The organism is Sphingomonas phoenicis (assembly GCF_047238005.1).
Taxonomy (GTDB): Bacteria; Pseudomonadota; Alphaproteobacteria; order Sphingomonadales; family Sphingomonadaceae; genus Sphingomonas.
Map to the genome: position 1 here is coordinate 1,908,673 of NZ_JBDFMC010000002.1, position 111,171 is coordinate 2,019,843.

Genomic DNA, 111,171 nt, shown 5'->3' on the forward strand with positions numbered 1-111,171 from the left:
GGCGCGCGACGCCCGCCGGGCCGATGTCACCTATGACGATATCGGCGGCATGGCGGCGACGATCGACAATCTGCGCGAGATGGTCGAACTGCCGCTTCGCTATCCCGAGCTGTTCCAGCGGCTGGGCGTCGATCCGCCCAAGGGCGTGCTGCTCCACGGGCCGCCCGGCACCGGCAAGACCCGGCTGGCCCGCGCCGTCGCCAACGAATCGGATGCCTCCTTCTTCCTCGTCAACGGGCCCGAGATCCTCGGCTCCGCTTATGGCGAGTCCGAAGGCAAGCTGCGCGAGATCTTTGAGGAGGCGTCGAAGTCCGCCCCGTCGATCGTCTTCATCGACGAGATCGATTCGATCGCGCCCAAACGCGGCCAGGTCCAGGGAGAGGCGGAGAAGCGCCTCGTCGCCCAGCTGCTGACGCTGATGGACGGGTTGGAGGCGCGCGCGAACCTCGTTGTCATCGCCGCCACCAACCGGCCCGAGGCGCTGGATGAGGCGTTGCGCCGGCCCGGCCGCTTCGATCGCGAGATCGTCGTCGGCGTGCCCGACGAACGCGGCCGTCGCGAGATCCTGGGCATCCACACCCGCGGCATGCCGCTGGGCGACAAGGTCGATCTCGCCGAACTGGCGCGGACCACCTACGGCTTCGTCGGTGCCGACCTCGCCGCGCTGGCGCGGGAGGCCGCGATCGAGGCGGTGCGCCGCATCATGCCCCGGCTGAACCTCGAGGAGCGGACGATCCCGCCCGAGGTGCTCGACAACCTGTCGGTCACGCGGGAGGATTTCCTGGGGGCGCTGAAGCGCGTCCAGCCCAGCGCCATGCGCGAGGTGATGGTGCAGGCGCCCAGTGTGCGCTGGGAGGATGTCGGCGGTCTCGACGATGCGCAGATGCGCCTGAAGGAAGGGGTCGAGCTGCCGCTGAAGAACCCCGACGCCTTTCGCCGACTCGGCATCCGGCCGGCCAAGGGCTTCCTGCTCTATGGCCCGCCTGGCACCGGCAAGACCCTGCTGGCGAAGGCCGTCGCGCGCGAGGCGGAGGCGAACTTCATCGCCACCAAATCGTCCGACCTGCTGTCGAAATGGTATGGCGAGAGCGAGCAGCAGATCGCCCGCCTTTTCCAGCGCGCCCGTCAGGTCGCACCGTGCGTCGTCTTCATCGACGAACTCGATTCGCTGGTGCCGGCCCGTGGCGGCGGCGCGGGCGAGCCGCAGGTGACCGAGCGGATCGTCAACACCATCCTCGCCGAGATGGACGGGCTGGAGGAGTTGCAGGCGGTGGTCGTCATCGGCGCCACCAACCGCCCCAACCTCGTCGATCCCGCGCTGTTGCGGCCGGGCCGCTTCGACGAGCTGGTCTATGTCGGCGTCCCCACCCAGGCCGGGCGACGCCGCATCCTCCAGATCCAGACGCAGAAGATGCCGCTCGCTGATGACGTCGACCTCGACGAGGTCGCACGCCGCACCGATCGCTACACCGGCGCCGATCTGGAAGACGTGGTGCGCCGCGCCGGCCTGATCGCGCTACGCCGCTCCCTGACCGCGAAGGAAGTGTTCCAGAGCGACTTCGAGGCCTCCCTGACCGACAGCCGCGCCAGCGTCACGCCGGAAATGGAGCGCGATTACGAACAGATGGCCGCCCGCCTGAAACAGGATGCCGCGGCGATCCAGCCGATCGGCTTCGCCTTCCCCGCCAAACCGGAGTGACACGCCACCCCTGACGCTTGCGGCAGCGCCAATTCAGCTCCCCTCCCGCTTGCGGGAGGGGTTGGGGGAGGGAAGTGCCTCAACCGCACCCTCAACGACAAATCTCCCGAAAAGCGCGAGAAACTAGACTGGATTTCGACAGATCTGGTCCCCCGTCCAGCGGGATCCCGGATCAAGTCCGGGATGACGATTGTATAAAGCTGATCGACAGCGACTCTAGAAACCCCCACCCCGCTCCCAGCCGTAACTCCGCGTCACCGTCCCCACCGCGACCTCATACGCGTCATACCACACCGCCCGCCCCCGCTCGCGGATCGCGCGATGGTCGGCATCGGCCCGCCATGCCAGCGCCGCCGCCTCGTCCGCCCACCAGCTGATCGTGATGCCCAGCCCGTCGGCACCCCGCGCGCTGTCCATTCCGCGATACCCCGGTTGTCCCGCCGCCCTTGCCTCCATCGCCGCCGCCGCGGCGGCATAGCCCTCCGGATCGGCGCCCGACCGTTGCGACACGAAGATGACGGCGATCTGTCCGGCCCTGCTCCCCTGTTCCATGTCCTACACCCCCCTGTCGGGTGTATCGTTCCGCCATGCCGATCTGTCGACCCGACCTGCGCACGCCCGCATGCTTGAGACAGCATGGCTGTCTAAACTTACGAATGTTGAGGCGGTCGGGCCCGATGCGGTGCCCCCGGCCTAGATCGCTGCATTCGTGGCGCATTTCCACGGCCGTGAATGTTGAGACGCCGGCGCCGGTCGCGCAGGACCCGCAACTTCCTCAACATTCGCGGCCTCGCCGGCGGCGATCCGCACCGGACGCCGGGCGTGCGACGGGATGAAACTCGCCGGCTTGCAACACGTTCGGCACCTGTGCGACGGAGAGGAAGACCTCGCCGCTCGTGTGGGGACCACGACCGACAGGACCGTACATGGCCACTTCGACCTCCGCTGCCCGCCGCGTGCGCCGCCCCGCCGGCATTCCTTCCCCGGCGCAGATGTTTTTTCAGGGCTTCCTCAAACACCCGGTGATGGTGGGATCGATCATCCCCTCCTCCGACAAGCTCATCCGCCGGATGCTCGGCCGGGTCGACTGGGATGCGTGCAAGCTGTTCGTCGAATATGGTCCCGGGGTCGGCACCTTCTGCCGTCCGATTCTCGAGCGGATGGCGCCCGATGCGACGCTGATCGCGATCGACACCAATGCCGACTTCATCCGCTATCTGGATGCCACGATCGTCGATTCCCGCTTCCAGGCGGTTCAGGGGTCGGCTGCGGACGTGTCGTCGATCATCGCCGAACGCGGCTTCGACGCGGCCGACTATATCCTGTCCGGCCTGCCCTTCTCCACCCTGCCGCCCGGCGTTGGCCCGGCCATCGCGGCCGCGACGCACGACACGCTGCGCCCCGGCGGTGCGTTCCTGGTCTATCAGTTCAGCCCCAAGGTGAAGGATTTCCTCGATCCGCACTGGCAGCGCATCGATCACGACATGGAATGGTGGAACGTGCCGCCTGCCCAGCTCTACTGGGCGTGGAAGGACTGATCGCACCGATTACGTAGTGTTCCGATTACCTGCGGGCCGGAAAGTCCCTATCTATCCGTGCGTTGCCGCCTTGGCTGGTGGGCGGGCAAATGGATGGAGGCAAGTGTGCCGCACTATCACTTTCACGTGCAGGATGGCGGTCTGTCCCTCGAACCGGACGGCATGCTCCTGACCGATGCGCACGAAGCGCGGACCCAGGCCGTTCGCTTCGCGGCCGATCTGCTTCGCGACGAGCCGCCGGGTCTGTGGGCCGACGGGCGATGGTCGATGACCGTCACCGACGAGCGGGAACTGCCGCTCTTCAGCCTGACGATGATCGCCACCACCGCGCCCGACGCCTATTCGTCGATCCCGAAATTCAATCCGCGCGACACGCTGGGATCGACGAACGCCAGCAAGACATAGGCGCCGAACTGCTTCACCCGCTGCAACCATCCCGTCCGCGCCTTGTACACCGGCCAGGTGATCGCCTCCGACCGCGCGACCTCTCCATCGACGTAGCGGCGGACATGGTCGGCGAACGCCGCGTCCTCGATCCGCAGCATCAACTCCAGGTTGATGAACAGGCTGCGCACGTCGAAGTTCGCCGACCCGATATGGACGGCATTGTCGACGACATATAATTTGGTGTGCAGTTTCGTCGGCTGATACTCGAAGACCTGCACGCCCCGTCGCAACAGCCCCGCATAGGTGAAGCGTGCCGCGGCGATGGTGGCGTTGTTGTCCGATTTGGACGCGGTGACGATCCTCACCTGCTTGCTCGACCGCCCCGCCCGCTCGATCCGGCGGAGGAGTAGCGGGCTGGGCGTGAAATAGCCGGCAATGATGTCGATGCATCGCCCCCGCTTCAGGTCGCTGCGGAGCGTCCGCGCCCATGGCGACAGCTTGCGCGTCGGCCCGCCGATCAGCCAGCGCAGCCGTCCCTGCCGTTCGCTGTATTTCGCCAGCGCACGATTCAGCGGGCGTACCTTCGGCCGGGGATTCTCCACCGCCGCCTTCAGTTCGTCGAAATACTCCTCCATCCGCGCCGCCGCCGGCCCTTCGATCAGGAGGCCCAGGTCGCGCCACGCCTGCTCGGCTGCCGTACCGAAATAATCGTCCTCGACGTTGAAGCCGCCGATGATGATTCTCGGCATCGGATCCTCCGCATCGGCCAGCGCCAGCTTCTGGTGATTGCGCAACAGATACCGTCGCCCGAATCGTGCCGAAAACCGGCATAGGTCCACGCCCGCCGCCTTCAGGGGGTCGAAGAAGTCGCCGGGAGTATCGTCGCTGCCGAACCCGTCGATCACCAGAGCGACCGACACGCCCCGCCGCGCCGCTGCCGCCAGCGCCTCGTTCACCCGGCGCCCCGTGCGATCGTCGGCATAGATATAATACAGGATGCGGAGCGATCGCTGCGCGCCATCGATCAGTGCGATCAACGCATCCAGACGCCGCGGACCGGTGTCGAGCAGCGTCAGCCGGTTGCCGTCGACCGTAAAGGCAGGTTGCTCGGCGCCATCGTCCGTTGCGAGTGTCGGCGGCGTGGCCGTCATGCTGGCTGGTTCGATCGTCATGCGCGAACACTACGCACCGATCGGCAGGAATGCTCCCGCCCCGTCCGGACGAGCCGCTCGATCGATCGAAACCTTGCTTTTTCCACCGTTCTGGCCTAGTGGAGGCGCTTCCCTACAAGTGCAGGTTAAGGACACGGCATGGCACGCGTCACCGTCGAAGATTGCGTCGACAAGGTTTCGAACCGCTTCGACCTCGTACTGTTCGCGGCTCAACGCGCACGCCAGATCTCCGGCGGCGCCGATCTGACCATCGATCGCGATCGTGACAAGAACCCGGTCGTCGCCCTACGCGAGATCGCCGAGGAGACGGTGCGTCCGAATCACCTTGAGGAAGCCGTCGTCTCCAGCCTGCAGCGCGTCCAGATCGACGACGAGGACGAGGTCGATGCCGTCGGCTCGCTGTCCGCGTCGGCAGAAGCGCTGCGACTCACCGCCGCCGCACCGCCGCGGAACCAGAATCTCGGCGCCGATTACGACGGCTGATCGCTGCCATCGAACTGCTCGCTGCCATGGAATGGCCGATCGGGGGCCGCGGAACGATCCGCGGCCCCTTTTTCGTTTGCAGAGGACACGCATTTAGTCATGTCAGTGCGCGTAAATGAACACAGGCTGTCCCTTTTTTGATCACTCGGCCAATGCGCCGATCTTCCAGACCTGAGTATTAGGGATCTACACAACTGGCATGACATCGATAAAGCTAGTTTTTCACAATAAGATTACGATTATTTCGTAAGTAAACTTACCTACTTATCGAATCCAACGAATTGCCGCAAAGACACTCCTGCGTTCTTGGCCGGGTGCATCCCAGCACATCGGTAAGAGGGGTAAGGAGCAACACCATGAAGAAGACTATTTTCGTACTGTCGTGTGCCGCTGCGATGACTGCCAGCCCGGCTTTCGCCGCAACCTCGATCCTGAGCTCGGATGCCGGCACTTCGGCCAACTACGGCGCACCTGCCGGCTCGACCACGGTCGTCAACTTCAACTCGAGCGACACGGCGGCGGGCTTCGTCGCCAGCACCACCGGCACGAACGTCGGCAGGTTCACGGGCACCGTGTTCAACTCAAACAACAGCGGCAACGATTACTACCGTCCCGAGCCGACTGACAACACTGCCTATTACGGCGTCGGCCGCGCCAGCACCTTCCAGCTGCTCGGCACCGTCGCCCAGGCGAGCGTCAGCGTTTTCGTCGGCTCGCTGGACGCGTACAACGTCATCACGCTGCTTGATGCGACGGGCATGACTATCGGCAATTACACCGGCACCCAGATCGCCGGTTTCGTTCCGCCGTTCCCGGGCACCACGGAGCCTTCGAGCAACCGCCGCGTGACCTTCGGCGCCGACGGCAACACCCCGATCTATGGTATCCGTTTCAGCAACAGCGACAATCGGGGTTCGTTCGAGTTCGACAACGTCGCCTTCACGGCCGCCGTGCCCGAGCCCGCCACCTGGGCGATGATGATGCTGGGCTTCGCCATGGTCGGCGCCGCAGCGCGCTACCGTCGTCGCTCGACCAACGTTCGTTTCGCCTAATAGCGAGCGAAAAGGCTCGCCTTCCCTGTCGAGCCTGTTCATGGAAAAACTGGACCGTAGGTGGCAACACCTACGGTTCTTTTTCCTTTTGCATCAGGTGAGACCTGGCGCTGCAGGTACCTGGCATGGCTGATCCACCCACGCGGATCAGTCTGTCGTCGGCTCTTCCCGCCTGCCCTTGAAGCCCTGGGCGACGACGAACCACTCGACCGATCCCTTTCGGCTCGCGGGCGGCTTCGCGTGCTTCACATTGGCGAAGTTTCGCTTCATCTCTGCCACCAACGCGGAGTCCGCACCGCCGGCGAATACCTTCGCCACGAACGTTCCACCCGGGGTTAGCACCTCGCAGGCGAAGTGCAGGGCCGTCTCGACCAGCGCCAGTGTTCGCAAGGCGTCGGTCTGCGGATGGCCGACCGTGTTGGCCGCCATGTCGGACATGACCAGATCGGGTGCCCCGCCCAACGCATCGATCAACATCGCGGGCGCTTCATCCGCCATGAAGTCGAGCTGGAAGATCGTCACGCCGTCGATCGGATCGACCGGCAACAGGTCGATCCCGACCACGGTCGCACCCGGCAGCCGCCGTCGCACCACCTGCGACCAGCCACCCGGTGCGATGCCCAGGTCGACGACGCGCTTTGCCCCCTTCAGGATCGCGAAACGCTCGTCCAGCTCCAGCAGCTTGTACGCCGCTCGACTGCGATATCCCTCCGCCTTGGCGCGGCGAACATAGGGGTCGTTCAATTGCCGTTCCAGCCAGCGCGTGGACGCTGCCGTGCGCCCGCGGGCGGTGCGGACGCGTTGCCGCCCGCCGCTGCCGCCCCTGCTCATGGCCGCCGCTCTCCCATCAAGCAGCGAAGGATCCCCTCGCGAATGCCGCGATCGGCGATGCCCAGCCGCTCGGCCGGCCAGACGTCCATGATCGTCTCCAGTATGGCGCAGCCGGCAACGACCAGATCGGCCCGTTCGGCCCCGATGCAGGCGACCTTCGCCCGCTCCGCCACCGACTGACCCGCCAGCGACTGGCTGATCGCCCGCATGGCGTCCGCGGGCGCGATCATGCCGTCCACCTGCGCCCGGTCATAATGATCCAGCCCCAGATACACGCTGCCCAACGTGGTCACCGTGCCGCTCGTCCCCAGCAGACGTGGCCTGGCCACCGGCGGCAGGCGGACGGCGAACGGCGCCATCGCTTCCCTCACAATGTCTCGCATGCGCGCATAGGCGTGGGCCCGTCCGGCCGCATCGTTGGTCTCGTTCCCGACCTGCTCGGCCAGCGACACCACGCCCCAGGGCGCCGAATGCCAGTCGAGCACCCGTGGTTCGGCACCGGCGGTATCGACCAGGACCAGTTCGGTCGAGCCGCCGCCGATGTCGAATACGAGCGCCGGATCGCCGCCCGGCTCGATCAGCGCATGGCAACCGAGCACGGCGAGCCGTGCTTCCTCCTCGGCCGTAATGATGTCCAGCCGGATGCCGGTTTCCGCATGCGCGCGCGCGATGAACTCGGCGCCGTTGGCCGCCCGCCGACACGCCTCGGTCGCGACCGCCCGCGACAGCAGAACGTTGCGGCGCTTCAGCTTGTCCGCGCAGACGCGCAACGCCGCGAGTGTCCGGTCGATCGCCGCATCGCTCAACCGGCCGCTGCTGGTCAGCCCCTCGCCCAGCCGCACGATGCGGGAAAAGGCGTCCACCACGGCGAAGCCGGTTCCCTGCGGCCGCGCGATCAGCAAGCGGCAGTTATTGGTGCCGAGGTCGAGCGCGGCATAGATCCGCGCATCGGACCAGCGACCGCGAGGCGGCCGGTTCGGCGCCGGACGGGCAGGGCGATCCTGCCGGTACGGCTGTCGGGCGGAAGCATCCCCCATGAGCCGTGTTCTTTCTTTCGTGTTCTGCCGTCACGATCCGCCGACAGGCGTTCCGCTCGGTGCTTGCCGCCAACGTAGCGAGCCCTGCCCGCCACCACAAGCCGGCCGCCTGGCGCCACCGCGAAGCGTTGACACGATCGCCGTGGCCGCTTAGAGGCGCCCTCCTGTTGCCCCGTCGTCTAAAGGTAAGACTACGGACTCTGACTCCGTCAATTGAGGTTCGAATCCTCACGGGGCATCCAGCGCTTTTCCGTCATCGCCCTCGCCGTCATGCGGGATTGTAGCGGTCCAGGAACAGCTTCATCCGTTTGAGGAATTCCAGTCGATCTTCGCTGCGGGTGAAGTGATGATCGGCGAGGGGCTGTTCCAGATACTCGTACGGCTTGCCCGCCGCCTTCAGCGCCGATGCCATCAACTGCGACTGCCTGACGGGTACGCGCTTGTCCTCCTTGCCGTGGACCAGCAGGATGGGGATCGTGAAGTCGGCCGCGCCGAAGCGGGGCGATACGGTCCTGAAGTCGGGTGCCTGCCTGGTCAGCCAGTCGCCTCGCGTCTTGCCGTTCAGGAAACGGCCGTCGTACCGCCGCATCAGTTGCAGGTCCGATACCCCGGCATAGGAGATGGCGCAGCGATACGCCCCACCGCGCTGGGCGGCGCGCATGGCGGCGTATCCGCCATAGGATGCACCGACCATGCAGACGCGCTTCGGATCGGCCACGTCCTCCTTCGCCATGTATGCCGCGGCATCGTCGAGGTCGTCCTGCATCTTCAGGCCCCATTGACCCTCGCCCAGCTTGGCGAATGCGGTGCCGTAGCCGGATGAGCCGCGATAATTGGGCTGGATAACCGCGTAACCGCTTTCCGCCAGATACTGGGTCCACCAGTCCCAGCCCTCCGCATCGCGCGCGAAGGGGCCGCCATGCGGCATCACGATCAGCGGCAATCGCCTGGCCGGGCGACCGCGCGGCAGGGTCAACACCGCCTCGATCGGCGTGCCGTCACGGGCGGTATAGTGAACCGTGCTGACCGGGGAAAGCGCGCGCCCCTTCAACGCCGGATTGTTCCAGCTGAACCGTTGCATCGTCCCGTAAGCGGTGTCGTAATAGTAGAGCGCACCGGGCTGCGACGGGCTGCCCACTTCGATCAGGAACTTGGTTCGGTCCGCGTTCCACGAGACCATGCGTGCCCGCCGGTTTCCGATCGCCTTCTCGACCTCCGTCTGGACCTGACGCAATGCCGGGTTGAGCCAGTCGATCCGCGACCAGCGGTCGGTCAGCATGAAACCGTCGATATCGTCGTCCGCCGCATTGCCGATGATGCCATCGACGTCATAGCCATTGAGGCCGAACAGCCGCTTGCCCAGTTTCAGGTCGGGTAGCGACATCTCGTACACGGCATCGCGGCCGTCGGCATCGTCGATCGCCACCGCGCTGCCGTCCTTCCTGAACAGCAGCGGCACGACGATGCCGGCGTCCTCGCCGCGCCGCTGCACGGCGATCCGGGCGAACGATCCGCTCGCTCCCGGCCGATAGAGCAGCGCACCGCGGCGGGAGTCGTCGTCATATTGCCACCCCATCCGCACCGCACCGGTGGTGTCGGCGTACCAGTTGTACACGTTGGCGGTGCCGGGGACGACGCGGCGACCGCGGCCGGTCGACAGATCGAACTCGAATACCGAGGGGTAGAACTCCGCCTCGGACTGGATGCCGGTCTGCTTGCCCAGCAGGATGCGCGGACTTCCGTCCCGCGCGGACCAGATGAGGTCGTCGGCGCGCAATCCGGCATCGACCCAGCCGATCTGCTTCGACTGCTTGCCATCGGCGGAAATGCCGAAGGTGCGGGTGATGTAATATTCCTCGCCGTACAGGAACTGCGTCGTGCCGACGCCGACCGCCAGCCAGCCGTCGCCGACCCAACGCCACCAGTTGACGTCGAGCTTGTCGCCGATGCCGAGGATGATCGGCCGGTCACCCGTCGACATGCTGCTGATGACGAAATACTGCTTGCCGTCGATCGCCATCTTGGCAGCGAAGCGGGAGCCGTTCGGCGACAGTTTCGGCTGCTCGACCGGCGGCAACGCGGCGAACACCTCCACGGGCACGGGCGTGGCCGGATCGATCGCCTTGTCGCCCGCCACGGCGCCGCCACCCGATTTTTCAAGGCCGGCAGCCTGTGGCGCGATCGCCGCCGTCGCCGCAGCCGCCGCCAGCACCAGCGCGCACCCCGCCAACCAGCGTCCGACCCGCATCGCCATCCCCCTTCTACGACGCACCCCCGTGGTCGTTCCGGGATATCAATCGCAGAGGAGAGGGGGAAAGCAAGCACCCTCCCCCTCCGTATGATCACCTATCATTGCTGCGACACGGACCTCGTCATCCGGCGGCGAGAGCGGCGAGCAGCAGCAGGGCGACGATGTTGGTGATCTTGATCATCGGGTTCACCGCCGGGCCGGCGGTATCCTTGTACGGATCGCCGACCGTGTCGCCGGTGACTGCCGCCTTGTGCGCCTCCGATCCCTTGCCGCCGTGATTGCCGTCCTCGATATATTTCTTGGCATTGTCCCATGCGCCACCGCCGGACGTCATCGAGATGGCGACGAACAGCCCCGACACGATCACGCCCAGCAGCATCGCCCCCAGCGCGGCGAAGCCCGACGACTGGCCGGCGACAGCGGTGATGACGAAGTACAGCACGATCGGGGAGGCGACCGGCAGCAGCGAGGGGATGATCATCTCCTTGATCGCGGCCCGGGTAACGAGGTCGACGGTGCGGCCGTAATCGGGGCGGCTGGTGCCGTCCATGATGCCGGGATTGTCGCGGAACTGGCCGCGCACCTCCTCCACCACCGCACCCGCCGCCCGGCCGACCGCGGTCATGCCGAACGCCCCGAAGAGGTAGGGCAGCAGCGCACCGAGCAGCAGGCCGACGATCACGTACGGATTCGACAGGCTGAAATCGACCGGCACGTCGGGGAAGTAGGTCTGCAGATCGGTAGTGTAGGCGCCGAACAGCACCAGCGCGGCGAGCGCGGCGGAGCCGATCGCATAGCCCTTCGTCACCGCCTTCGTCGTGTTGCCCACCGCATCGAGTGCGTCGGTGCGCTGGCGCACGTCGTCGGGAAGGCCGGCCATCTCGGCGATGCCGCCGGCATTGTCCGTCACCGGACCATAGGCGTCGAGCGCGACGACCATCCCCGCCAGCGCGAGCATCGCAGTCGCGGCGAACGCGATGCCGATGATGCCCGCCAGCTGATAGGTCGCGATCACCGCGACCACGATCACCAGCGTCGGCAGCGCCGTTGATTCAAGGCTGATCGCCAGGCCCTGGATGACGTTGGTGCCGTGGCCGGTTTCCGAGGCCTTGGCGATCGACTTGACCGGGCGATAGGCGGTACCGGTGTAGTATTCGGTGATCCACACGATCAGCCCGGTCACCGCCAGACCGATCGCCATGCACCAGAACAGGTCGGTGCCGGTGAAGCCCGTGGCGGCGGTGGCGGGGGCGCCGACGGTCAGGTCGTCGGTCGCCGCGTCGAGGAACCCGGCTCCGCCGATCACCGCATGCATGTCGCCCAGCGTCATGCTGGTCGCCACCCAGATCAGCGGCAGCGACAGGATCGCCGAGGTCCAGAACCCCTTGTAGAGCGCGCCCATGATGCTGCCGCGGCCCAGGCGCACCGCATAGGTGCCGGCGATCGAGGCGATGATGCAGACCCCGCCGACGACCAGCGGCAGGCTCATCAACCGGAGGAGTTCCTCGCCGGAGGCACGGATCAGGAGCGCGATCGAGATCATCGTCACGCCCAGCGTCACCACGTACGTCTCGAACAGGTCGGCGGCCATGCCGGCACAGTCGCCGACATTGTCGCCGACATTGTCGGCGATGACGGCGGGGTTGCGGGGATCGTCCTCGGGAATGCCCGCCTCTACCTTGCCGACCAGGTCGGCACCGACGTCGGCGGCCTTGGTGAAGATGCCGCCGCCCAGCCGCGCGAAGATCGAGATCAGCGAGGCGCCGAACGCCAGCGCCGTCAATGCCTCGACGATGATGCGATCATTGGGAGCGTGGCCGGCCGGGCCGGTCAGGTACCAGAAGAAGCCGGCGATCGAGAGCAGTCCCAGCCCCGCCACCAGCATGCCGGTGACCGCGCCCGAGCGGAACGCGGTGGTCAGCCCGCCCTGGAGCGAGGTGCGTGCCGCCTCTGCGGTGCGGACATTGGCACGGACCGAGATGTTCATGCCGACATAGCCGGCGACCCCCGACAACACCGCACCGATGGTGAAGCCCACGGTCGACAACAGTCCCAGCGTCACGAGCAGCACGACGGCGACGACGACGCCGACGATCGCGATGGTCGTGTATTGCCGCCCGAGATACGCCTTGGCGCCCTCCTGTATCGCGGCGGCGATGTCCTGCATGCGGGCATCGCCCGGCGATTGGCGCAACACCTGCGCGCTGGTGAAGATGCCATAGAGGACGGCGATCACGCCGCAGGCCATGGCGAGGTAGACTGGTGTCATCCGGCGCTCCTTCTCCTGATCGCGGGGCACCATGCGTGGGCACGCCCGTCGATCACCGGAAGCTACGCGATTCGCACCGTCAGACAAGCCATTCAGATCAGCCCGTGTTCGAAGCCCAGTCGCGCGGGCAGTGCGAGCGGTTCGCCAGCGTCGTGAAGCGCAAGCCCGCGCCCCTCCGCAAAGGCGCCGATCCGCGTCGCGGCGACCGGCGGCTCCCGGTCCGGCGCGGCGGCGAACAGCAGCTCGTAATCGTCGCCAGCGGTCGCCGCCGCCAGTCGCGCCGTGCGATCGGCGCCCGCGACCGCACGATAGGCCGGAGAGAGCGGCACCGTGGCCAGATCCAGCGTCACCGCCAGCCCGCTCGCGCCCGCCATCCGGTCCGCATCGATCAGCAGGCCGTCGCTGACGTCCATCATCGCGTGGACGACGGGGGCGAGCAGCCGCCCCTCCGACAGCCGCGGCACCGGCCGGCGATAGCGCGCGAGCAGGGTCGCATCGCCCTGCCCTGCCCGCGCGATCGCCAGCCCGGCGCCGGCATCGCCGATGGTGCCCGTCACCCACAGCGCGTCGCCGGCGCGCGCGCCGGTCCGCGCGGGGGCGATCGCGCCGACCCCGAACGCCGTCACGGTCAGCACCCGCGGCGCGCCGGTCGGCAGGCTGACGGTATCGCCGCCGATCAGGGGGCAGCGGAACGCCCCCAGCACCGCGGCCAGCCCATCGAGAAAGGCCGCGTCCCACGCGGCGTCGGTCAGCGGATGGTTGAGCAGCACGCCCTCGACCAGCGCGCCCTTGGCGGCCAGGTCGGACAGGTTCGTCGCCACCAGCTTCCACGCCACGTCGGCGGGCGGATCGGTGGGGAGAAAATGAACGCCCTCGACCAGCGTATCGGTGGTCACCACCATGTCGCCGACGATCGCGGCATCGTCGCGCAGCCCGTGCGCGCCGGGATGGAGGGGCAAGGTGCGCAGACGGGCGATGAAGTCGGCTTCGTTCATGCCGGCCAAGGCCCCGGACCTGACATGCTCCGGCGCCGCGAGCCCGGTACCTTCGTCGGCCATGCACGGCGAGGAAGGCACTGGGTTCCCGCCTTCGCGGGGATCAATGCGGAGGTCGCCTTGCCCCGCACAGTTCGTCAATCCTCCCGCTTGGCGCCGTCGAGCAGCGCCTGGCGGCGGGCCGTCTCGGCGGCAGCGGCTTCCTTTTCGGCCCTGGTCCGCCCGAACGCGGCGCGGTTCGCCGCCGCGGTGGCCGCGTCGTCGGACCGCCGCTTCGCCTTGCGGGCGCGGTTCAGGTTGACGATCTCGGCCATCAGCCGGCGCGCACCTCCTTGGCGATCGCATCCAGCAGGCCGTTGACGAAGCCGGACTCGCGCTTCTCGTAGAAGGCGTGCGCGACGTCGACATATTCGCTGATCGCGGCGCCGGTGGGCACGTCGGCACGGGCCATCAGTTCGTAGGTGCCGGCGCGCAGGATCGCCTTCATCGGCTTGTCGAGCCGCGTCAGCGTCCAGCCGGTCGCCAGCTTGCGCTCGATCGCCAGGTCGATCTCTCCCTGCCGCGCCGCCGCGCCGCGGACCACGTCATCGAAGAAGTCGACATCCGCTTCGGCGAACTCGGCCTCCTCGATCGTCGCGCCCAGCCGGTGCTGGTGGAATTCGTGGAGCAGCGACGGGATCGCCGTTCCCTCCATCTCATGCTGATAGAGGGCCTGAACGGCGGCGAGGCGGGCGGCGGCGCGCGCCCTGGTGCGGCTGACGGTACGGGACATGACGGGGCATGTAGGCGCGGATACCCTCCGCGTCATCCCCGCGTCACGATCCTGCGCCAACAGCTTGCGCATTCGCGGCGATCCGCTATAGGGCCGCGCTTCGCGATAGGTTCTGGATCGCCCGCGCGGCCGTGATGGCCGGGTGGCATTCGTGCCCATCTCCACCAGTCCAACACGTTATCAAGGTGCCGCAATGGCCGTCCCCAAGAGAAAGACTTCGCCCTCCAAGCGTGGCATGCGCCGCGGTCACGATTCGCTGACCGTCGCCGCCTTTCAGGAGTGCCCGAACTGTGGCGAGCTGAAGCGTCCGCACGTGCTGTGCGGCGCCTGCGGCCATTACAATGGCCGCGAGGTCGTGTCGGTCGAAGCCTGAGCTTCAGAACGGACCAGTAACAGATGACCGACCAGCCCTGTATCGCCGTCGACGCCATGGGCGGCGACGAAGGGCTGGCGGTGATGCTGGCCGGTGTCGCAAGTGCGCGGCGCCGGGCCGAGGGCCTGCGCTTCCTGCTGGTGGGTGACGAGGCGGCGATCCGGACCGGGCTGGAGTCGCACCCCAACCTGAGCCAGCATTCCGAGATCGTCCACGCGCCGGAGATCGTCGGCTCGAACGAGAAGCCGAGCCAGGCGATCCGCCGTGCCAAGGTGACGTCGATGGGCATCGCCATCGACCTGGTGAAGAAGGGCCGCGCGCACGCCGCCGTCTCGTCGGGCAACACCGGCGCGTTGATGGCGATGGCGAAGCTGTCGCTCCGGACGCTGCCGGGCATCGACCGGCCCGCACTGGCCGCGCCGCTGCCGACGCTGGGCGACAACGACGTCGTGATGCTCGACCTGGGCGCCAATACCGAGTGCGATGCCCGCAACCTGGTGCAGTTCGCGGTGATGGGCGCGGCCTATGCCCGGATCATCTTCGAGCTGGATCGCCCGCGCGTCGCCCTGTTGAACATCGGGTCCGAGGACCAGAAGGGCACCGACGAGATCCGCGACGCCGCCGCGGTGCTGAAGGGGCAGACGCACCTGCCCCTCGCCTTCACCGGCTTCGTCGAGGGCAACCAGCTGGCGCGCGGCAACCATGACGTGATCGTCTGCGACGGCTTTGCCGGCAACATCGCGCTGAAGACCGCGGAAGGGACCGCCCGCTTCGTCGCCGACCTGCTGAAGCGCGCCTTCACCAGCTCGATCCGGTCGAAGGTCGGCTTCCTGATCTCGAAGCCCGCCACCCAGCTGCTGCGCGATCACCTGGATCCCAACAACCACAACGGCGCGATCTTCCTGGGGCTGAACGGCGTGGTGGTGAAGAGCCATGGCAGCGCCAACGAGACCGGCGTCGCCACCGCGATCGGCAATGCCGCCAAGCTGGTCCGGGCCGACCTGACGCGCCGCATCGCCGAGGACCTGAGCGAGTTCGAGGCGGCGGCATGAGCACGGGCATGAAGCGGTCGGTGGTGATCGGCACCGGGTCGGCCCTGCCCGTCCGCCGGGTGTCCAACGCCGAGCTGGCGCAGGAGGTGGATACCACCGACGAGTGGATCGTCGAGCGGACCGGCATCCGGTTCCGCCATATCGCCGGCCCCGACGAGACGACGGCGACGCTGGCGCGCGACGCCGCCAGTGCGGCGATCGCCGCCGCCGGCGTGACCGCGCAGGACATCGACCTGATCGTGCTGGCGACGGCGACGCCCGACCAGACATTCCCGGCGACCGCGACCAAGGTGCAGGCGATGCTGGGCATCGACGACTGCGTCGCGTTCGACGTGGCCGCCGTGTGCTCCGGCTTCCTCTACGCGGTGCAGGTCGCCGATTCGATGCTGCGCACCGGGATCCACCGGCGCGCGCTGGTGATCGGCGCGGAGACGTTCAGCCGCATCCTGGACTGGGAGGACCGTACCACGTGCGTCCTGTTCGGCGACGGCGCCGGCGCGATCGTGCTGGAGGGGCGCGAGGCCGCCGGCGCGGGCGATCGCGGCATCCTGGCGACGCGGCTGCACGCCGACGGGCGCCACAACGACCTGCTGTACGTCGATGGCGGCCCGTCGACCACGGGCACGGTCGGCAAGCTCAGGATGAAGGGGCGCGAGGTGTTCCGCCACGCCGTGGTCAACCTGGCGGCGGTGATGACCGAATCGCTGGCGATCGCCGGGCTGGCGGCGGACGAGGTCGACTGGGTGGTGCCGCACCAGGCCAATGCCCGCATCCTGGACGCCACCGCGCGCAAGCTGGGCCTGCCGGCGGACAAGGTGGTGGTGACGGTCGACCGGCACGCCAACACCTCTGCCGCGTCGGTGCCGCTGGCGCTCGACGTGGCGGTCCGCGACGGGCGGGTGAAGGAGGGCGACATCGTCGTGCTGGAGGCGATGGGCGGCGGCTTCACCTGGGGTGCCGCCGTCATCCGCTTCTGACTTCCGAAAGATGCGCATCAACCGGGTTTCAGTGTCATATTGGGGGCTTTTCACCCCCACATTCGATTGTATACCGGCATCGAGGGTGTAGGGGACGGTAATGACGGAAGCGGGTACTTTGACGCGGGCCGATCTGGCAGAGGCACTGCACCGCGAGGTGGGGCTGAGCCGTGCCGATTCGTCGAAGATCGTCGAGCAGATCCTGACCGAGATGTGCGAGTCGCTGTCGCGCGGGGACAATGTGAAGATCTCCGGCTTCGGCACGTTCGTGCTGCGCGACAAGGGCGAGCGGATCGGCCGCAATCCCAAGACCGGGGTCGAGGTGCCGATCGCGCCGCGCCGCGTCCTGACCTTCCGTGCCAGCCAGATGATGCGCGACCGCATCGTCGCGGCCCCCGCCGGCTGACCGGCGTGGCGCCCCCCACGCCGAAGGCGAGCGGGGCGCTGCGGACGATCGGCGAGCTATCGGCGGAAACCGGGCTGCCGCACCATGTGCTGCGATACTGGGAGACCCGGTTTCCCTCGCTGAAGCCGCTGCAGCGGGCGGGCAACCGCCGCTATTATCGCCCCGAGGATGCGGCGCTGGTGCGGCGCATCGACGCGCTGCTGAACCGCGAGGGCTATACGATCCGCGGCGTCCAGCAGTTGCTGACGTCGGAGGCGAAAGCCTTGCCGAAGAACGGCTTGACCACCGACCTGCGCCGAATCCGCGACCTGCTGGTGGACGCGCTCGCGGCCGACGGACCACGATGAGGCCGCGGAAGGTAAGGCTAAGGTAAGGCATAAATCATGTTCTCCGCGCGAGGCGGAGGACGGGTGGTGGCCAGCGATGCGAAAGAGCCTCGCCACGACTGTACGCGGTGGCGGGCGTGTAGGACAGGGTGGTGGGTGCGGCCTTGTGCGAGGGACACGGCTATCGGTTGCATCCAGATGCGGACCGCGTCTTACGCCCGCAAGCAGACATTGCCCGCCAAGCGGGCGATGGTTAGATCTTCCATGCCAGCGTGACGGAATTGGTAGACGTATCGCTAAAGCGATCCCGGCGACGGGTGCGGGTTCAATCCCCTGCCGCTGGCAAACCCCGCCCCAATCTCGACCGTCCCTATAACCGAATTTCCTGTACGGAAGTCCCGCGTTCAAACTCCCAAGTTTGCGCCATATTCAGCACATCATCGAACGGCTCATTCGGGTGCGAAGTAGTACAGAGGAAGCGTCCCGGGCTGTCGCCGTCCCCTACAACAAGCCAGTCGATTGTTTCCTCTAGCTCCGTGCAGCCCGGACCGACGATGGCCAGCAACGATACGCCATCAACAAGACACTGCTCTACAAATGCTGCTAGTCGGCCCTCGTCCTTCACGGGACTATGCAGGATGATCTTGCTCGCGAGTGGCATCGCTTAAAGGTTAGGCAACGGGCCCAACGTCTGCAATACACCAAATTCAGCCACTCGGGCGACCGTATTCGCGCAGTTCCGCAACCGACAAATTGCAGATGTTCGAAAAGCCGTGACGAAAGTCTATGCATGTCACCCTCTCCATCCGGTGCTCGGGGGGCCTGCACGGATCGTATTCGAAAGCGTCAGCGCTGCCCCGAACTGGCGCGGTTTCCTGCGCTTCAAGGTGGCTGGTCTCTCCGACATGTATCTGGCCTATCTCGCTGACGGACAGGGTAATGTTGCGAGCGTTCGTAACTGGACCTGGATAGGGTGGACACTGCCAGCGCCCCTCGCCGCCGCCGCCCACCCGCAACATCGTGATCCTGACCGGCGCGGGGTTTCCACAGAGCCGGGGATTGCGAACCTTCGCGGACCGGGCGGGTTGTGGGAGTGTCGCCGGTCGAGAAAAAAGCACGCCAATAATCGATTATCGAGCCCGGTTGGCGACCACGGCGAAGCAGGGGTATGTCGGCTCGATGAACCCGACCGAAGCATTTGACTCGTTCGCCACCACGCTGGTCGGCTTACCCATAAGCCATGTTTGGCGCGGTTACGGGTCTGCCATGTTCGTCGAGATCGGCGATTTGACTCCTCGATCCCAGCGGGGCGGTTCACCCGGCCACCCCGAAGGCGTTCTGTCTCTCGGCGTCGAATGGAGCTGGCGCATCGAGAATCAGATCGCCATTCGCTGCGGAAGCTGGAGCGAGGAAGACCTGTGGGAACCCGCGCTCAACGCGCTGCGAGGCGCGCGAATCGCTCGGTGCGAACTGTTCGGCGCTTTGCCCGAGGTCGCCGTCACAACCGAAACGGGGGTTAGATTCCTTTCATTCTCAACCACTGAGGGACAGCCGCAATGGCATATGGTTGATCGCCGGGAGGAACTGGCACGCTGGTTCACCATGCGTGAGGGGCAGCTTCATCTCGGAGACGGCACGGAGCCTGCGTCCGCGTGACCGACATCCGCAACATCGTGATCCTGACCGGCGCAGGCATCTCCGCCGAGTCCGGCATCGCGACGTTTCGCGGGCCGGGCGGGTTGTGGGAGGGGCAGCGGGTCGAGGATGTCTGCACGCCCGAGGCGCTGGCGCGGGATGCGGGGTTGGTGCACCGGTTCTACGACCTGCGGCGGGCGGCGTTGGCGGGGGTGGTGCCGAACGCGGCGCACGTTGCGCTGGCGGCGCTGGATGCGGGGTGGCGGGGCGAGATGCTGCTGGTGACGCAGAATGTCGACGACCTGCACGAGCGGGCGGGGTCGCGGCGGATGGTGCACATGCATGGCGAACTGCGGTCGGCATTGTGCGCGGCGTGCGGGGACCGGGGGCCGCATTTCAACGACTTGCCGCCGGGCAGTCGGTGCGCGGTGTGCGGGGCGGCGGCGCTGCGGCCCGACATCGTGTTCTTCGGCGAGATGCCGTACGCGATGGAGGCGATCGAGACGGCGGTGGCGGGATGCGACCTGTTCGTGTCGATCGGGACATCCGGCGCGGTGTATCCGGCGGCGGGGTTCGTCCAGCTGGCGCGGCATTACGGGGCCGCGACGCTGGAGCTGAACCTGGAGCGATCGGCCGGCAGCGGCCTGTTCGACGCTACGCAATTGGGAACGGCGGGAAATCTGGTGCCGGCATGGGTCGAGGAGGTACTGGCCGGTCAGCCATGAACCCTAACGCCCCCGCGTTCGTTCGATCGGGCAGGAAAAGGAGCCTGACATGAAGAACGCCCTGATCGCCGCGCTGATGGTCGCGACCACCGCCGTCCCCATGGCCCTGCCCGTCGCCGCCGAGGCGCAGCGGCGCGACCGGCCCGATTATCGCTGGCATGGCGATGAGGACAACTGGGATGCCCGCCGCGACTATCGCCGGGGTAACTATCGGGAACGGCGCCTGAATCGCGACGACCGCATCTATCGCGGCAGCGATGGCCGCTCCTATTGCCAGCGCAAGGACGGGACGACCGGATTGGTGATCGGCGGCGTCGGCGGCGCGGTGCTGGGCAATGTGGTCGGCGGCGGCTTGCTGGGCACGCTGGCGGGCGGTGCCGGTGGTGCGTTGCTGGGGCGCGAGATCGATCGGGGCAAGGTTCGCTGCCGGTAAGCGGGTGTCGCGCACGGGGTGACGCCCCACCCCAACCCCTCCCCTGAAGGGGAGGGGCTTTACTGGTTGACGGTCAACCATTCGTTGACCGTCAATCCACCCAGTCGAGGCCGAGATCGCGATAGACCTCGCGGTCTTCGTCCCAGCCGGGCTTCACCTTGACGTGCAGGTAGAGGTGGACCGGCCGGTCCATGATCGCGGCGAGTTCGGTGCGGGCGCGGGCGCCGATCTCGCGGATGCGGGCGCCGCCCTTGCCCAGCACGATCGCGCGCTGGGTGGGACGCTCGACCAGGATCTGCTGGTGGATCTCGACCGAGCCGTCCTCCCGCTCCGAGAATTTCTCGGTCTCGACCGCGCTGGCATAGGGCAGCTCGGCGTGGAGCTGGAGATAGAGCTGCTCGCGCGTGACCTCTGCGGCCAGGGCGCGCTCGGTCGCGTCGGACACCTGATCCTCGGGATAGTGCCACGGGCCCGGCGGCATCGCGCGGGCGAGCGCAGCCTTCAGCTCGGGCAGGCCGTCGCCGGTCTGGGCAGAGACGAACCACGTCTCGGCGAAGGGCAGGAGGGCGTTCAGCTTCTCGGCATGGATCAGCAGCTTCGCCTTGTCGGCGAGGTCGACCTTGTTGAGGATCAGGTGGCGCGGCTCCGGCCGGTCCCTCAGCGCTTCGGCGATGTCAGTGACCTTGCTGCCCAGCCCGCCCTTGGCGTCGACCACCAGCGCGAGGACATCGGCCCCCTCGGTCCCGCCCCATGCCGCCGACACCATCGCCCGGTCGAAGCGGCGCTTCGGCTCGAAGATGCCGGGGGTGTCGACGAGGAGAAGCTGGGTATCGCCCTCGATCGCGACGCCGAGCAGCCTGGTGCGGGTCGTCTGCGCCTTGGGGCTGACGATCGCGACCTTCTGACCGACGAGCGCATTGACGAGGGTCGACTTGCCCGCATTGGGGGCGCCGACCACGGCGACGAGGCCGCAGCGCGTGTCGTTCACCCCCTTATGTTCGTTCACTCCATCCCGTTCGTTCACGACGTCACCTTTTCCAGCAGCGCCCGCGCGGCGGCGGTCTCCGCTTCCTGTTTGTTGCCGGCGACCGCGGTGGCGCTGGCGAAGCTGCCGATCGCGACCGAGACGGTGAAGCGCGGCGCATGGCCCGGCCCCGACCGGTCGAGCAGCGTATATTCGGGCGCGCGCCGCCCGGCGGCGGCGGCCCATTCCTGCAGCGCGGACTTGGGATGCTGCGGAGCCTTGTCATGACGGTGGACGCGGGCGCCCCAGGCGCGACGGACGAAGGCGCGGGCGGCGTCGAGCCCCGCCTGGCGGTAGAGCGCGCCGATCAGCGCCTCCATCACGTCGCCCAGCACGTTGTCGCTGTCGCCGGCACCGTCGGACAGCGCCTGCTTGCCGAGGCGGAGATGCGCGCGGACGCCGAGATCGCGGGCGACATCGGCACAGACCGCGCCGGTAACGAGCGCGTTCAGCCGCTTCGACAACTGCCCCTCCGGCTCGGCCGGGAAGGATTCCCACAGCCATTCGGCCATGACGAGGCCGAGCACGCGGTCACCCAGGAATTCGAGTCGCTGGTAATCGTCGGTCGCGTGGCTGCCATGGGTCAGCGCGCGGGCGAAGGGCACCGGATCGGCCGGCGCGTGCCCGAGCATGGCGGCGAGCCACTCCTCCATCGTCGCGGCGGCCGTCAGAAGCCCTCTCCGATCCGGTCCCAGCGCGCGGCCGAGACCCAGGTCCACGGCTTGATCCATTCGGCCGACCCGTCGGTCGAGAAGAAGGAGACCATCGCCCTGCCCTCGATCCGGTCCATCGGGATCAGGCCCATCCCCTGCGGAAAGGGAAAGCGGCTGTCGGCGCTGTCGTCGCGATTGTCGCCCATCAGGAAGACGGTGTTCGCGGGGACGGTGTAGACGCCGGTATCGTCCGCATCGGGGATGTCGCGCTGGTCGAGCACGGCGTAGCTGCGGCCGCCGGGCAGCGTCTCGCGATAACGGCGATAGCGGCAGACGGTGCTGCCATCGGGGCCGCTGTCGCGGAACGCCGCGTCGCAGTGGCGCTCGTCGAAATTGGGGGTGAGCGGCAGGACGAAATCGGCGATCCGCTGTTTGGGGATGGCGGTGCCGTTCAGGATCAGCTGGCCGCCGCGCATCTGCACGGTGTCGCCGGGCAGGCCGATCACCCGCTTGATGACGTCGTGGTCGGCATGCGCGGGATCGTTGTCGCCGGGCGCGGGATCGGGGCTGCGGAAGACGACGACGTCGCCACGCGTCGGCTGGCTCCAGCGGATCGCGGGGAACGGCACGACGCCACCCGGCAGCGACCAGCGCGAATAGCCGTAGTTCCACTTCGACACGAACAGATAGTCGCCGATCAGCAACCGCGGCAGCATCGATTCGGACGGGATCGAGAAGGGCGCGACGATGAAGCTGCGCAGGATCAGCACGAACAGCGCGAGCTTCAGGAGGAAGCGGATCGTCTCGCTCGTCTCCGAACGGGGCGCGGCGGCGCCGGCGGTCTTGGTCTTTGCCATGGCCGTGCGGCGTGGCGCGGCGAGGTGTTCCCGTCAAGCGCGCGGGGGTATTGGTGGAGCTCGGGAGACGTTTGGCGAGGCGTTTCGACGGGCCGATCGAGATCGGGTCGCTTCGGGCGATCTCGCGTCATCCCCGCGCAGGCGAGGATCCAGAGCCACTAGCGTTGTGGCTCTGCAAACAGTAGGATTCGACGGATTCACGAAAGAAGTGCACCACCGATAGGGTGGCGGCGCGATGGGACAGGGATACAGGCAGCTCAGCCTCGATGAGCGGATAGAGATCGCCCGGCTTTGGGCGTCAGGATGGTCGTGGCGTCGTATCGGGGCGGCGATCGGACGCAGCCATACGACGGTGAGCCGAGAGGTGAGGCGCAACAGTCGCATGACCAGGATGTGGTCCGGCGGCTATGCGCCTGTGCGGGCGCAGGAACTGGCACAGCGACGGCGGCGATGGGATTGCCGCTTCAAGCTGGTGCGCCAGCCGGACCTGCGGGACCGCGTCAGGCAAAGCCTTGCGATGGGGATGATGCGGTCGGATCGCCTGCCGATCCGCAAACATGCCGGGGGCATGTTTGACGCATCGTCCGCCCGAGCAGATCGCCGGCCGACTGGCGCGCGAGGCTGGTCGCACCGTCATCAGTCATGAGTCAATCTACCGCTTCGTCTATCACCGCTCGGCGCAGAAGGATTACTGGCACCGCCTGCTGCCCCGCGCCAAGTCGCGCCGCGGACGACACCGCCTGCAAGGCGGCAGTCCCGCCAGCTTCATCAAGCACCGCCGCTCCATCCACGAACGCCCGCCCGCGGCACAGGACCGACGTCAGCCGGGCCATTGGGAAGCCGATTACATGCTGTTCTCGCGCTACGGCGACAACATCCTCGTCCTCCACGAGCGCACCACCCGCTTCACCATGCTCGACCAACCGCCTCATCGCAGGGCATCGATGACCGCTCGGCGCATCGCCCGGCAGCTCCGCGACATGCCCCAGCCGTTGCGACGGACCATCAGCTTCGACAATGGGACCGAGTTCGCAGAACACCATCGCCTGCGGCACCTTGGACTGCAGACCTTCTTTTGCGATGTGCGAAGCCCCTGGCAGAAGGGCGGGGTCGAGAACACCATCGGTCGCCTGCGGCGCCTGCTGCCCCGCAAAACCAACCTCGACACCCTCTCACCCGCCCAACTGCGCGCCTACGCCACCCGACTCAACGACACACCTCGAAAATGCCTCGACTTCCAAACACCCGCCGAGGCATTCCTCAACCTCTCAACCGGTGCACTTCAAACGTGAATCCACATTCCCGCCTGCGCGGGAATGACGGGCGGGATGTCGATCGTCGTCGGGCCGGCTTCAGCGCCCCAGCGCGACGGAGCCGGCGTAGTCGATCGCGGTGACCAGCGCGCGGGGGGCGGCGGCGAGGCCGCGGGCGCCCAGTACGACGCCGGCGATCGCGGCGTTCAGCGCCATCCAGGGCAGCATCGCCGCACCGGCGACCAGCAGCACCGGCACGCCGACGGCGCGGCGCGCCAGCGTCGATGCGGGAGCGCGGGTGGCGACCGCGAGGTCGACGGGAGCGGCGGCGGTGATCGGGCCCATGTACATCGTTGCGAACCTTTATCGGCTGGTCGATTCGATCCTGCCGCGGATGCGGTTAACGATGCGTTACGCCAAGCCGGGGAGCCGACCGGCACATCGCAACGCTTGAAATTTAATTACAACCGCGCGACAGGGGTACTGACCCAAGCGCGGACGCGAATCCGTGCCAACGAGGTGGAGAGAGAGTGGCCGACCTGGACGGCGCCGAGATGCGCCCGCGCACCAACCTGCCGCAGCTGTCGCTGCACGTGCCGGAGCCGAAGTTCCGGCCGGGCGACCCGGTCGATTTCGCCGAGGTCGACGTGCCCGCCGCCGGTGCGGCGCGACGCCCCGACACCGCCGCTGCGCCCGGCGACTTCACCGACCTGGCCTATACGCTGGTGCGGGTGCTGGACGACGCGGGCAACGCCGTGGGCCCGTGGGACCCGCGGCTGTCGCCCGACACGCTGCGCCGGATGCTGCGCCACATGGCCCTGCTGCGCGCGTTCGACGAGCGGATGTTCCGCGCGCAGCGGCAGGGCAAGACCAGCTTCTACATGAAGGCGACGGGCGAGGAGGCGGTGTCGGTCGCCGCCGCGCACGCGCTGGATTACGAGGACATGTGCTTCCCCTCGTACCGGCAGCAGGGGCTGCTGATCGCGCGCGACTGGTCGCTGGTCGACATGATGAACCAGATCTATTCGAACAAGGGCGACCGGCTGCAGGGCAAGCAGCTGCCGATCATGTATTCGGCGCGCGAGGCGGGGTTCTTCTCGATCTCCGGCAACCTGACGACCCAGTATCCGCAGGCGGTGGGCTGGGCGATGGCATCGGCGGCGAAGGGCGACACCCGGATCGCGGCGGTGTGGTGCGGCGAGGGATCGACCGCGGAGGGCGATTTCCATTCCGCCTGCACCTTCGCCGCGGTGTACCGGGCGCCGGTGATCATGAACATCGTCAACAACCAGTGGGCGATCTCGAGCTTCTCGGGCTTTGCCGGCGCCGAATCGACGACCTTCGCGGCGCGCGGCGTGGGTTATGGCATCGCGTCGCTCCGCGTCGACGGCAACGACGCGCTGGCGGTCTATTCGGCGACGCAGTGGGCGGCGGAGCGGGCGCGGACCAATGCCGGGCCGACCCTGATCGAGCACTTCACCTATCGCGCCGAGGGGCATTCGACCTCCGACGATCCGGGCCAGTACCGATCGGCCGGGGAGCCGACCGCGTGGCCGCTGGGCGATCCGGTCGCCCGGCTGAAGCAGCACCTGATCGCGATCGGCGAGTGGGACGAGGAGCGGCACGCCGCGCAGGACCGCGAACTGGCCGACCAGGTAAAGGCCGCGCAGAAGGAGGCCGAGAAGAACGGCATCCTGGGCCACGGCCTGCACCAGCCGCTCGACACGCTGTTCGACGGGGTGTTCGAGGAGATGCCCTGGCACCTGCGCGAGCAGCAGGCGCAGATGATGGCCGAGGAAGAGGCGAGCGGCCGGCCATGGGACCGGAAGTGATGGTGGCTGCATCGCCCCCTTCCGTCATTCCCGCGCAGGCGGGAATCCAGACGCGCAGGGTTCGGCAGGGGTCGCCACGTCAGAGGCTATGGATTCCCGCCTGCGCGGGAATGACGGAGTGGGTTGGGTGAGCGACACGGTAGAAACGTCGGTGGAAGAAGCCACCGCCACCCGCATGAACATGATCCAGGCGATCAATTCCGCGCTGGACATCATGATGGAGCGCGACCCCGACGTGGTCGTGATGGGCGAGGATGTCGGCTATTTCGGCGGCGTGTTCCGCGCCACCGCGGGCCTGCAGGCGAAGCACGGCAAGACGCGCGTGTTCGACACGCCGATCACCGAATGCGGGATCATCGGCGTCGCGGTGGGGATGGGCGCGTACGGGCTGCGGCCGGTGCCGGAGATCCAGTTCGCCGACTACATCTATCCCGCGCTCGACCAGCTGGTCAGCGAGGCGGCACGGCTACGCTATCGATCGGCGGGGGAGTTCATCTCGCCGATGACGGTGCGCTCGCCGTTCGGCGGCGGCATCTTCGGCGGGCAGACCCATTCGCAGTCGCCCGAGGGCATCTTCACCCATGTGTCGGGCGTGAAGACGGTGATCCCGTCGACCCCCTACGACGCCAAGGGGCTGCTGATCGCGGCGATCGAGGACAACGACCCCACCATCTTCTTCGAGCCCAAGCGCATCTACAACGGCCCCTTCAACGGTTACTGGGACCGCCCGGCCGAGAACTGGTCGAAGCATCCCGGCGGCGCGGTGCCCGAGGGTTACTACAAAATCGAGCTGGGCAAGGCGAAGGTGGTGCGTGAAGGCGAGGCACTGACGATCCTCGCCTATGGCACGATGGTGCATGTCTGCACCGCCGTCGTCGCGGAGGCGGGGATCGACGCCGAGATCATCGACCTGCGCACGCTGGTGCCGCTGGACATCGAGACGATCGAGGCATCGGTGAAGAAGACCGGGCGCTGCATGATCGTGCACGAGGCGACGCGCACCAGCGGGTTCGGCGCGGAACTGTCGGCACTGGTGCAGGAGCGCTGCTTCTATCACCTGGAGGCGCCGATCGAGCGCGTTACCGGGTACGACACGCCGTACCCGCACAGCCTGGAATGGGCGTATTTCCCGGGACCGGTGCGGATCGGCCAGGCCCTCAAGAAGATCATGAAGGACGCGTAAGACATGGCTCGCTTCACCTTCCGCCTGCCCGACATCGGCGAGGGCATCGCCGAGGCAGAGATCGTCGCCTGGCACGTCGCCGTGGGCGATCGGGTCGAGGAAGACCAGAACATCGCCGACATGATGACCGACAAGGCGACCGTCGAGATGGAGTCGCCGGTGTCGGGCACCGTGGTCGAGCTGGCGGGCGAGGTCGGCGACCAGGTGGCGATCGGCGCCGCGCTGGTGGTGATCGAGACCGAGGATGCCGCCGGGGGCGAGGTGACCGCCGCGCCGGCGTCTGCCGAGCAGGCGGAAGTGGCGGAACAGTACGAGGCGGAGAATCCGGGCGTGGAGGAGGTGGTCGCGTCCGCTCCCCTCCCGCCTGCGGGAGGGGCTGGGGGAGGGCAGGCCGCGAGCGCCGCCCCCGTGGCAAGCCCCCCCCCAGCCCCCCCCGCAAGCGGAGGGGGAGAAGCAGCGCCGGTCGCCGACGGAAAGCCGGCCGCTACCGCCCTCGCCTCTCCCGCGGTCCGCGCGCGCGCGCGTGATCTGGGGATCGACCTGGCGCAGGTGAAGACGGATGGCGACCGGGTGCGCCACGCCGATCTGGACGCGTTCCTGCGCTATGGCGGTGCACAGGGCTATGCCGCGCCGGGGGCCAGCCGCGCGCGTGCCGACGAGCAGGTGCGCGTGATCGGCATGCGCCGCCGCATCGCCGAGAACATGGCCGCGGCGAAACGCCACATCCCGCACTTCACCTATGTCGACGAGGTCGACGTGACGCAGCTGGAGGCGATGCGCGCCGACCTGAACGACCATCGCGGCGGGCGGCCCAAGCTGACGCTGCTGCCGCTGATGATCGTCGCGATCTGTCGCACATTGCCGCAGTTCCCGATGCTGAACGCGCGCTACGACGACGAGGCCGGCGTGGTGACCCGCCACGGCCGGGTGCACATGGGCATGGCGGCGCAGACCGATGCCGGGCTGACCGTGCCGGTGATCCGCGACGCGCAGGACCTGAACGTCTGGCAGCTGGCGACCGAGATCGGCCGGCTGGCCGAGGCGGCGCGCGCCAGCAAGCTGAAGCCGGAGGAACTGGGCGGCGGCACGATCACCGTCACCTCGCTGGGGCCGCTGGGCGGGATCGCGACGACGCCGGTCATCAACCGGCCCGAGGTGGCGATCATCGGGCCGAACCGGATCGTCGAGCGCCCGGTTTTCGACGGCGACGACATCCGCCGTGCCAAGCTGATGAACGTGTCGATCAGCTGCGACCACCGCGTCGTCGACGGCTGGGACGCGGCCAGCTATGTCCAGGCGCTGAAGAAGATGCTGGAGACGCCGGTCCTGCTGTTCGCGGACTGAGGCCGCCCCGGCAGGGGGTCGTTGCTCGCGCACCCCGGCGAACGTCGGGGCCAAGCTGGAACGTCTGTGGCGATCGATCGCGACCGTCACCGAACTGGGCTTCGGCCTTCGCCGGGGTGGTCCCTGCGGCGAGACGCAGGGGTGCCAAGACTGCTCCGACGGGATCGGACAGCGTGGCAGCAGCCGCGTCGTGCCGCATCCTGAGCCCCGCCGCTTGCATCGCGGGCGACAATGATCGACCGGGTGCGGCATGACCGCTCCCGCGCCCGCCCGTACCGGCCTGATCCTCGCCGTATCGGCCTATGTGCTGTGGGGGATCCTGCCGGCGTATCTGAAGCTGTTGCACGACGTGCCGGCGGTGCAGGTGCTGGCGCACCGGGTGATCTGGTCGCTGCTGCTGCTGGCGCTCGTTGTGGTGATGCTGCGGCGGGTGGCGGCGATCCGGGCGGCGGCGCGGGGGCGGACGCTGCTGCTGCTGGCGGGCAGTGCGACGCTGATCGCGATCAACTGGCTGGTGTATATCTGGTCGGTCGGCCACGCGCATGTGCTGGAGGCGAGCCTAGGCTATTTCATCAACCCGCTGGTCAATGTCGCGCTGGGCGTCGCCATCCTGAAGGAGCGGGTCGACCGGGTGCAGCTGGTCGCCGTGGCGATCGCGGCGCTGGGCGTGGTGGTGATGGCGGCGGGCGGCGGCGGCGCGGTGTGGATCTCGCTGACGCTGGCGGTGAGTTTCGGCTGCTACGGCCTGATCCGCAAGGTGGTGGCGATCGACGCGCTGGGCGGGCTGACGGTGGAGACGCTGCTGCTGGCGGGGCCGGCGCTGGCGGTGATCGGCTGGGCGCAGGCGAGCGGCAGCGGGGCGTTCGGCCACGACACGCGGCTGGACCTGCTGCTGGTCGCGGCGGGCGCGGTGACGGCGGCGCCGCTGCTGCTGTTCGCGGCGGCGGCGCGGCGCATGCGCTATGCGACGCTCGGCCTGCTCCAGTATATCGCGCCGACGTTGCAGCTGGTGCAGGCGGTGTGGCTGTTCGGCGAGCCGCTGCGCGATTATCACATCGCCGCGTTCGCGCTGATCTGGGCCGGGTGCGCGCTGTACGCGGCGGCGAGCCTGCGCGAGGCACGGCGTTCGCGGATGGAGAGGGTGGCGCTTGGCACCGTCGCGGCGGGCGGTACAAGGGCGGATGACCGTTGAAACCCGCCGCGACGGCCATGTCGCGATCGTCAGCTTCGCCCGCCCGCCGCACAATTTCGCCGATCTGGCGCTGATCGAGGACATCGGCGTGGCGTTCGACGCCGCCGGCGCCGATCCGGCGGTGCGCGCGATCGTGCTGCGGTCGGAGGGGCGGGTGTTCTGCGCCGGCGCCGACCTGGTCAACGCCAACCCGGTGGCCGATGGCGTGCCGGCCGACGGTCGCAACCCGTTCTACGTCGCCGCCGCGCGGCTGTTCGCGGTGGCCAAGCCGGTGGTGGCGGCGGTGCAGGGCAGCGCGGTTGGCGCGGGGCTGGGCCTGTCGCTGGTCGCCGATTTCCGGATCGCGGCGCCCGAGGCGCGGTTCGCGGCCAATTTCGTCCAGATCGGCTTCCATCCCGGCTTCGGCATCTCGGCCGTACTGGAACGGGTGATCGGCCGGCAGCGCGCGCTGCTGATGACGCTGACCGGCCGGCGCATCCGCGGCGAGGAGGCGGCGGCGTGGGGGCTGGTCGACCGGCTGGTGCCGCTGGAGGAACTGGATGCGGCGGCGCTGGCGCTGGCGCACGAGATCGCCGCGGGCGCGCCGCTGGCGGTACAGGCGACGCGAGCGACGATGCGCGGCGACCTGGCCGCGCTGGTGGCGGCGCAGACCGACCACGAACTGGCGCAGCAGGCGTGGCTGCAACGGACAGAGGACTTCGCCGAGGGGGTGCGCGCGGTGGCGGAGCGGCGGCCGGGACGGTTCGTGGGGCGATAGGGGGGCGTTGCTTCCCGGCCCTTCAGGGGAGCCGGGGGTGGGCTCCCCGCGGGCGTGGCGCTGGTGGAGAGGCCCCACCCCAACCCCTCCCCTGAAGGGGAGGGGCTTCGTGATGTCGTTGGGCGGCGGCGAAGCCGCCGCTTCGTCGGACGGGGTCGGCTTCGCCGGCCCGCCGGCCGTGCCGGGCCATGCGCTTCGCGCATCGTCGCGGGCGTGGCCGCGCCTTGGCCCGTCAGCGCATCAGCACCAGCTCCTCCGCCATTGACGGATGCAGCGCCACGGTGGCGTCGAAATGCGCCTTGGTCAGCCCGGCCTTCACCGCGACCGCGCAGGCCTGGATGATCTCGGGCACGTCGGGGCCGATCATGTGGATGCCGAGCACCCGGTCGGTCTGGCCGTCGCACACCATCTTGTAGAGCGCGCGCTCGTTGCGGCCGGCGAGGACGTTCTTCATCGGGCGGAAGTCGGAGGAATAGACCTTGACCGAGCCGTAGCGGTTCTTCGCCTCCGCCTCGGTCAGGCCGACGCCGGCGATCGGCGGGTGGCTGAACACGGCGGCGGCGACGCAGTCGTAGTCGACGGTCGTCGGCTTGCCGCCATAGACGGTGTCGGCGAACGCCTGCCCCTCGCGGATCGCCACGGGCGTCAGCTGGATGCGGTTGGTGACGTCGCCGATCGCGTAGATCGACGGGCAGGTCGAGCGGTTGTCGCCGTCGACCCTGACCGCGCCCACCTCGTCCAGCTCCACCCCGGCAGCCTCCAGCCCCAGCCCGGCGGTGTTGGGGCGGCGGCCGGTGGCGAACAGCACGCAATCCACCACGACCGGTTCGTGGTTGGCGAGGTGGACGGTCAGGCAGCCGTCCTCACCCTTATCGATCCCCTCGAAGGCGGCATCGAAGCGGAACTCGATCCCCTTCATCGTCGAGATCTGGAGCAGCCGGTCCCTGATCTGCGCGTCATAGCCGCGCAGCAGTTCCTGACTGCGGTTGGCGAGGATCACGTGGCTGCCGAACTGGTGGAAGACGCCGGCGAATTCGTTGGCGATATAGCCGCCGCCCGCGATCAGGATGCGCCGCGGCAGATCGGGGAGGTGGAATACCTCGTTCGAGGTGATGCCGTGCTCGTGCCCCGGGCATTCGGGAATCGCGGGATGCGCGCCGACCGCGACCAGGATGCGCTCTGCCGTCTTCTCGGTCCCGTCGGCCAGCCGGACGCTGTTGGGACCGGTGACGACGGCGCGCTGCGCGATGATCTCGACCCGGTTGTTCTCCAGCGTCTGCGTGTAGGCGCCGTTGATCCGGTCGACCTCCGCCATGACGTTGTCGCGCAGGCGGGCCCAGGAAAAGCTGCACGGGCTGGGCACGTCCCACCCGAAATGCTTGGCATCGCGCAGGTCCTCGGCGAAATGCGCGCCGTAGACGAGCAGCTTCTTGGGCACGCAGCCGCGGATCACGCAGGTGCCGCCGACGCGGTATTCCTCCGCCACCGCCACCCGCGCGCCGTGCGCCGCCGCCACGCGGCTGGCGCGGGTGCCGCCGGAGCCGGCGCCCAGGACGAAGAGGTCGTAGTCGTATTGGGGCATCAAAGGGCTCCGGGCATGGTCAGCGCAGAGCGCAGGCCGAGATGGTCAACAAAGGGATCGAAGTCGCGGTCCGCATAGAGCAGCGCGATATCGTCGAGGATGCACCGCGTCGCGATCAGCGTGTCGATCGTCTTGCGGATGGTGATGCCCAAAGCGCGCAGGTGTTGATAGTTGCGCGCGGCCTGCAGCGCGATGCGGGGATCGACGATGGCCATCGGGTCGAAGCCGCTGAGCAGCGCCTGCTTCCGGTCGAAATCATGCCGGTCGCGAGTGCCCTGCAATACTTCGACCAGAACGAGATCGCCGACGAGGATGCGTTCGCCCCTGCCGATCAGGTCGCGTCCCGCCCTTGTCTGCACGGTGTGGCGGTCGGCGAACAGATCGATCCACACACTGGTATCGACCAGGACGGTCATCCGGAGGCCAGATACTTGCTGGTCCTCATGTCGTCGAGGTCGCCTTCCCACCCCGTTCCGCGCAGCCCGTCCCACGCCTGAAGCTGTCGCTTGATGCGCAGGCCGTCCCGCAGCGCCATGTCGACGGCCTCGCGCTTGGTCCTCGCTCCCGATGCAGCCATGAAATCGGCGATGAGCGCGTCATCGATGTCGATATTGGTCCGCATGTGTATGACTCCAGAGAGCCATACACATAGCGATCCCGCCCCGCTCAATCCAGTCCGGCGCGGCGGATCAGGTCGGTCGTCGAGGGATCGAAGCTCTGTCCGCCGGCGTCCGCCGCCTTCGCCATCTCCTTGCCCAGCTCGACGCCGAACTGGTCGAAGCTGTTGATCCCGAGCAGCACGCCGTTCACGAACACCCGGTGCTCGTAGAAGGCGATCAGCGCGCCCAGCGTGCGCGCGTCGAGCGTGTCGAGGAGCAGCGTCGACGAGGGCCGGTCGCCCGCATAGCTGCGCGCGGGATCGTCGGCGTGCTTGCCCTTCATCAGCGCCGCGCCCTGCGCGAAGGCGTTCAGCAGCAGCTGGCGGTGGTGATCCTCCGCCAGGGTATCGCCCGCCTCGATCACCGCGATGAATTCGACGGGCACGAGGTGCGTGCCCTGGTGGAGCAGCTGGAACACCGCATGCTGCGCGTCGGTGCCGACCCCGCCCCAGGTGATCGGCGCGGTGGGGCGGCCGACGGGCTGGCCGTCCGCGGTAACCGACTTGCCGTTCGATTCCATCTCGAGTTGCTGGAGATAGCTGGGCAGCAGGCGCAGCCGCTCGTCATAGGCGAAGGGCGCGCGCGTCTCGGCCCCCCGCACCTGCGTGTAGTAGAGATCGGCGAAGGCGGCGAGCGCCGGGGCGTTCTCGTGCAGCGCGGTGAGGCGGAAGTGGCGATCCATCTCGGCCGCGCCCTCCAGCAGCTCCTCGAACGCCGACCAGCCGAGGCCGATCGCCGCGGGGAAGCCGATCGACGACCAGAGCGAGTAGCGGCCACCGACACCCTCGCTGAACGGCAGCACGCGCGTCTCGTCGACGCCCCATTCGATCGCCTTGTCCGGGCTGGCGGTGAGCGCGATGACCCGGCCATAGGGATCCTCGACGCCGTTCTCCTGCATCCACGCCAGCGCCGAGCCGGCGTTCAGCATCGTCTCGGTCGTGGTGAAGGTCTTGGACGCGACGACCAGCAGCGTCGCCTGCGGATCGAAGCGCGCGAAGACATCCTCCAGCGCGACGCCGTCGACGTTCGACACGATCGCGACGTCGTAACGGCGGTCGTCGCGACCCAGCGCGTCGACCAGCAGGTGCGGGCCGAGGGCGGAGCCGCCGATGCCGATGTGCAGGACGTGGCGGATCTCGCCCAGCGCGCCCGCCTCTATCGCGTCGACCAGCGCGCGCGTGCGGGCATGGAACTGGCGTGCGCGCGCGACGCTGTCCGGATTGCCCTCGCCCCGCTCGGCGGTGTGCTCGACCGGGCGATCCTCGGTCACGTTGACATGCTCGCCGCCGAACATCGCCTCGCGCTTGCCGGCCAGGTCCTGCGCCTTCGCCAGCGCCTCGAACGCGGCGACGGCATCGGGGGTCAGGTGGGTCTTCGACCAGTCGAAATGGATGCCCGCCACATCGAGGCTGAGCCGCGACAGGCGATCGGGATCGCCGTCGAACAGCTCGGTCAGGCGGGGCGAGGGAAGCGCTTCGATCGCGGACCAGTCGGCCATCAGTTCGTCTCCGGTACAAACGCCCAGGCGGGCGGTTTCGGGTGGCACAACACCCCACCGCCCCTGCCGGTATCGGCATCCGCCCCGCGCGGTCAAATTTTGTCGTGCGGGCCACTGCCCGGCGAGGGTGCGCGGCCGGCCGATCTTGACTTTTTACAGCGCTACCGCTAACTGCGCCCCATCGAGGCGTCATGCAGCGTGATCGGGCCGTCAGGCCCGAAGCTCCGCCTCGGTCTTGCTCGTCAGGCTTCCCTATTCACGCGGGGCGTCATCTTCCCCCGCCGTCCGTGTGCCTGCGTGGCCGCGGCTTTCGGCCTGTTATTTCAGGAATTCCCATGACTTTCGTTTCGCTTGGCCTGTCCGAGCCGCTCGTCCGCGCGCTCGAGGCCAAAGGCTATACCACGCCCACGCCGATCCAGGCGCAGGCCATCCCCACCGTGCTGGAAGGCGGCGACCTGCTCGGCATCGCGCAGACCGGCACCGGCAAGACCGCGGCGTTCGTGCTGCCGTCGATCCAGCGCATGGTCGCCAGCCCCAAGCGCGTGCTGCCGACGCATTGCCGCATGCTCGTCCTTGCCCCGACGCGCGAGCTGGCCAGCCAGATCGCCGATTCGGCGCGCGAGTACGGCAAGTTCTCGAAGATGTCGGTGACCACCGTGTTCGGCGGCACCAGCATCAACAAGAACCGCCAGGACATGAGCCGGGGCGTCGACATCCTGGTCGCCACCCCGGGCCGGCTGATCGACCTGGTCGAGCAGGGCTTCGTCAACCTGTCGATGATCGAGATCCTGGTCCTCGACGAGGCGGACCAGATGCTGGACCTGGGCTTCATCCACGCGCTGAAGAAGATCGTGCGGATGGTGCCGAGGAAGCGCCAGACGCTGTTCTTCTCGGCCACCATGCCCGCGTCGATCCGCGAGCTGGCCAGCCAGTTCCTGCACGAGCCGGCGACCGTGTCGGTCAAGCCCGCCGCGACCACGGCGGAGCGGGTCGACCAGTACGTCACCTTCGTCAACCAGACCGAGAAGCAGGGGCTGCTGACGCTGATCCTGCAGGACGAGACGATCGACCGCGCGCTGGTGTTCACCCGCACCAAGCACGGCGCCGACCGCGTCGTGAAGCTGCTCGCGGGCAACGGCATCAAGTCGAACGCGATCCACGGCAACAAGAGCCAGGGCCAGCGCGAGCGGGCGCTGGGCGAGTTCAAGTCGGGCAGCGTCCGCATCCTGGTGGCGACCGACATCGCCGCGCGCGGGATCGACGTGTCGGGCGTCAGCCATGTCGTGAACTTCGAGCTGCCCAACGTGCCCGAGCAATATGTCCACCGCATCGGGCGGACGGCGCGCGCGGGGGCGAGCGGGATCGCGGTGTCGTTCTGCGCCGATGACGAGCGGCCGTACCTGAAGGATATCGAGCGCACGACGCGCCAGAAGATCCCGGTCCAGCCGCTGCCCGAGGATTTCGCCAACAAGTCCAACCAGATCAAGTCGCAGCGGGTGAAGGCGATCGGCAACGATCCCGCCCCGCGCGAGGATCGCCCGCGCGGCGCCCGTCCGCCGGCACGCCCGCGGGCCACGCATGCGCCGACGCCGACGGGTGCGGCCGGCGGCCGCAACTACGCCAATGCCAGCCGCGGCGGGCGTGGTGGCGGCCAGGGCGGTGGCGGCGGCCAGGGTCGCAGCGGCGGCGGCCGTGGCGGCGCCGGGCGTAGCGGCGGTGGCGGTGGCGGCGGCCGCGGCACGGGCCCGTCGGCAGCGCGTTAAAGGGATACCGGGCTCTCCTTCGCGGGTTACCCCCGGCGAAGGAGAGCAGCCATGGACGTTTCCGTCACCCCCATCGCCGAGCGCATCGCCCGCGTCCTCGCGGCCGAGCGGATCAGCGCCAATGGCGAGGGCGAGCAGGAATCGGCCTCCGCGGCGGTCGACGGCGCATGGAAGGATCATCTGCCCGAGGCGCTGGCGGTCCTCCGGACGCTGCGCGAACCCGATCAGGCGATGGCCGCGGCAGGTGACGTCGCCGTCTGGGAGCGGATGGTCCGGGCCGCGATCGAGGCATCGCTGCCGCCAAAGGTGGTGATGTAGGCGCCAATTCCCGGCCGATCGCGCCGAACATAGGCGGCATCGCCCGGCACGAGATCACCGGCGCAGGTGTATTACTCATATGGCACAGTTCTGGCAGGGCATGGCGCGCGACCGATCGGGTCGCTGCCTGCTCATCGGAGAATCGTCCCATGCCGCTATCGCTCCTTCTCGCCGCCGCCGCACCCGCCATCGTCGTTCCGGCGGCGCCGGACAGGCCGCCGGCATATCGCGTGAGCTATCATCCCCGCCACGGCATCTACTGCTTGCGCAACAATCCCGATGCCACCCGGTCAGACGAGCCGACGATCAGCGGGCGCGAGTGCCGGCGGGAGAAGCAGTGGGCGCGGGCAGGCCTGACGTTCAGCCGGCGCGATGCCGCGGTGCCGGTGGTGTTGCGGCCATGATCCAGCGACGATAGTCCGCCTGGCTCGATGCACGCTTGTCAGCGGGCGAATGTGCGCGTGGTCCGGCGAACGCCGGGACAGGAAGCCCGGCAGGGCCACCGCCGGTGCGACTTGTCGCCCCGGACGCTGGCGTCCGCAGGAGCGCGGGATCGGATTCCCGGCCGGCTCGCCCTGAAACCACGGCGCCATGCCGCACGGAGTAATGCCTTGGAAGTCATCTCGATCGTCCTGTTCCTGTTACTGGCGGTGGTGGTCAGCGGCGCGGTGTCGCGCGTGCTGCCGCTGCCGGTGCCGACGCCGCTGGTGCAGATCGCGCTGGGCGGGCTGATCGGGCTGTCGACGTCGTACCGGGTCGAGCTGGACCCCGAGCTGTTCCTGCTGCTGTTCCTGCCGCCGCTGCTGTTCCTGGACGGGTGGCGGATCCCCAAGGATGAGCTGCTGAAGGACCTGCCCGTCGTGCTGGAACTGGCGCTGGGGCTGGTGCTGCTGACGGTGCTGGGGATGGGGTTCCTGATCCACTGGATGATCCCGGCGATGCCGGTGGCGGTGGCGTTCGCGCTGGCGGCGGTGGTGTCGCCGACCGATCCGATCGCGGTGTCGGCGATCGCGGCGAGGGTGCCGATCCCGCGGCGGATGATGCACATCCTGGAGGGCGAGTCGCTGCTGAACGACGCGTCGGGGCTGGTCTGCCTGCGCTTCGCGGTGGCGGCGGCGCTGACCGGCAGCTTCTCCGCCCCGGTCGCGGCGGCGAATTTCGTCTGGGTCGCCGGTGCCGGGATCGCGATCGGCGTGCTGGTGACGATCGCCGCGACCCGCGCCAAGGCATGGGTGTCGCGCCATTACGGCGAGGAGACCGGGTCGCAGATCCTGGTCAGCCTGTTGATTCCGTTCGGATCGTACCTGCTGGCCGAGCACCTGCATGCATCGGGTATCCTGGCGGCGGTGGCGGCGGGCGTCACCATGACCTTCGCCGAGATATCGCGACAGGCGATGGCGGCGACGCGGATGCGGCGCAATTCGGTGTGGGACACGATCCAGTTCGCGCTGAACGGCATCATCTTCGTGCTGCTGGGCGAGCAGATGCCGGCGGTGCTGGCCGGCGCGGCGCGGACGGTGCGGATCACCGGGCACGGCAACCCGCTGTGGCTGGGCATCTATGTCGTCGCGATCGTGGTGGGGCTGGTCGCGTTGCGGTTCGGCTGGGTGTGGATCTCGCTGCGCCTGACGCTGCTGCGCCAGCGTACCGGAGATGCGGAGCGGCTGCCGCGGAGCGCCGAGTGGCGGCTGATCGCGGCGATGTCGGTCGCCGGGGTGCGCGGCGCGATCACGCTGGCGGGCGTGCTGACCCTGCCGCTGGTGCTGGACGACGGGACGCCGTTTCCGGCGCGCGACCTGGCGATCTTTCTGGCGGCGGGGGTGATCGTCGCGTCGCTGATCCTTGCCAGCCTGATGCTGCCGATGCTGCTGAAGGGGCTGACGCTGCCCGCCGAACCGTCACGCCAGGCGGAGGAGGATGCCGCGCGGGTTATCGGGTACGAGGCGGCGATCCGCGAGATCGAGCATGCCCAGCACGAACTGGCCGAGACGCTGGGCAACGCCGATTTCTATGCCGCCGCTGGCAGCCGGATCATGGACCTGTACCGCGACCGGATCGAGAGCCGCAGCCAGGGCGCGCGCGTGTCGGCCGAGGCGCGGTTGCAGGACCGGGTGGAGCGCGACCTGCGGCTGCGCGGGCTGAAGGCGGAGCGGCGCGCCATCCTGGCGATCGCGCGCGAGCGGCGGATCGGCGGCGCGACCGTGCAGAAGCTGACGCGCGAACTGGACCTGCAGGAGGTGCGGACGCGGGGGTGAGCCGGTCGGTCGGCCGGGGGTCAGGCCCCTCCCCTTCAAAGGGAGGGGTTGGGGGCGGACGCCTCTTCCAACCACGGCGCCCGCGGATACGCCCCACCCCCGGCCCCGCCCCTGAAGGGGTGGGGTGAATGGCTTGTTCCGTGCTTGAACCTTTGTGGGCGCGCGATAGCATCGGGGCATTGGCGTGCCGTTGCGGTGCGCGGACATCTCGAAAGCGCGCGACATCATGCTGACCACAAGACGCGAACTCCTGACCGGTGCCGGCGCGATCGGCATCGCCGCCGCCCTGCCCGCCCCCGCCATGGCCGCCGGCGGCGAGGCGGGGGTGAAGGCCGAGCTGGACGCAATCGCCGACCGGCTGCTGGCCGACCATCCCGAGAATGCGTTGCAGCTGGGGATCGACAAGGGTGCGCGCGCCGCGTTGCAGGGGCGCTTCACCGATCGTAGCGCAGCGGCGGAGACGGCGCGGGCGCAACGGGCCCGCACCCGACTGGCGGCGCTGAAGGCGACCGACCGCAAGGGGCTGACCCCGGCGACCGCGCTGGACCTGGACGTGGCGCAGGCGGCGCACGAGCTGGCGGTGGCGGGATGGGACGCGATGCCGGTCGGCGACGTGTCGGTATTCAACACCGGGTTCCGCAACACCCCCTATCTGGTGTCGCAGCTGGGCGGTGCCTATTCCGACCTGCCCGACCTGCTGGAGAACCGGCATGCGGTGGCCGATGCGGGCGATGCCGATGCGTACCTGTCGCGGATCGAGGCGTTCGCGACCGGGCTGGACCAGGAGACGGCGCGGATCGCCGCCGACGGGGCGAAGGGCGCGGTGCTGCCGGGGTTCCTGATCGACATCACCCGCGGCCAGATCGACGGCATCCGCACCGCGCCGGTCGACGAATGGGGGATGATCGCCAGCTTTCGGCAGAAATCCGCAGGCGCGGGGCTGCCGGCGAGCTATGCGACACGGGCGGCGGCGCTGGCGGGCGAGAAGGTGGTGCCCGCGCTGGGCCGGCAGGCGGCGGCGTTCGCCGCGCTGCGCCCCAAGGCCAGCGACGTGCCCGGCATCTGGGCGCGGCCGGGCGGCGAGGGCTGGTATCGCTGGCTGACGCAGGTGGCGACGACCACCACCCGCTCCCCCGACGAACTGCACGCGATCGGCGTCGAGCAGAACCGCGCGCTCTCCGCGCAGATCGACACGCTGCTGCGCGGACAGGGCCTGACGCAGGGGACGGTCGGCGCGCGGCTGGCGGCGCTGGGGAAGCGACCCGACCTGCTGTTCGCCAACGACGATGCCGGGCGGGCCAAGCTGCTCGCCTATGTCGAGGGAAGGATCGCGGACATCCGCACCCGCCTGCCCCGCGCGTTCAACACTCTGGTGGCGGGCAAGCTGATCGTGAAGCGGGTGCCGCCGGCGATCCAGAACGGCGCGCCCAACGGCTATGCCGGCCCGGGATCGATGGATGGGTCGCAGCCCGGCATCTATTACATCAACCTGAAGGATACCGGCATCTGGCCGCGTTACTCGCTGCCGACGCTGACCTATCATGAAGGGATACCGGGCCATGTCTGGCAGGGCGAGTATAGTTTCCGCCTGCCGCTGATCCGGTCGCTGCTGTCGTTCAACGCCTATTCGGAAGGATGGGCGCTCTATGCCGAGCAGCTTGGGCAGGAGCTGGGCGTGTACGAGGGCGATCCGCTGGGGCAGATCGGTTTCCTGCAATCGATGAACTTCCGCGCGTGCCGGCTGGTGGTGGATACCGGCATCCATGCGCGCCGCTGGACCTTCGACCAGGCGCTGCGCTGGTTCCAGGAGGGGACGGGGATGACCGCGGCGCAGCTGACGTCCGAGCTGCAACGCTATTGCGCGATGCCGGGGCAGGCGTGCGGGTACAAGATGGGGCACAACGAGATCAACCGGCTGCGCACCAAGGCGCAAGGGGCGCTGGGCGGGCGTTACGACCTGAAGGCGTTCGACGATGTGGTGGTGAAGACCGGAAACGTGCCGCTGACCCTGCTGGAGAGCGTGGTCGACCGGTACATCGCATCGGCGGGCTGAGGAGGGTCGGGCTGGTCCACGGTGCGGGGCGAGCCCGATTACGAGGCATCCGCAGGTTGCCCCGGTTCCGAGCAGGGTTCCGCTTCTCCGGCAGCCGGTACGGCGAAGGGAATAGCGGGATCCCGGATCGAGTCCTGGATGATGGAAGAGGGAAGCGACGAGCATCGGCGGTAATTCGTCGATGGCAAGGCGCGTTGCCGGGCCGTTTGCTCAGCCGCGTCGCAGGACGACGCGCTCCAGCCCCAGCCATGCCGCCAGCCGGTCGATCGCCGCCGTGGCGCGGTCGGCCGCGTCGGTGCCCGCCGTCGGTTCGAGGTGGAGCCGGGCGAGGAGGGTGCCGCCGGCGCGATCGGCCTTGGCATCGACCCGGCCGACCAATTGCCCGTCGAGCAGATAGGGCAGCACGTAATAGCCATAGGTGCGCCGGGCGGCGGGCGTGTAGATCTCTATCCGGTAGCGGAAGCCGAACAGCCGCTCGGTCCGGTCGCGTTCCCAGACCAAGGGGTCGAACGGGGCGAGCAGCGCGTCGCCCCAATCGCGCCGGGCCAGCACCGCGTCGCGGTGGAGCCAGGCGGGATGGCGCCATCCCTCGACGGCCGCGGGCAGCAGCGTGCCGTCGTCGACCAGATCGGCGATCGCGGCGGTCGCCTCGGCCGGCCGCAGGCGGAAATAGTCGCGCAGCTCGACCGTGGTGGCGATGCCGAGGGCACGCGCGGCGCGATCGACCAGCGCGCGCTGCGCCTCCGCCGGCGACGGGGTCGGCAGCGCGAGGATGGCGGCGGGGATGACCCGTTCGGTCAGGTCGTAGACGCGTTCGAACGTACGGCGCCGGGTGGCGGTGGTGATGTGGCCGGCGTAGAACAGCCACTCCAGCGCGCGCTTGGTCGGGCCCCATTCCCACCAGCCGGCCTGCCCCTTGCCGTCGGGGAAGTCGGAGGCGGCGAGCGGCCCCTCCGCCGCGATCCGCGCGAGCACCGCCTCCGCCTCGGCCCGGCGGGTGGTGGCGAAGGCGCGCAGGCCCGCATAGCCCGCCTCTCCCCGGTCGCCCCGCGCCATCCGCCAGCGGAACAGCGGGTGGAGGTCGAGCGGGAGGAGCGATGCCTCGTGCGCCCAATATTCGAACAGCCGCCGCTGCCGGCGCGGGCCCCAGGCGATCGCATCGAGCAGCGCGGTGTCGTAGCCGCCCAGGCGCGAGAAGGCGGGCAGGTAGTGGGCGCGCGTGACGACGTTGACGCTGTCGATCTGGTGCAGCCCCAGCCGGCGGACCAGCCGCAGCAGCTGTCCGGTGCCGACCGTATCGGCGGGGGCGGGGGCGGTGCCGAAGCCCTGCGCGGCGACGGCGATGCGCTGCGCCTGACGGGCCGAGACGGATATCGCCATCGCTCAGCCGGGCAGTGCGGTGTCGTCGACCAGCAGGTGCACCGTGTCCGCCGCCGGGCGCGCCACCGCACGGACGCCGAGCGCGGCCAGCGCGGGTTCGTCGACGCCCGCCGCGTCGCCCAGCACGACGCGCAGTCGCCCGTGATGACGGCTGGCGGTGCGGATGTTGCCGGCGCCGCCCAGCGCCCGCACGAAGTCGGGCGGCAGGGTGAAGGAGGCGGACGACGCCGCGACCGATGGCGCAGGTGGCGCCGCGTCGGCAGCGGCGCGCATCTCCATCGCCAGTCCATCGGCGATACCGCCGACCACCACCTGCACTGCGGTGGCCGACGGGCGCAGCACGCCGCGGGCGCCGAGCGCGCGCAGCCGCGCCTCGTCGATGCGCGTGCCGTCGACCACCGCCAGCCGCAGGCGGGTGGTGCAGGCATCGATCGTCGTCAGGTTCGAAGCACCGCCCAGCGCCGCGAGATAGGCCGCCGCCCGGTCCCCGACCGCGACGGGGGGCGACGGGGCCGCCCCCGCCTCTGCCGGCTCGCGCCCCGGCGTCGGCAGGTCGAAGCGCAGGATCGCCCAGCGGAACAGCGTGTAATAGAGGAGCGCGTAGCCCGCGCCGATCGGGAGCAGCAGCAGCGGCCGGGTCGCCTTGCCGAAGTTCAGCACGTAATCGAACAACCCGGCCGAAAAGGTGTAGCCCAGCCGCACGCCCGCCGCGTGCATGATCGCCTCCGCCAGCCCGGTCAGGAGCGCGTGGATCGCGTAGAGCGCGGGCGCGAGGAACATGAAGCTGAACTCGATCGGCTCGGTCACGCCGGTCAGGAACGAGGTCAGCGCCAGGCTGAACAACATGCCGCCGATCGCCTTGCGCCGGTCGGGCAGCGCGGTGTGGTACATGGCGAGGCAGGCGGCGGGCAGGCCGAACATCATGACCGGGAAGAACCCCGACATGAAGCCGCCGGCGGTCGGATCGCCGGCGAAGAAGCGGCTGAGATCGCCGGTCTTGCCGGCATAGTCGCCGACGACGAAATAGGCGACGTTGTTCAGGATGTGGTGGAGGCCGGTGACCAGCAGCAGCCGGTTGAGCACGCCGAACGCGAAATAGCCGAAGCCACCGGCCGCGACGACCGCGTTGCCGAGCGCATCGACCGCGCCGTTGACGGTCGGATAGGTCAGCCCGAGGAGGAGCGCGATGCCAAGCCCGGCGAACCCGGCGATGATCGGCACGAAGCGCCGCCCGCCGAAAAAGGCGAGATAGTCCGGCAATCTGAAGGTCGCGAACCGGTTGTAGAACAGGCCGCCGACCAGCCCCGCGGCGATGCCGATCGGCACCTGCAACCGGGCGATCGCCGCCGTCTTCCACGCCGCCGACAGGGTGGCGGCGGCGGTGGCGGGGACGCCGGCGACGATGTCGGGCGGGACCGTCAGGAACACCTGCGCGCCGTTGTCGGCGACGAGGTAGCAGGTGAGCCCGGCCATCGCCGCCGCGCCGTTGCCGTCGCGCGCGAAGCCGGTGGCGACGCCAACCGCGAACAGCAGCCCGAGATGCGCGAAGATCGCGTCGCCCGCCGCGCTGAGGAACGCGATGTCGAGCAGGTCGGGCTGGCCCAGCCGCAGCATCAGCCCGGCGACCGGCAGCACCGCGATCGGCAGCATCAGCGATCGGCCGAGCGGCTGGAGGAACGCCATCGGCGACTTCATGCGGCATCCCCCGATGCGGTTTCCGCCGCGAAGCGACGGGCGTGGTCACGGACGCGATCGGCCGAGCACAGCTGCATCGCCGCCTGCGCATGGTCGCGCGCCGCCGCCAGCGACAGCCCGGCGACCAGCGCGCGCGTTGCCGCCACCCGGCCCGCGGGCACCGACAGCGAGGTGACGCCCAACCCGACCAGGATCGGCACCGCAAGCGGATCGGCGGCAAGCCCGCCGCATACGCCCACCGGCACGCCGTGGCGCACGGCACCCTGGCACGTCGCCGCGATCAGCCGCAACACGGCGGGGTGCAGCCCGTCGATGGTCGCGGCGACGGCCGGATTGCCGCGATCCATCGCCAGCGCATACTGGGTCAGGTCGTTGCTGCCGATCGACAGGAAGTCGCAGTGCGCGGCGATCAGGTCGGCGGCGATGGCGGCGGCGGGCGTCTCCACCATCGCGCCCAGCGCCATGGCGCGTTCGCCGCGCAACGCGTCGAGCCGGGTGCGGACCGCCACCATCTCGTCGACGCCGGCGACCATCGGCACCATGATGCGGCACGGACCGGCGTCGGCCGCGTCGAGGATCGCGGCGAGCTGGTCGGCGAGCAGCGCCGGGCGGGCGAGCAGGACGCGCACGCCCCGCAGGCCGAGCGCCGGATTCTCCTCTGGCGGGATGGCCAGATAGGGCGCGGGCTTGTCGCCGCCGATGTCGAGCAGCCTGACGGTCAGCGGACGCCCGGCCAGCGCCGCGGCAATGGCGCGGTACTCGTCCGCCTGTCCGGCGCGCGAGGGAGGATCGGCGCGGTCGAGGAACAGCAGCTCGGTGCGCAGCAGCCCGCACCCTTCCGCGCCGGCGGCGACGGCGGCGACGGCCTCTTCCACGGTCCCCAGATTGACATGGACGGCAATGGGGTGGCCGTCGCGCGTGGCGGCGGGCCGGCCGGCGGTGGCGCGGGCTGCCGCCTCGGCCGTGCGCGCCTGTTCCAGCCGCCGCTGCGCCGCGGCCAGCCGCGCGGTATCGGGCGCCGGATCGAGCAGCGCGCCGTCGCCGTCGAGCACGACGGTGCGGCCTTCGGGCACCGCCGCCAGCGCGGCCCCGATCGCGACGACCATCGGGATGCCCGAACCCGCCGCCATGATCGCGACGTGCGCGGTAGGGCCGCCGCCGACCAGCGCGATGCCGGCGAGCACCGCCGGATCGATCGCCGCCAGCTGCGAGGGCAGCAGGTCGTCGGCGAGCAGGATCGTGCCCGGTGCGAGGTCGATCGCGTCGGCGCTGGTGCCCATCACCGCGTGCGCCAGTCGCTGGCCGATGTCGATCAGGTCGGCACCGCGCTCGGCGATGCGCGGATCGGTGGACCGGGCGAGCGCCGCCGCCTGCGCGCCGGTGACGGCCAGTGCCGCCGCCGCCGCCGGATGTCCCGTCGCCACCGCTGCGACGAGCGCGGCGAGCAGGGCCGGATCGTCCAGCATCGCGCGGTGCGCCGCCATCACGCCGGTGCCGTGGTCCAGATCGCGGCGCAGCGTCGCCAGGCCGTGGTCGAGCGCCGCCTGCTCGACTGCCGGTCCCCGGGTCAGCTCCGGCACGACGGGTGCGGTCGGGCGCAGCCAGCGGACGGTGCCGATCGCCAGCCCTGCCGCCGCCGCGATGCCGCCCAGCAGCCCCGGCGCCACCGCGGCTCGGCCCACCGTCGGTGGCGGCGGGGCCGGTGCGCCGTCTGGATCGACGGTCGCGGTCAGGATCGCGGCGATGGCGGCGGCGGCGGCCTCCGCCTCGCTGCCCTGCGCGTGGATCGTGACGGTGGCGCCGTGGACCGCGCCCAGGCCGAGCAGGCCGGTGATGCTGAGCGCCGAACAATCGTGCGGACCACAGCCGAGCGTCACCACCGCATCGCGCCCGCGCACCGCGGCGGCGATGCGCGCGGCCGGGCGGGCATGGAGGCCGTGCGGCAACGCGACGACGAGCGATCGCGCGACCGTACCGGTGCCGATGCCGGCGGGCGCGACAGTGCCGGCGGCGGGAACGAGACGGAGCAGCGGCGCCCCGAGCGCGATCGGCCCTGCCCCCACCAGCGGCTCGACCGCGAAACCGTCGGCGACCGACAGGATCGGGGTGACGGCGGCACGGGCGCGGCGGACGATCAGGTCGAGATCGAAGCGGATCAGCGGCTGCCCGGCGACGACCGTATCGCCCGCGGCGACCAGCGGCGTGAACCCCTCGCCCGCCATGGCGACGCTGTCGATGCCGATATGCATCAGCAGCTCCGCCCCGCCGGCGTGACGCAGGGTGACGGCATGGCGGGCGGCGTGGAGGCCAATGACGACGGCATCGCACGGGGCATGAAGCGTATCGCCGGTGGGATCGATCGCGATCCCGCCGCCCATCATGCCTTCCGCAAAGACCGGATCGGGCACGGCGCCCAGCGGCATCGCCCAGCCCGCCAGCGGCGCGGCGAGGACCAGCGCGCCGCCCCCGCTCACGCGATCCGCTCCCCGCCGATCCACGTGGCGACCGGGCGGAAGGCGGCGTCGAGCTGGACCCAGTCGGCGCGCAGCCCGGGCGAGAGCGAACCGCGTTCGTGCGCCAGCCCCAGGAAGGCGGCCGGGTTGGCGGCCGCCATCCGCGCCGCGACGGCGGGGGCGACGCGCAGGTCGGCGACGGTGTTCGCCACCGCCGTCGCCATGTCGAGGTCCGAGCCGGCCAGCGTCCCGTCGGCGAAGCGGCAGATGCCGTCGGCGACGGCGATCGGCCGCCCCTGCAGCACGAAATCCTTGTCGACGGCGCCGACCGACGACATGGCGTCGGTGACCAGCATCATCCGCTCCGTCCCCCGCGACGCCAGGGCGATGCGCAGCACCGACGGTTCGACGTGCACCCGGTCGACGATCAGCCCGCACCAGGGCCGTGGATCGTCGAGCGCGGCGCCGACGAGGCCGGGATCGCGCTGGCGCATCGGCGGCATCGCGTTGAACAGATGGGTGATGCCCGACAGGCCGGCATCGAACGCCGCCAATGCCACGGGGTAGCTCGCCTCGCTGTGCCCGGCGCTGACGATGACGCCGGCGGCGACCAGCGCGGCGATGGCGGCGGGATCGGTTCGCTCGGGCGCCAGCGTCACCATCACCCTGCCGCGGCGCGGCCGGGTCAGCAGCGCCAGCAGCTCCGGATCGAGCGACTGGAAGCGCGCGGCATCGTGGATGCCCTTGCGCGCGGGATTGAGCACCGGCCCCTCGATATGCGCACCGACCACGCCGGGCACGCCCGCGGCGATGGCATCGTCGACGGCGTCGAGCGCGGCGGCGATCCGGTCCGGCCCCTCGCTGATCAGGGTCGGCAGGAAGGCGGTGGTGCCATAGGCGGCATGCGCGGCGCCGATCGCGGCGATCGCATCGACGGTGATCGCGTTGTTGAACAGCACGCCGCCGCCGCCGTTTACCTGCGTGTCGACGAACCCCGGCATCAGCCAGCCGCCCGCCAGATCGATCGCGCCGGCACCACCGGCCGCGGCTTCCAGCGCGGCGATCCGGTCACCCGCCAGCGTGATGGCGACGCCGCCCAGCACCGCATCGGCGGCGACGACATGGCCGCCGGTGAACCGCAGGACCGTCATCGCGTGCTCGTCACCTTGGAGAGGAAGGGCGGCGCGTCGGGATCGAGGCCGCGGGCGCGGGCCAGCCGCTCGACCAGGCCATAGAAGCTGGCGAGCATCAGGATCGGCTCGATCGCGGGATGCGCCGCCTCCGCCGGCAGCGGCCCGGCCGTGCCGGCATGCGCCAGCAGCACGGCGGCGCCGCGCCCGGCGAACGCATCCGCCACCGCGACGACGTCGGCCCCGGCTGCGTCCGAGGTCGCGAGCGCGAGGACGGGAAAACCGTCGCGAACGATCGCCATCGGCCCGTGGCGCACCTCCGCCGCACTGAACGGTTCGGCCTGGATCGCGCAGGTCTCCTTCAGCTTCAACGCGCATTCCTGAGCGATGCCGAAGCCGTAGCCGCGCCCGATGACGAACATCTGCGACACATCGGCGAGCGGCGCCAGCCCCGCCCCCCAGTCCGCCGCCACCGCCCGCTCCAGCGCGTCGGGCAGCGCCGCCACGGCGCGGATCAGCGCATCGTCCCGCGACCAGGCGGCGACCAGCGCGGCCAGCCCGGCCATCGCGGCGATGCACGACTTCGTCGCCGCCACGGAGCGCTCCGGCCCCGCGGCGAGCGCCAGCAGCGTGTCGGCGCGAGCGGCGAGCGGCGATTCCTCGTCATTGACCAGCGCCATCACCTCCGCCCCGGCCTCCGCATGGGCGGCGACGGTGGCGAGGAGGTCGGGGCTGCGGCCCGATTGCGAGATGGCGATGGCGAGCGCCCGGCGGGTCGCCACCGGTGCGGCGAACAGCGAGGCGACCGACGGCGCCGCCGACGCCACCGGCACGCCGACCAGCGTCTCGATCAGATACTTGCCGTAGGTGGCGGCGTGATCGGACGAGCCGCGCGCACAGGTGACCACCACCGGCGGCGGCGCGGCGCGCAGCCGCTCGCCCGCGCGCGCCACCACGTCGGCGTTGCGCGCCAGCATCGCCGCGACGCGCGCCGGCGCCTCCAGCGTCTCGGCACGCATCAGCGTCATGCCATCGTTTCCAGGCACCGTGGCCCCCGGCATCTCGCCAGCCATCATCTCGCCCCGCCACCTTTCGAACGTGCCGCATCGCGCACGCCACCCGGGGCCGCACGCAACATACCAATATAAGCCCTTTCTGGTGCACGATCGCCGGCGTGTCCAGCCCGGTCGGCCGGTTTGCCCGCAGGCGCGATGCTCGTGGGAGGTATGCGGGCATGATCGCGGTGATCGTCGGCAGGTGGCTGAAGTCACATGAGGTTCTAGCAGTAATGTACTGCCCAATTTGCATTGGACGTCCGAAAATCTTCAAGATCACGGTTTGAGATCATAATCGTGCGATCTTGCTTCTTCTATTCTGGTCTATATTGGTCATGTCGGCGCCAATCGTAACCGCAAGCCGTTGCTACGAAGGTGAATACGATCGCCGTTGCCGATGGTTGAGGGATTGTACCGACCGCTGCAGGCGCGGGTCAGCGATGGTCGGCGATCTCCCCGATCCTGTCCGGTCGGCCGGCCGCCGTCGCAGGATCATACCCGTGCGTGTCGCCGGATCGATTCATCGGCACCCTGTTCGATCAGCATCCGAAACCCGCCGACGTCGATCCACAGAAGCGCGCTGCGTCTTCCCGGCGAACGCGACGTTTCGGATGCGGGGACTTCATCGAAAGCGCCGCACCCGCGCGGTCGGCGTCGCTTGCACCGGCGGCTAAGTTGTCCTACAAAATCGGCATGATCGGGAGAGTGACAGCGTGCCCGCAGGGGTCGGCGGCGGGGCAAGTACGCGCGTGAGCGGCGGCGATTATATCGGTGTCGACTGGGGCACGACCAACCGGCGGGCGTATCTGATACAGGCCGATGGCACGATGCGCGACACCGTGCGCGACGATCGCGGCGTCCTGTCGGTGGCGCGCGACGGCTATCCGGCCGAACTGGCGGCGCTGCGGGCGCGATACGGCGACCTGCCGGTGATCGCGGCCGGCATGGTGGGCTCGACCCGCGGCTGGCGGGAGGCGCCCTATGTCGCTGCGCCCGCCGATGCGGCGACCCTGGCCGGCGCGGCGCTGACCATCGCGGACGAGCGCTGCACCATCGTCCCGGGCGTGTCGCTGACCACGGGCACGCGCGCCGACGTGATGCGCGGCGAGGAGGTACAGGTGTTCGGCGCGGTCGCCGCCGGGCTGGCGCCGGCCGATGCGCTGTTCTGCCAGCCGGGCACGCACAACAAGTGGATCCGGACCGAGGGCGGGCGGATCACGACCTTCGCCACCGCGATGACCGGCGAGCTGTTCGCCCTGCTGCGCGGCCACGGCATCCTGGCGGGGATGCTGGACGGCCCGGTGACGGACGGCGAGGCGTTCCGCGACGGACTGGCCCGCGGTGCCGGTGCCACCGATCTGACCGTCGCCCTGTTCGAGGTGCGCGCCGGCGTCCTGCTCGGCCGCCGCGCGCCGGAGCAGGCGGCGGCGTTTGCCAGCGGCATCCTGATCGGCGCCGATGTCGGCGCGCAGCTGACCGCCGGATCGGGAGCGGACGGCACCGTCCATCTGCTGGCCGATGGCGGGCTGGCCGACCTCTACACCGCGGCGATCACCGCACAGGGCGGCCGTTCCGTCCGCGTCGACAGCCATGCCGCCTTCCTGGCGGGCATCCATCACATCCGGGAGCTGATCGTTGACTGATACCCCATCCGGCGGCCTGACGGCCCGGTTCGCCGCCGCTTTCGACGCGTGCCCGCTGGTCGCGATCCTGCGCGGGATCACGCCGGCGGAGGCGGAGCCGGTCGCCGCCGCGCTGGTCGAGGCGGGCTTCACCCTGATCGAGGTGCCGCTGAACTCGCCCGACCCCTATGACAGCATCGCGCGGATGGCCGCGCGGTTCGGCGACCGGGCGATGATCGGGGCGGGCACCGTGCTGACCACCGACCAGATCGACCGGGTCAAGGCGGCGGGCGGCACGCTGATCGTGTCACCCAACACCGACACGACGGTGATCGCCGCCAGCGTCGCGGCGGGGATGATCTCGCTGCCCGGCTATTTCACGCCCAGCGAGGGGTTCGCCGCGCTGAAGGCAGGAGCGCACGCGCTGAAGCTGTTCCCGGCGGACGGTACCACGCCGGCGATGCTGAAGGCGCAGCGTGCCGTATTGCCGCGCTACGTGAAGGTGCTGGCGGTCGGCGGCGTGTCGCCGGAGACGATCCCGACATGGCGCGCGGCCGGCGCGGACGGGTACGGGCTGGGGTCGAACCTCTACAAACCCGGCAAGCCCGCGGCGGATGTCGGCCGCGGCGCCGCCGCCTTCGTCGCGGCGGTGCGCTCGTGAGCGCGCCGATCCGCCTGGCGGTGATCGGCATGGGCAAGATCGCCAAGGACCAGCACCTGCCCGCGATCGCCGCCAATGCCGATTTCGACCTGGTCGCGACGGTCAGCCGCCATGGCGGACCGGTCGGCGACCTGCCCTTCTTTCCCACGATCGACGCGCTGATTGCCGACGGGCCGGTGATCGATGCGGTGGCATTGTGCACGCCGCCGCAGGTGCGCCGCGCCATCGCCGCGACCGCGCTGGCGCAAGGGTGGCACGTCTTCCTGGAAAAGCCGCCCGGCGCGACGCTGGCCGAAGTCGTGACGCTGGAGGATGCGGCGCGCGCGACCGGCGCCAGCCTGTTCGCCAGCTGGCACTCGCGCTACGCCGTCGGGGTGGAGCCGGCGCGGGCCTGGCTCGCCACCCGCACGATCCACAGCGTGACGGTGACGTGGCGCGAGGACGTGCGCGTCTGGCATCCCGGCCAGGAATGGATCTGGGAGGCGGGCGGCTTCGGCGTCTTCGATCCGGGCATCAACGCACTGTCGATCGTGACCCGCATCCTGCCGCGGCCGTTCTTCCTGGAGGACGCGGTGCTGGACGTACCGGCCAACCGCCAGGCGCCGATCGCCGCGCGCCTGAACTTCCGCGACGGCGCCGGCGTGCCGATCGCCGCCGATTTCGACTGGCGGCAGGAAGGCCCGCAGCACTGGGACATCCTGGTCGAGACCGAGCAGGGCACGCTGCATCTGGCCGATGGCGGCGCCACGCTGACCCTGCCCGGCGGCGAGACGCCGACCCAGGCGGACGGGCTGCACGGCGAGTATCCGGGCCTGTACGCACGCTTCGCCGAGGTGATCCGGCAGGGGGGCAGCGATGTCGATGTGGCGCCGCTGCGCCACGTCGCCGATGCGTTCATGCGCGGGCAGCGGGAAGCGGTGGAGCCGTTCGTCGAGTAAGGGGCGGGCGCGGCGGCGGGCGCGGCGCCCGTCGTGCAGCTGGACCCCGGCCTTAGTGGTCAGCCGGGATGAACCGGACGCTAGCGGGCGCGGCGATAGGCGTGGTTGATATCGGTCATCCAGCCCGCCTGCGCCCTGCCGGCCCCGCGCGGGGCACGGGCCGCGTCGAGATCGATCTGGTCGTCGAAGCGGATGCCGGCGAGCTTGTCGGTCGCCCACATCACCTCTGCCGTCATGTCCTGCAGCCGGCCCATTGACACCTGCACCCGCTGGCCGACGACGAGTTCGCCGCCATGGTCGAGACAGGCGCCGGTGACGGACAGGTTGCGAACGCGACGCTCCACGCGCCGGTCGGCCGCCAGGACATCGGCACGGATGATGACACCGCTGCGCTTCGGCCGGTCATTGCTGGTGACGTCGGACATACGACTCTAGTCGCCCAAATTCGTAAGCGATGGGTTAACCCAGACCGGCGCGGCGACCGGCTTCGCCGTTTGGATGATATCCGCCCCCATCAGATGGTCGCGCCCTGCAGCAGCCGGGGCAGCTGGCCGCTCTCTCCCCGCGCCTCGGCCATGAAGCGGTCCTTCAGCGGGCCGAGCGCGTCGACGGCGGAGATCCCCAGCCGGCGGACCGCGCTGGCCGCGCGCCCCGGCACGCCGAACAGGCGGGTCAGCGTATCGGTGGCGGCGGCGACCATCATCGTGTCGAGACCGCGCCACCGTTCGTAGCGGGCCAGCAGCTGCGCGTCGCCGAGGTCGAGGCCCAGCCGGGCCCCCTCGACCAGCACCTCGGCCAGGGTCGCGACATCGCGGAAGCCCAGGTTCAGCCCCTGCCCCGCGATCGGGTGGATGCCGTGCGCGGCGTCGCCGACCAGCGCCAGCCGCGGCGCGGTGATCCGCGCGGCATGGTGGAAGCCGAGCGGATAGGAGGCGCGCGGGCTGGGCGCGGACAGCGTGCCCAGGAAGCCGCCCATCCTGCTCGACGCCTCCGCCAGGAAACCGCGATCGGACAGCTTGGCCAGCCCCGGGCCATGTTCCGCCTTCACCGACCAGACGATCGCCGAGCGGTGGCCGATCTCGTCGCCGGGCAGCGGCAGCAGCGCGAACGGGCCGGCCGGGTAGAAGATCTCGTACGCCACGTCGCCATGCGGGCGGGCATGATGGAACGCGCCGACGATCGCGGCATGATCGTAGGACCAGCGTGCGACCTTGATCCCCGCCGACTCACGCGTGGGTGAGTTGCGTCCCTCCGCCGCGATCAGCAGCGGCGCGCGGACCGTGTCGCCGTCGTCGAGCATCGCGGTGACGCCGGCGGCACCGCGGTCCACCGCAACCGCACGGGTCCGCATCCGCAGATCGATACCGGCCGCGGCACCGGCGGCGTCGAACAGGGTGCGGCGAAGCAGCTTGTTTTCGTACATCGTGCCCAGGCTGCCGTCCTCGGCATCGGGCGTGAAATCGAGCGCGCCGGGTTTCAGCCCGTCGCTGACCCGGATGCGTGCGATCGGGCATCCCTGCCCGGCCAGCCGGGCGCCGATGCCGATCGCATCGAGCATCCGCCCGCTGGCGCTGGCGATCGCGGAGGCGCGCCCGTCGAAGCCGGGGGCCAGCGTCACCGCCGGATCGGCCGGGTCGACGACCACCGAGGTCAGGCCATGTGCGTCGAGCGCCAGCGCCAGCGTGGTGCCGACCAGCCCGCCACCCAGGATGACGACGTCGGCGGTCTTGGTTGCTGCAGTCATGGCGCTCTCCTACCGCCGCCGCCCGTCGCGGCCAAGCTTGACGTACTAAACGAGAACGTCGATGAATCCGCCCCGGCTTTTCCCCGCGGATATTCGAGGACAGATCATGGCGAGCCAGGCGCAGCCTGCCTTGTGGCGCGAGACGGTGAAGGCGGGCGCGGTACGTAGCGGCGCCGTGATCGCGGCGACGGCGATCTTCGCCCTGACGCTGGCCATCGCGCTGTCGCTGGCCAGCTATCATCCCAGCGATCCGGCGATCAACACCGCATCGGGACAGGGACCGGCCAACCTGCTCGGCTTTCCCGGCGCGTGGATGGCCGACGTGCTGCTGACGCTGTTCGGGCCGACCGTGGCGCTGCTGCTGCCGGTGGGGCCGATCGTCGGCGCGCGATTGTGGCGGGACCAGCCGCCGGGGCGCTGGGCACGGATGCTGGCCGGCGCGGCTCTGGGCGTCGCGCTGATGGCGAGTGCGCTGGCGTTCATCTCGACCTCCGCGGTCCTCGCCCTCCCCGCCGGATGGGGCGGGCTGGTCGGCATGGCGGTGGCCGGCGGCGTGCGCGGCGTGCTGGCGCTGGCCGGTAATCCGGATGTCGAGATGTGGGGCGCGCGCGCGGTCGGCCTGATCGCGGCGGTCGCCGGCGTGATCGTGTGGGGCAAGACGCTGAACATCGACCTGGGCGAGCGCCGCTGGCGCCTGCGCCGGGTGCGGTCGACCGGAACCGCCGAGGCGTTCGACGACGACGATGGCTACGCCGATGACGGCGACCACGACGAGGACGGGCCGGAGGAGCCGTTGCAGCTCGCCCGCCGCGCCGTGCCGCCGCGCGCGATTGCTGAGCCCGATCCGCGACCGGCGCCGGTCATCGCCGACCGCCAGCTCGCCCCCTCGGTCGCGCCGCCCAAGCGCCAGCAGCAGCTGGACCTGCGCGACAATTACCAGCTTCCCGGGCTCGACCTGCTCGTGCCCTCGCCACCGTCCAACTCGGGGCCGATCGACAAGGCGGCGCTGGAGCGCAACGCCCGCCTGCTCGAGACCGTGCTCGACGATTTCAAGGTCCACGGCGCGATCACCGAGGTGCGGCCGGGGCCGGTCGTAACGATGTACGAGCTGGAGCCGGCGCCCGGCATCAAGGCGAGTCGCGTGATCGCGCTGGCCGACGACATCGCGCGCAACATGTCGGCGATCTCCGCGCGCGTGGCGGTGATCCCGGGGCGCAACGTGATCGGCATCGAACTGCCCAATGCCAAGCGCGAATCGGTGTCGCTCCACGAACTGGTCGCCAGCCAGAGCTTCGAGGACCAGGCCGCGCAGCTGCCGATCATCCTGGGCAAGAACATCGCCGGCGATCCCGTGATCACCGATCTGGCCCCCATGCCACACCTGCTGGTCGCGGGTACCACGGGATCGGGCAAGTCGGTCGGCCTGAACTGCATGATCCTGTCGCTGCTGTACCGGCTGACGCCCAGCCAGTGCCGGATGATCATGATCGATCCGAAGATGCTGGAACTCAGCATGTACGACGACATCCCGCACCTGTTGTCGCCGGTCGTCACCGATCCGGCCAAGGCGGTCCGCGCGCTGAAATGGGCGGTCGAGACGATGGAGGACCGGTACCGGCAGATGTCCTCGGTCGGCGTCCGAAGCCTCGCCGGGTTCAACGACAAGGTGCGCGCCGCCAAGGCGAAGGGCCAGCCGCTGGGCCGCAAGGTGCAGACCGGATACCATCCCGACACCGGCCAGCCGGTGTACGAGGAGGAGGTGCTGGAATACGACCCCCTGCCCCAGATCGTCGTCATCGTCGACGAGCTGGCCGACCTGATGATGACCGCCGGCAAGGAGGTCGAGTTCCTGATCCAGCGGCTGGCGCAGAAGGCGCGTGCGGCGGGCATCCACCTGATCATGGCGACGCAGCGCCCCTCGGTCGACGTCATCACCGGCGTGATCAAGGCGAACCTGCCGACCCGCATCAGCTTCCACGTCACCAGCAAGATCGATTCGCGCACCATCCTGGGCGAGCAGGGCGCCGAGCAGCTGCTGGGCCGGGGCGACATGCTGTACATGCCGGGCGGCAAGGGCATCGTGCGCGTCCACGGCCCCTTCACCAGCGACGACGAGGTCCGCGCGGTCGCCGATCACTGGCGGGCGCAGGGCCAGCCCGACTACATCAGCTCCGTCACCGAGGAGCCGGCCGAGAGCTTCGCGCTGGAAGGCGCACCGACCGGCGAGGACAGTCCGGAGGACCAGCAGTATCGTGCCGCGATCCAGCTGGTGTGCGAGAGCCAGAAGGCGTCGACCAGCTGGCTGCAGCGGCAGCTGCGCATCGGCTACAACTCGGCCGCCCGGCTGATCGAGCAGATGGAGAAGGACGGCATCGTCAGCCGGCCCGACCATGTCGGCCGCCGCGAGGTGCTGCGCGATGCGGAGGGGCACGCGATCTGACGCACCGCCGCGGCATGGCGCGGACTGCCGTACGTCGGCGTTCGTAAGTCACTGACAAGGTGCGGTGTCCAGGTAGCCCGATGTAAGGGCGGACGTGCGGCAGTGTTGCAGAAATGCTCGCACCGGAAATTCTTGGCTCCCATCCGCCCACGGCGACTTGTGCGAACGTTTGCGGCCATTTAGGTCCGCATCGGCCTTCGTGGCACTCCGCCTGCACCATCGCCTTTCGTTACGCAGGCGTTCCCCCCGAATGGAGGGGGCGATTTCACCCGTTCCGGTGCGCTCATTTCGCCCAGATGCAGGGGGCGGCAAAACTTTATGAACGGCTAGTTAACCGTTGTTCCAATGGAACGGGCAGTGCTCCCAGGGAGGAGACATTGTCCTTTGTTCAGTATCGAGAGGACAACGGGGATGAAAACCAGTCTCATCATCAGCACGTCGGTTGCCGCCCTGCTCGCCGCCACGGCCGGTGTGGCCAGCGCGCAGGACGGATCGCAGGGCGCAGGCCAGAACGCCGCCGCCGACAGCAGCCTCGCCACCGGCGACATCACGGTCAGCGACTCGGGCAACACCACCAACACGCCGACGACGAACACGACCAACACGACCGACGGCAGCTACAATGGCGGCAACACGTCGAACACCGCGTCGACCGACGGCAGCTACAACGGTGGCAACAGCGCGAGCACCGACAACAGCAACAATTCGACCAATTCGTCGGTCGCCGACAGCGGCAACACGATGAATACCGACAATAGCAACAACTCGACCAACACGTCGGTCGCCGACAGCGGCAACACCGCCAACACGACCAACACCTCGGTCGCGGATAGCGGCAATACCGCCACGTCGACGAACACCAACGCGTCGGTGAACGACAGCAACAACGGCGGCAATTCCTCGGTAGCCGATAGCGGCAACACGATGAACACCGACAACAGCAACAACTCGACCAACACGTCGATCGCCGACAGCGGCAACACCGCCACGACGACGAACACCAACGCGTCGGTGAACGACAGCAACAACGGTGGCAACACCTCGGTTGCCGACAGTGGCAACACGATGAACACCGACAACAGCAACAACTCGACCAACACGTCGACCACGACGAACACGTCGGTTGCTGACAGCGGTAATACGACCGACAACAGCAACAACTCGACGAACACGTCGACGAACACGTCGATCGCCGACAGCGGCAACACGACCACCAACACCGATGCCTCGACGACGAGCAACACGTCCAACACGACGAACACCTCGGTCGCCGACAGCGGCAACACGCAGACGATCAACACCGACAACAGCAACAACTCGACCAACACGTCGGTGGCCGACAGCGGCAACACGTCGGTGGCCGATAGCGGCAACACCTCGGTCGCAGACAGCGGCAACAGCGACGACTCGACCGACGGCAGCTATAACGGCGGCAACACGTCGAACAGCAACAACACGTCGACCAGCGTCGCCTCGACGACCAACTACAACAACCAGTCCGACAACAGCGACAATTCGGACAACAGCGACAACTCGGTCGTCAACAACAACAACCAGGCCTATAACACCGACAACTCGCAGCTGACCTACAACGCGAACGAGACGACCACCGGCGGTGCGTCGACGGTGTCGCCGACCAGCAGCTTCGGCGACGACGCCGTGGTCGCAACGGCCGCGCTGTCGAACTATGTGTCGGGTGTGAAGGTGACGTTCGCGGGTACCGCGGGCGAGTCCAGCACCACCGACAACAGCCTGACGACGGGCGACGGCGCCTTCGGCAACTTCGCCGGCATGAACGCGCTGAACGTCAACACCGGCGCAGGCGCTTCGCAGAACGCGAACGTCAGCGTGTCGGTGCGGACCGGCGACATCACGCGCTGATCCTGACGGGGGCGGGCCGTCATCACGGCCCGCCCCATTTTTTCCGCGTTCATCAGGTTACAGGGGAAGAGGATATGCGTGCGTCCACCGTCACGCTCGGCTGCATCGGGATGGCGCTTGCCGCCGTCGCCCTGCCCGCCGCCGCCCAGGAGGCACCGGCGCCGTCCGCGGCCTTCGACACCGACACCGCTCTCGCCGAATCCGACCTTCGCGCGATCGCGGGCCGGGAGGACAGCGGTACGCAGATCGCCGCCGCCGACCAGCGCAACACCGTGCAGAACAACAGCGTCACCGGCAATTCGGTGACCGGATCGGTCACCCTCGACGGTCAGGCTTTCCAGAACATGTCCGGCCTGGCGGTCATCAACGCCAACAGCGGCAACAACGTCGCGATCAATTCGGCGATGAACGTCGTCATCAACCTGGCACCGCAATAGGCCGGAACGTGGCACGCGCGATACGCCCGACCCGGTTCCTGCTGCTGCCGCTGGCGATCCTCGCCAGCGGTTGTGCGGCGAAGATCAACGGCGGCGATCCGCGCATCGCGACGGCGAGCGCCGGGACCAGCGAATACAGCGTGCCCGTCGCATCGATGCTGGCGCGCAAGTTCAACACGGTCGTCCGCCAGCAATATGATTTCAGCTGCGGATCGGCCGCGCTGGCGACGCTGCTCCACTATCATTACGGGCTGCCGCGGTCGGAGACCGAGGTGTTCACCGGCATGTGGCGCGAGGGGGACAAGGCGCAGATCCGCCGGGTCGGCTTCTCGTTGCTCGACATGAAGCGGTACCTCGAGGAAAACCGGCTGCGCGCCGACGGTTACAAGGTGACGCTGGACGCGATCGAGAAGCGCAAGCTGCCGGGCATCGCGCTGATCACGACCAAGGGGTATCGGCACTTCGTCGTCGTGAAGGGCATCGCCGGCGACACCGTGCTGCTCGGCGATCCGTCGCTGGGCCTGCAGACGATGCCGCGGGCAAAGTTCCAGGGGATGTGGAACGGCATCTATTTCGTGCTGAACTCCGCGACCGACGTCGGATCGCAGAATTTCAACGCGCCGCGCCAGTGGCAGGCGCTGGCCCGGGCGCCGATCGGCAGCCCGTTCCTCGACCCGCTGAGCCAGCAGGCGCTGACGCTCAGCGCGCCCTTCTACCGGGACTTCTGATCATGCTGGCTCGCCTCTTCTCGTTCGCGGCGCTGGCCTGGGCGATGCCGACTGCCGCGCAGGAGGCCCCGGCGCTGGCCGCCCCCGTCCTGAGCGATCCCGAGCTGGCGACGATGACGGGCAAGTTCATCATGCCGAACGGCGGGTCGCTGGCGCTGTCGGTGACGAGCGACACGCTGCTGAACGGCACGCTGGTGCTGCGGACGGTGCTGACCGTCGATCAGGGCAGCAACCTGACGGTCTACGGCAGGACCGCGGACGCCGCCTCCGCCGACGCGCAGAAGGCGGGGATGCAGGCCGGGGCCGGCACGCCTGCGCTGAACAACGGCGTGTCGGTGCTGTTCGACCGGCGGACCGGCACGCAGATCGTGATGCCCACCGTGAACGCGATCCGCGGCACGACCGGCAGCGAGCAGGCGACGCCCGCGGAGCTGGGCATCGCGCCGATCGTGCTGACCGCCGGCGGTCCGGCCGTGGCGACGCCCGACGGCACGGTGACGCTGACCAGACTGCCCAACGGGTCGCAGGTGACGCTGGCCGGCGACCAGATCGGGATCGCCCATCTGGTCGGCCAGTCGGTGGCGACGGCGATCACCAATGCGGGTAACGATCGCACGATCGATACGGTAACGACGATCGGCATCGACCTGCACGATTCGTCGGCGCTGGCGATGGGGGCGGCAGCGATGAAGGTCGATGCATTGGTGAGCGACGTGGCACGGGGGATGATCCGCTGATGAAGGTGGGCAGGAGCGGCGGAACGACGGCGCTGGCCGGACTTAGCCTGGCATTGGCTGGCGCACCGGCGGCAGCGCAGACCCGCCCGACCGCCACGATCCAAGCGGAACTGGAACAGGCCAGGGCGGAGATCGCGGCGCAGCGCCGCCAGCTGGAGGCGCAGGAGGCGCGCCTGCGTGCGCTGGAGGCACGGATCGGCGGATCGGCACAGGTCGCCGGTAGCCCGGTCGGCCCGGCAGCCGGCCCGACCCAGCCCGCCCGCTCGGTCGCGCAGGCGAGTGCCGCGAGCACGCCGGGCGACCCCGCCAGCGTCGTCGCCGCCGCGCCATCCGGCCCGATTGAGAGCGTCGGCGCCCGCCCGGTGAACAGCGACCGGCCGCCGGAGGTCGCGGTGCTGGGCAGCGAGGGCAGCGTGGTGACCCGCAAGGGCCAGCTGACCGGCGAGTTCCAGGTCGACTATGCGCGCGCCGACCGCAACCGTGCATTGTTCCGCGGTATCGAGATCGTCGAATCGGTGCTGGTCGGCGAGTTCAACATCAACGAGAGCCGGCAGGACATCGTCACCGCATCGCTCGCCGCGCGGTACGGCCTGACCGACCGGCTGGAACTGGGCGTCCGCCTGCCCTTCGTGCAGCGCTGGGACACGTCGGTGCTGGTCCCGGTGCAGGGCAGCACCAGCAACGACGCAGCGCGGGAGATCGACAGTTCGGCGCAAGGCCGCGGGCTGGGCGATATCGAAATGTCGGCGCGCTACCAGCTGCTGACCGGGCGTGCCGGCCTGCCCTATCTGGTCGGCAATCTTCAGGTCGTGGCGCCGACCGGCAGCAATCCGTTCGACGTTCCCCGCCTGCCGACCGGCGAGGCGACCAAGGCCGCGACCGGCGCCGGTTTCTGGGGCGCGTCGCCCAGCATCACCGCGATCCTGCCCAGCGACCCGGCGGTGCTGTTCGGCACGATCGGCTACACCCACAATTTCGGTCGTAGCGTCGACACGGTGATCAGCCCGGTGCGGATCACCTATGTAAAGCCGGGCGACGCGATCTCGTTCAGCGCCGGCATCGGCATCTCCCTTAACGAGCGGACGTCGATGAACCTGGGCTATGCGCAGACCTGGGCGTTCGGCACCCGCACGCGTACCGAGCTACTGGATCCGGGCCCGATGGATCCGCCGTTCCTGGAGGATACGTCGCGCGACCTGCAGCTGGGACGGTTCCTGTTCGGCGTCACCTATCGCGCGACCGACCGGGCCAGCATCAACTGGTCGGTAGAGGTCGGGGCGACCGACGATGCCGCCGACGTCCGTTCGGTGCTGCGCGTCCCGCTGATCCTGATCGCACCCTGATCGATCCCGACGGCGGGAACCAAGCACCGCCCTCGTCCGTCCTATCCACCGAGCGGGTGGCATGACGGAGAAGGCCGATGTCCACGCTGCTGATCGCCGCATTCCTGTCCGTCGCCCCGGCGACATCCGATCGTCCCGCTGCTGCGTTTGCAGGGCCGGCACTGGCGGACCATGAACTCGCCAGGCAACGCGGCGGCTTCATCGGGCCGGGCATGGCCGCCAGGCGTGTCCTGACCGACGCCAATGCGATGTCCACGCTGCAACTTCAGGCAGAGGTCAACCGCATGACCTTCGACAACTGGTTCGCCACCGAAGGCGCCGTGTTGATCGTCAACAACCAGCTGGCCGCGCTCGACCGCTGACTTGCGATCGGCACGAAATGGTCGCGGCACGACTGTCCACCTCTTGAAAACCGCTTGCTAACCCTTTCTACTTAGGACGGGCAGCGGGGAATGGGGTGGAGGACGTTTATGGCGAGTGCCGTACGGGCGAGCAGTTCGGATGGATTGTTTCATCGGATCGGCGCGTTCCTGGCGGAACAGGGGTTAAGCCCCGAGCCGCAGCATTATGCCTTTGCCTATACCGTGCTGAGCGAGCCGAACGGCGTGCTGGCGCGCGAGGTGGCCGACATCACCAGCGGCGGATTTCGGCTGCGGCGCGACGATCTGGAGCGATTGGGCTGCGAGGTCGCCAGTGCCAGCACCCCTCCCCGCCCGATCGAGCCCACGCCCGCGTTCCAGCGGCAGGCCGAGGAACTGGTGGCGCAGACGCAGGCACAGGTCGACGGGTTCGCCGACATCGTGCGCGAGATGAAGGACGACACGCACGGCTTCGGTCGCGACCTGGCGGTCAGCGCGGCGCAGATCGTCGACAGCGGCCCGGTGGCGATCGACAAACTGTCGCGGCTGGCTGGCGCGATGCTGGCGCGCGTCCATGATTCCGAACAGCGTCTGGCACGGGCCACCGACGAGACCGACGCGCTGCGGGTCAAGCTGGTGGAGGCGCGGGAGGCGGCGCGGCGCGATCCGCTGACCGGACTGCCCAACCGGCTGGCTCTGGCGGAGGGCTTCAGCGAGCGGCTGGGGCCCGGGCCGCATTGCCTGGCGCTGTGCGACATCGACCGGTTCAAGCGGATCAACGACCAGCATGGCCACGGGGTGGGCGACCGGGTGCTCGGCATGATTGGCAAGACCCTGTCCGAGGCTTTCGAGGGCCATCTGGTCTGCCGGTACGGCGGCGAGGAGTTCGCGGTGCTGCTGAACGGCGTGACGCTGGCCGAGGCGACCCGGATGCTGGACGGTGCGCGGCAGACGACCAGCGCACGCCGCCTGCGCAACCGCGATACCGACGCGCCGATCGGCGAGATCACCTTCTCCGCCGGCGTCGTCGCCCTTCGCGACGACGAGCAGGCGGAGGAGGCGATGGATCGCGCCGACCGCCTTCTCTACACGGCCAAGGCGCAGGGTCGCGACCGGGTGTGTGCGGCATGACGATGGCACGCCGCAGTTTGGCGTAAGCTGCCACGGAGAATGGCGGTTTACGCCATTCGCACCGCATCGCCTTCTTCAATCCACGCAATATCAGCTACTTACAGGTTTGGCACGGCAACTGCAAAGGTGTCGGCATCGGGATCGAACGGTTCGATCCCGCCGACAAAGGGAAGCAGACCATGACCAACACCATCGAAACCGCCCAGCGCATCGTCCTCAGCTCGGCCGCCGCGCTGTTCTTCGCCGCCATCGCGATCTGCACCGCGACGCCGGTCCTGCCGATCGCTTGATCGCGACCACGATACGGATAAACGCCATGAAACAGAGCCTGATCCTGGCACTGATCGCCTTCGTGTCGACGGCGACGATGATCGCCGGCAGCGCGGCTACCGTCGCGATCTGAATGCCTCCATGCCGCGGCCGGGTGCGTGGCGGGCGTTCAGCCCGCCACCGCCGCGCCGACCGGTCCGACCGGTGCCGCCTCCTCGCGCGAGTAGGTGCCGACCAGCAGCCCCGCCGCCAGAACATGCCCCGCCATCGCCGCGATCAGCGCCGAGCGGCCCGGATCCGCGCCCGGATCGCCCGCGCCGGCGTCCAGCGCGAACAGCTGGAACGCGTAGCGGTGCTCGCCATGGCCCGTCGGCGGATCGGGCGGCAACCAGCCTTCGCGGCGGTAGGAATTGCGACCGACGTCGTGCCCGTCCTCGCCATGGCCATCGGCGCGGATCGCACCCTCGTCCAGCTGCCCCGCCGATGCCGCCAGCCCCCATACCACGGCATGGACCAGCGGTTGCGGCGTGGGCGAGTCGGCATCCTCGACCAGCAGCGCCAGCCGTGCGGTGCCGGTCGGCGGATCGCGCCACAACAGGGGCGGCGACACGCCCGCGCCATCGGCCGTGAAGCGCGGCGGCAGGCGCCCGCCATCGGTAAAGGCGATGCTGGTCAGGTCCAGCTGCCCGAACCCGCCACCCGCGGGGCTGACCAGATCGGGATCGGCAATCGCGAGCTTGTCGGTGCCGGCGCGCACGTTGCGCAGCGCCTGGCCCAGCCAATGGGGTACATGTTCCAGCATCTCGATCGTGTCCTTTATGCCTGTGGGCAGCCGCCGGGGCGGTCGACCGTTTCCCGCCGGGTCGACCAGCGGCTCCGGTCCTGCATCGTCGCGGCATCGTGGACGCAGACCTGCGCCCGCTCGACATCGCCGTTCTCCGCGATCAGCACGGTCCAGTTCCGCGCGGCACAATCATGCGGCGCGCAGCCGTGCGAGGCGATCATCGGGCCCTGCCGAAAGATCGGCACCTGCGTGGTGTCGCGGCCGACGATCTCGCTGCGCAGCTTCTGTTCGGGAAGGGCATCGATCATCGCATTGGCGACCTCGGTCCGGTCGAAGAACGACACGCCGCCGACCGCATCGCGGGGATAATGACCGACATAGGCGGTGAGCGGCGTTCCGTTCCGCTGGCCCGCCACCGGCTCGGGTGCCTGGGTGACCGGCGGGACGAAACCGCTGGCCGCGACGGCATTGGTTTCCGCCGCGCGGTCCGGCGAACGATTGCAGGCCGCGACGCTCAACACCGTAACGCACAGGATCGCCGCTCGCATCATGCCATCTTCCTCCGATCGACGGGGAACGCCCGATCCACCGCGTAAGTTGCGGGGAAGGCAGGAGGATGAAATGGCGGATGATCTTAGCCGGTTCGTGCGGGCACAGGCGGGCAGCTACGACGGCGCGCTGGCCGAGCTGCGCCGAGGGGCGAAGCGGCAGCATTGGATGTGGTGGATATTCCCGCAGATCGCCGGATTGGGGCGGAGCGACACCGCACGGCATTACGCGATCGCATCGGGCGACGAGGCGCGCGCCTATCTGGCGCATCCGGTGCTCGGCCCGCGACTGATCGAGGTCACGGAAGCGGTCGCCGCCGCTCCGGGGACCGCCGTCGACATCATGAGTGCCATCGACGCGATGAAGCTGCGGTCGTCGATGACGCTGTTCGAAGCGGTGGCGGTCGACAAGCGGTCGTTCGCTGCCGTGCTCGACCGCCTCTTCGCCGGCGAGCGGGACGGGGAGACGCTGGCGCGGCTGTAATCGTCGCCCCGATCATCGACCGGGGCGACAGGATGGCTCAGGCCTCGGCCAGTTCGGCCTTGCCGTTGACCTTGGAGGTCGCGAGCTTCGTCAACTTCTCGTCGGTCGCCTTTTCCTCGGCAAGCGTCTCGCGCAGAATGCTCGCGCTCTCGGCGCGGCCGAGCTGTTCGGCCCATGCGATCAACGTTCCGTAGCGGGCGATCTCGTAATGCTCGACCGCCTGGGCGGAGGCCGTCAGCGCCGCATCGAGCACGGCCTTGTCGGCAACATCGCCGGCGACCTCGTTGGCTTCCTTGATGATGCCGTCGATCGCGGGACAGGTCACGCCCTTGGGCGCCAGACCCTCGATCTCGAAGACGCGCTCCAGCCGGCGGATCTGGCCCTCAGTCTCGTGCAGATGGGTTTCGAAGCCCTGACGCAATTCGGGGTCGGTGGCCTTCTCGATCATCTTGGGCAGCGCCTTGGTGATCTGCTGCTCGGCATAATAGACATCCTGCAACTGGTGGACGTACAGGTCGTGGAGCGTCGCGATGTCCTTGGTAAACAGGCCCATGACGGTTTCCTTGTGCCGATGATGAAGATGGTCACCACGCGCGTTCGACCGTCGCGTGGTGTGCAGGATGAACGACCTCTGCCGTCGCTGGTTTCATGACAACCGGCTGAAATGCGATCGATATCGATCAACCGGGTTCGACGGGCGGCAGGATGCGGCACCGCCGCCGCCGTCCCGGAGGGTCAGCGGCGGACGTCGAGCCCGCCGGCGAGATACGCATCGATGTCCGCCTGCCGGAACAGGCCGGCATCGCCCGGCAGCGAATGCTTGAGGACGGCAAGCGCCAGCCCCGTGGCCGCGGCCGCGCCGGCATCACCGCCGGTACGCAGCGCATGGAGGACCCCGGCCGCGAAGGCATCGCCGCCGCCGATGCGGTCGACGATGCCGGACAGCACGACCTCCTCGGTCTGTGCATGCCCGGCGCGCGTATCGACCCGCGCCGACAGGCGATGCAGGTCGACATGCTCGACATGGCGCGCGGTGGAGGCGATCGTCCGCAGCCGGGGGAACGCGCCGAATGCCGCCTCCGCCGCCTCGCGCCGGCGTTCCTCGGCATCGTGGGAGAAGGTGCGGCCCAGCAGCAGCGCGATGTCGCGATGGTTGCCGAACATCAGGTCGGCATGCTCGACCAGCCGGGTCAGGATGGCGCGCGGATCGGCGTCCCACCGCTCCCACAGCTTGCCACGCCAGTTGCCGTCGAACGACACCGCGATGCCGCGCGTCGTCGCCGCCTCCGCAGCGGCGATGGCGCTCTCCGCGGAGACCGGGCCGAGGGCCGGGGTGATGCCGGACAGATGCAACCGGTCGACACCGTTCAGCAGCGCATCCCAGTCCCACGAGGCGGCCGGCGCCTGCGCGAAGGACGATCCTGCCCGATCGTAGATCACCTCCGTCGCGCGCATCCCGGCGCCCGAGGTGACGAAGTACAGCCCCATCCGTTCGCCGCCGATCGCGATGGTGCGCGTATCGACGCCGTGCCCGCGCAACGTGGTGATCGCGGCGCGGCCGAGGTCGTTGTCGGGCACCATGGTGGCGAGACCGGAGTCGTGGTCCAGCCTGGCAAGCTGGGTGACGACGTTCGCCTCGGCACCGGCCACCCACACGTCGAGCCGCGGCGTCTGGAGGAGGAGCTCGCGCCCCGGCGGCGACAATCGCAGCATGACCTCGCCGAACGCCAGGAACTTGCCCATCTGTTTTCCTTCCCAAACCGACACGTCGTTCGCCCGACGACTCGCGCGCCGAGGTTCACCGATCGCTCGTCACCGCGCCAGCCGGCCCACGTCAACCGCCAGCACATAACCGGCGGCCCGGCTTTCAGGAATACCGCCGTAACGCCCGGACCGGGCGGCCCGTGGGCATGCGGCTTGTCATCGCGGCGGATCCGCATAGAGGCTCCGGGTGCGACCCCAGACACGTTCGAAAGGGACAGGCGTGCAGCCAACACCGGATCACCTGCGCATCGCCGAGCGCTTCGTCGCGGCGCGTCGCGCCGGCGAGGCGATCGTCGACTTTCCGGGCGAACGGCCGACGACGCTGGCCGAGGCCTATTCGATCCAGGAGGCGGCATTGCGACTGCAAGGCGGCGCCATCGCCGGGTGGAAGGTCGGCCGCGTCAATCCGCCGCGTGACGGCATCGACCGCCTTGCCGGCCCGATCTTCGCCGATCGGGTGACGGGCAGCGCCGCCGTGCCGGCCACCGACATCGTCGCGATGCCCGTATACCGCGGCGGGTTCGCCGCGGCGGAGGCGGAGTTCCTGCTGCGCGTCGGCCACGATGCCGATTCCGGCAAGACCCGCTACACGGCAGACGAGGCGCGGGCGCTGATCGATGCGGTACATGTCGGGATCGAGGTCGCGGGTTCCCCCTATCCGCGCATCAACGCCGACGGGCCGATCGTGACGGCCGCTGATTTCGGCAACAATTGCGGTCTGGTCGTCGGACCGGCCATCGCCGACTGGCGCGACGTCGACCTGAACCGCTGGCCGGTCGAGCTGCTGATCAATGACCGGTCGGTCGGGACGGGCATAGCCGCCGACATGCTCGACGGGCCGTTCGGCGCCGTCCGCTTCCTGGCCGGCCATCTGGCCGCGCGCGGCCGTCCGCTGGTTGCGGGACAGTGGATATCGACCGGCGCCGTCACCGGCGTGCACCCGGTGGCGATCGGCGACCGCGCGGTCGCCCGTTTCGGCGACGGTCATGTCGTCGGCTGCATGTTCGCGGCGCAGACCGGAGCGCCGGACGCCTGAACGGCGCCTGTCGGGCAAGTACTATCAGGCGTGCGCGGCACCCCGCCGCGGCAGCGGGGCGGGCGTGAGCCGGCGGGTGCTCTCCGCACCGGCGAGCAGCTGAGGTACCTGGGTCCGCTCGACCGCGATATGGGTGCGCAGGCGCTGGGCCATCGCCAGCAACGCCGGCCGGTAACTGCTCCACACCGCCACCATGTCGCACGATGCCCACAGATTGACATAGGCGCGGTAGGCGTCGCCTGCCGCGGTGCAGTCGCTCTTCATCCGGGTCGCGGTGGCGATCTGGGCGACGTTGCCGCGGCGGATCACGGGATCGAAGATCTCGTTGTGCTTGAACAGCTGATAGGCCCGCAACAGGCGGAACATCTCGAGCCGTGACTTGGCGAGGGCGCCGCGCACCTCCTCCGGCTCGCAACGCGCCAGTTCGAGCGTACGTGCCAGATGATCCAGCACGCCCTGCTGATGCTCGTACAGGCGTTCCAGCGCGTGTTCCGTCTTCATGTCGACCGGGCTAGGGAGGCAGGCGTTAACGAGCGTTGATGGTTGCGCAGGCGTTTCGACGATTGTCTAAAGGATCAGCGACGGTCCAGCCGATCGTCCATTGTCCACCGCCCTGCCGGTGGACGGACGATGGCGCATCGATGCATATGGATCCGCCACTGCATCGGCCGGATTGCCATCCGCGCACGGATGCCGCACGGCACGCCGACCGACGACGGAGGATGGCGGACGATGCAGGCAGCAGTTCCGAACGATGGCCCCGATGCGATCGAGACCGTATCCCGCGTCCGGGCGTTCGACGGCGTGCAGGGCATTTACCGCCACGCCAGCGCCGCGACGGGCACGGACATGACCTTTTCCGTCTACGTTCCCCCGCATGCCGAGGGAGCCCGGTTGCCGGTGGTGTGGTTCCTGTCGGGGCTGACCTGCACGCATGCCAACGTGACCGAGAAGGGCGAGTATCGCCGTGCCTGTGCCGAGCACGGGCTGATCATGGTCGCGCCCGATACCAGCCCGCGCGGCGAGGGCATGGCAGACGATCCGGACGGCGCCTACGACTTCGGGCTGGGTGCCGGCTTCTACGTCGATGCGACCGAGCCGCCATATGCCGATCATTATCGCATGTGGTCCTATGTCACCGGGGAGCTGCCGACGCTGATCGCGCGCCACTTCCCGGCCGACATGGAGCGACAGTCGATCATGGGCCATTCGATGGGCGGGCACGGCGCGCTCACCATCGGGCTGCGCCACCCGGACCGGTACCGCGCGGTCTCGGCCTTCTCGCCGATCGTCGCGCCGTCGGACGTGCCGTGGGGACGCAAGGCGCTGGCCGGGTATCTCGGGAACGACCGGGCCAGGTGGCGGGCGCACGACGCGGTGGCGCTGATCGAGGACGGGGCGCGGCTGCCCGGACTGCTGGTCGATATCGGCGACGCCGACCCGTTCCTGGCGGAGCAGCTGACCCCGGACCGGTTGCGCGCCGCGTGCGACGCGGCGGGGATCGACCTGACGATGACGATCCGGCCGGGCTACGACCACAGCTACTACTTCATCGCGACGTTCATGGCCGATCACCTGGCCTGGCACGCGGCGCGGCTGGGCGACGAAGGAGAGCGGTGATGGCGGAGCGGTACGACATCCTGATCGTCGGCGGCGGGCACGGCGGCGCCCAGGCCGCGGTGGCGCTGCGCCAGCAGAAGTTCGGCGGCACGATCGCCATCCTCGGCGACGAGGCGGAGCTGCCCTATGAACGGCCGCCCTTGTCGAAGGAGTATCTGGCCGGCGACCGGCCGTGGGAGAAGCTGGTGTTCCGCACCGCCGCGGCGTGGGCGGAGCGCGACGTGTCGCTGCTGCTCGGCCGGCGGGTGATCGCGGTCGATCCGGCGGCACACGAGGTGACGACCGCGGATGGCACCCGGATCGGGTACGGCCAGCTGATCTGGGCGACCGGCGGGGCGCCGCGGCGACTGGCCTGCGCGGGACACGACGTGGCGGGCGTCCACAGCGTGCGCAGCCGCGCCGACGTCGACCGCATGATCGGCGAACTGCCCTCCACCACCCGCGTCGTGGTGATCGGCGGCGGCTATATCGGGCTGGAGGCGGCGGCGGTGCTGTCCAAGTTCGGCAAGCAGGTGACGGTGCTGGAGGCGCTGGACCGGGTGCTGGCACGTGTCGCGGGGCCACCGCTGTCGCGCTTCTACGAGCGGGAGCACCGGGCGCACGGGGTCGAGCTGCGGCTGGGCGTCGCGGTCGATTGCATCGAGGAGAAGGATGGCCGGGCCACCGGCGTGCGGCTGGCGGACGGCGGCGTGCTGCCGGCAGAGATGGTGATCGTCGGCATCGGCATCGTGCCCGCCGTGGCGCCGCTGCTCGCCGCCGGGGCGGACGGGGGCAACGGCGTTCGCGTCGATGCGCAGTGCCGCACCACCCTGCCCGACATCTTCGCGATCGGCGACTGTGCGGAGCATCGCAACGTCCATGCGGGCGGCGACTGGGTAAGGCTGGAATCGGTGCAGAACGCCAACGACCAGGCCGTGATCGTCGCCAGGGCGATCGTCGGGCGGCCGGAGGACTATGTCGCAGTGCCGTGGTTCTGGTCGAACCAGTACGACCTGAAGTTGCAGACGGTGGGCCTATCGCGCGGCTATGACGAGCTGGTGCTGCGCGGTGACCCGGCGACGCGCGCCTTCTCGGTCGTGTATCTGCAGGATGGTGCGGTGATCGCGCTCGATTGCGTCAACATGGTCCGCGACTATGCCCAGGGACGTGCGCTGGTGGCGGCACGGGCGCGGCCCGATCGCGTCGCGCTGGCCGATCCCGCCATACCGCTGAAGCTGCTGCACGAGCAGGCCGGCGCGGCCTGACGCCGGCTGGAGGGAGAGTGGTGCGGCCGAGAAGACTCGAACTTCCACGGGCTTTCGCCCACAACGACCTCAACGTTGCGCGTCTACCAATTCCGCCACGGCCGCACGTGTCATACCGCCGGAGGACCCGGCGGCCGGTAGGCGAGCGCCCCTAGCAGGGTCGCGCAGGGGCTGCAACGGCTTGTTTCGCCGCTGCCCTCTCTGTGTGGTTCAGCCGCCCTCGCCCGCGAAGCTGAGCTCCAGCCGCTTCGAGTTGGACGGCACGTCGAGCTTGGCCGAATTGAAGTCGATCGCGGCGCCCGGCGCCAGCGTCCGCCGTTCCGGCGTGATCGTCCAGCTGTAGACCAGCCGCCCCTGACCGTCGCGCAGCTCGGCACGGATGTCGGGCACCCGCTGCCGGGTCGAGGAGGGATTGGTCACCTGGCCGCTGACGGCGAACAGCTCTGAACCGTTCTCCAGCTCGCGACGCTCGATGGGATTGTCGCGCAGGCGCAGCGGGCTCTCCGCCACGCCCAGCGCCAGACCGAAGCGCGAGGCGAGACCGGGCGCGCCGGACCACAGGATCGCCGCGACGCCGATCATCATCAGCAGGCCCGCGCCAAAGGCCAGTGCCGTCCAGCGCCGGGCGGGGTTGCGCCGCGCCTTGAACGGGGGCCGGTGGGCGAAGGCGTCGAAATCGGTCCCGTACGGGTCCATGCCGGCGAAGGCGGGTGCGGCGCGGGCGGGAGCGGACATGGCGATCGGCGCGGCGGCGATCGGCGCGGCCTGCATCGCCACCGGCTCCGTCCGGTCGACGGGCGCCGGCGGCGCGGCGGCCTCTTCATCCTCGTCTTCCTCGATGTAGCGGGCCGTAACGGCGGGCGCGGATGGAGACGGTGCGGATGGAGGTGGCGCGGGTGGAGGTGGCGCCGGCGCGGGCGGGGCGGCGGCGGTGACCGCGGCGGGCACCGGCGCGGGGCGCGCGAGATCGAGGATCGCCGGTTCCTGGAACCAGCTGTGGCGGCAATTGGCGCAACGCACGGTACGCCCCTCTGCCCCGATCGCGCTGTCGGGCACCAGGTAGCGGGTGCGGCATTCGGGACATTCGAGGATCATGGGTCGGGATGCACGCTTCGCCGGTGGCCGGAGCTGGCCATGACATCGATGTGCCACGCACCGGCCGGATGTGGCAAGCTTTGAAGCGCCCGACTTGAAGCGGCAGGCACGGCGTGCGAAGGCGTCGCTACCGATGACCACGATCGTGCAGTTCGAACATGTCGGCCTGCGCTATGGCTCGGGACCGGAAACGCTGAGCGACGTCAGCTTCTCGCTGCAGAGCGGCACCTTCTATTTCCTCACCGGATCCAGCGGCGCGGGCAAGACGTCGCTGCTCAGGCTGATCTATCTGGCGCAGCGACCCAGCCGCGGGATCATCCGGCTGTTCGGCGAGGATGCGGTGGTGCTGCCGCGCCAGCGCCTGCCGGGATTCCGCCGGCGGATCGGCGTGGTGTTCCAGGATTTCCGGCTGGTGCCGCATCTGAGCGCCGCGCAGAACGTCGCGCTGCCGCTGCGCATCGCCGGCCTGCCGCCGGACGAGATCGAGACGGCGGTGCGCGAGATGCTGGCCTGGGTGGGGCTGGCCGAGCGGGCCGACGCGCGGCCGGCGACGCTGTCGGGCGGGGAACAGCAGCGGGTGGCGATCGCCCGCGCGGTCATCAACCGGCCCGAGATCCTGGTCGCCGACGAGCCGACCGGCAATGTCGATCCGGACATGGCCGACCGGCTGATGCACCTGTTCGGATCGCTGGGGAACCTGGGCACCACGGTGGTCGTGGCGACGCACGACCTGCACCTGCTGACCCGCGTGCCGCAGGCGCGGATGATGCAGCTGGACGATGGCCGGCTGCTCGATCCCACCGGCATCCTGCGCTACCCGCCCGAGAGCCGGGCGTGAGGCGGCGAGCCGCCCCGCTGCTGGAGGGATCGCGCGGGCGCCGGGCGATGATGGCGGTGCTGGCCATCCTGGTGTTCCTGACGGTGCTGGCGACGGCGATGGGGCTGGGGACGCTGGCGGCCGAACGACAGCTGGGGCGGCAATTGTCGGGCCGGCTGACGGTGCAGGTGGTGGAGGGCGAGCCGGGCCGCCGCGACGCGCTGGCGGCGCGGGTGCTGGCGACGCTGCGCGCGACCCCCGGCGTCGCCCGGGCGGAGCCGGTCGACCCCGAAGAGATCGTCCGCCTGCTGCAACCGTGGCTGGGTGACGAGGCGGGCGATCCCGCGCTGCCGGTGCCGGCGCTGATCGACGTCGACCTGACCTCTCCGGAGGATGCGGTGGCGGTCCGCGTCTCCGCCGCCGCCCGTGCGGTCGGCCCGGCGGTACGGGTCGACCGGCAGCAGGGATGGATGTCGCCGGTCAGCGGCCTGCTGAGGACGCTGGCGCTGGTCGCGCTGGCGATGGTGGCGCTGCTGACCGCGGCGACCGCGGCGGTGGTGATGCTGGCCGCGCGCGCCGGGCTGGACGCCCACCGCGCGACGATCGAGGTGATGCACATGCTGGGGTCGACCGACCGGCAGCTGGCCAAGCTGTTCCAGCGCCGCATCGCGCTGGATGCGATGCTGGGCGGGGTTGCGGGCGGGGCGGCGGCGGCGGCGGTCGCGGCGGTGGTCGGCAGCCGGGTGGCGGCGCTCAGGTCCGAACTGGCGAGCGGCGTGCTGCTGGGGCCGGTGGAGTGGGCGATGCTGGCGGCGGTGCCACTGGTCTTCATCCTGCTGGCGATGGTCGCGGCGCGGCTGGCGGTGACGCGGGCGCTGAGGCGGGTGCTGTGATCGTGCGCCTGGTATCGACGCTGGTGATCGGCTGGTGCCTGGGCTTCGCGGCGTTCATGCTGCTGCTGCCGGTGCCGCTGGACGGGACGACGACCGACGCCATCGTGGTACCGACCGGCGGGCCGGGGCGGATCGATCGCGGGATCGCGCTGCTGCGCGACCGGCAGGCGAAGCGGATGCTGGTGACCGGGGTCGCGCCGGGGGTGCGCCCGCAGGACCTGGCCCATGCGTATCGCGCGCCGCGGGCCCTGTTCACGTGCTGCATCGACCTGGGCACCGATGCCGTCGACACGCGGTCGAACGCGGAGGAGACGGCGCGGTGGGTCCGGCGGCACGATTACCGCACGGTGCGGCTGGTCACCTCCGACTGGCACCTGCCCCGCGCGCGGATGGAGCTGAGCGCGGCGCTGGGGCCGCATGTCGTGGTGCTGGGCGACGGCGTGCCGGGCAATGCCCGCTTCGCGACGCTGGTGAACGAGTATAACAAGCTGCTGCTGCGCCGCGTCGCGCTGTGGGTGGGGTATGGCGGCTGATGGTCCTGTTGCGCAACATCGTCTTCTCGGTCGTCTTCTATGGCCTGTCGCTGCCGATCGTGGCGTCAGTGCCGGTCAGCGCGCTGTTCGGGCGGGCCGCGGTGATCCGCCACGCCACCTTCTGGACCCGCTTTCATCGCTGGACCGTACGCCACCTGCTGGGCATCCGTGTGAGGGTGGAGGGGACGCGGCCGACCGCCCCCGCCTTCTACGCCTGCAAGCACCAGTCGATGTGGGAGACGCTGGAGCTGCAAGCGATGCTGGACGGACCCGCGATGGTGCTGAAGCGCGAGCTGGCCGACATGCCGATCTGGGGCTGGGCGGCACGGCGGTACGGGGCGATCGTGGTCGACCGCGACGCAGCCGGCGCGGCGATGCGGGCGATGCTGCGCGATGCGGAGGCGGCGCGGATGGACGGGCGATCGATCCTGATCTTTCCCGAGGGCACGCGGGTCGCGCCGGGGGAGCAGCCGCCGCTGAAGCCGGGGTTCGCGGGCCTGTACCGGATGCTGGCGATGCCGACCGTGCCGGTGGCGACCGACGTGGGCCTGATCTGGCCGCGCAAGGGGCTGAAGCGCCCGGGCACGATCACCCTGCGGTTCGGCGAGATCGTGCCGCCCGGCCTGCCCCGCCGCGTCGCCGAGGCGCGCATCCATGCCGCGATGAACGCGCTGGAGCCGGTGCCGCCTGCCGGTGCCGCCTGACGTCGCGCGGCGGTGGCGTCCTAGCCGGCCTTGGGCGGCAGGCGTGATGCCGGCGACGCCTTGGTGACGATCGCGGTGCCGGTCGGGTCGATCGAGATGACCCAGTAGTTGGTCCGGTCGCACGTCACCGCCCAGGCATCGTTGCCCTGGACGGCCGCGATCTCGTAGTCGTTCGTCACCTGCTGGCAGTCCTCCTTGCTGTCGCGGATCGCGCGGAGGAACACGCCGTCGCGCTGGCGGGCCGGCAGGGCGCGGATGCGGGCGGCATAGCCACCCTCCGGCGCGGCGGCAGCGGCCTGGTTGGCGGGCGCAGCGGTATTGGCGGGAGTGGACGGCTGGCGGTCGCAACCGGCGACGAGCGGCAGCAGCAGGGTGGACGCGGCGACATATCGGATCATCGGCTCTACTCCTTCGCCCCGACAACGACCCGCCGGGCACCGGGTTGCCGTGGCCCGCGAGCGTTCCGATGACAAGCCGCGGCCGCCCGGCTATGACAGGCGGGATCGAGAGGTTCTGGTATGCGTAGCGGGTTCGTGGCGGCGGTCGGCGTGGCGGTGCTGCTGGCCGGATGCGGCGGAGGCGATGGCGGCGGCAGTGGCGGTGCCGGCACGGTCGCCAGCAGTCCCGCGGCGACCCCGACCGCGGCGGCCGGCTGCACCCTGGCGGCGCGGCAGGAATGGGCCGCGGCGCAGCTGCGTGAATGGTACCTGTTCCCCGACACCCTGCCCGCCACGTCGAGCCCGGCGGGCTATGACAGCGTCAACGCCTATATCGACGCGCTGACCGCGACCGCGCGCAGCCAGCGCAAGGACCGGTACTTCACCTACGTCACCTCGATCGCCGAGGAGAACGCCTTCTACAATTCGGGCGCCAGCGCCGGGTTCGGCATCCGCCTGTCGTACGATACGGCGAACGCCCGCGTCTTCGTCGCCGAGGCGTTCGAGGGGGCGCCGGCGCTGGCGGCGGGGATCGACCGCGGCACCGAGATACTGGCGATCGGCACCGCCGGCGGCGCGACGCGGACCGTCGCCGACCTGCTCGCCGCGGGCGGATCGGCGGCGGTGACCGAGGCGCTGGGGCCGTCGACGGCGGGCACCGCCCGCGTCCTGAAGATCGCCGACGCCGCGGGCACCCGCGAGGTGACGGTCGCCAAGGCGGATTATGCGCTGGCCCCGGTGTCGGACCGGTACGGCGTGCAGGTGCTGACCGATGGCGGCCGGCAGATCGGCTATCTGAACCTGCGCACCTTCATCTCCACCGCCGACCCGGCGCTGAGGGCCGCGTTCGCGCGGTTCCGGGCGGCGGGGATCACCGAGATGATCGTCGACCTGCGCTACAATGGCGGCGGGCTGGTCAACACCGCCGAGCTGATCGGCGACCTGATGGGCGCCAACCGCAGCAGCGGCGAGGTGTTCAGCTATACCAGCTTCCGCGCCAGCAAGGCGTCGAGCAACACCACCCGCTTCTTCGCAGCCCAGCCCCAATCGATCGCGCCGACGCGGGTCGCCTTCATCGGGACCGGCGGTACCGCGTCGGCGAGCGAGCTGCTGGTCAACGCGTTCATCCCCTATCTCCACACCGCCGACGGGCTGATCGGCACCAACACCTATGGCAAGCCGGTCGGCCAGATCGCGCGCGACAACGCCGCCTGCGACGACCGGCTGAGGGTGATCGCGTTCGCCACCCAGAACGCGGCGCGGCAGGGCGATTACTATGACGGGCTGGCGACCCGGATCGAGGCGAGCTGCCGGGCGGCGGACGACACCGCCTATCCCCTGGGCGACCCGCGCGAGGCGTCGACGAAGGCGGCGCTCGACTTCCTGGCGGGGAGGACCTGCACGCCGATCAGCACCGATGCCACCGCCCGGTCGGTCGGCGGCGCCGGCGGGCGGCGCGAGCTGCTGAGCCCCGCCGCGCCGACCGTGGCGCAGCGCGAGGTGCCGGGGCTGTTCTGAGCGCGCTTGCGGGGGCCGTTGCCGCGGCATAGGGCGGGCGCGTGAGCGACGACGATTATGTCTATGACGAGGCGTCCGGCGAGTGGATCAGCGGTGCCGCCGCTGCGGAAGCCATGCCGGTGGTGGAGGTGCGCGACGCGGTCGGCAACCTGCTGGCGGACGGTGACCAGGTGACGCTGGTGAAGGACCTGGCCGTGAAGGGCGCGGGCCAGACGCTGAAGCGCGGCACGCTGATCAGGTCGATCCGCCTGACCGGCGACGCGCAGGAGATCGACTGCAAGTACGAGGGCATCCGCGGACTGGTGCTGCGCGCCGAGTTCGTGCGGAAGCGGTGACGCCGCCGGCCCTGCCCCCGCTGCCGCCGGCGTGGCAGGCGCCGCTGGGCGCCGTGCTGGCGGGCACGGACATGGTGCGGCTGGGCGCCTTCCTGCACGCCGAGGAGGTGGCGGGAAAGCAGGTGTATCCGGCCGCCGCCGACCGGTTCCGCGCGCTGGAGCTGACCCCGCCCGAGGCGGTTCGCGTCGTCATCCTGGGGCAGGATCCGTATCACGGGCCGGGGCAGGCGCACGGCCTGAGCTTCTCCGTCCGGCCGGGGGTGAAGGTGCCACCGAGCCTGGCCAACATCTACAAGGAACTGCACGCCGACCTGGACATCGCGCCCGCGCGCCACGGCCTGCTCGACCATTGGGCGCGGCAGGGCGTGCTGCTGCTGAACACGGTGATGACGGTGGAGAGCGGGCGCGCCGGATCGCACCGCGACCGCGGGTGGGAGCGGTTCACCGATGCGATCGTCCACGCCGTCGCGGCGGGGGAAGAGCCGGTCGCCTTCCTGCTATGGGGCGCGCACGCGCAGCGGAAGGCGGCGTTCATCCGCCCCGCCGGCGAGGGCGGCCGCCATCTGGTGCTGCACGCCCCCCACCCCTCGCCGCTGTCGGCGTACAAGGGCTGGTTCGGCAGCCGGCCGTTCAGCCGGGCCAACACCTTCCTCGCCCAACACGGGCGCGGGACGATCGACTGGGCGCTGCCGGCGGCGGCGGCGTGACGCGGAAGGTAAGGCTAAGGTAAGGCCTAAATCGCTTTCCGACCCCGAACACGTCCGCGTCATCGGCCGAATGCCTCGCGCCGGGCGCGGCGGCGGGCGGCGCGGTCCAGCACCCGTGGATGGTCGGCCGGGGAGCGCGGCCACTCGTACCGCTCGGTGTCCTCGACGGGATTGGCCGCCAGCGCGGCGGCATCGCGGCGCGCATCGAGGACCCAGGACTGGAGCACCGCCGGCGGCATCAGCCGGTGCGGTTCGGCCGGCGTCACCGGCGCCAACGCGGCGACGGCATGAGCGACCGGCGGCTCCGCCGGCCGCGGCGCGGCGGCATCGCGGCGACCGCCGTCACGCTCCGCCCCGCCGAACCGCTCCGGGTGATAGGCGCGCAGCAGGAACATGGTCAGGCGGGTGTTGCAGCGCCATTTCATGCCGGTGCGGATGCCGTCCTGATCGTAGACCGGTATCTCCTCCCCCTCGATCGCGCGGGTGAAGGCGACATCGAGCAGGCGGTCGGCGGCACTGCGGCAGGCGGCCGACCAGGCGCGCGCGAACGCCTCGCCGCCGGGCGCGTTGCGAAGCGCATAGGCGCTCTTCACCGAGCGATCGACCTCGCGCGCGGCCTGTTCGACCAGGCCACTGCGGCCGAGCGCCTCGATAAAGGCGCGCTGGACGTCGGGCGTCCAGCCGTCGACGCGCGGCCGGCGCGGCACCGGGCGCCACTCGAACTCGGCCGGATCGAAGCCATGGGCGTCGAGCGCGGCGGGATCGGATGTGGCGGGATCGTCTGCGGCCCCGGCGGCGGGGCGGGAGACGGGCGGATGCTGGTGTGCGTTGCTCATCCGCGAGGGTGAACCGGATTCCGGCCGCGTAGGACAGCCATGTTGGATGCTTTCCCCCCGCGGTGTGGCGCGCGGGCATCCATCAGCCGCGCGCGATCGCTCCGCCGGCATGCGGCCGCCGCGCGGCACGGACGATCGGCGGTACCGACAACAGGATCATGGCGACCAGCCCGCCGATCGCGAGCAGGCCGGCGGGGGTGACCGCGACCCGCGCCCGGAGGCGGACCGGCCCCGCGCGGACGGCGAGGCGGGCGGACTGGACGGTATCGAGCGTGCTGGCCATGCCGGGGCGAACGCACGACCGCTCAGCCGGCTGCACGCCCCGGCGGATAGCGCATCGCGACGTCGCAGCGGGCATAGGCGTGGCCGAAGCGCGCCATGATGCCGGCGTCGTGGACGAAGCCGGCCCGCTCGTACAGCCGGATCGCGCCCGCGCACTTGCGGCTGGTGAGCAGGTAAAGCGTGTCGATGCCGGGCAGGCCATGCGCCCGATCGATCAGCGCGGCAAGCAGCGCGGCGCCGGCGCCGGTGCCGCGCGCCCCGGCGAGGACGCCCATCTTGGTCAGCTCGTACGCGCCGGGCGCGATGGGCATCAGCGCGCCGGTGCCGATGATCCGGTCGTCTTCGGTGGCGGCGAAGAGGATGACGCCACCCCGGTCGACGATCGCTTCGCGCGGGTGGGCGAGGACGTGGCGGTCGTGATCCTCAAGGACGAACATCTCCTCGATCCACGCGGTGTTGATGCTCGCGAAGTGTGGGGCGAGGGCGTCGGTGTAGGGGAGGATGCGCACGGGGGTGATTGCGATCATGGCGTCACATCCGGCTGAACAGATCGGGGCCATCGATCGGGTGCAGTTCGCCGAAGATCGCATCGCCGACGGCATGTTCCATCGCGACGATCTCCGCATCGGTCAATTCGGTGAACTGTTCTCGCTTTGCACCCGACAACCTGCCCGCATTTTGCAGGCACAGGCGAATGAACAGCGATGCGCGGCGATCGGGCATGTCGACGATCTCGCGGATCGCCTCGAACGCACGATCGAAGATCGCAACGTAGTTCAGTTCCTTGCGGAGGTCGGTGTGGACGGTTTCCGCGACCCGATCGTGAAGATATTCCGCAAACAGCGTTGCATCGAAGTAGCGGTACAGGTCGGCTGTATCATTATCGACCAAGATTTCGCGCTCGGTCGCGGACGCGCCGGCGATCCAGTGCCAGTCTATATGCTTGAACAGCCGGGACGAAAAGCTTCCGAGAACATCATCATAGGCCTTCTGATCGCGGGCAATCGCAGCCGACACGGGGAAGATGACGCCCGGCGGGCTGAAGCCGGTTCGGGCCAGGATGTGGTGCATGACATAACGATGGATACGGCCGTTGCCGTCCTCGAACGGATGGACGAAGACAAATGCGAACGCCGCCACGGCCGCCGCTACGATCGGATCGGTCGCCGGCGCCATCCGCTCGACCAGTTTGCTCCAGCCCGCCATCATGTCGGGTACGTCCCGCGGCCGCGGACAGATGAAGTGCACCTGCTCGCGAAAATCGACATTCTCACCCACAAAATTCTGGAAATCGCGCCAGCCTTTCGCGGCATAGCGTGGATCGACGATCTGGTTCTGCAACGATACTATCGCCGCCTGGCTACCTGGATCGAAGCGATCGGCCGAACGCAAGGCGGCGACGAACCGGCTGGTACGCGTCGGGCTGGGGTTCTCGCCCTCGATCGCGAAGGACGATTTGGTTTCCCTGGTATATAGATAGCTGATGGCTCGAGCCAGGGTCGCAGGATCGTAGCTGGCGATCAGCGCTTTCGCCTCGACATCGACATGGAGGCCGAGCTGTTCGACGAGCCGCGGCGTCTTGCGCACAGTGGGACAGAAGGCCGCCCCGCCCAGCATATTGTCCGCCACGCGATGCCTCGGGGAGTTTACGCGCGCCGCAGTGACATGGCGGCGCTTGTCGAGCATGTCGACATAGTTTCCCGATTTGACGTCGCCCACGTCAATCATGCCGACGAACGTCTCGTACAGGAACCAGGCACGCCGGCTGAACGTGCCGGTCGGTTCGTCGAGTACCCAGCGGTGGATCGGTTCCGGTCCCATGGCTTTCAACGCGCCGACGAACACGCGCAGATCCAAGGGCTCATGCCGTAGGGCGAAGCGCAGGTGGGTACGCAGTTGATCCGGATCGGGCAGGTAGGACCGCCCGTAATATTCTATGGTTTCCGGCCCATGGATTTCGGTACGCCGGCTTCCCGGCGCGACGTAGCTGCACACATATGGGCGCGGCGCCCGTACACCGAAGTGCTCGCGCAGCCAAAGGTGCCCGATCGGCGTACGATCTTCGTTAGCAGGCGCACTCACCATGCAAGAACGCTTATCGGCTGACTGAAACTCTTACCAGAGGCCCGCCGGCCGAAAAAACGCTTACTCCGCTGCCGGCAGGTAGACCTCGCTCCCCTTTTCCCGGAACTTCTCGCTCATCGCGGCCATGCCGGCCTCGGCGTCCGCGACCGAGGCCCTGCCGCTGGCGAACAGGGCGCGGTCGGCGTCGGCTGGATCGGCGGCCAGGAAGGTGTCGGCGGGCTGGTTCTGCTTCGCCGCGAACTCGCGCACCTCGGCGGTGATCTTCATGCTGCAGAACTTCGGCCCGCACATCGAGCAGAAGTGGGCGGTCTTGGCGCCCTCGGCGGGCAGGGTCTGGTCGTGATAGTCCTCGGCCGTCTCGGGATCGAGCGACAGGTTGAACTGGTCGCGCCAGCGGAAGTCGAAGCGGGCGCGGCTGAGCGCGTCGTCGCGCATCTGGGCGGCGGGGTGGCCCTTGGCGAGGTCGGCGGCGTGGGCGGCGAGCTTGTAGGTGACGACGCCGACCTTGACGTCGTCGCGGTCGGGGAGGCCGAGATGCTCCTTGGGCGTGACGTAGCAGAGCATCGCGGTGCCGTACCAGCCGATCATCGCGGCACCGATGCCGCTGGTGATGTGGTCGTAGCCGGGCGCGATGTCGGTAGTGAGCGGCCCGAGCGTGTAGAAGGGCGCCTCGCCGCAGACCTCGAGCTGCTTTTCCATGTTCTGCTTGATCTTGTGCATCGGCACGTGGCCGGGCCCCTCGATCATGACCTGCACGTCCTGTGCCCAGGCGCGGTGGGTGAGTTCGCCGAGCGTGTAGAGCTCGCTGAACTGCGCCTCGTCATTGGCGTCGGCGATCGATCCGGGGCGCAGGCCGTCGCCCAGGCTGTAGGCGATGTCGTACGCCTTCATGATCTCGGTGATCTCGTCGAAGCGTTCGTAGAGGAACGATTCCCGGTGATGCGCGAGGCACCATTTCGCCATGATGCTGCCGCCGCGCGACACGATGCCGGTGACGCGCTTCGCCGTCATCGGGATGTAGGGCAGGCGGACGCCGGCGTGGATGGTGAAATAGTCGACGCCCTGTTCGGCCTGTTCGATCAGCGTGTCGCGGAAGATCTCCCACGTCAGCTCCTCGGCGATGCCGCCGACCTTTTCGAGCGCCTGGTAGATGGGGACCGTGCCGATCGGGACGGGCGAGTTGCGGATGATCCATTCGCGGGTGTCGTGGATGTTGCGGCCCGTCGACAGGTCCATGACCGTGTCGGCGCCCCAGCGGATCGACCAGACGAGCTTGTCGACCTCTGCCGCGACGTTGCTGGCGACCGCGCTGTTGCCGATGTTGGCGTTGATCTTGACCAGGAAGTTGCGGCCGATCGCCATCGGTTCGGATTCGGGGTGGTTGACGTTGTTGGGGATGATCGCGCGGCCGCGGGCGACCTCGTCGCGGACGAATTCGGGGGTGACGTAGTCGGGGATCGACGCGCCGAAGCTCTCGCCGTCGCGCTTGTAGTCGCGCAGCATCTCGCGCCCGAGATTCTCGCGGGTCGCGACATATTCCATCTCGGGCGTGACGATGCCGCGTCGGGCATAATGCATCTGGCTGAGGTTCATGCCGGGCCTGGCGCGCAACGGGCGCTTCACCAAGCGGGGGAATTGCGGGACGCCGCCGGACCGGTCGGGCCCGAGCTGGCCGTTGTCCTCCGGCCGGATCTCGCGCGCGTCATAGGCCTCGACATCGCCGCGCGCCTCGATCCACTGGCGGCGCAGCTGGGGCAGGCCGGCCATGATGTCGATGCGGGACTGCGGATCGGTATAGGGGCCGGACGTGTCGTAGACGCGCAGGGGCGGCTCGCCGGAGGAGGGATCGAGGTGGATCTCGCGCATGGCGACGTTCAGCGGGCCGACATGCACCTTCTTCGACCCGCGGATCGGGCCGGTGGTGACGCCGATGGCGCTGCCGGTATCGGGAAGCTCGGTACGGGCGGGGATGTCGGCCATGCGTCGTCTCTCCATTGTCGGAGAGCGGGCGGATCACGGGTGGCGACCGCTCCCTCCCTCCGCCGGTGTCAACCGGATCAGGTTCAGCGGGTCGAAGGCTGCGGCCTTCCTCTCAAGCGCGGCGACAGCGCTCCCCCGGGGATGACCCAGCATAGGCGCGTGTCGCGGGCGCCACAAACGAAAAGGGCCCGCCTGTCGCCAGGCGGGCCCGATCCGTCGCTTCGTTCCGGAGGGGTCAGGAACTGCGCACGGCGCCGTTGACGCCGGCCGGATAGAAGCCGCCGCCATTGGTGGAGGTGCCGTTCAGGTACACGATGTTCAGCACCTGCTGCGGCGAACGCACATAGGCGATCGAGTTCGTATCGGTCGGCACGATGTTCGCCGAGGTCGCCGTCGTCCCGACGATGATGTTCTGGTCGCGATCGCCGCCCTGGTTGAGCAGGCCGGTGTTCGACGTCCCGTCCAGCGTATCGCGCGCGTCGGAGATCTGGCCGGTGGCGGTGAACAGCGACGGCGTGCTGAGCCCCTTGCGGTAGAGCACCGTGCGGACGAGGCCGGCATGGTATGCCTCTGCCGCATGGATGCCCGCCGCCGCCTCGATGAAGGCCGGCGTGTTGAGGAGGGCGACGCCGCCCATATAGGCGGTGACGCCGACATCCTCGAACAGATAGGCGCCCAGCAGGAAGCTGTTGTCGTCGGCATAGGGATCGAAGGTCGCGCTGGATCCCACCACCCCTGCGGCACGGGCCGCGAGCGTGAAGGCACCCGTGGCATCGCCCGAGATGTTCAGCGCGGGCTGTGCCGCGACCGACGTGTTGCCGATCGCCTGGCGGAGGAAGGTAACGTGCGCGATCTCGTCATAGGCGATCTCGCGGGCATACTGCGCGACGAGCGGATCCTGGAACGCCACCTGGCGCGGACGCCCGGCGGTGGTCGAGGGCAGCTGCACCGAACCGCGGGTGCCCGAGCCGGATTGCAGCGAGTCGGCGATCGGCGTGCCGAACGCGGCGTAGCTGTAGAAATTCGCTTCCAGATATTCGAGCTGGAGCGCGAAGTTCAGCACGTCGACCTCGGTGACCGCGGCCGGCGTCGGCGTCGGGGTGACGACGGGCGGCTGATCCTGGTCGCCGTCGCTGCCGCAGGCGGACAGCATCGTCAGGCCGCCGGCGGCAACCGCCGCACCGCCCGCAAACTTCATGAAGCGGCGTCGGTCGCTCTGACGCTTGGCAGTGGCTTCCTCGATAACGTCGAGAATGAATCGTTCTTCGCTCATGACAGGTCCTCCCTGGAGGAAAATCGTTGATCCGGTAGGCGATCGGGCAGTCGGCCTGAGGGCCGGACGCCGATCACGCGACGCCGATGCTGGCGTTGATGTTGCCGTTGACGCCGCGCGGGAAGAACCCGCCCATCGTCGTCGCCGCCCTGGTGGTGTTCAGGTAAACGATGTTGAGCACCTGCCCGGCCGTGCGGCTGTAGGCGAGGCCGTTGGCATCGAGCGGTACGATGTTCGACACCGTCGCGCCGTTGACCGTGCTCGCCGTGATCCCCTGGTCGAGATCGCCGCCGCTGTTGCGGCCGGCAGAGCGGTCGACCACGCCGAGCGCCGCCGAGCCGGTACCGTCGAGGAAGTCGCGGGCGTCCGAGATGCGCTGCGCCGCGGTGATGAGGCCGGGCTGTGCGGTGACGACCGGGGTGACGCCGGCCGGCGTGCCGATGCCCTTGGCGTACAGCGTCGTGCGGACGATCGCGGCGTGATACGCCTCGACCGCGAGGATGCCGGCCGCCGCCTGCAGGAAGGTCTTGTTGGTCAGGAGCGGCGAGGCGCCCTTGTACGCGGTGACGCCGACATCCTCGAAGATGTACGCGCCGAGCAGGAAGTTCTCGTCGTTCAGATACGGATCGAACGTGTTGTCGGTCAGCGTGACGCCGGCCGCTGCTGCGGCGGCGGCGAAGGGACCGTCGGCCGCACCCGAGATATTGATCGTCGGCTGCGGCACGGCCGCGCTGCCGAGCGCACCGGCGCTGCGCAGGAAGGTGACATGCGCGATCTCGTCGGCCGCGATCTCCTGCGCATAGGCACGGACGGCGGGATCGGTGAAGGCGACCTGACGCGCCTGATGCGTGCCACTGCCGATCACGACATCACCGCGACGGCTGACGGTGGACTCGGTGCCCGACAGCAGATTGCTGTTCAGGCCGACGCCGAGCGCGGCATAGGAGTAGAACTGTGCCTCGAGATATTCGAGATTGAGGGCGAAGTTCAGGACATCCACGTCGACATTGGTCGACTGGGCATTCGCCTTGGTCGCGAAGCTCATCGCGGCGGCGCCGCCGACGGCCATGGCGCCCATGCCGAAGGCGGCCTTGAAGAATTCCCGGCGTTCCTCGCGTCGCTGGACGCGGCTGTCCAGCACCTCGATCAATTGCACGCTATCGGCCATTACGCATCCCCTCGTGAACCGAGGGCCGGAATGGGCCGACGGTCAGGTCGTCGACATGCCGCTACCCGTGCGGCGCGGCTGTCGGAGGGAAGTACGAAGGCGCCGCGCAAACGGATGCGCGGCGCCCAGAAATTAATTGCGATTAGATTATCCTGTGATGCCGGAAATCGGGGAACGATCGATGACCGGTCCCGACACGGGCGATCGGCGGATCAGAACGTATAGGTCAGGCCGGCGGCGAACGACCACTGGTCTGCATCGCCGACATCCTGGACGATCGGGCTGCGCTTGTAGCGGCCGAGCATCTTGCCATACAGCACGCCCGCACCGATGCCGAAGCCGCGGCGCAGGTCGCCCGACAGGCTCTGGAGCGCGAAGGCGGACAAGTTGAACCGCTTCCACCCCGCATCCGCCGCGTCATAGGCGCGCAGCCCGCTGGCGAGCGACTGCGGGCCGGTGACGCTGAAATAGGTGCGGCCATAACCCTTGCCGACATAGTCCGCCGACGCGCCGACCGAGACGAGCGTGCTGTAGGACAGTGGTGTCGTATAGTTGATCTGCGGCGTGATGACGTAGCTGCGATGCGTCTTCGACACGTCCTGCACCACCGCGACGCGCGCGGTCAGCGTGTCGAAGTCGCTGGTGATGACCCCGGTCTGGTTGACGCCGACGAAGCCGCCGACCTCGTACGCGGTATCCAGCTCGCCCAGCGCGGCGACCTGCCGGTTGTCGATATCGTTGGTGCGATCGAGGCGAACGGCGCCGATCACGCCCAGTTCGTACTTCAGCCCCGGCCCGGGCGCGTCCTTCAGCAGGTCGACATACAGCTGGGTGCCGCGGGTGAAGAAGTCGTAGCCGCCGACGGTGCCGATCGCGACCGCACCGGGCGACCAGCTGTTGTCGGACGCTCCCTCGTAATCGGGCAGGCTGGCGACGCCGACACCGATCGTGATGCGGTCGCCGCCGGTATCGGGCGCATTGTCGCCCGGCGGGCTGGCCGGCGGGGTGGATCCCTGCGCGCCAGCCGGCGCGGCGAGGATGGCGGTCGCCGCCAGGGCAACCGCGAGAGAGGATAAGATGGGGCGCAAGGTCCGAAGCTCCTGGAAAGTCACGGCCGCGCAACGCGTCCATGACGATTTCGGGTCCCGCGCCGCCGGATCAGAAGATGTAACGCATATTCACCTGTTGCGTTTCGGCATCACCGGCGAGCTGAAAGCGCGCCGCCGAGAAGCGCGGCGGGCCGAAGCGCACGACCGGGTTGCGCGAGAAGCCGAACCCCTCGCGCGGGATGCCGGCGAAGGTATCGAGCCGGGCATTGCCGTTCTCGTCATGGATCACCGCCACCGCATAACCGCCGTAAGGCAGGCCGGCGAAGCGGACCGTGCGGGTGCCGGCGGGCACCGAGCGGGTCACAGCATCGGCATCGTCGACGCAGGCAGGGAAGTTGGCGGGATCGTTGGTCAGGCAGACGCGGATCAGCCCCTTCGACGACCGGAGCTTGTCGACCGCGACGTCAAGCCGGCCGACCGGCGCCGCGCCGATCGACAGCGCCATCGCTGCCGCTCCCAACCCGGCCTTCGCCCATCCCGCCGCTGCGACGCCGTTCCGCCTGGGCATGCGAACGGGCGAAATCGCCGATGCCGCGATCGGTGCCGCACATCCTGTCCCAGTGGCGGAAGTATAGCCCATAATTGCACCCATATTGTTCATGATGCCGCTGGTGATGGCTGGCCGTGATCAGCCACGCCCCCATTGGCCCCCGCCACATGAACCTGGGGAAAACCTCCCACCCCATGTGATTGGTCACTCCCATAACCGTCATGATCGTCAAGACGAAGCCCAGCGCGGCGACATGGATCGGAATCGCCAGAACCAGTAGCGGAATTACCACAGCGCCGGTCAGCGCCTCCCACGGATGAAACGCCATCGCCGCCCATGCGGTGGGGGGCCGGCTGGCATGGTGGACGGCATGCGCGATCCGGAACGGCCGGGGCCGGTGCATCCAGCGGTGCGTCCAGTAGAACCAGGTGTCGTGGGCAAGCATGTAGAGGAGGACCGAGACCGGCAGCCACCACAGCGGAAAGGCATGCACATCGGTGTAGACCCGCGTCCAGCCGTGGTTTTCCCACCCCCACGCCAGCACGCCGGCGGGGATGCCGTAGATGGCGGCGGACGCCAGACTCCACGCCACCTCGCGCCGGATCTGCGGATCGAGCCCGCCATAGAGGCCGGGATGCCGCCACCGCGTCGCCGCGGCGAAGGCGCCGGACACGATCAGATAGCGGACGCCGACGATCACCGTCATCGCGAGGGCGGAGAGGAGGATGGCGAGGAGCACGGGCGTGGTCATAGCGGATTGTGCGACCGGCGGGAACGGCAGTCACGGAAGCCGACAGCTTTTACGATAGACGGCCTGTTATCTTACCTCTTGTCCCCCGAAACGACGACGGATCACCGACCTTCAGCATTCGCGCGCTGGACCGCCACGATGTCGGCACTACTTGCAAGACTGAATAGGTAGTCGCGACGCTCTATCGATCCGACCCTGAGCTTTTTCAATCGACGTAGCTGGTCATGAGGCAATGAAAAGCGAGTATAGCCACGCGCGGCCAGACATTCCTCCACTTCATCTTGCAATTTTGCCTGAAGGGCATCGACCTTTCGGTCAGGCCTGTACATCCGTCGCAGCAACACGTTCCGGGTAGCCTGCGTCTCGTCATCGTCGGGTCGTGCCATCGGAGGCATATTGTTTTCCCGCTCCAAAGCTTCGAAGCCCTGCACATAGGCGTGTGTTTCGCTGTCCGCCGATACATCGCGCGAAGCCGCCGTGAGACTACAGGCGACAGCATCGGTATCGTAGTCTGCCCGCGAGACTCCGGGCTTACCCCAACTGTAGACGGGACGCGCCGCCGCCACATCCTGCGACAGAAAGGTCACGAGAAGCGGCAATGCCCAGCATCTTATTTTCAGCATCCGCATCGCCATTCTCCATCCTTCTTCCAAGCCTTATCCGGGACAGCCCAGATTTCTCTTGCAGCTCAAAAAATTCCGTTCCGCCTTTTGATAACAGTCTGCCGGATAGTTATTGGCAGGAGGAATCGAGCATGTTGATCGTTCGCGAAAATAGTTGGCTTCGCAAGCGCCACAACTGGATTGGGCATATGCCGGCGCCCCCGTGATCAAAGCGGTCAGTTGAGCAACGATGATCAAATTTCCGTAATGTTTCATCACATATCTCCCAGACGCCTCGATGGGGAATGCCATTCGAAGTGCGAGAGTGTGCTATGTCAATACGGATGGTTACCGCATTGCATCCGGATGTTATCGAAAAGGCAGCAATTTCAATGAACACCAAGATTGCTGGCGCAAAGACTGCTTAACAACAAGCCGCTAACGACGGAAATCCGTCTCTACGCCAGACTGACCAGCAGCTTGTCGATGCGGCGGCCGTCGAGGTCGACGATCTCGAACTTCCAGCCCTGCTCGACGAAGCTCTCGCCCTCGTCCGGCAGGCGGCGGAGGACGGCCAGTGCGAGGCCGGCGACGGTGGCGTAGTCGCGATCCTCGGGCAGTTCGATGCCGAGCCGCTCGGCCAGGCCGTCGGCGGGCATCGTGCCGGCGACCAGCAGCGAGCCGTCGTCGCGGGTGACCACGTCGGGCGCCTCGTGCGGGTCGTTGTCGGAGGCGAAGGCGCCGCCGATCGCGGCCAGCAGATCGGCCGGGGTCACGATCCCCTCGAAATGGCCGTACTCGTCGTGGATCAGCGCCATCGGCACCTCCGCGCCGCGCAGCGCCAGCAGCGCGTCGGGCGCATCGATCCGGTCGATCACCACCGGCGCCTTGCGCATCAGCGAGGGGAGATCGAGCGGCTCGCCACGCAGCAGCGCGGCGGCGATGTCGCGCGCCTGGACCACCCCTGCCACGCTGTCGATCGATCCGTCGCCGACCGGCAGGCGGGTGTGCTGGGTCGCGGCCAACTTCGCCCGGATCTCCGCGTCGGTGGCGCGGCAGTCGAGCCAGTCGACCTCCGTCCGCGGCGTCATGATCTCGCGCACCGGGCGGTCGGCGAGACGGACGACACCCGAGATGATCGAGCGCTCATGCTCCTCGATCACGCCGGACTTCGACGCCTCGGCGACGATCAGCTGCAATTCCTCGACGGTCACCTGCTCCTCGTTCTCGCGGTCGAGGCGAAGGAGGTGGAAGATCAGCGCGCTGGACGAATCGAGCACCCAGACGATCGGCGCGGTCAGGATCGCCAGCCAGCGCATCGGGCCGGCGACGATCGACGCCACCGTTTCCGGAGCCCGCAGCGCGAACTGCTTGGGCACCAGCTCGCCGATGATCAGCGAGGCATAGGTGGTGATCGAGATGACCAGCACGAACCCCAGCGTCTCCGCCGTCGCGGCCGGCACGCCCAGCGCCGCCAGCCGCGCGCCGGTGGGCCCGCCCAGGCTGGCACCCGAATAGGCGCCGGTCAGGATGCCGATCAGGGTGATGCCGATCTGCACCGTCGACAGGAACTTGCCGGGATCGGCACCCAAGACCAGCGCGGCGCGGGCGCCGCGCCGGCCGCTGCGCGCCATCGCCTCAAGCCGGGCCTTGCGCGACGAGACGACCGCGAGTTCGCTCATCGCGAACACGCCGTTCATCGCGGTCAGCGCCAGGATGATCGCGACGTCGATCCAGGGAAAGGGAGGAAGCGGTGCCATTGGCGTGCGCCGTCCTTAATGGCGGCAAACGCGACGCGCCACAACATCCGTCTGTGCGAGCGAGCTTCGTTGATCGATACGCTGCCGGAACAGGAATGTGGCTGCGTGGTTGTTGGGGCAGATCGAAAGGGACTGCCATGAAGTCGAACCGCCTCCTCCTCGCCGCACTCGCCGCGACCACGCTCGCCGCATCGGGCTGCACCACCGACCCGGAAACCGGCGAGCGCCGCATCTCGAAGACGGCGATCGGCGGGATCGGCGGCGCGCTGGGCGGGTATCTGCTGGGTGACGTGGTTGGCGGGCGGCGCGACCGGACCGAGAAGATCCTGGGCGCGGGCATCGGCGGCCTGGCCGGGGCCGGCATCGGCGCGTACATGGACAAGCAGGAGCGCGACCTGCGCGCACGCACCGCGGGTACCGACGTGCAGGTGATCCGCCGCGGCGACGACCTGGTGCTGAACATCCCGTCGGGCATCACCTTCGCCTATGACAGCGCCGCGGTGCAGCCGCAGTTCCAGCGGACGCTGGATCAGGTGGCGTCGACGCTGGCCGAGTATAACCAGACCTATATCGACGTGTACGGTCACACCGACTCGACCGGCAGCGACGCGTACAACCAGACGCTGTCGGAGCGGCGGGCGACGTCGGTGGCGGACTATCTGTCGAGCCACGGCGTGCAGGCGGCGCGGATCGGCACGCGTGGTTATGGCGAGACGCAGCCGATCGCCTCGAACGATACCGACGAGGGCCGGGCGGCGAACCGCCGGGTCGAGGTGAAGATCGTGCCGATCACGCAGAACGACGTGCGCTGATCCCGTCGCGACGGCCGATCAGCGGATCGTCCACTCCCACAGCGCCGCCGGCCCGTCGAAGCTGAGCCGCAGGTAGCGGGTGGCGGCGGGATGGCGGAGGCGGATCGGCGAGCCCTGGACGCTGGCGATCGGCAGCAGCGGGCGCCAGTTGCGGCCGTCGGCGGACGCGTCCACCGCCACGCGGTAGGCGCGGTTGGCGTATTCGGGGCGGAGCAGGCTTTCCGTCACCCGGCGCGTCGTTCCCAGATCGGCGACGATCGCGGGACGGGCGGCGGTGGAGCGCCACAGCGTCGCATAATTGTCGTCGGCGGCGCGCGCGGGGCCGTGGAGTGCGTCGTCGCCCTCGCCGCTCGTGGTCCAGCGCAGCCCGGCGCGGCGGCGGGGGGCGAAGCCGATCACGTCGCCGCCGTGGCCGGGCACCACCCGCTGGATCACGCCGTCTGCCCCGATGGTCAGCGGGTCGACCGCGATCTGGCGCAGCACGTCGTCGCCGACACGCGGAAAGGGCAGCGCCTGGCGGTGATAGAGGATGTACGGCTGCCCGCCCGATCGGAACACCGCGTGGTGGCCCGGGCTGATGACGCCGCGCGCCGCGTCGGTGGACAGGACCGGGTTGTTCGGCGGTGCCCGGAACGGCCCCATCGGCGTATCGCCGATCGCGTAGTTGACGCGGTACGTGTCCTCGGTCGTCTTGCCGTCGCTGAAGGTCAGGAGATAGTGCGGGCCCGATTTCACCATGAACGGCCCCTCGAAATAGCCGGGGGGCGTCACGTCGCGCGGGGTGCCGTCGAAGGTGACCATGTCGGGTTTCAGCCGCACGACGAAGCAGTGGCCGTTGGTCCAGTTCCAGCCCGATCCCCAGTAGAGATAGGCGCGGCCGTCGTCGTCGACGAACGCCTCCGCGTCGATCATGTGATAGTCGGGGGCGAACGCCTTGGCGATCAGGGGCTTGCCGCCATTGGCGTCGCGCCATGGCCCGGCCGGCGACGGCGCGGTGCCGACCCACACCTCGCTGCCGACCGACACGTACATGTACCAGCGGCCGTTCGCCGCCTTCACCACCGAGGGGGCCCAAACCTTCGACTTGCCCGATGACGGGCTGGTCGCCGCCGCCTTGGTCGGCCAGGCGGGGGTCGAGAAGGTCCAGTCGCGCCCGTCGGTCGAGGTCCAGAGCCCCAGCCGGTCGTCGCCCCAGGGATCGATCGTCGCGAAGACGTACCAGCGGCCGCCGTCGCGCACGATCGACGGATCGGCGAAATAGCCGGGGATCAGGGGGTTGCGATCGCCGGCCGTGTCCCACCGCGCCGCATCGGCGAGCGGGGGAGCGTCGGCGGCGACCAGCACGGTCGCCGCCCCGGCCAGCATCAGGGCGGCGACCGTGCCCCGCATCACTTGATGTCGAGCATGACGACCGACTTGGCCGGCAGCGTCACCGTCAGCGTGCCCGCCGACAGGGTCGCCCCGGTGAACGCCGCCGGCTTCACCGCATCGGGCGCGTCGAAGGTGTTGTGCGCGTCCATCGCCGCCGCCGTCAGGATGCGCCCGGTGACGCCCGCGCCGGTGACGCCGTCAAGCTTGACGGTAACGGTGGTCGGCCGATTGGGATCGACGTTGGTCAGGCCCATATGGACCGTGCCGTCGGTGCCGCGCACCGCACTGGCGCTGACCGCCTTCATCACCCATTCGTTCTTGTTGTACCAGCGCGACTTCACCTCGACCGGCAGGACGATGCCGTCCTGATAGTCCTTGTACAGGTCGAACACCCAGTAGGTCGGGGTCTTCACCATCCGCGCGCCGTCGGTGAGCATCATCGCCTGGAGCACGTTGATCATCTGCGCGATGTTGGCGCCGCGCAGGCGATCAGTGTGCTTTGCGAAGATGTCGAAGTTCAGGCTGGTCACCAGTGCGTCACGCAGCGAGTTCTGCTGGTACAGGAAGCCGGGATGGCTGCCCGGTTCCTGATCGTACCAGGTTCCCCATTCGTCGACGAACATCGCCACCCGCTTCTGCGGATCGTGCTTGTCCATCCGCTTGGCATGTTCGGTGATGTATTCGTCCATCTTCAGCGTCTTGGCGAGGGTGCGCGCCCACTGATCCTCGTCGAAGCCGGTCGCGGCCCCCTTGTGCGCCCAGTCATAGGGGATGGTGTAGTAGTGGACGCCGATGCCGTCGAAATGCGTGCCCGCATCGCGCATCATCACATCGGTCCAGTTGTAATCGTCGGCGTTGGCGCCGCTGGCGATCTTCATCACCCGCTCACCGGCGGGCATCTTGACGAAGGTGCCATACCGGCGGGTGACGTCGGCGGCATATTCCGGCTTCATATTGCCGCCGCAGCCCCACAGTTCGTTGCCGATGCCGAACAGCGGCAGCTTCCACGGTTGCTTGCGGCCGTTCGCCGTCCGCTCCCTGGCGAGGCTCGATCCGCTGGGCGAGGTCATATACTCGACCCACTCCGCCATTTCCGCGGGCGAGCCGTTGCCGACATTGCCCGAGACATAGGCTTCGGATCCGACCATCTCGGCATAGTTCATGAATTCGTGGGTGCCGACCGCATTGTCCTCGGTCACGCCGCCCCAATGTGTGTTGATCTTGATCTTGCGCTTCTTGGGATCGCCGATCCCCTCACGCCAGTGATATTCGTCGGCGAAGCAGCCGCCGGGCCAGCGGATGACGGGGACGCGGATCGCCTTCAGCGCATCGAGCACGTCGCGGCGGTAGCCGTTCACATTGGGGATGCGGCTGCCCTTGCCGACCCAGATGCCGCCATAGATGCCGGTGCCGAGATGCTCGGCGAACTGGCCGAAGATGCGACGGTCGAACTTGGGTGCGGGACGGTCGCCGTGGACGGTGACGGTGTCGGCGCCAGCATCGGAGGCGGGTGCATCCTGCGCCGCGACGGGTGCCGCCGTCAGCAGCAGGGCGGCGGTGAGAAACGTCCTGATCATCAATGGTTCTCCGTCGCGCGGGAGCGCCGCGCCAAGCAGGGGGAAGCGACGGCGGACGGTGCCCGCCATCGATCATGGGGGTGGGGCGATGGCGGGCAGCAGGAGCGTGCGACCGGGAGCGGCATGGCAGGCGATGGCATGGAACCCCCTCTCGACCGCACGATTGTCCGTGCTTGTTGTCCGACAATATCGACGATTCGAGGCAATGCAACCCCATCCCGGCGCCATCGCGGTCGACCGGCGACGGTTGCGCGTCGGGCGGCGTCGGCATGCTCGATAGCGGTTGCCACCGCCGGCGAGAGCCATTATGTCGGAGTTAATTGCTGAGAGGATTTACATGATCGACGGTTCGATTCTGGTCGGTGCGGAAACGCGGCAGGCCGGTACCCGCTTCACCTCGGTGAACCCGGCGACGGGCGAGACCCTGATCCCGGATTTCTCGTCCGCGGACGCCGCCGCCGCCGCCGATGCCTGCGCGCTCGCCGCCGCCGCCTTCCCCGCCTATTCCGCCGCCGAGCCGGAAGCGCGCGCCGCGCTGCTGGAGAACATCGCAGAGGCGATCCTGGCGATCGGCGACGAGCTGATCGTGCGGGCCATGGAAGAGAGCGGCCTGCCCCGCATGCGGCTGGAGGGAGAGCGCGGCCGCACCGTCGGCCAGCTGCGCCTGTTCGCATCGGTCGTCCGCCAGGGCGACTGGCTGGACGCGACGATCGATCCGGCGCTGCCCGATCGCGCCCCCCTGCCCCGCCCCGACCTGCGCCGCGTGAACCTGGCGGTCGGGCCGGTCGCGGTGTTCGGCGCGTCGAACTTCCCGCTGGCCTTCTCGGTGGCGGGGGGCGACACCGCCTCCGCGCTGGCCGCCGGATGCCCGGTGGTGGTGAAGGGCCACCCCGCCCATCCCGGCACGGGCGAGCTGGTCGCCCGTGCGATCCGCGACGCCGTCGCGCAGTCGGGCTTCCCGGCCGGCGTCTTCTCGTACCTGCCCGGCGAGACCAACGCGCTGGGCGAGGCGATCGTCGCCGATCCGCGCATCAAGGCGGTGGGCTTCACCGGTTCGCGCGGCGGTGGCTTGGCGCTGGTCCGCATCGCCGCCGGGCGCGAGGAGCCGATCCCGGTCTATGCAGAGATGTCGAGCATCAACCCCGTCATCCTGTTTCCCGCCGCGCTGGAGGCGCGGGGCGAGGCGATGGCGACGGCCTTCGTCCAGTCGCTGACGATGGGGGCGGGCCAGTTCTGCACCAATCCCGGGCTGGTGCTGGCGATCGGATCCCCCGCGCTGGACGCGTTCGTCACCGCAGCGGGTGCCGCCCTCTCCGACAGCCAGCCGGCGACGATGTTGTCGCCGGGCATCCACGCCAGTTTCGAGCAGGGCGTCGACGCGCTGGCCGGGCACAATGCGGTGACCACGGTCGCGCGCGGCAAGGTCGGCGAGGGCGTGAACCAGGCGGTCGGCGCGCTGTTCCAGGCGGATGCCGAGGCGTTCCTGGCCGATCGCGCGCTGGGCCATGAGGTGTTCGGATCGTCGGCGGTCGTCGTCCGCTGCCGCGACATGGCCGAGGTGGGCCGGGTGGTCGCCAGCCTGGAGGGGCAGCTGACCGCGACCTTCCAGATGGACGAGGCGGACCACGATGCCGCGCGCGAATTGGTACCGGTGGTCGCCGAACGGGTCGGGCGCATCCTGGCCAATGGCTGGCCGACGGGCGTCGAGGTGAGCCACGCGATGGTGCATGGCGGCCCCTTCCCCGCGACCAGCGACGGGCGCAGCACCTCGGTCGGCAGTGCGGCGATCCATCGCTTCCTGCGCCCGGTCTGCTTCCAGAACCTGCCCGACGCCCTGCTGCCCCCGGCGATCGCGGCGGCGAACCCGTGGAACGTCGCCCGCCGCGTCGACGGCGTGCGCGAGGCTTCGCCGCGATGACCGGCGCCGCCATCCTCAGCCTGGTCCAGTTCGACGAGAACGGCACCCGCGGCGTCGCCGCGATCGGGGCGGACGGTGCGCGGCGGGTGACCGGCGCGACGACGACGCTGGCGCTCGCCAGGGCGGCGCTGGCCGCGGGCGAGACGCTGGCCGGCCATGCCGGCCGCCAGCTGGGCGACGCGATCGACCTGGGCGGCGTGCGGCTGCTGTCGCCGATCGACCATGAGGACGCCGCCCACCTGCTGGTCAGCGGCACGGGGCTGACCCATCTCGGCTCCGCCGAGGGGCGCGACAAGATGCACCGCGCCGCGTCGGAGAACCCGCAGCCGACCGATTCGATGAAGATGTTCCTGATGGGGGTCGAGGGCGGCAAGCCGGCCGACGGCACCGTCGGTGCCCAGCCCGAATGGTTCTACAAGGGCGACGGCGCGATCCTGGTGGCGCCGGGCGAGGCGCTGGCGATGCCGGACTTCGCGCTGGACGGTGGCGAGGAGCCGGAGATCGCCGGCATCTATGTGATCGCCGACGACGGCACGCCGGTCCGCATCGGCTTCGCGTTGGGCAACGAGTTCAGCGACCATGTGACCGAGCGCGGCAATTACCTGTGGCTGGCGCATTCGAAGCTGCGCCCGGCGGCGCTGGGCCCCGAACTGCTGCTGGGCGAGCTGCCGCACGACATTCGCGGCACCAGCCGCATCCGTCGCGGCGATGCGGTGCTGTGGGAGAAGCCGTTCGTGTCGGGCGAGGCGAACATGTCGCACGCGCTGTCGAACCTGGAGCATCACCACTTCAAATATGCCGGCTTCCGCCGGCCGGGCGACGTGCACGTCCATTTCTATGGCACGGCGACGCTGTCGTTCAGCGACGGCATCCAGACGCAGCCCGGCGACGTGTTCGAGGTGGAGGCCGCGCCCTTCACCCTGCCGGTGCGCAATCCGCTGGCGGTGGCGCCGGCGGGCGACGCGACGGTCCGCACGATCTGACCACGGCGTGCGGGACCCTTACGCCCGGCGGCGGGGTCCTGTAGCGTCGCGGCCGCAACGATGAGGAAGGGGGAGGAGCGGTGAAGGGCGAGCGCATCGTGTCCCCCCGGATCCACGGCACCATCGCCCACGACATCGGCGTGGAGATCGTCGGCGGCGTGCGCAGGCCCGGCACGGTGTTCGGCGGCGAGATCGAGGCGAGCGAGGCGCTGGGCGTCTCCCGCTCCGCCTATCGCGAGGCGATCCGCATCCTTGCCGCCAAGGGGCTGGTCGAGAGCCGGCCCAAGGCGGGCACCCGCGTCACCCCGCGCGAGCGGTGGAACCTGCTCGATCCCGATGTCCTGGCCTGGACGTTCGAGGGGGAGCCGGATCCCGACTTCATCCAGGACCTGTTCGAGCTGCGCGCGGTGATCGAGCCTGCCGCCTGCGCCTTCGCCGCGCGCCGCCGGTCTGCGGCGGACCTGGTGGCGATGAAGGCGGCGCTGGACGTCATGGAGGCATCCGGGCTGGCATGCCCCGAGGGGCGCGCCGCCGACCAGAGGTTCCACCGCGCGATCCTGGCCGCGGCGGGCAACGAGCCGCTGACCTCACTGGCCAGCACGGTCGGCGCCGCGGTCCGCTGGACCACCGAATTCAAGCAGCGCCGCCGCCTGATGCCGCGCAATCCGCTGCCCGACCATGTCCGCGTGTACGAGGCGATCGCGGCGGGCGATGCGGCCGTCGCGGCATCGGTGATGGGCGAGCTGCTGCGGCTGGCGATCGAGGACATGGGGCTGAAGCCGCGGAGCTAGAGTGCGATTCACCTGGCATGAAGCACCACCCCGGCGAAGGCCGGGGGTCCAGGCTTGACGATGCGCAACGCCTCTCTCCGCCGCCCCTCCGCTGGACTCCGGCCTTCGCGGGACCTTTGCAAAAGTGTCGTGAGATGATTCACTGATATCCTGCGAGGGTTGTCGGGGACGGGCGATGCATCGTGAGGCGGGGTCGGCGGGGTTTGCGGAAGCGCTGGTGGTGGGCGGCGGGAGTCGGCGGCTGGAGCGGATCGATGGGCTGCTGGATTGGTCGCGGGTGGAGGCGGTGCTGGAGCGGTTGCATGCGAGCGGCACGGGGCGTCCGTCCTATCGGCCGCTGACGTTGCTCAAGGTGCTGCTGCTGGAGAGCTGGTACGGGCTGTCGGATCCGGCGATGGAGGAAGCGCTGGCAGACCGGCTGTCGTTTCGTCGTTTCTGCGGGCTGGCGCTGGACGAGTCGGTTCCCGACCACAGTACGATCAGCCGCTTTCGCAGCCTGCTGGCGGGCGACGGGACGGCCGAGGCGGTCTTTGCCGAAGTGGTGCGCCAACTCGACGGGCATGGACTGGTGGTGAAGGCGGGGACGCTGGTGGATGCGACGCTCATCGCCTCGGCGGCCAGCGAGCCGCCGCGCCAGAAGGGTGGCGGTCGCTCGCCGGTGGACCCGGATGCGACATGGCAGAAGCACGTCAGCGGCAAGGCGTGGTTCGGCTACAAGCTGCATCTCGGGGTCGACCGCCACAGCCTGATCGTGCGCAAGGCGATCCTGACCCCTGCCAATGTTCCCGAGGTCGAGCATGGCCATGACCTCGTCTCGGGCGACGAGGCGGCGGTGTGGGCCGACAAGGGCTATGTCGGTCCGCGCCTGCGCGACCGCCTCGCCCGGCACGGCATTCGCGACCGCACCCAGCAGCGCGCGCAGCGCGGTCATCCGCTCAACCCCCGGCAGAAACAGCGCAACGCCCTGATCGGCCGGGTACGCGGACGCATCGAAGGTGTCTTCGGGACCCTCAAGCGATCCTATGGCCTGCACCGCATGCGCTTCATGGGGCTTGCCCGAAACCGCTGCGCGACCTTGCTCGTCCTGACCGCCTGGAATCTGGGCCGGGCCGTCGCCCGCACCTGAGCCGTCGCCGTCTGCCGACCCGACCGTCGGCCCCCGGCTCGCTCAGACGATACCCGATCGCCCGAAACAAGGCCCGCCCGCATGCCGAGCCGTCGTCGACCTGCCATCAAACGTGCCACGACCGCGCTTTTGCAAACGTCCCGCCTTCGCCGGGGTGGTTGCTGTGAGTGGTTCAGCCTGGATGGATCACACTCTGGAGCGGACGGCTCGGCGGTACCGGCGGGCGGCGAACAACCCCGGAGCGCCGGAGCGTGCCTACAGCGTGCGGATGATCGCGGAGAAATCGAGCGCGCCGTTGCCGGCCTCGGCAAAGGCCTCGTAACGGGCGGCGGCGGTCGATCCCATGGGGACGTCGGCGCCGGCATCCTGCGCCGCCGCCATCGCCAGCCGCAGGTCCTTCAGCATCAGCGCGGTGGCGAAGCCGCCCTGATAGTCGTTGTCGGCCGGCGTCTTCGGCCCGACGCCGGGCACCGGGCAGTAGCTGGTCATCGACCAGCTCTGCCCCGAGGAGACGCTGGCGATGTCGTAAAAGGCCTGTGCGTCGAGCCCCAGCCGGTCCGCCAGCGCGAACGCCTCGCACGTGGCGATCATCGTCGCGCCCAGGATCATGTTGTTGCACATCTTGGCTGCCTGTCCGGCGCCGGGCCCGCCGGCGCGGATCACCGCCTTGCCCATCTGCGCCAGGATCGGCTGCGCGCGGGCGAAGCCCCGGTCGTCGCCGCCGACCATGAAGGTCAGCGTACCCGCCGCCGCCGCGGCGATCCCGCCCGACACCGGCGCATCGACCGCGAGGAGGCCGCGCGTCGCCGCCGCCGTCGCCACCTGGCGCGCGGTGGCGACGTCGATCGTCGAACAGTCGATCAGCAGCGCACCCGGCGCGAGTACCGGGAACAGCGCCTCGTACACCTCGGCGACGTGGCGCCCGGCGGGGAGCATGGTGACGACCGCCTCCGCGCCGTCCGCCGCCGCGACGGCGGAGGCGACCGGGCGGCAGCCCGCCGCCTCGGCCCGGGCCAGCGCCTCTGCCGACAGGTCAAACGCGCGAACGTCGTGCCCCGCCTTCGCCAGATTGGCAGCCATGCCGCCGCCCATATTGCCCAGCCCGATGAACGCGATGCAGGTCATGATCCAGTCCTCTCCACATGCTTGCGCCGCAGCCAGCCGAGAAAGCCGCCGAGGGCGGCCGCCGCTGCGGGTAACAGGCCGACGATCGGCCCGACGGCAAAGGCATTCGCTCCGACGATTCCCGCCAGCACCATCGTCGACAGTGCCGCACCGACGATTCCGATTATCAGGCCAACGAGGAGCGGATGCAGCCGCGTTGTCCGGCACAGCGCCGCACCCGCCAGCGCGGGAATGCCGATCAGGAGGATCAGGAACAGCACGCGATGCCCGTCTATTTGCCCGTCCACGCCCCCGCGCGCTTCTCGACGAAGGCGGCCATGCCCTCCTTCTGGTCGGCGGTGCCGAACAGGCCGTGGAACAGCCGGCGCTCGAACTGGACGCCGGCGACGAGGCCGGTCTCGAACGCCATGTTCACCATCTCCTTGTTGGCGAGGACGGCGAGCGGCGCCATGGCGGCAATCGACTGGGCGGTCTTCACCGCCTCGTCGACCAGATCGGCAGCGGCGACGACGCGGCTGACCAGCCCGGCGCGCTCCGCCTCGGCGGCGTCCATCATCCGGCCGGTCAGGCACAGCTCCATCGCCTTGGCCTTGCCGACCGCGCGGGCCAGTCGCTGCGATCCGCCCATGCCGGGGGACACCGCCAGCTTGATCTCGGGCTGGCCGAACTTCGCGGTGTCGGCGGCGAGGATGAAATCGCACATCATCGCCAGCTCGCACCCGCCGCCCAGCGCATAGCCCGCGACCGCGGCGACGATCGGCTTGCGCGTGCGGGTGAACCGGTCCCAGCCGGCGAAGAAGTCGTGGCCGTACATGTCGGCGAACCCCTGGGCCTGCATCTCCTTGATGTCGGCGCCGGCGGCGAACGCCTTTTCGCTGCCGGTAATCACCGCGCAGCCCTGCGACGGATCGGCATCGAACGCGGCCATCGCGGCGAGCAGGTCGTCCAGCACCTGGCCGTTCAGCGCGTTGAGCGCCTTGGGCCGGTTCAGCGTCACCAGCGTCGCGCCGCCGCGCTGCTCGACGAGGATGGTGTCGTAGGTCGCCATGGTCTTCCTCTCGTCGCCCCGGCGTTGGCCGGGACCTTCCTGTTACTGCACGCCCGTCCAGCCAGACGCTCCCGTCCCCGCCGGAGCGATGACAAGCGTCACGGCCGCCACGCCTCGCCCTCGGGCAAGGGCGCGAAGATCTGGTCGATGACGTGGTCCGACACGCCGTCAGGCGTCGTGGGGTCCCAGCGGGGCGCATTGTCCTTGTCGACGATGACCGCGCGGACGCCCTCCAGAAAGTCGTGGCGCTGCACGACGCGGCTGGCGACGGCATATTCCTGCGCCATTTCGTCCGCGAAACTGGCCATGCCGGCGCCGTCCTTCAGCAGGCGGAGCGACACCTTCATCGTCTGCGGCGATTTGGTGCGAAGCGTCGCCAGTTGCTGCGTCGCCCATTCGCCGCCATCGGCCGCCAGCGCGTCGAAGACCGCCCCCAGATCGTCCGAAGCGAACAGCCGGTCGATCGCCTCGCGGTGCGCCAGCAGGCGCGCCTCGGGCGGCGGTGCCGACAGCGCGTCGAGCGCTGCGTCGATCGCGGCCGGATCGGCGATGATCCGCGCCTTCGCCTCGTCGAGCCGATCGGCGGGCAGGTAATGCGTGGCGAGGCCCAGCGCGTGCGCCTCCGCCCCGTCCAGCCGATGCCCGGTCAGCGCCAGATACTGGCCGACGCGGCCGGGCAGGCGCGACAGGTACCAGCCGCCGCCGACGTCGGGGAACAGGCCGATCCCCGTCTCCGGCATCGCCAGCCGGGTATTCTCCGTCGCGATACGGTAGCGCGCCGGCTGGGAGATGCCGACGCCGCCGCCCATCGTGATCCCGTCCATGAACGCGACGATCGGCTTGGCATAGGTGAACAGCCGGTGGTTCATCCGGTATTCGGTCGCGAAGAAGTGCCGTGCCGCGCTGCCATCGCCCGCGCCGCTGTCCGCCAGCAGGCGGATGTCGCCGCCGGCGCAGAAGCCCCTGCCCTCCGCATGATCGAGAACGATCGCGCGGACGGCATCGTCGCCGCGCCAATCCTCCAGCGCCGCCAGCACCCCTTCGCACATCGCGACGGTCAGCGCGTGGATCGCCTTTGGCCGGTTCAGGCGTAGACGGCCGATGGGGCCATCGGTGGTGACGACGAGGTCGGGGGTCATGAATCTTCCCCGGCACAAGGAGGGTGACCATGCGCAGCAGGGTGGAGGGGGTTTACCGTGTTCGTTCCGCTGGTGGAGGCCCCCCTCCACCATTCGCTTCGCGAACGGTCCCCCTCCCCGTGCCGGGGAGGATTTGCGCGCACCGTCACTGCCGGGTCAGCTCGCGGCCGACGATCATCCGCATGACCTGGTTGGTGCCCTCCAGGATCGAGTGGACGCGCAGGTCGCGCCAGAAGCGCTCGATCGGGTAATCCATCAGATAGCCGTAGCCTCCGTGGAGCTGGAGCGCGCGGTCGACCACGCTGGATCCGGTGTCGGTCGCCAGCCGCTTCGCCATCGCGGCGAACCGCGTCTTGTCGGGAGCGTTGTCCGTCACCTTCGCCGCTGCCATGTACAGGAGCGCGCGGGCCGCCTCCAGCTCGGTCGCCATGTCGGCCAGCGTGAACTGCGTATTCTGGAAATCGGCGATGGCGGTGCCGAACTGCTTGCGGTCCCTGGTATAGCCGATCGCCTCGTCCAGGCAGCGCTGCGCGCCGCCCAGCGAGCAGGCGCCGATGTTCAGCCGTCCGCCGTCCAGCCCCATCATCGCGATGCGGAAACCCTCTCCCTCCGCGCCGACGAGGTTCCCGGCGGGCACGCGGACATTGTCGAACGTCACCTGTCGCGTCGGTTGCGAGTGCCAGCCGAGCTTGCGCTCGTTGGCGCCGAACGAGACGCCGGGCATGTCGCGCTCGATCACCAGCGCGGAGATGCCCTTCGGCCCCTCCTCGCCGGTGCGGACCATCGTCACGTACACCTCGTTCTCGCCCGCGCCCGAGATGAACTGCTTCGATCCGGACACGACATAATGGTCGCCGTCTCTCACCGCCTTCGTCTTCAGCGCCGCCGCGTCCGATCCGGAGCCCGGCTCGGTCAGGCAATAACTGGCCAGCCGGTCCATCGTGACCAGCGACGGCAGGTACTTGTCCTTCACCGTCTGCGACCCGAACCGGTCGATCATCCACGACGCCATGTTGTGGATCGAGATGAATGCGCTGGTCGAGGGACAGCCATAGGCCATCGCCTCCATGATCAACGCCGCCTCGAGCCGGCCGAGCGCGATGCCACCGGATTCTTCCGACACGTAGATCGCGGCGAAACCCAGTTCGGCCGCCGCCCTGATCGTGTCGCGCGGGAAGATGTGCTTCTCGTCCCACTCACCGGCGTGCGGGGTGATGCGGTCGGCGGTGAAGCGGCGCGCGAGTTCCTGGATCTCGCGCTGGTCGTCGGTCAGGGCGAACTGGTTCACGAGGGCGTTCCTTCCGTCGCCGGGCAGCGCGAGTAGCGGAACGGGCCGCCCTCCATCCCCTCGCCGGTGCCGCCGCGCACCAGCGTCTTGCCGTCGTCCTGCAGCACCAGCCGCGCCTGCTGCTGCCACGTCTGCCCCTCGCCCGAGAAGGAGAGGGTAGCGGTGAGCGTGGTGCCCGCCAGTGCCGCATCGCTGATGGTGGCCCGCGATTCGTAGAAGGCCAGCCGATCGGCGGTGACCGTCATCAGCCCCTTGGCCGCATAGTCCATCTTCGGATCGCAGTCGTTGGGCACCATGCCCCAGCGGCCGCGGAACTCGGCCGGCACGCTTGCCACCTTCGTCGCCGCGGGGAGCGCGGTGGCGGTGTTGCCGATCGGCACGACGCTGTTGTTCGGATCGTCCTGAAGGTTGGACGGTGCCGCCTCCACCACCGCGCTCTCGTCGGCCTGCGTGCCGTTATTGCCTGCTTCTCCGCCCCCGCTGCACGCCGCGAGCGCCAGCGGAAGGAGGGCCATGACCTGCTTCATCATCTTGTCCTTACCCCATCGTCGGGATGACGAACGCATCCTGCACGCGGGCGGGTCCGCCGTCTTCGGCACCGCGCGGCAGATCCGCTGTGCCGTCCGGCCAGCGTTGCGTGACCGTCTTCACCCGGGTCCAGAACTTCACGCCCTCCAGCCCGTGCTGGTTGGTGTCGCCGAAGGCCGAGCGCTTCCACCCGCCAAAGGTGTGGTAGGCGACCGGCACCGGAATCGGCACGTTGATCCCGACCATGCCGACATTCACCCGCGCGGCAAACTCGCGCGCGGCGTGGCCGTTGCGGGTGAAGATCGCAACGCCGTTGCCGTACTGGTGGTCGCTCGGCAGGCGCACCGCGGTTTCGAAATCGGCCGCACGGACGATCTGGAGGACGGGGCCGAAGATCTCCTCCTTGTAGCTCTGCATCGCCGGCGTGACCCGGTCGAACAGGCTGGGGCCGATGAAGAAGCCCTGCTCGTGTCCCTGCAACTGGAAGCCGCGGCCGTCGACGACCAGTTCCGCCCCTTCGTCGATACCGGTCTGGATCCACTGCTCGACCCGTGCCTTGTGCGCGGCATTCACCACCGGGCCGTAATGCGCCTCCGCATCGGTCGACACGCCGACGCGGAGGGCCGCGATGGCGGGGATCAGCTTTTCGCGCAGGGCATCGGCGGTCTTGTCGCCGACCGGCACCACGACCGGCAGCGCCATGCACCGCTCACCCGCCGAACCGAACGCCGCGCCCGACAAATCGGCGACGACCTGGTCGAGATCGGCATCGGGCATGACGATGCCGTGGTTCTTGGCGCCGCCCATCGCCTGGACGCGCTTGCCCGCCTCGACGCCGCGACGGTACACGTAATGCGCGATGTCGGACGAGCCGACGAAGCTGACCGCCGCGATCGCGGGATGGTCGAGAATCGCGTCGACCATTTCCTTGTCGCCATGCACGACCTGGAGGATGCCCTCCGGCGCGCCCGCCTCGATCATCAGCTCGGCCAGGCGCACCGGCACCGACGGATCGCGCTCCGACGGCTTCAGGATGAAGGCGTTGCCGGTCGCGATGGCGACGCCGAACATCCACATCGGGATCATGCCGGGAAAGTTGAACGGCGTGATGCCGGCACCGATGCCCAGCGGCTGGCGCATCGAATAGACGTCGATGCCGGGGCCCGCACCTTGGGTATACTCGCCCTTCAGGACGTGCGGGATGCCGCAGCAGAACTCGATCACCTCCAGCCCGCGCTGGATGTCGCCCTTCGAATCGGCGATCACCTTGCCGTGTTCGGACGACAGCAGCGTGGCGAGCGCGTCAATCTCGCGTTCGACCAGTTCCTTGAAGCGGAACATCACGCGCGCGCGGCGTTGCGGGTTGACCGCCGCCCAGCCCGGCTGCGCAGCCTGCGCCGCCGCGACCGCACGGTCGAGATCGGCCTGGGTACCGAGCGCCACCGTCGCCTGCACCTGACCGGTGTTCGGGTCGTAGACGTCACCCCGCCGCGAGCCGCCGCCGCCGCCCAGGCCGGCGATCACATGATCGATCGTCCGCATCGCATCTCTCCTGCCGCCCGGCGTCGGCCGGGTCCGTCGGCAGGGGCTAAGCATGGTGCGGCGACGGGATCAATGCGGCGCGAAAACTTGCAAGTTTCGGTCGTTTGCAGCGGATATGGGGACCTAGGCGCATCCTCAACGCAGCCGTTGGAGCAACACCAGAACCTAACCGCAAAACTCGTCACCCCGGACTTGATCCGGGGTCCCGCTTCTTCTTCCAAGTGCGGGGCAAGGCAGCGGGACCCCGGCTCAAGGCCGGGGTGCGGACGCGGGAGAGGTCAGCCGATCAGATGCTTTACGATCGTCTCCGCCGCGTCGTCGGCGCTCATCACGATGGTGTCGATGCGGATCTCGGGATCCACGGGCGCCTCGTAGGGGCTGTCGATGCCGGTGAAGTTCTTCAGCTGGCCGCTGCGCGCCTTGGCATAGAGGCCCTTCACGTCGCGTGCCTCCGCCTCGGCAAGGGGGGTGTCGATATGGATCTCGACGAACTCGCCCGGCGCCATCATCGCGCGGACCATCTCGCGCTCGGCGCGAAAGGGCGAGATGAAGGCGGTGACGACGATCAGCCCGGCATCGGTCATCAGCCTGGCGACCTCGCCCACGCGGCGGATATTCTCGATCCGGTCGGCATCGGTGAAGCCCAGGTCGCGGTTCAGGCCATGGCGGACATTGTCGCCGTCGAGCAGGAAGGTGTGGCGGTTCATCCGCGCCAGCTTCTTCTCGACGAGGTTGGCGATCGTCGACTTGCCCGCGCCCGACAGCCCGGTCAGCCACAGCACCGCCGGCCGCTGGTTCTTGAGCGCGGCGTGGTGCGATCGGTCGATATCGGTCGGCTGCCAATGGACGTTCTGCGCGCGGCGCAGGCTGAAATGCAGCATGCCGCCCGCGACGGTCGCGTTGGTCATCTTGTCGATCAGGATGAACCCGCCCAGCTCGCGATCCTCGGCATAGGGGCGGAAGACGATCGGCCGGTCGGTCGCGAGCGACGCGACACCGATCGCGTTCAGGTCGAGCGTCTTGGCGGCAAGATGCTCCATCGTGTTGACGTTGACGACGTATTTGGGCGGCTGCACCGTCGCCGACACGGTCTGCGTGCCCAGTTTCAGCCAATAGGCCCGGCCCGGCAGCATCGGCTCGTCCGCCATCCAGACGATCGTCGCTTCGAACTGGTCGGCGACCGACGGCGGATCGCCGGCGGCGGCGATCACGTCGCCGCGCGAGCAGTCGACCTCGTCGGCCAGCGTCAGCGTCACCGACTGGCCCGCCACCGCGCGCGGCAGATCGCCGTCGAAGGTGACGATCCGCGCGACCGTGCTGGTCCGCCCGGACGGCAGGATGCGCACCGGATCGCCGGGCGCCACGCTGCCCGTCGCGATCAGCCCGGCGAACCCGCGAAAGTCCAGGTCGGGGCGATTGACCCACTGCACCGGCATCTCGAACGGGCGCGCCTGCGCCGCCGTCTGATCGACCTCGACCGTCTCCAGATGATCGATCAGGGTCGGGCCGTCATACCAGGGCATCGCCGCCGAGGCGGATGCGACATTGTCGCCCCGGAAACCCGAGATCGGAATGGCGACGAAGGCATCGATCCCGATCGACGTGGCGAAGTTTCGGTAATCCGTGACGATCGCATCGAAGGTCGCCCGGTCGTAGCCGACCAGATCCATCTTGTTCACCGCCAGCACGATGTGACGGATGCCGACCAGCTGCGCGAGGTAGCTGTGCCGTCGCGTCTGGGTCAGCACGCCCTTGCGCGCGTCGATCAAGATCACGGCCAGATCGGCGGTCGACGCACCAGTGACCATGTTGCGCGTGTACTGCTCGTGCCCCGGCGTGTCGGCGACGATGAACTTGCGCCGCTCAGTCGCGAAGAAGCGATAGGCGACGTCGATCGTAATGCCCTGCTCGCGCTCGGCGGCGAGGCCGTCGACCAGCAGCGCGAAGTCGATCTCCTGCCCTTGCGTGCCGACCCGCTTCGAATCGGCGTGGAGTGCGGCCAGCTGATCCTCGAAGATCATCTTCGAATCGTACAGCAGCCGCCCGATCAGCGTCGACTTGCCGTCGTCCACCGACCCGCAGGTAATGAAGCGCAGCAGCGTCTTGCGGCGGTGCCCGTCGAGATAGGAATCGATGTCGGCCGCGATGAGGGCGTCGGGGGTGTAGGAGGTCATGCCGCTCGCCCGTCCATGCCGCCATCCCCGCGCGGGCGGGAAGCCAGTTGCGCCGACGATGCAGCCGAACTCGCCACGGTAGCGGTTATGGATTCCCGCCTGCGCGGGAATGACGGAGAGGTCACATGCGCGCGCATCAGAAATACCCCTCCTGCTTCTTCTTCTCCATGCCCGCGCCGCCCTCGTCCTTGTCGATCGCGCGGCCCTGGCGTTCGGAGGTGGTGGTCAGCAGCATCTCCTGGATCACGGTGCCCAGATCGGCCGCCTCGCTTTCGACCGCGCCGGTCAGCGGGTAGCAGCCGAGGGTACGAAAGCGGATCGACCGCTCGACCGGCACCTCGCCGGGGCGCAGCGGAAACCGGTCGTCGTCTACCATCAGGATCAGCCCGTCGCGTTCCACCGTCGGGCGCGGGGCGGCGAAGTAGAGCGGCACGATCGGGATCTTCTCGATCTGGATGTACTGCCAGATGTCCAGTTCGGTCCAGTTGCTGATCGGGAAGACGCGGATGCTCTCTCCCTTCGCCTTGCGGGCATTGTAGAGGTGCCACAGTTCGGGGCGCTGGTTCTTCGGGTCCCAGCGATGGCTTGCCGAGCGGAACGAGAACACGCGCTCCTTGGCGCGCGCCTTCTCCTCGTCGCGCCGCGCGCCGCCGAACGCGACGTCGAAGCCGTATTTGTCCAGCGCCTGCTTCAGCCCCTCGGTCTTCCACAGGTCGGTGTGGAGTGCGCCGTGGTCGAAAGGGTTGATGCCCCGCGCCTCGGCATCGGGGTTGCGGTGGACCAGCAGTTCCATCCCCGATTCGGCCGCCATCCGGTCGCGCAGGTCGTACATCGCCCTGAACTTCCACGTCGTGTCGACGTGCAGCAGCGGGAAGGGCGGCGGCGCGGGGTAGAAGGCCTTGCGCGCCAGGTGCAGCATCACTGCCGAATCCTTGCCGACCGAATACAGCATCACCGGCCGCTCCGCCTCCGCCGCCACTTCGCGCAGGATATGGATCGATTCGGCTTCCAGCCGCTGCAGATGGGTTAGGTCGGTCACGGTGCCTTGTCCACGAACGGCCTGAGCGGCAGCGGGTCGTGCCCGCCGCTGGCGACGAAGCCGGGATTGAAATAGCGGTCCTTGCGATAAGTCAGCGGCCGGCCGTCGAGGCACAGCGTGCGCCCGCCCGCGGCCCGCAGGATCGCGTCGCCCGCGGCGGTGTCCCACTCCATCGTCGGGCCGGGGCGAGGATAGACGTCGGCCTCGCCGGCCGCGATCAGCGCGAATTTCAGGCTGGAGCCGACCGACACGCGCTGGCCGCAGCCGGTGGCCGCCAGCCACGCCTCGGTCGCGGGCGTGCAGTGCGAACGGGAGGCGACCGCCACCGGCGCACCGTGGCAGTCGCGCACCTTCAACGGCGACCGCGCGCCGACGCGGCCGTCGGCGACGTCCGCCTGCCACGCGCCGCGTCCCACCTCCCCGCACCAAAGGCGGCCGCGCGCGGGGGCATAGACGATGCCCGCGACCGGAGCGTCGCCATCGATCAGCGCGACGTTGACGGTGAAATCGGTGCCGCCGCCGACATATTCCTTCGTGCCGTCCAGCGGATCGACCAGGAAGAACCAGCGCCCGACCGCATCGGGCAGGCGCCCGGCGGACGCCTCCTCCTCGGCCACCACCGGGATCGCCGGACAGCGTTCCGCCAGCGCGGCGAGCAGGATCGCCTCCGCCTCGCGGTCGGCGATCGTCACCGGCGAGGCATCGGCCTTGTGATCCGCGACGACGCCGGCGGCGCGGTGCAGCATCGTCCGCTCACCGGCGGCGAGCACGGGATCGATCATGCGTTCGATGTCGAAGCCGGTGGCCTCGGCCATGTCGGATGTCCTGCGGCAAAGGGAAACTACGACGCGGCAGATAGCGACGCCGGCGGCCGATTACGCGCTCGACTTCGTTGCGGGCGCCCAAGCAGGGCTTGCGTCCGGGCGGGAGATCAGCGGCGGGACGCGAAGAAGCCGCGCAGCAGGGCCGATGCCTCACCCTCGCCGATCGCCGGATACACCTCCGGACGGTGATGGCAGGTCGGCTGCGCGAAGACCCGGGCGCCGTGCTCCACCGCCCCGCCCTTGGGATCGCTGGCGCCGTAGAACAGCCGCCGGATGCGCGCATGCGCGATCGCCCCCGCACACATCGCGCAGGGTTCGAGGGTGACGTAGAGGTCGCAGTCGTCGAGCCGCTCGACCCCGAGCGCCGCGGCGGCGGCTCGAATCGCGAGCATCTCCGCATGCGCGGTCGGATCGCACAGCCTGCGGGGGGCATTGGCCCTGACCGCGACCACCCGGCCGTCCCGCACGACCGCGGCACCCACCGGCACCTCGCCATCGCGTCCGGCGATGGCAGCGGCGTCGAGCGCCTGGCGCATGGGCAAGGGGAGCGGGATCACCGCGCCGCCCTGCCCCCCGCCCGGCGTCAGGTAAAGCTCAGTTCGGCGCCTGGGTGTTGGCCGGGCGCTCGACCTGCAGCGTCGGCACCGCGACCGTCTTGTTCTCCGTCCCGACCGAGACGCGGGCAACGTCCGCCTCGAACTTGGGGGCCTGGACGACGCCGGGGCGGGTCTGGTCGATCGACAGGAAACCGAAATGCATCGCCGCCGCGGCGACGAGGACGACCAAGGCCAGGATGACCAGAAGCGCGCGCATGTCCGTTCCTCTTTATTGTTGCCGAAGCGATTCGATGCCGTAACAACGCCGATCCCTGCCAGCCGTTGCATGCGCTTTCGGTTGACGCCTCCGCCCCCATTGTTTAAGCGCGCGGCCTTTCCGGGCATCCGCCTGAAACCAGGATAGTCGAACATGTCGCGTATTTGCGAGCTGACCGGCAAGGGCCGGCAGGTGGGTAACAACGTTTCCCACGCCAACAACAAGACCAAGCGCACGTTTCTGCCCAACCTGCAGAACGTGACCCTGCTGTCCGACGCGCTGGAGACCGGCGTGCGCCTGCGCGTGTCGACCCACGGGCTGCGTTCGGTCGAGCACAATGGCGGGCTGGACAACTGGCTGGCCAAGACCAGCGACGACAAGCTGTCGCTGCGCTGCCGCCGCCTGAAGCGCGACATCATGAAGAAGCGCACCGCCGCCGCCCCCGCGGCGTAAGCAGCGCGACGAACCGGGTTTTCCGAACCCCCGCCGGTCAGCGATCGGCGGGGGTTTCGTCGTATCCGGTCATCCGTCCAGCCGGAACTTCAGCAGCAGCGTGCGCTGGATCGGCAGCCAGTTGTCGTCGGACACCAGCCACAGGATGGTCGCATCGCCTTCCCGCACGGCGGCCACCCCCTCGACATTGTCGTGGACCAGCGGGGCGGCCAGGGTCGCGATCTCTCTGCCGCGCACGCTCGCGCCGGGGCGCAGCGCCGCCCGCTCGACGATCATCAGCCTCGCCGACCAGGCGAACGGCAGCGCCAGTCGCCGCTCCACCACCAGCAGCCGACCGTCGGGCAATTCGGTGAGGTCTGCGGGATCGTAGCCGGGCGTCGGGTAATAGGTGAAGCGGAACGCCGGCGCCGACAGCATGGTCGGATCGCCGGGCCAGACCAGTCCGACGCGCGCGTGCTCACCGTAAGGGGGTGATTCGCCGATCGCCACGAACCGGCCATCGGCAAGCCGCGCAAGCGATTCGGCACCGCCGTTCGACCGCCAGCCCGCCATCGCCGCGGGAGCGACCATGCGGGTGCCGGCGGCCCCGTAGCGCCAGATCTGGTTGACGCTCTCGAACCCGACCCAGACGGTTCCCGTTCGCGGATCGCGCGCGAGCGACTCGGCATCGCGGTCGCGCTTCTCCCAGCCGGTGCGCGGGCCCGTGGGAAGTTCGCCGAACCGGATTTCGCTCGCGCGCCAGTCCGCCCCGAGGCGAAAGCGCACGATTTGCCCGCCGTCGCTGAGCAGCAGGAACAGGTCGCCCTCGACCGCGAGCGCGGAGAAGCTGCCGAAGGCGCGGTCACGGCTGGTGAGCTCGGCCCCGCCCAGAAAGGTCAGCGCGCCCACCCGGTCGCGGGCGGGATCCGCGGGATCGAGCGCGACCGGCGTCACAGTCATGTCCGGCGCACCGAGCAGCGGCCGCCGCTGCTCGCCCGACCAGCCGGTGCCGATCAGCAGGGGAAGCAGCACTGCGGAAAGAAGGGCGAACCGGCGCGTCACGCGCCCCTCATAGAGGGGGTCGCGGCGGCGAGAAGGCTGAACCGGCGATAACAGCCACATTCAGGCTCGGCTCAACGCGAATCG

The 111,171-nt window shown here is 69.2% G+C and carries 110 protein-coding genes, 2 tRNA genes, 2 pseudogenes and 1 riboswitch (1 of these 115 only partly in view); of the genes and pseudogenes, 54 read left to right on the forward strand and 60 right to left on the reverse strand.

Annotated elements, in window-relative coordinates:
• A protein-coding gene (locus ABC319_RS10265; protein WP_413070128.1) for a CDC48 family AAA ATPase crosses the window boundary here: on the forward strand, positions 1-1,699 show its 3' portion. Its footprint begins 587 nt before the window's first position; the window shows 1,699 of its 2,286 coding nt (coding positions 588-2,286); the start codon falls outside the window, past its left edge; its stop codon occupies positions 1,697-1,699.
• A 216-nt stretch (positions 1,700-1,915) separates the two neighbouring features.
• On the opposite strand, the gene ABC319_RS10270 is transcribed toward ABC319_RS10265, so the two are convergent.
• The gene (locus ABC319_RS10270; RefSeq protein ID WP_413070129.1) at positions 1,916-2,251 is read right to left on the reverse strand and encodes an antibiotic biosynthesis monooxygenase family protein; all 336 of its coding nucleotides are present in this window, start codon (positions 2,249-2,251) and stop codon (positions 1,916-1,918) included.
• Positions 2,252-2,625: 374 nt separating this feature from the next.
• Between ABC319_RS10270 and ABC319_RS10275 the strand changes: the two genes are divergently transcribed.
• A complete protein-coding gene (locus ABC319_RS10275) occupies positions 2,626-3,237 on the forward strand; it encodes a class I SAM-dependent methyltransferase (RefSeq protein WP_413070130.1) in 612 nt (203 codons plus the stop codon).
• A gap of 105 nt (positions 3,238-3,342) precedes the next feature.
• On the forward strand, positions 3,343-3,642 hold the full coding sequence (locus ABC319_RS10280; RefSeq protein WP_413070131.1) for a DUF6894 family protein: 300 nt from the start codon (positions 3,343-3,345) through the stop codon (positions 3,640-3,642).
• Here ABC319_RS10280 and ABC319_RS10285 read toward each other — a convergent pair.
• Positions 3,576-4,796: a phospholipase D-like domain-containing protein gene (locus ABC319_RS10285; RefSeq protein WP_413070132.1), complete on the reverse strand. Its 1,221-nt coding sequence runs from the start codon at positions 4,794-4,796 to the stop codon at positions 3,576-3,578. The two genes, ABC319_RS10280 and ABC319_RS10285, sit on opposite strands and share 67 nt — an antisense overlap.
• A gap of 138 nt (positions 4,797-4,934) precedes the next feature.
• Here ABC319_RS10285 and rpoZ point away from each other — a divergent pair, with 138 nt between their 5' ends.
• Positions 4,935-5,279 (forward strand): DNA-directed RNA polymerase subunit omega, encoded by a 345-nt coding sequence (rpoZ, locus tag ABC319_RS10290; protein ID WP_413070133.1) that lies wholly within the window; start codon positions 4,935-4,937, stop codon positions 5,277-5,279.
• Positions 5,280-5,635: 356 nt separating this feature from the next.
• Entirely contained in the window at positions 5,636-6,331 is a 696-nt protein-coding gene (locus ABC319_RS10295; protein WP_413070134.1) for an Npun_F0296 family exosortase-dependent surface protein, read from the forward strand.
• A gap of 147 nt (positions 6,332-6,478) precedes the next feature.
• On the opposite strand, the gene ABC319_RS10300 is transcribed toward ABC319_RS10295, so the two are convergent.
• Entirely contained in the window at positions 6,479-7,162 is a 684-nt protein-coding gene (locus tag ABC319_RS10300; RefSeq protein ID WP_413070135.1) for an RlmE family RNA methyltransferase, read from the reverse strand.
• Positions 7,159-8,199, reverse strand: coding sequence for a Ppx/GppA phosphatase family protein (locus tag ABC319_RS10305; RefSeq protein WP_413070136.1), 1,041 nt, complete (start codon positions 8,197-8,199; stop codon positions 7,159-7,161). Before ABC319_RS10305 ends, ABC319_RS10300 begins: the two co-directional genes overlap by 4 nt.
• 168 nt (positions 8,200-8,367) lie before the next feature.
• Between ABC319_RS10305 and ABC319_RS10310 the strand changes: the two genes are divergently transcribed.
• Positions 8,368-8,441, forward strand: a tRNA-Gln gene (locus ABC319_RS10310).
• A gap of 26 nt (positions 8,442-8,467) precedes the next feature.
• Here the strand turns inward: ABC319_RS10310 and ABC319_RS10315 are convergent.
• From ABC319_RS10315 to nusB, 5 genes are all read right to left on the reverse strand, one after another.
• Positions 8,468-10,447: an alpha/beta hydrolase family protein gene (locus ABC319_RS10315; RefSeq protein WP_413070137.1), complete on the reverse strand. Its 1,980-nt coding sequence runs from the start codon at positions 10,445-10,447 to the stop codon at positions 8,468-8,470.
• Between the two features lie 124 nt (positions 10,448-10,571).
• Entirely contained in the window at positions 10,572-12,719 is a 2,148-nt protein-coding gene (locus tag ABC319_RS10320; RefSeq protein ID WP_413070138.1) for a sodium-translocating pyrophosphatase, read from the reverse strand.
• 92 nt (positions 12,720-12,811) lie between these two features.
• Complete coding sequence (thiL, locus tag ABC319_RS10325; protein WP_413070139.1) at positions 12,812-13,714, reverse strand: thiamine-phosphate kinase; 903 nt, start codon at positions 13,712-13,714, stop codon at positions 12,812-12,814.
• Positions 13,715-13,851: 137 nt separating this feature from the next.
• The gene (locus ABC319_RS10330; protein ID WP_413070140.1) at positions 13,852-14,028 is read right to left on the reverse strand and encodes a DUF4169 family protein; all 177 of its coding nucleotides are present in this window, start codon (positions 14,026-14,028) and stop codon (positions 13,852-13,854) included.
• The gene (nusB, locus tag ABC319_RS10335; protein ID WP_413070141.1) at positions 14,028-14,486 is read right to left on the reverse strand and encodes a transcription antitermination factor NusB; all 459 of its coding nucleotides are present in this window, start codon (positions 14,484-14,486) and stop codon (positions 14,028-14,030) included. Before nusB ends, ABC319_RS10330 begins: the two co-directional genes overlap by 1 nt.
• 193 nt (positions 14,487-14,679) lie before the next feature.
• Between nusB and rpmF the strand changes: the two genes are divergently transcribed.
• The 6 genes and pseudogenes from rpmF to ABC319_RS10365 all read left to right on the forward strand — a co-directional run bounded on the left by rpmF (position 14,680) and on the right by ABC319_RS10365 (position 17,965).
• Positions 14,680-14,859 carry a 50S ribosomal protein L32 gene (rpmF, locus tag ABC319_RS10340; protein WP_055841808.1) on the forward strand — a complete coding sequence of 60 codons (180 nt, stop codon included), beginning with the start codon at positions 14,680-14,682 and terminating at the stop codon, positions 14,857-14,859.
• 23 nt (positions 14,860-14,882) lie between these two features.
• Entirely contained in the window at positions 14,883-15,911 is a 1,029-nt protein-coding gene (plsX, locus tag ABC319_RS10345; protein WP_413070142.1) for a phosphate acyltransferase PlsX, read from the forward strand.
• A gap of 8 nt (positions 15,912-15,919) precedes the next feature.
• Positions 15,920-16,888 (forward strand): beta-ketoacyl-ACP synthase III, encoded by a 969-nt coding sequence (locus ABC319_RS10350; RefSeq protein ID WP_413071675.1) that lies wholly within the window; start codon positions 15,920-15,922, stop codon positions 16,886-16,888.
• A gap of 100 nt (positions 16,889-16,988) precedes the next feature.
• Positions 16,989-17,294: an integration host factor subunit alpha gene (locus ABC319_RS10355; protein ID WP_413070143.1), complete on the forward strand. Its 306-nt coding sequence runs from the start codon at positions 16,989-16,991 to the stop codon at positions 17,292-17,294.
• A gap of 5 nt (positions 17,295-17,299) precedes the next feature.
• Positions 17,300-17,641 (forward strand): MerR family transcriptional regulator, encoded by a 342-nt coding sequence (locus ABC319_RS10360; RefSeq protein WP_413070144.1) that lies wholly within the window; start codon positions 17,300-17,302, stop codon positions 17,639-17,641.
• Between the two features lie 245 nt (positions 17,642-17,886).
• Positions 17,887-17,965, forward strand: a pseudogene (locus ABC319_RS10365).
• 25 nt (positions 17,966-17,990) lie between these two features.
• Here the strand turns inward: ABC319_RS10365 and ABC319_RS10370 are convergent.
• Positions 17,991-18,281: a DUF7684 family protein gene (locus ABC319_RS10370; protein WP_488199615.1), complete on the reverse strand. Its 291-nt coding sequence runs from the start codon at positions 18,279-18,281 to the stop codon at positions 17,991-17,993.
• Positions 18,282-18,763: 482 nt separating this feature from the next.
• On the opposite strand from ABC319_RS10370, the gene ABC319_RS10375 reads away from it, so the two are divergent.
• From ABC319_RS10375 to ABC319_RS10385, 3 genes are read left to right on the forward strand one after another with little or no spacing between them, the layout of a single operon-like run.
• Positions 18,764-19,276: a hypothetical protein gene (locus tag ABC319_RS10375; RefSeq protein WP_413070146.1), complete on the forward strand. Its 513-nt coding sequence runs from the start codon at positions 18,764-18,766 to the stop codon at positions 19,274-19,276.
• A complete protein-coding gene (locus ABC319_RS10380; protein WP_413070147.1) occupies positions 19,273-19,980 on the forward strand; it encodes an NAD-dependent deacylase in 708 nt (235 codons plus the stop codon). The genes ABC319_RS10375 and ABC319_RS10380 overlap by 4 nt, the downstream gene beginning before the upstream one ends.
• Before the next feature lie 49 nt (positions 19,981-20,029).
• Positions 20,030-20,413: a glycine zipper 2TM domain-containing protein gene (locus tag ABC319_RS10385; protein WP_413070148.1), complete on the forward strand. Its 384-nt coding sequence runs from the start codon at positions 20,030-20,032 to the stop codon at positions 20,411-20,413.
• 91 nt (positions 20,414-20,504) lie between these two features.
• On the opposite strand, the gene era is transcribed toward ABC319_RS10385, so the two are convergent.
• Genes era through lepB form a run of 3 tightly spaced genes read right to left on the reverse strand, consistent with a single transcriptional unit; the run spans position 20,505 to position 22,947 of the window.
• On the reverse strand, positions 20,505-21,401 hold the full coding sequence (era, locus tag ABC319_RS10390) for a GTPase Era (protein WP_413071676.1): 897 nt from the start codon (positions 21,399-21,401) through the stop codon (positions 20,505-20,507).
• A 32-nt stretch (positions 21,402-21,433) separates the two neighbouring features.
• Entirely contained in the window at positions 21,434-22,090 is a 657-nt protein-coding gene (rnc, locus tag ABC319_RS10395) for a ribonuclease III (protein WP_413071677.1), read from the reverse strand.
• A gap of 14 nt (positions 22,091-22,104) precedes the next feature.
• The gene (gene lepB / locus ABC319_RS10400) at positions 22,105-22,947 is read right to left on the reverse strand and encodes a signal peptidase I (RefSeq protein ID WP_413070149.1); all 843 of its coding nucleotides are present in this window, start codon (positions 22,945-22,947) and stop codon (positions 22,105-22,107) included.
• A 235-nt stretch (positions 22,948-23,182) separates the two neighbouring features.
• Here lepB and ABC319_RS10410 point away from each other — a divergent pair.
• Positions 23,183-24,239, forward strand: a pseudogene (locus ABC319_RS10410) (IS30 family transposase).
• Between the two features lie 60 nt (positions 24,240-24,299).
• Here ABC319_RS10410 and ABC319_RS10415 read toward each other — a convergent pair.
• The gene (locus ABC319_RS10415; RefSeq protein ID WP_413070150.1) at positions 24,300-24,551 is read right to left on the reverse strand and encodes a hypothetical protein; all 252 of its coding nucleotides are present in this window, start codon (positions 24,549-24,551) and stop codon (positions 24,300-24,302) included.
• Positions 24,552-24,754: 203 nt separating this feature from the next.
• Here ABC319_RS10415 and ABC319_RS10420 point away from each other — a divergent pair, with 203 nt between their 5' ends.
• From ABC319_RS10420 to ABC319_RS10440, 5 genes are all read left to right on the forward strand, one after another.
• Complete coding sequence (locus ABC319_RS10420; RefSeq protein ID WP_413071678.1) at positions 24,755-26,032, forward strand: 3-methyl-2-oxobutanoate dehydrogenase (2-methylpropanoyl-transferring) subunit alpha; 1,278 nt, start codon at positions 24,755-24,757, stop codon at positions 26,030-26,032.
• 175 nt (positions 26,033-26,207) lie between these two features.
• On the forward strand, positions 26,208-27,215 hold the full coding sequence (locus ABC319_RS10425) for an alpha-ketoacid dehydrogenase subunit beta (RefSeq protein ID WP_413071679.1): 1,008 nt from the start codon (positions 26,208-26,210) through the stop codon (positions 27,213-27,215).
• Positions 27,216-27,218: 3 nt separating this feature from the next.
• Complete coding sequence (locus ABC319_RS10430; protein ID WP_413070151.1) at positions 27,219-28,559, forward strand: dihydrolipoamide acetyltransferase family protein; 1,341 nt, start codon at positions 27,219-27,221, stop codon at positions 28,557-28,559.
• Positions 28,560-28,809: 250 nt separating this feature from the next.
• Complete coding sequence (gene rarD, locus ABC319_RS10435; RefSeq protein ID WP_413070152.1) at positions 28,810-29,751, forward strand: EamA family transporter RarD; 942 nt, start codon at positions 28,810-28,812, stop codon at positions 29,749-29,751.
• Positions 29,741-30,508: an enoyl-CoA hydratase/isomerase family protein gene (locus tag ABC319_RS10440; protein WP_413070153.1), complete on the forward strand. Its 768-nt coding sequence runs from the start codon at positions 29,741-29,743 to the stop codon at positions 30,506-30,508. The genes rarD and ABC319_RS10440 overlap by 11 nt, the downstream gene beginning before the upstream one ends.
• Positions 30,509-30,740: 232 nt before the next feature.
• On the opposite strand, the gene gorA is transcribed toward ABC319_RS10440, so the two are convergent.
• The 4 genes from gorA to pgi are packed head-to-tail and all read right to left on the reverse strand — an operon-like array spanning position 30,741 to position 34,247.
• Positions 30,741-32,090, reverse strand: a complete 1,350-nt coding sequence (gene gorA / locus ABC319_RS10445) for a glutathione-disulfide reductase (RefSeq protein ID WP_413070154.1) — start codon at positions 32,088-32,090, stop codon at positions 30,741-30,743.
• Positions 32,090-32,506, reverse strand: a complete 417-nt coding sequence (gene vapC / locus ABC319_RS10450) for a type II toxin-antitoxin system VapC family toxin (protein WP_413070155.1) — start codon at positions 32,504-32,506, stop codon at positions 32,090-32,092. The genes gorA and vapC overlap by 1 nt, the downstream gene beginning before the upstream one ends.
• Positions 32,503-32,712, reverse strand: a complete 210-nt coding sequence (locus ABC319_RS10455) for a type II toxin-antitoxin system VapB family antitoxin (RefSeq protein ID WP_413070156.1) — start codon at positions 32,710-32,712, stop codon at positions 32,503-32,505. The genes vapC and ABC319_RS10455 overlap by 4 nt, the downstream gene beginning before the upstream one ends.
• 44 nt (positions 32,713-32,756) lie before the next feature.
• Positions 32,757-34,247, reverse strand: a complete 1,491-nt coding sequence (gene pgi, locus ABC319_RS10460; RefSeq protein WP_413070157.1) for a glucose-6-phosphate isomerase — start codon at positions 34,245-34,247, stop codon at positions 32,757-32,759.
• Positions 34,248-34,582: 335 nt separating this feature from the next.
• Here pgi and ABC319_RS10465 point away from each other — a divergent pair, with 335 nt between their 5' ends.
• From ABC319_RS10465 to ABC319_RS10485, 5 genes are all read left to right on the forward strand, one after another.
• Positions 34,583-36,010 carry a DEAD/DEAH box helicase gene (locus tag ABC319_RS10465; protein WP_413070158.1) on the forward strand — a complete coding sequence of 476 codons (1,428 nt, stop codon included), beginning with the start codon at positions 34,583-34,585 and terminating at the stop codon, positions 36,008-36,010.
• A gap of 51 nt (positions 36,011-36,061) precedes the next feature.
• The gene (locus tag ABC319_RS10470; protein WP_413070159.1) at positions 36,062-36,328 is read left to right on the forward strand and encodes a hypothetical protein; all 267 of its coding nucleotides are present in this window, start codon (positions 36,062-36,064) and stop codon (positions 36,326-36,328) included.
• A gap of 149 nt (positions 36,329-36,477) precedes the next feature.
• Positions 36,478-36,732, forward strand: a complete 255-nt coding sequence (locus tag ABC319_RS10475; RefSeq protein WP_413070160.1) for a hypothetical protein — start codon at positions 36,478-36,480, stop codon at positions 36,730-36,732.
• Positions 36,733-36,939: 207 nt separating this feature from the next.
• Entirely contained in the window at positions 36,940-38,583 is a 1,644-nt protein-coding gene (locus tag ABC319_RS10480; RefSeq protein ID WP_413070161.1) for a Na+/H+ antiporter, read from the forward strand.
• A gap of 226 nt (positions 38,584-38,809) precedes the next feature.
• Positions 38,810-40,636, forward strand: a complete 1,827-nt coding sequence (locus ABC319_RS10485; RefSeq protein WP_413070162.1) for a DUF885 domain-containing protein — start codon at positions 38,810-38,812, stop codon at positions 40,634-40,636.
• 210 nt (positions 40,637-40,846) lie between these two features.
• On the opposite strand, the gene ABC319_RS10490 is transcribed toward ABC319_RS10485, so the two are convergent.
• From ABC319_RS10490 to ABC319_RS10510, 5 genes are read right to left on the reverse strand one after another with little or no spacing between them, the layout of a single operon-like run.
• Entirely contained in the window at positions 40,847-42,016 is a 1,170-nt protein-coding gene (locus tag ABC319_RS10490) for a winged helix-turn-helix domain-containing protein (RefSeq protein WP_413070163.1), read from the reverse strand.
• A 3-nt stretch (positions 42,017-42,019) separates the two neighbouring features.
• Entirely contained in the window at positions 42,020-43,711 is a 1,692-nt protein-coding gene (gene nagE / locus ABC319_RS10495; protein ID WP_413070164.1) for an N-acetylglucosamine-specific PTS transporter subunit IIBC, read from the reverse strand.
• Positions 43,708-46,185, reverse strand: coding sequence for a phosphoenolpyruvate--protein phosphotransferase (gene ptsP, locus ABC319_RS10500; protein WP_413070165.1), 2,478 nt, complete (start codon positions 46,183-46,185; stop codon positions 43,708-43,710). Before ptsP ends, nagE begins: the two co-directional genes overlap by 4 nt.
• The gene (nagA, locus tag ABC319_RS10505; protein WP_413070166.1) at positions 46,182-47,315 is read right to left on the reverse strand and encodes an N-acetylglucosamine-6-phosphate deacetylase; all 1,134 of its coding nucleotides are present in this window, start codon (positions 47,313-47,315) and stop codon (positions 46,182-46,184) included. The genes ptsP and nagA overlap by 4 nt, the downstream gene beginning before the upstream one ends.
• Entirely contained in the window at positions 47,312-48,322 is a 1,011-nt protein-coding gene (locus tag ABC319_RS10510; protein ID WP_413070167.1) for an SIS domain-containing protein, read from the reverse strand. The genes nagA and ABC319_RS10510 overlap by 4 nt, the downstream gene beginning before the upstream one ends.
• A 776-nt stretch (positions 48,323-49,098) precedes the next feature.
• Between ABC319_RS10510 and ABC319_RS10515 the strand changes: the two genes are divergently transcribed.
• Genes ABC319_RS10515 through ABC319_RS10525 form a run of 3 tightly spaced genes read left to right on the forward strand, consistent with a single transcriptional unit; the run spans position 49,099 to position 51,570 of the window.
• On the forward strand, positions 49,099-49,992 hold the full coding sequence (locus tag ABC319_RS10515) for a 2-dehydro-3-deoxygalactonokinase (RefSeq protein ID WP_413070168.1): 894 nt from the start codon (positions 49,099-49,101) through the stop codon (positions 49,990-49,992).
• Positions 49,985-50,632, forward strand: coding sequence for a 2-dehydro-3-deoxy-6-phosphogalactonate aldolase (locus ABC319_RS10520; RefSeq protein WP_413070169.1), 648 nt, complete (start codon positions 49,985-49,987; stop codon positions 50,630-50,632). Before ABC319_RS10515 ends, ABC319_RS10520 begins: the two co-directional genes overlap by 8 nt.
• Positions 50,629-51,570 carry a Gfo/Idh/MocA family protein gene (locus ABC319_RS10525; protein ID WP_413070170.1) on the forward strand — a complete coding sequence of 314 codons (942 nt, stop codon included), beginning with the start codon at positions 50,629-50,631 and terminating at the stop codon, positions 51,568-51,570. The genes ABC319_RS10520 and ABC319_RS10525 overlap by 4 nt, the downstream gene beginning before the upstream one ends.
• An 80-nt stretch (positions 51,571-51,650) precedes the next feature.
• Here ABC319_RS10525 and ABC319_RS10530 read toward each other — a convergent pair whose 3' ends face one another.
• Positions 51,651-51,995 carry a PilZ domain-containing protein gene (locus tag ABC319_RS10530; protein WP_413070171.1) on the reverse strand — a complete coding sequence of 115 codons (345 nt, stop codon included), beginning with the start codon at positions 51,993-51,995 and terminating at the stop codon, positions 51,651-51,653.
• 89 nt (positions 51,996-52,084) lie between these two features.
• A complete protein-coding gene (locus tag ABC319_RS10535) occupies positions 52,085-53,314 on the reverse strand; it encodes a UbiH/UbiF/VisC/COQ6 family ubiquinone biosynthesis hydroxylase (protein WP_413070172.1) in 1,230 nt (409 codons plus the stop codon).
• Positions 53,315-53,420: 106 nt separating this feature from the next.
• Between ABC319_RS10535 and ABC319_RS10540 the strand changes: the two genes are divergently transcribed.
• From ABC319_RS10540 to ABC319_RS10575, 8 genes are all read left to right on the forward strand, one after another.
• Positions 53,421-55,754: a DNA translocase FtsK gene (locus tag ABC319_RS10540; protein ID WP_413070173.1), complete on the forward strand. Its 2,334-nt coding sequence runs from the start codon at positions 53,421-53,423 to the stop codon at positions 55,752-55,754.
• Positions 55,755-56,165: 411 nt separating this feature from the next.
• Positions 56,166-57,635 (forward strand): hypothetical protein, encoded by a 1,470-nt coding sequence (locus ABC319_RS10545; RefSeq protein ID WP_413070174.1) that lies wholly within the window; start codon positions 56,166-56,168, stop codon positions 57,633-57,635.
• Between the two features lie 74 nt (positions 57,636-57,709).
• On the forward strand, positions 57,710-58,072 hold the full coding sequence (locus ABC319_RS10550) for a hypothetical protein (RefSeq protein WP_413070175.1): 363 nt from the start codon (positions 57,710-57,712) through the stop codon (positions 58,070-58,072).
• Between the two features lie 8 nt (positions 58,073-58,080).
• Positions 58,081-58,800, forward strand: a complete 720-nt coding sequence (locus tag ABC319_RS10555; RefSeq protein ID WP_413070176.1) for a C39 family peptidase — start codon at positions 58,081-58,083, stop codon at positions 58,798-58,800.
• A 2-nt stretch (positions 58,801-58,802) separates the two neighbouring features.
• Positions 58,803-59,537, forward strand: a complete 735-nt coding sequence (locus tag ABC319_RS10560; RefSeq protein ID WP_413070177.1) for a hypothetical protein — start codon at positions 58,803-58,805, stop codon at positions 59,535-59,537.
• Positions 59,537-60,880, forward strand: a complete 1,344-nt coding sequence (locus ABC319_RS10565; RefSeq protein ID WP_413070178.1) for a transporter — start codon at positions 59,537-59,539, stop codon at positions 60,878-60,880. The genes ABC319_RS10560 and ABC319_RS10565 overlap by 1 nt, the downstream gene beginning before the upstream one ends.
• Positions 60,881-60,957: 77 nt before the next feature.
• Entirely contained in the window at positions 60,958-61,242 is a 285-nt protein-coding gene (locus ABC319_RS10570) for a hypothetical protein (RefSeq protein WP_413070179.1), read from the forward strand.
• A 108-nt stretch (positions 61,243-61,350) separates the two neighbouring features.
• Positions 61,351-62,370, forward strand: coding sequence for a GGDEF domain-containing protein (locus ABC319_RS10575; protein ID WP_413070180.1), 1,020 nt, complete (start codon positions 61,351-61,353; stop codon positions 62,368-62,370).
• 439 nt (positions 62,371-62,809) lie between these two features.
• Here ABC319_RS10575 and ABC319_RS10580 read toward each other — a convergent pair whose 3' ends face one another.
• A complete protein-coding gene (locus ABC319_RS10580) occupies positions 62,810-63,442 on the reverse strand; it encodes a YbhB/YbcL family Raf kinase inhibitor-like protein (protein ID WP_413070181.1) in 633 nt (210 codons plus the stop codon).
• A 14-nt stretch (positions 63,443-63,456) separates the two neighbouring features.
• Complete coding sequence (locus ABC319_RS10585) at positions 63,457-63,975, reverse strand: hypothetical protein (RefSeq protein WP_413070182.1); 519 nt, start codon at positions 63,973-63,975, stop codon at positions 63,457-63,459.
• Between the two features lie 70 nt (positions 63,976-64,045).
• On the opposite strand from ABC319_RS10585, the gene ABC319_RS10590 reads away from it, so the two are divergent.
• Entirely contained in the window at positions 64,046-64,456 is a 411-nt protein-coding gene (locus tag ABC319_RS10590; RefSeq protein WP_413070183.1) for a DUF1810 domain-containing protein, read from the forward strand.
• A 37-nt stretch (positions 64,457-64,493) separates the two neighbouring features.
• On the opposite strand, the gene ABC319_RS10595 is transcribed toward ABC319_RS10590, so the two are convergent.
• Positions 64,494-65,009: a YciE/YciF ferroxidase family protein gene (locus tag ABC319_RS10595; protein ID WP_413070184.1), complete on the reverse strand. Its 516-nt coding sequence runs from the start codon at positions 65,007-65,009 to the stop codon at positions 64,494-64,496.
• 182 nt (positions 65,010-65,191) lie between these two features.
• On the reverse strand, positions 65,192-66,199 hold the full coding sequence (locus ABC319_RS10600; protein ID WP_413070185.1) for a sugar kinase: 1,008 nt from the start codon (positions 66,197-66,199) through the stop codon (positions 65,192-65,194).
• A gap of 241 nt (positions 66,200-66,440) precedes the next feature.
• Here ABC319_RS10600 and ABC319_RS10605 point away from each other — a divergent pair, with 241 nt between their 5' ends.
• Entirely contained in the window at positions 66,441-67,256 is an 816-nt protein-coding gene (locus ABC319_RS10605) for a 2-keto-4-pentenoate hydratase (RefSeq protein WP_413070186.1), read from the forward strand.
• A 24-nt stretch (positions 67,257-67,280) separates the two neighbouring features.
• Here ABC319_RS10605 and ABC319_RS10610 read toward each other — a convergent pair whose 3' ends face one another.
• On the reverse strand, positions 67,281-67,757 hold the full coding sequence (locus ABC319_RS10610; protein WP_413070187.1) for a hypothetical protein: 477 nt from the start codon (positions 67,755-67,757) through the stop codon (positions 67,281-67,283).
• Positions 67,758-68,024: 267 nt separating this feature from the next.
• Between ABC319_RS10610 and fghA the strand changes: the two genes are divergently transcribed.
• Together fghA and ABC319_RS10620 are read left to right on the forward strand one after the other, a co-directional pair.
• On the forward strand, positions 68,025-68,876 hold the full coding sequence (gene fghA, locus ABC319_RS10615; RefSeq protein ID WP_413071680.1) for an S-formylglutathione hydrolase: 852 nt from the start codon (positions 68,025-68,027) through the stop codon (positions 68,874-68,876).
• Complete coding sequence (locus ABC319_RS10620; RefSeq protein ID WP_413070188.1) at positions 68,876-70,120, forward strand: NAD(P)/FAD-dependent oxidoreductase; 1,245 nt, start codon at positions 68,876-68,878, stop codon at positions 70,118-70,120. Before fghA ends, ABC319_RS10620 begins: the two co-directional genes overlap by 1 nt.
• 18 nt (positions 70,121-70,138) lie before the next feature.
• Here the strand turns inward: ABC319_RS10620 and ABC319_RS10625 are convergent.
• Positions 70,139-70,225, reverse strand: a tRNA-Leu gene (locus ABC319_RS10625).
• Positions 70,226-70,330: 105 nt separating this feature from the next.
• Positions 70,331-71,215, reverse strand: a complete 885-nt coding sequence (locus ABC319_RS10630) for an MJ0042-type zinc finger domain-containing protein (RefSeq protein WP_413070189.1) — start codon at positions 71,213-71,215, stop codon at positions 70,331-70,333.
• Between the two features lie 133 nt (positions 71,216-71,348).
• Here ABC319_RS10630 and ftsE point away from each other — a divergent pair, with 133 nt between their 5' ends.
• Genes ftsE through ABC319_RS10650 form a run of 4 tightly spaced genes read left to right on the forward strand, consistent with a single transcriptional unit; the run spans position 71,349 to position 74,162 of the window.
• Complete coding sequence (gene ftsE, locus ABC319_RS10635; RefSeq protein ID WP_413070190.1) at positions 71,349-72,053, forward strand: cell division ATP-binding protein FtsE; 705 nt, start codon at positions 71,349-71,351, stop codon at positions 72,051-72,053.
• Entirely contained in the window at positions 72,050-72,925 is an 876-nt protein-coding gene (locus ABC319_RS10640; RefSeq protein ID WP_413070191.1) for a cell division protein FtsX, read from the forward strand. The genes ftsE and ABC319_RS10640 overlap by 4 nt, the downstream gene beginning before the upstream one ends.
• Positions 72,922-73,458: a YdcF family protein gene (locus ABC319_RS10645; protein WP_413070192.1), complete on the forward strand. Its 537-nt coding sequence runs from the start codon at positions 72,922-72,924 to the stop codon at positions 73,456-73,458. Before ABC319_RS10640 ends, ABC319_RS10645 begins: the two co-directional genes overlap by 4 nt.
• A complete protein-coding gene (locus tag ABC319_RS10650) occupies positions 73,458-74,162 on the forward strand; it encodes a lysophospholipid acyltransferase family protein (RefSeq protein WP_413070193.1) in 705 nt (234 codons plus the stop codon). The genes ABC319_RS10645 and ABC319_RS10650 overlap by 1 nt, the downstream gene beginning before the upstream one ends.
• 20 nt (positions 74,163-74,182) lie before the next feature.
• Here the strand turns inward: ABC319_RS10650 and ABC319_RS10655 are convergent, their stop codons facing one another.
• Positions 74,183-74,560 carry a hypothetical protein gene (locus ABC319_RS10655; RefSeq protein ID WP_413070194.1) on the reverse strand — a complete coding sequence of 126 codons (378 nt, stop codon included), beginning with the start codon at positions 74,558-74,560 and terminating at the stop codon, positions 74,183-74,185.
• A 120-nt stretch (positions 74,561-74,680) separates the two neighbouring features.
• Between ABC319_RS10655 and ABC319_RS10660 the strand changes: the two genes are divergently transcribed.
• Genes ABC319_RS10660 through ung form a run of 3 tightly spaced genes read left to right on the forward strand, consistent with a single transcriptional unit; the run spans position 74,681 to position 77,159 of the window.
• Positions 74,681-76,117 carry a S41 family peptidase gene (locus ABC319_RS10660; protein WP_413070195.1) on the forward strand — a complete coding sequence of 479 codons (1,437 nt, stop codon included), beginning with the start codon at positions 74,681-74,683 and terminating at the stop codon, positions 76,115-76,117.
• A gap of 41 nt (positions 76,118-76,158) precedes the next feature.
• Entirely contained in the window at positions 76,159-76,452 is a 294-nt protein-coding gene (locus tag ABC319_RS10665) for an alkylphosphonate utilization protein (RefSeq protein ID WP_413070196.1), read from the forward strand.
• Positions 76,449-77,159: a uracil-DNA glycosylase gene (gene ung / locus ABC319_RS10670; protein WP_413070197.1), complete on the forward strand. Its 711-nt coding sequence runs from the start codon at positions 76,449-76,451 to the stop codon at positions 77,157-77,159. Before ABC319_RS10665 ends, ung begins: the two co-directional genes overlap by 4 nt.
• 59 nt (positions 77,160-77,218) lie before the next feature.
• On the opposite strand, the gene ABC319_RS10675 is transcribed toward ung, so the two are convergent.
• The 12 genes from ABC319_RS10675 to ABC319_RS10730 form a co-directional block, all read right to left on the reverse strand.
• Entirely contained in the window at positions 77,219-77,995 is a 777-nt protein-coding gene (locus ABC319_RS10675; RefSeq protein ID WP_413070198.1) for a hypothetical protein, read from the reverse strand.
• Positions 77,996-78,077: 82 nt separating this feature from the next.
• Positions 78,078-78,278: a hypothetical protein gene (locus ABC319_RS10680; protein WP_413070199.1), complete on the reverse strand. Its 201-nt coding sequence runs from the start codon at positions 78,276-78,278 to the stop codon at positions 78,078-78,080.
• A 22-nt stretch (positions 78,279-78,300) separates the two neighbouring features.
• The gene (locus tag ABC319_RS10685; protein ID WP_413070200.1) at positions 78,301-78,804 is read right to left on the reverse strand and encodes a GNAT family N-acetyltransferase; all 504 of its coding nucleotides are present in this window, start codon (positions 78,802-78,804) and stop codon (positions 78,301-78,303) included.
• Between the two features lie 4 nt (positions 78,805-78,808).
• Positions 78,809-80,362 (reverse strand): Fic family protein, encoded by a 1,554-nt coding sequence (locus tag ABC319_RS10690; RefSeq protein WP_413070201.1) that lies wholly within the window; start codon positions 80,360-80,362, stop codon positions 78,809-78,811.
• 60 nt (positions 80,363-80,422) lie between these two features.
• Entirely contained in the window at positions 80,423-82,342 is a 1,920-nt protein-coding gene (gene thiC / locus ABC319_RS10695; RefSeq protein ID WP_413070202.1) for a phosphomethylpyrimidine synthase ThiC, read from the reverse strand.
• A 50-nt stretch (positions 82,343-82,392) separates the two neighbouring features.
• Positions 82,393-82,484, reverse strand: a riboswitch (TPP riboswitch).
• Positions 82,485-82,577: 93 nt separating this feature from the next.
• Entirely contained in the window at positions 82,578-83,615 is a 1,038-nt protein-coding gene (locus ABC319_RS10700; protein WP_413070203.1) for a ferritin-like domain-containing protein, read from the reverse strand.
• Positions 83,616-83,688: 73 nt separating this feature from the next.
• Positions 83,689-84,783 carry a ferritin-like domain-containing protein gene (locus ABC319_RS10705; RefSeq protein ID WP_413070204.1) on the reverse strand — a complete coding sequence of 365 codons (1,095 nt, stop codon included), beginning with the start codon at positions 84,781-84,783 and terminating at the stop codon, positions 83,689-83,691.
• A 212-nt stretch (positions 84,784-84,995) separates the two neighbouring features.
• On the reverse strand, positions 84,996-85,871 hold the full coding sequence (locus ABC319_RS10710) for a MipA/OmpV family protein (protein WP_413070205.1): 876 nt from the start codon (positions 85,869-85,871) through the stop codon (positions 84,996-84,998).
• Positions 85,872-85,941: 70 nt separating this feature from the next.
• The gene (locus ABC319_RS10715; RefSeq protein ID WP_413070206.1) at positions 85,942-86,337 is read right to left on the reverse strand and encodes a DUF2141 domain-containing protein; all 396 of its coding nucleotides are present in this window, start codon (positions 86,335-86,337) and stop codon (positions 85,942-85,944) included.
• Positions 86,297-87,133, reverse strand: coding sequence for a sterol desaturase family protein (locus ABC319_RS10720; protein ID WP_413070207.1), 837 nt, complete (start codon positions 87,131-87,133; stop codon positions 86,297-86,299). Before ABC319_RS10720 ends, ABC319_RS10715 begins: the two co-directional genes overlap by 41 nt.
• A gap of 101 nt (positions 87,134-87,234) precedes the next feature.
• Positions 87,235-87,768, reverse strand: coding sequence for a hypothetical protein (locus tag ABC319_RS10725; protein WP_413070208.1), 534 nt, complete (start codon positions 87,766-87,768; stop codon positions 87,235-87,237).
• 425 nt (positions 87,769-88,193) lie between these two features.
• Positions 88,194-89,495: a hemolysin family protein gene (locus ABC319_RS10730; RefSeq protein ID WP_413070209.1), complete on the reverse strand. Its 1,302-nt coding sequence runs from the start codon at positions 89,493-89,495 to the stop codon at positions 88,194-88,196.
• A gap of 137 nt (positions 89,496-89,632) precedes the next feature.
• Between ABC319_RS10730 and ABC319_RS10735 the strand changes: the two genes are divergently transcribed.
• The gene (locus tag ABC319_RS10735) at positions 89,633-90,307 is read left to right on the forward strand and encodes a YiaD family glycine zipper/OmpA-like lipoprotein (RefSeq protein WP_413070210.1); all 675 of its coding nucleotides are present in this window, start codon (positions 89,633-89,635) and stop codon (positions 90,305-90,307) included.
• An 18-nt stretch (positions 90,308-90,325) separates the two neighbouring features.
• Here ABC319_RS10735 and ABC319_RS10740 read toward each other — a convergent pair whose 3' ends face one another.
• Positions 90,326-91,696: a family 43 glycosylhydrolase gene (locus ABC319_RS10740; RefSeq protein WP_413070211.1), complete on the reverse strand. Its 1,371-nt coding sequence runs from the start codon at positions 91,694-91,696 to the stop codon at positions 90,326-90,328.
• A complete protein-coding gene (locus ABC319_RS10745; RefSeq protein WP_413070212.1) occupies positions 91,696-93,255 on the reverse strand; it encodes an alpha-N-arabinofuranosidase in 1,560 nt (519 codons plus the stop codon). The genes ABC319_RS10740 and ABC319_RS10745 overlap by 1 nt, the downstream gene beginning before the upstream one ends.
• Before the next feature lie 337 nt (positions 93,256-93,592).
• Between ABC319_RS10745 and ABC319_RS10750 the strand changes: the two genes are divergently transcribed.
• The 4 genes from ABC319_RS10750 (at position 93,593) to ABC319_RS10765 (ending at position 98,073) form a co-directional block, all read left to right on the forward strand.
• A complete protein-coding gene (locus ABC319_RS10750) occupies positions 93,593-95,173 on the forward strand; it encodes an aldehyde dehydrogenase (NADP(+)) (protein WP_413070213.1) in 1,581 nt (526 codons plus the stop codon).
• Positions 95,170-96,156 carry an AraD1 family protein gene (gene araD1, locus ABC319_RS10755; protein WP_413070214.1) on the forward strand — a complete coding sequence of 329 codons (987 nt, stop codon included), beginning with the start codon at positions 95,170-95,172 and terminating at the stop codon, positions 96,154-96,156. Before ABC319_RS10750 ends, araD1 begins: the two co-directional genes overlap by 4 nt.
• A gap of 80 nt (positions 96,157-96,236) precedes the next feature.
• Positions 96,237-96,947: a FadR/GntR family transcriptional regulator gene (locus tag ABC319_RS10760; protein WP_413070215.1), complete on the forward strand. Its 711-nt coding sequence runs from the start codon at positions 96,237-96,239 to the stop codon at positions 96,945-96,947.
• Between the two features lie 175 nt (positions 96,948-97,122).
• Complete coding sequence (locus ABC319_RS10765; protein ID WP_413069706.1) at positions 97,123-98,073, forward strand: IS5 family transposase; 951 nt, start codon at positions 97,123-97,125, stop codon at positions 98,071-98,073.
• 255 nt (positions 98,074-98,328) lie between these two features.
• On the opposite strand, the gene mmsB is transcribed toward ABC319_RS10765, so the two are convergent.
• From mmsB to ABC319_RS10825, 12 genes are all read right to left on the reverse strand, one after another.
• Entirely contained in the window at positions 98,329-99,198 is an 870-nt protein-coding gene (gene mmsB / locus ABC319_RS10770) for a 3-hydroxyisobutyrate dehydrogenase (protein ID WP_413070216.1), read from the reverse strand.
• The gene (locus ABC319_RS10775) at positions 99,195-99,458 is read right to left on the reverse strand and encodes a hypothetical protein (protein ID WP_413070217.1); all 264 of its coding nucleotides are present in this window, start codon (positions 99,456-99,458) and stop codon (positions 99,195-99,197) included. Before ABC319_RS10775 ends, mmsB begins: the two co-directional genes overlap by 4 nt.
• A gap of 11 nt (positions 99,459-99,469) precedes the next feature.
• Positions 99,470-100,246, reverse strand: a complete 777-nt coding sequence (locus tag ABC319_RS10780) for an enoyl-CoA hydratase (RefSeq protein WP_413070218.1) — start codon at positions 100,244-100,246, stop codon at positions 99,470-99,472.
• A 98-nt stretch (positions 100,247-100,344) separates the two neighbouring features.
• On the reverse strand, positions 100,345-101,385 hold the full coding sequence (locus ABC319_RS10785) for an enoyl-CoA hydratase/isomerase family protein (protein WP_413070219.1): 1,041 nt from the start codon (positions 101,383-101,385) through the stop codon (positions 100,345-100,347).
• Between the two features lie 145 nt (positions 101,386-101,530).
• The gene (locus tag ABC319_RS10790; RefSeq protein ID WP_413070220.1) at positions 101,531-102,673 is read right to left on the reverse strand and encodes an acyl-CoA dehydrogenase family protein; all 1,143 of its coding nucleotides are present in this window, start codon (positions 102,671-102,673) and stop codon (positions 101,531-101,533) included.
• Positions 102,670-103,200, reverse strand: a complete 531-nt coding sequence (locus ABC319_RS10795) for a hypothetical protein (protein WP_413070221.1) — start codon at positions 103,198-103,200, stop codon at positions 102,670-102,672. The genes ABC319_RS10790 and ABC319_RS10795 overlap by 4 nt, the downstream gene beginning before the upstream one ends.
• A gap of 10 nt (positions 103,201-103,210) precedes the next feature.
• Positions 103,211-104,743 (reverse strand): CoA-acylating methylmalonate-semialdehyde dehydrogenase, encoded by a 1,533-nt coding sequence (locus ABC319_RS10800; protein WP_413070222.1) that lies wholly within the window; start codon positions 104,741-104,743, stop codon positions 103,211-103,213.
• A gap of 278 nt (positions 104,744-105,021) precedes the next feature.
• Positions 105,022-106,917 (reverse strand): sulfate adenylyltransferase subunit CysN, encoded by a 1,896-nt coding sequence (cysN, locus tag ABC319_RS10805; protein ID WP_413070223.1) that lies wholly within the window; start codon positions 106,915-106,917, stop codon positions 105,022-105,024.
• A gap of 136 nt (positions 106,918-107,053) precedes the next feature.
• The gene (gene cysD / locus ABC319_RS10810) at positions 107,054-107,956 is read right to left on the reverse strand and encodes a sulfate adenylyltransferase subunit CysD (protein ID WP_413070224.1); all 903 of its coding nucleotides are present in this window, start codon (positions 107,954-107,956) and stop codon (positions 107,054-107,056) included.
• On the reverse strand, positions 107,953-108,771 hold the full coding sequence (cysQ, locus tag ABC319_RS10815) for a 3'(2'),5'-bisphosphate nucleotidase CysQ (protein ID WP_413070225.1): 819 nt from the start codon (positions 108,769-108,771) through the stop codon (positions 107,953-107,955). The genes cysD and cysQ overlap by 4 nt, the downstream gene beginning before the upstream one ends.
• Positions 108,772-108,887: 116 nt before the next feature.
• Positions 108,888-109,316 carry a nucleoside deaminase gene (locus ABC319_RS10820; RefSeq protein WP_413071681.1) on the reverse strand — a complete coding sequence of 143 codons (429 nt, stop codon included), beginning with the start codon at positions 109,314-109,316 and terminating at the stop codon, positions 108,888-108,890.
• A gap of 58 nt (positions 109,317-109,374) precedes the next feature.
• A complete protein-coding gene (locus ABC319_RS10825) occupies positions 109,375-109,593 on the reverse strand; it encodes a hypothetical protein (protein ID WP_413070226.1) in 219 nt (72 codons plus the stop codon).
• A 153-nt stretch (positions 109,594-109,746) separates the two neighbouring features.
• Between ABC319_RS10825 and rpmB the strand changes: the two genes are divergently transcribed.
• Positions 109,747-110,046: a 50S ribosomal protein L28 gene (rpmB, locus tag ABC319_RS10830; protein ID WP_413070227.1), complete on the forward strand. Its 300-nt coding sequence runs from the start codon at positions 109,747-109,749 to the stop codon at positions 110,044-110,046.
• Positions 110,047-110,115: 69 nt separating this feature from the next.
• Here the strand turns inward: rpmB and ABC319_RS10835 are convergent, their stop codons facing one another.
• Positions 110,116-111,087 (reverse strand): esterase-like activity of phytase family protein, encoded by a 972-nt coding sequence (locus tag ABC319_RS10835; protein WP_413070228.1) that lies wholly within the window; start codon positions 111,085-111,087, stop codon positions 110,116-110,118.
• Positions 111,088-111,171: the final 84 nt, after the last annotated feature.

What these genes read in the sequence shown, in the direction of transcription:
- ABC319_RS10270 (WP_413070129.1), bottom strand. Translation starts at nt 2,251, where the DNA reads ATGGAACAGGGGAGCAGGGCCGGACAGATCGCCGTCATCTTCGTGTCG.
- ABC319_RS10275 (WP_413070130.1), top strand. Translation starts at nt 2,626, where the DNA reads ATGGCCACTTCGACCTCCGCTGCCCGCCGCGTGCGCCGCCCCGCCGGC.
- ABC319_RS10285 (WP_413070132.1), bottom strand. Translation starts at nt 4,796, where the DNA reads ATGACGATCGAACCAGCCAGCATGACGGCCACGCCGCCGACACTCGCA.
- rpoZ (WP_413070133.1), top strand. Translation starts at nt 4,935, where the DNA reads ATGGCACGCGTCACCGTCGAAGATTGCGTCGACAAGGTTTCGAACCGC.
- ABC319_RS10295 (WP_413070134.1), top strand. Translation starts at nt 5,636, where the DNA reads ATGAAGAAGACTATTTTCGTACTGTCGTGTGCCGCTGCGATGACTGCC.
- ABC319_RS10300 (WP_413070135.1), bottom strand. Translation starts at nt 7,162, where the DNA reads ATGAGCAGGGGCGGCAGCGGCGGGCGGCAACGCGTCCGCACCGCCCGC.
- ABC319_RS10305 (WP_413070136.1), bottom strand. Translation starts at nt 8,199, where the DNA reads ATGGGGGATGCTTCCGCCCGACAGCCGTACCGGCAGGATCGCCCTGCC.
- ABC319_RS10315 (WP_413070137.1), bottom strand. Translation starts at nt 10,447, where the DNA reads ATGCGGGTCGGACGCTGGTTGGCGGGGTGCGCGCTGGTGCTGGCGGCG.
- ABC319_RS10320 (WP_413070138.1), bottom strand. Translation starts at nt 12,719, where the DNA reads ATGACACCAGTCTACCTCGCCATGGCCTGCGGCGTGATCGCCGTCCTC.
- thiL (WP_413070139.1), bottom strand. Translation starts at nt 13,714, where the DNA reads ATGAACGAAGCCGACTTCATCGCCCGTCTGCGCACCTTGCCCCTCCAT.
- ABC319_RS10330 (WP_413070140.1), bottom strand. Translation starts at nt 14,028, where the DNA reads ATGGCCGAGATCGTCAACCTGAACCGCGCCCGCAAGGCGAAGCGGCGG.
- nusB (WP_413070141.1), bottom strand. Translation starts at nt 14,486, where the DNA reads ATGTCCCGTACCGTCAGCCGCACCAGGGCGCGCGCCGCCGCCCGCCTC.
- rpmF (WP_055841808.1), top strand. Translation starts at nt 14,680, where the DNA reads ATGGCCGTCCCCAAGAGAAAGACTTCGCCCTCCAAGCGTGGCATGCGC.
- plsX (WP_413070142.1), top strand. Translation starts at nt 14,883, where the DNA reads ATGACCGACCAGCCCTGTATCGCCGTCGACGCCATGGGCGGCGACGAA.
- ABC319_RS10350 (WP_413071675.1), top strand. Translation starts at nt 15,920, where the DNA reads ATGAAGCGGTCGGTGGTGATCGGCACCGGGTCGGCCCTGCCCGTCCGC.
- ABC319_RS10355 (WP_413070143.1), top strand. Translation starts at nt 16,989, where the DNA reads ATGACGGAAGCGGGTACTTTGACGCGGGCCGATCTGGCAGAGGCACTG.
- ABC319_RS10370 (WP_488199615.1), bottom strand. Translation starts at nt 18,281, where the DNA reads ATGCCACTCGCGAGCAAGATCATCCTGCATAGTCCCGTGAAGGACGAG.
- ABC319_RS10385 (WP_413070148.1), top strand. Translation starts at nt 20,030, where the DNA reads ATGAAGAACGCCCTGATCGCCGCGCTGATGGTCGCGACCACCGCCGTC.
- rnc (WP_413071677.1), bottom strand. Translation starts at nt 22,090, where the DNA reads ATGGAGGAGTGGCTCGCCGCCATGCTCGGGCACGCGCCGGCCGATCCG.
- lepB (WP_413070149.1), bottom strand. Translation starts at nt 22,947, where the DNA reads ATGGCAAAGACCAAGACCGCCGGCGCCGCCGCGCCCCGTTCGGAGACG.
- ABC319_RS10415 (WP_413070150.1), bottom strand. Translation starts at nt 24,551, where the DNA reads ATGTACATGGGCCCGATCACCGCCGCCGCTCCCGTCGACCTCGCGGTC.
- ABC319_RS10420 (WP_413071678.1), top strand. Translation starts at nt 24,755, where the DNA reads ATGCGCCCGCGCACCAACCTGCCGCAGCTGTCGCTGCACGTGCCGGAG.
- ABC319_RS10425 (WP_413071679.1), top strand. Translation starts at nt 26,208, where the DNA reads ATGAACATGATCCAGGCGATCAATTCCGCGCTGGACATCATGATGGAG.
- ABC319_RS10430 (WP_413070151.1), top strand. Translation starts at nt 27,219, where the DNA reads ATGGCTCGCTTCACCTTCCGCCTGCCCGACATCGGCGAGGGCATCGCC.
- rarD (WP_413070152.1), top strand. Translation starts at nt 28,810, where the DNA reads ATGACCGCTCCCGCGCCCGCCCGTACCGGCCTGATCCTCGCCGTATCG.
- ABC319_RS10440 (WP_413070153.1), top strand. Translation starts at nt 29,741, where the DNA reads ATGACCGTTGAAACCCGCCGCGACGGCCATGTCGCGATCGTCAGCTTC.
- gorA (WP_413070154.1), bottom strand. Translation starts at nt 32,090, where the DNA reads ATGCCCCAATACGACTACGACCTCTTCGTCCTGGGCGCCGGCTCCGGC.
- vapC (WP_413070155.1), bottom strand. Translation starts at nt 32,506, where the DNA reads ATGACCGTCCTGGTCGATACCAGTGTGTGGATCGATCTGTTCGCCGAC.
- ABC319_RS10455 (WP_413070156.1), bottom strand. Translation starts at nt 32,712, where the DNA reads ATGCGGACCAATATCGACATCGATGACGCGCTCATCGCCGATTTCATG.
- pgi (WP_413070157.1), bottom strand. Translation starts at nt 34,247, where the DNA reads ATGGCCGACTGGTCCGCGATCGAAGCGCTTCCCTCGCCCCGCCTGACC.
- ABC319_RS10465 (WP_413070158.1), top strand. Translation starts at nt 34,583, where the DNA reads ATGACTTTCGTTTCGCTTGGCCTGTCCGAGCCGCTCGTCCGCGCGCTC.
- ABC319_RS10470 (WP_413070159.1), top strand. Translation starts at nt 36,062, where the DNA reads ATGGACGTTTCCGTCACCCCCATCGCCGAGCGCATCGCCCGCGTCCTC.
- ABC319_RS10475 (WP_413070160.1), top strand. Translation starts at nt 36,478, where the DNA reads ATGCCGCTATCGCTCCTTCTCGCCGCCGCCGCACCCGCCATCGTCGTT.
- ABC319_RS10485 (WP_413070162.1), top strand. Translation starts at nt 38,810, where the DNA reads ATGCTGACCACAAGACGCGAACTCCTGACCGGTGCCGGCGCGATCGGC.
- ABC319_RS10490 (WP_413070163.1), bottom strand. Translation starts at nt 42,016, where the DNA reads ATGGCGATATCCGTCTCGGCCCGTCAGGCGCAGCGCATCGCCGTCGCC.
- nagE (WP_413070164.1), bottom strand. Translation starts at nt 43,711, where the DNA reads ATGAAGTCGCCGATGGCGTTCCTCCAGCCGCTCGGCCGATCGCTGATG.
- nagA (WP_413070166.1), bottom strand. Translation starts at nt 47,315, where the DNA reads ATGACGGTCCTGCGGTTCACCGGCGGCCATGTCGTCGCCGCCGATGCG.
- ABC319_RS10510 (WP_413070167.1), bottom strand. Translation starts at nt 48,322, where the DNA reads ATGACGCTGATGCGTGCCGAGACGCTGGAGGCGCCGGCGCGCGTCGCG.
- ABC319_RS10530 (WP_413070171.1), bottom strand. Translation starts at nt 51,995, where the DNA reads ATGTCCGACGTCACCAGCAATGACCGGCCGAAGCGCAGCGGTGTCATC.
- ABC319_RS10535 (WP_413070172.1), bottom strand. Translation starts at nt 53,314, where the DNA reads ATGACTGCAGCAACCAAGACCGCCGACGTCGTCATCCTGGGTGGCGGG.
- ABC319_RS10540 (WP_413070173.1), top strand. Translation starts at nt 53,421, where the DNA reads ATGGCGAGCCAGGCGCAGCCTGCCTTGTGGCGCGAGACGGTGAAGGCG.
- ABC319_RS10545 (WP_413070174.1), top strand. Translation starts at nt 56,166, where the DNA reads ATGAAAACCAGTCTCATCATCAGCACGTCGGTTGCCGCCCTGCTCGCC.
- ABC319_RS10550 (WP_413070175.1), top strand. Translation starts at nt 57,710, where the DNA reads ATGCGTGCGTCCACCGTCACGCTCGGCTGCATCGGGATGGCGCTTGCC.
- ABC319_RS10560 (WP_413070177.1), top strand. Translation starts at nt 58,803, where the DNA reads ATGCTGGCTCGCCTCTTCTCGTTCGCGGCGCTGGCCTGGGCGATGCCG.
- ABC319_RS10565 (WP_413070178.1), top strand. Translation starts at nt 59,537, where the DNA reads ATGAAGGTGGGCAGGAGCGGCGGAACGACGGCGCTGGCCGGACTTAGC.
- ABC319_RS10570 (WP_413070179.1), top strand. Translation starts at nt 60,958, where the DNA reads ATGTCCACGCTGCTGATCGCCGCATTCCTGTCCGTCGCCCCGGCGACA.
- ABC319_RS10575 (WP_413070180.1), top strand. Translation starts at nt 61,351, where the DNA reads ATGGCGAGTGCCGTACGGGCGAGCAGTTCGGATGGATTGTTTCATCGG.
- ABC319_RS10580 (WP_413070181.1), bottom strand. Translation starts at nt 63,442, where the DNA reads ATGCTGGAACATGTACCCCATTGGCTGGGCCAGGCGCTGCGCAACGTG.
- ABC319_RS10585 (WP_413070182.1), bottom strand. Translation starts at nt 63,975, where the DNA reads ATGATGCGAGCGGCGATCCTGTGCGTTACGGTGTTGAGCGTCGCGGCC.
- ABC319_RS10590 (WP_413070183.1), top strand. Translation starts at nt 64,046, where the DNA reads ATGGCGGATGATCTTAGCCGGTTCGTGCGGGCACAGGCGGGCAGCTAC.
- ABC319_RS10595 (WP_413070184.1), bottom strand. Translation starts at nt 65,009, where the DNA reads ATGGGCCTGTTTACCAAGGACATCGCGACGCTCCACGACCTGTACGTC.
- ABC319_RS10600 (WP_413070185.1), bottom strand. Translation starts at nt 66,199, where the DNA reads ATGGGCAAGTTCCTGGCGTTCGGCGAGGTCATGCTGCGATTGTCGCCG.
- ABC319_RS10610 (WP_413070187.1), bottom strand. Translation starts at nt 67,757, where the DNA reads ATGAAGACGGAACACGCGCTGGAACGCCTGTACGAGCATCAGCAGGGC.
- ABC319_RS10620 (WP_413070188.1), top strand. Translation starts at nt 68,876, where the DNA reads ATGGCGGAGCGGTACGACATCCTGATCGTCGGCGGCGGGCACGGCGGC.
- ABC319_RS10630 (WP_413070189.1), bottom strand. Translation starts at nt 71,215, where the DNA reads ATGATCCTCGAATGTCCCGAATGCCGCACCCGCTACCTGGTGCCCGAC.
- ftsE (WP_413070190.1), top strand. Translation starts at nt 71,349, where the DNA reads ATGACCACGATCGTGCAGTTCGAACATGTCGGCCTGCGCTATGGCTCG.
- ABC319_RS10650 (WP_413070193.1), top strand. Translation starts at nt 73,458, where the DNA reads ATGGTCCTGTTGCGCAACATCGTCTTCTCGGTCGTCTTCTATGGCCTG.
- ABC319_RS10655 (WP_413070194.1), bottom strand. Translation starts at nt 74,560, where the DNA reads ATGATCCGATATGTCGCCGCGTCCACCCTGCTGCTGCCGCTCGTCGCC.
- ABC319_RS10660 (WP_413070195.1), top strand. Translation starts at nt 74,681, where the DNA reads ATGCGTAGCGGGTTCGTGGCGGCGGTCGGCGTGGCGGTGCTGCTGGCC.
- ABC319_RS10675 (WP_413070198.1), bottom strand. Translation starts at nt 77,995, where the DNA reads ATGAGCAACGCACACCAGCATCCGCCCGTCTCCCGCCCCGCCGCCGGG.
- ABC319_RS10680 (WP_413070199.1), bottom strand. Translation starts at nt 78,278, where the DNA reads ATGGCCAGCACGCTCGATACCGTCCAGTCCGCCCGCCTCGCCGTCCGC.
- ABC319_RS10685 (WP_413070200.1), bottom strand. Translation starts at nt 78,804, where the DNA reads ATGATCGCAATCACCCCCGTGCGCATCCTCCCCTACACCGACGCCCTC.
- ABC319_RS10690 (WP_413070201.1), bottom strand. Translation starts at nt 80,362, where the DNA reads ATGGTGAGTGCGCCTGCTAACGAAGATCGTACGCCGATCGGGCACCTT.
- thiC (WP_413070202.1), bottom strand. Translation starts at nt 82,342, where the DNA reads ATGGCCGACATCCCCGCCCGTACCGAGCTTCCCGATACCGGCAGCGCC.
- ABC319_RS10700 (WP_413070203.1), bottom strand. Translation starts at nt 83,615, where the DNA reads ATGAGCGAAGAACGATTCATTCTCGACGTTATCGAGGAAGCCACTGCC.
- ABC319_RS10705 (WP_413070204.1), bottom strand. Translation starts at nt 84,783, where the DNA reads ATGGCCGATAGCGTGCAATTGATCGAGGTGCTGGACAGCCGCGTCCAG.
- ABC319_RS10715 (WP_413070206.1), bottom strand. Translation starts at nt 86,337, where the DNA reads ATGGCGCTGTCGATCGGCGCGGCGCCGGTCGGCCGGCTTGACGTCGCG.
- ABC319_RS10720 (WP_413070207.1), bottom strand. Translation starts at nt 87,133, where the DNA reads ATGACCACGCCCGTGCTCCTCGCCATCCTCCTCTCCGCCCTCGCGATG.
- ABC319_RS10725 (WP_413070208.1), bottom strand. Translation starts at nt 87,768, where the DNA reads ATGGCGATGCGGATGCTGAAAATAAGATGCTGGGCATTGCCGCTTCTC.
- ABC319_RS10730 (WP_413070209.1), bottom strand. Translation starts at nt 89,495, where the DNA reads ATGGCACCGCTTCCTCCCTTTCCCTGGATCGACGTCGCGATCATCCTG.
- ABC319_RS10735 (WP_413070210.1), top strand. Translation starts at nt 89,633, where the DNA reads ATGAAGTCGAACCGCCTCCTCCTCGCCGCACTCGCCGCGACCACGCTC.
- ABC319_RS10740 (WP_413070211.1), bottom strand. Translation starts at nt 91,696, where the DNA reads ATGCGGGGCACGGTCGCCGCCCTGATGCTGGCCGGGGCGGCGACCGTG.
- ABC319_RS10745 (WP_413070212.1), bottom strand. Translation starts at nt 93,255, where the DNA reads ATGATCAGGACGTTTCTCACCGCCGCCCTGCTGCTGACGGCGGCACCC.
- ABC319_RS10750 (WP_413070213.1), top strand. Translation starts at nt 93,593, where the DNA reads ATGATCGACGGTTCGATTCTGGTCGGTGCGGAAACGCGGCAGGCCGGT.
- araD1 (WP_413070214.1), top strand. Translation starts at nt 95,170, where the DNA reads ATGACCGGCGCCGCCATCCTCAGCCTGGTCCAGTTCGACGAGAACGGC.
- ABC319_RS10765 (WP_413069706.1), top strand. Translation starts at nt 97,123, where the DNA reads ATGCATCGTGAGGCGGGGTCGGCGGGGTTTGCGGAAGCGCTGGTGGTG.
- mmsB (WP_413070216.1), bottom strand. Translation starts at nt 99,198, where the DNA reads ATGACCTGCATCGCGTTCATCGGGCTGGGCAATATGGGCGGCGGCATG.
- ABC319_RS10780 (WP_413070218.1), bottom strand. Translation starts at nt 100,246, where the DNA reads ATGGCGACCTACGACACCATCCTCGTCGAGCAGCGCGGCGGCGCGACG.
- ABC319_RS10785 (WP_413070219.1), bottom strand. Translation starts at nt 101,385, where the DNA reads ATGACCCCCGACCTCGTCGTCACCACCGATGGCCCCATCGGCCGTCTA.
- ABC319_RS10795 (WP_413070221.1), bottom strand. Translation starts at nt 103,200, where the DNA reads ATGAAGCAGGTCATGGCCCTCCTTCCGCTGGCGCTCGCGGCGTGCAGC.
- ABC319_RS10800 (WP_413070222.1), bottom strand. Translation starts at nt 104,743, where the DNA reads ATGCGGACGATCGATCATGTGATCGCCGGCCTGGGCGGCGGCGGCGGC.
- cysN (WP_413070223.1), bottom strand. Translation starts at nt 106,917, where the DNA reads ATGACCTCCTACACCCCCGACGCCCTCATCGCGGCCGACATCGATTCC.
- cysQ (WP_413070225.1), bottom strand. Translation starts at nt 108,771, where the DNA reads ATGGCCGAGGCCACCGGCTTCGACATCGAACGCATGATCGATCCCGTG.
- ABC319_RS10820 (WP_413071681.1), bottom strand. Translation starts at nt 109,316, where the DNA reads ATGCGCCAGGCGCTCGACGCCGCTGCCATCGCCGGACGCGATGGCGAG.
- ABC319_RS10825 (WP_413070226.1), bottom strand. Translation starts at nt 109,593, where the DNA reads ATGCGCGCGCTTCTGGTCATCCTGGCCTTGGTCGTCCTCGTCGCCGCG.
- rpmB (WP_413070227.1), top strand. Translation starts at nt 109,747, where the DNA reads ATGTCGCGTATTTGCGAGCTGACCGGCAAGGGCCGGCAGGTGGGTAAC.